The organism is Pseudomonas sp. GW822-FHT03F04 (genome assembly GCF_058801405.1).
Map to the genome: position 1 here is coordinate 115,344 of NZ_JBXANF010000012.1, position 107,589 is coordinate 222,932.

At 60.9% G+C, this 107,589-nt stretch carries 120 protein-coding genes and 1 pseudogene (2 of these 121 running past the window's edge); 54 read left to right on the forward strand and 67 right to left on the reverse strand.

The annotated features are described in order from the left end of the window. The 5 genes in view from AC1RMX_RS25420 to fabI are tightly spaced (at most 19 nt apart) and all read left to right on the forward strand, a layout consistent with a single transcriptional unit that may run on beyond the window. Positions 1-386, forward strand: partial view of an extracellular solute-binding protein gene (locus tag AC1RMX_RS25420; RefSeq protein ID WP_493066138.1) — the final stretch only. The gene continues 1,456 nt to the left of window position 1, outside the view; only the last 386 of its 1,842 coding nucleotides appear in the window; its start codon lies off the left edge, out of view; the stop codon is at positions 384-386. Positions 387-390: 4 nt separating this feature from the next. Next, positions 391-1,464, forward strand: coding sequence for a microcin C ABC transporter permease YejB (locus AC1RMX_RS25425; RefSeq protein ID WP_085708600.1), 1,074 nt, complete (start codon positions 391-393; stop codon positions 1,462-1,464). A gap of 1 nt (position 1,465) precedes the next feature. Beyond that, a complete protein-coding gene (locus AC1RMX_RS25430; RefSeq protein ID WP_102621892.1) occupies positions 1,466-2,485 on the forward strand; it encodes an ABC transporter permease in 1,020 nt (339 codons plus the stop codon). Between the two features lies 1 nt (position 2,486). Then, positions 2,487-4,097 (forward strand): ABC transporter ATP-binding protein, encoded by a 1,611-nt coding sequence (locus tag AC1RMX_RS25435; protein ID WP_493073397.1) that lies wholly within the window; start codon positions 2,487-2,489, stop codon positions 4,095-4,097. Between the two features lie 19 nt (positions 4,098-4,116). After that, positions 4,117-4,911, forward strand: a complete 795-nt coding sequence (fabI, locus tag AC1RMX_RS25440; RefSeq protein WP_003202751.1) for an enoyl-ACP reductase FabI — start codon at positions 4,117-4,119, stop codon at positions 4,909-4,911. 43 nt (positions 4,912-4,954) lie between these two features. Here fabI and AC1RMX_RS25445 read toward each other — a convergent pair whose 3' ends face one another. Then, positions 4,955-5,818: a LysR family transcriptional regulator gene (locus tag AC1RMX_RS25445; protein WP_493073399.1), complete on the reverse strand. Its 864-nt coding sequence runs from the start codon at positions 5,816-5,818 to the stop codon at positions 4,955-4,957. A gap of 112 nt (positions 5,819-5,930) precedes the next feature. Between AC1RMX_RS25445 and AC1RMX_RS25450 the strand changes: the two genes are divergently transcribed. Continuing rightward, entirely contained in the window at positions 5,931-6,356 is a 426-nt protein-coding gene (locus AC1RMX_RS25450; RefSeq protein ID WP_192560461.1) for a VOC family protein, read from the forward strand. A gap of 3 nt (positions 6,357-6,359) precedes the next feature. Here the strand turns inward: AC1RMX_RS25450 and AC1RMX_RS25455 are convergent, their stop codons facing one another. The 6 genes from AC1RMX_RS25455 to AC1RMX_RS25480 all read right to left on the reverse strand — a co-directional run bounded on the left by AC1RMX_RS25455 (position 6,360) and on the right by AC1RMX_RS25480 (position 12,351). Beyond that, positions 6,360-7,325 carry a GGDEF domain-containing protein gene (locus tag AC1RMX_RS25455; protein WP_096820526.1) on the reverse strand — a complete coding sequence of 322 codons (966 nt, stop codon included), beginning with the start codon at positions 7,323-7,325 and terminating at the stop codon, positions 6,360-6,362. A gap of 61 nt (positions 7,326-7,386) precedes the next feature. Then, positions 7,387-7,965, reverse strand: a complete 579-nt coding sequence (locus AC1RMX_RS25460) for a hypothetical protein (protein WP_493073400.1) — start codon at positions 7,963-7,965, stop codon at positions 7,387-7,389. 1 nt (position 7,966) lies between these two features. Beyond that, entirely contained in the window at positions 7,967-10,129 is a 2,163-nt protein-coding gene (locus tag AC1RMX_RS25465) for a xanthine dehydrogenase family protein molybdopterin-binding subunit (RefSeq protein ID WP_493073401.1), read from the reverse strand. A gap of 17 nt (positions 10,130-10,146) precedes the next feature. Further along, positions 10,147-10,602 (reverse strand): (2Fe-2S)-binding protein, encoded by a 456-nt coding sequence (locus AC1RMX_RS25470; protein ID WP_085708608.1) that lies wholly within the window; start codon positions 10,600-10,602, stop codon positions 10,147-10,149. Between the two features lie 136 nt (positions 10,603-10,738). Further along, the gene (locus AC1RMX_RS25475; RefSeq protein WP_096820523.1) at positions 10,739-11,422 is read right to left on the reverse strand and encodes a type 1 glutamine amidotransferase domain-containing protein; all 684 of its coding nucleotides are present in this window, start codon (positions 11,420-11,422) and stop codon (positions 10,739-10,741) included. After that, positions 11,419-12,351 (reverse strand): acetoacetate decarboxylase, encoded by a 933-nt coding sequence (locus tag AC1RMX_RS25480; protein ID WP_493073402.1) that lies wholly within the window; start codon positions 12,349-12,351, stop codon positions 11,419-11,421. Before AC1RMX_RS25480 ends, AC1RMX_RS25475 begins: the two co-directional genes overlap by 4 nt. Positions 12,352-12,578: 227 nt before the next feature. Between AC1RMX_RS25480 and AC1RMX_RS25485 the strand changes: the two genes are divergently transcribed. Further along, the gene (locus tag AC1RMX_RS25485; protein WP_493073404.1) at positions 12,579-13,409 is read left to right on the forward strand and encodes an alpha/beta fold hydrolase; all 831 of its coding nucleotides are present in this window, start codon (positions 12,579-12,581) and stop codon (positions 13,407-13,409) included. A 38-nt stretch (positions 13,410-13,447) separates the two neighbouring features. Here the strand turns inward: AC1RMX_RS25485 and AC1RMX_RS25490 are convergent, their stop codons facing one another. Beyond that, the gene (locus tag AC1RMX_RS25490; protein WP_192560457.1) at positions 13,448-13,840 is read right to left on the reverse strand and encodes a GFA family protein; all 393 of its coding nucleotides are present in this window, start codon (positions 13,838-13,840) and stop codon (positions 13,448-13,450) included. A gap of 109 nt (positions 13,841-13,949) precedes the next feature. Here AC1RMX_RS25490 and AC1RMX_RS25495 point away from each other — a divergent pair, with 109 nt between their 5' ends. Together AC1RMX_RS25495 and AC1RMX_RS25500 are read left to right on the forward strand one after the other, a co-directional pair. Then, the gene (locus tag AC1RMX_RS25495; RefSeq protein ID WP_493073405.1) at positions 13,950-14,594 is read left to right on the forward strand and encodes a GGDEF domain-containing protein; all 645 of its coding nucleotides are present in this window, start codon (positions 13,950-13,952) and stop codon (positions 14,592-14,594) included. A gap of 37 nt (positions 14,595-14,631) precedes the next feature. Then, positions 14,632-15,303 (forward strand): class I SAM-dependent methyltransferase, encoded by a 672-nt coding sequence (locus tag AC1RMX_RS25500; protein WP_493073406.1) that lies wholly within the window; start codon positions 14,632-14,634, stop codon positions 15,301-15,303. Between the two features lie 5 nt (positions 15,304-15,308). On the opposite strand, the gene AC1RMX_RS25505 is transcribed toward AC1RMX_RS25500, so the two are convergent. The 3 genes from AC1RMX_RS25505 to AC1RMX_RS25515 all read right to left on the reverse strand — a co-directional run bounded on the left by AC1RMX_RS25505 (position 15,309) and on the right by AC1RMX_RS25515 (position 18,225). Next, positions 15,309-16,463, reverse strand: a complete 1,155-nt coding sequence (locus AC1RMX_RS25505) for an NnrS family protein (protein WP_493073408.1) — start codon at positions 16,461-16,463, stop codon at positions 15,309-15,311. Between the two features lies 1 nt (position 16,464). Continuing rightward, complete coding sequence (locus tag AC1RMX_RS25510) at positions 16,465-16,713, reverse strand: transmembrane sensor/regulator PpyR (protein ID WP_102621905.1); 249 nt, start codon at positions 16,711-16,713, stop codon at positions 16,465-16,467. Positions 16,714-16,878: 165 nt separating this feature from the next. Beyond that, positions 16,879-18,225, reverse strand: a complete 1,347-nt coding sequence (locus AC1RMX_RS25515) for an FG-GAP repeat protein (protein ID WP_493073409.1) — start codon at positions 18,223-18,225, stop codon at positions 16,879-16,881. A gap of 148 nt (positions 18,226-18,373) precedes the next feature. On the opposite strand from AC1RMX_RS25515, the gene AC1RMX_RS25520 reads away from it, so the two are divergent. Both AC1RMX_RS25520 and AC1RMX_RS25525 read left to right on the forward strand, forming a co-directional pair. Continuing rightward, a complete protein-coding gene (locus tag AC1RMX_RS25520; RefSeq protein WP_273540876.1) occupies positions 18,374-18,877 on the forward strand; it encodes a VOC family protein in 504 nt (167 codons plus the stop codon). A 35-nt stretch (positions 18,878-18,912) separates the two neighbouring features. After that, complete coding sequence (locus tag AC1RMX_RS25525; protein WP_493073410.1) at positions 18,913-19,743, forward strand: helix-turn-helix transcriptional regulator; 831 nt, start codon at positions 18,913-18,915, stop codon at positions 19,741-19,743. A gap of 40 nt (positions 19,744-19,783) precedes the next feature. Here AC1RMX_RS25525 and AC1RMX_RS25530 read toward each other — a convergent pair whose 3' ends face one another. Together AC1RMX_RS25530 and AC1RMX_RS25535 are read right to left on the reverse strand one after the other, a co-directional pair. Beyond that, on the reverse strand, positions 19,784-20,155 hold the full coding sequence (locus tag AC1RMX_RS25530; protein ID WP_493073412.1) for a DUF6124 family protein: 372 nt from the start codon (positions 20,153-20,155) through the stop codon (positions 19,784-19,786). Between the two features lie 358 nt (positions 20,156-20,513). Next, a complete protein-coding gene (locus AC1RMX_RS25535; protein WP_096820512.1) occupies positions 20,514-21,101 on the reverse strand; it encodes a LysE family translocator in 588 nt (195 codons plus the stop codon). 142 nt (positions 21,102-21,243) lie between these two features. Here AC1RMX_RS25535 and AC1RMX_RS25540 point away from each other — a divergent pair, with 142 nt between their 5' ends. Beyond that, a complete protein-coding gene (locus tag AC1RMX_RS25540; RefSeq protein ID WP_493073413.1) occupies positions 21,244-22,029 on the forward strand; it encodes a type 1 glutamine amidotransferase domain-containing protein in 786 nt (261 codons plus the stop codon). Here the strand turns inward: AC1RMX_RS25540 and AC1RMX_RS25545 are convergent. From AC1RMX_RS25545 to AC1RMX_RS25555, 3 genes are all read right to left on the reverse strand, one after another. Then, positions 22,007-24,244 (reverse strand): ATP-binding protein, encoded by a 2,238-nt coding sequence (locus AC1RMX_RS25545; protein WP_493073414.1) that lies wholly within the window; start codon positions 24,242-24,244, stop codon positions 22,007-22,009. The genes AC1RMX_RS25540 and AC1RMX_RS25545 overlap by 23 nt on opposite strands. Then, entirely contained in the window at positions 24,241-24,846 is a 606-nt protein-coding gene (locus AC1RMX_RS25550) for a biliverdin-producing heme oxygenase (protein ID WP_493073415.1), read from the reverse strand. The genes AC1RMX_RS25545 and AC1RMX_RS25550 overlap by 4 nt, the downstream gene beginning before the upstream one ends. Before the next feature lie 225 nt (positions 24,847-25,071). Beyond that, complete coding sequence (locus AC1RMX_RS25555) at positions 25,072-25,239, reverse strand: hypothetical protein (protein WP_493073417.1); 168 nt, start codon at positions 25,237-25,239, stop codon at positions 25,072-25,074. A gap of 235 nt (positions 25,240-25,474) precedes the next feature. Between AC1RMX_RS25555 and AC1RMX_RS25560 the strand changes: the two genes are divergently transcribed. After that, positions 25,475-26,095 carry a LysE family translocator gene (locus AC1RMX_RS25560; RefSeq protein ID WP_096820508.1) on the forward strand — a complete coding sequence of 207 codons (621 nt, stop codon included), beginning with the start codon at positions 25,475-25,477 and terminating at the stop codon, positions 26,093-26,095. Here AC1RMX_RS25560 and AC1RMX_RS25565 read toward each other — a convergent pair. Next, entirely contained in the window at positions 26,092-26,505 is a 414-nt protein-coding gene (locus AC1RMX_RS25565; RefSeq protein WP_493073418.1) for a VOC family protein, read from the reverse strand. The two genes, AC1RMX_RS25560 and AC1RMX_RS25565, sit on opposite strands and share 4 nt — an antisense overlap. Before the next feature lie 109 nt (positions 26,506-26,614). On the opposite strand from AC1RMX_RS25565, the gene AC1RMX_RS25570 reads away from it, so the two are divergent. The 3 genes from AC1RMX_RS25570 to AC1RMX_RS25580 are packed head-to-tail and all read left to right on the forward strand — an operon-like array spanning position 26,615 to position 29,148. Then, positions 26,615-27,697 (forward strand): bifunctional transcriptional activator/DNA repair enzyme AdaA, encoded by a 1,083-nt coding sequence (locus AC1RMX_RS25570; protein ID WP_493073420.1) that lies wholly within the window; start codon positions 26,615-26,617, stop codon positions 27,695-27,697. A 23-nt stretch (positions 27,698-27,720) separates the two neighbouring features. Then, positions 27,721-28,518 carry an isocitrate lyase/PEP mutase family protein gene (locus AC1RMX_RS25575; protein ID WP_273537212.1) on the forward strand — a complete coding sequence of 266 codons (798 nt, stop codon included), beginning with the start codon at positions 27,721-27,723 and terminating at the stop codon, positions 28,516-28,518. A gap of 3 nt (positions 28,519-28,521) precedes the next feature. Next, positions 28,522-29,148: a DNA-3-methyladenine glycosylase family protein gene (locus AC1RMX_RS25580; protein WP_493073421.1), complete on the forward strand. Its 627-nt coding sequence runs from the start codon at positions 28,522-28,524 to the stop codon at positions 29,146-29,148. 13 nt (positions 29,149-29,161) lie between these two features. Here AC1RMX_RS25580 and AC1RMX_RS25585 read toward each other — a convergent pair whose 3' ends face one another. The 3 genes from AC1RMX_RS25585 to AC1RMX_RS25595 all read right to left on the reverse strand — a co-directional run bounded on the left by AC1RMX_RS25585 (position 29,162) and on the right by AC1RMX_RS25595 (position 32,361). Continuing rightward, positions 29,162-30,259 (reverse strand): extracellular solute-binding protein, encoded by a 1,098-nt coding sequence (locus tag AC1RMX_RS25585; RefSeq protein WP_493073422.1) that lies wholly within the window; start codon positions 30,257-30,259, stop codon positions 29,162-29,164. 2 nt (positions 30,260-30,261) lie between these two features. Then, positions 30,262-31,377, reverse strand: coding sequence for an agmatine deiminase (gene aguA / locus AC1RMX_RS25590; protein WP_493073424.1), 1,116 nt, complete (start codon positions 31,375-31,377; stop codon positions 30,262-30,264). Between the two features lie 99 nt (positions 31,378-31,476). Beyond that, on the reverse strand, positions 31,477-32,361 hold the full coding sequence (locus tag AC1RMX_RS25595; protein WP_102621920.1) for a LysR substrate-binding domain-containing protein: 885 nt from the start codon (positions 32,359-32,361) through the stop codon (positions 31,477-31,479). A gap of 194 nt (positions 32,362-32,555) precedes the next feature. Here AC1RMX_RS25595 and AC1RMX_RS25600 point away from each other — a divergent pair, with 194 nt between their 5' ends. Further along, positions 32,556-33,353, forward strand: coding sequence for a MipA/OmpV family protein (locus tag AC1RMX_RS25600; RefSeq protein WP_096820500.1), 798 nt, complete (start codon positions 32,556-32,558; stop codon positions 33,351-33,353). A gap of 6 nt (positions 33,354-33,359) precedes the next feature. Here the strand turns inward: AC1RMX_RS25600 and AC1RMX_RS25605 are convergent, their stop codons facing one another. After that, positions 33,360-34,565 carry a molybdopterin molybdotransferase MoeA gene (locus tag AC1RMX_RS25605; protein WP_096820499.1) on the reverse strand — a complete coding sequence of 402 codons (1,206 nt, stop codon included), beginning with the start codon at positions 34,563-34,565 and terminating at the stop codon, positions 33,360-33,362. Continuing rightward, the gene (moaB, locus tag AC1RMX_RS25610; RefSeq protein WP_065260324.1) at positions 34,562-35,101 is read right to left on the reverse strand and encodes a molybdenum cofactor biosynthesis protein B; all 540 of its coding nucleotides are present in this window, start codon (positions 35,099-35,101) and stop codon (positions 34,562-34,564) included. Before moaB ends, AC1RMX_RS25605 begins: the two co-directional genes overlap by 4 nt. 298 nt (positions 35,102-35,399) lie before the next feature. Here moaB and AC1RMX_RS25615 point away from each other — a divergent pair, with 298 nt between their 5' ends. The 8 genes from AC1RMX_RS25615 (at position 35,400) to AC1RMX_RS25650 (ending at position 43,014) form a co-directional block, all read left to right on the forward strand. Next, entirely contained in the window at positions 35,400-36,299 is a 900-nt protein-coding gene (locus AC1RMX_RS25615) for a LysR family transcriptional regulator (RefSeq protein WP_096820498.1), read from the forward strand. Between the two features lie 159 nt (positions 36,300-36,458). After that, on the forward strand, positions 36,459-37,301 hold the full coding sequence (gene fdhD / locus AC1RMX_RS25620; protein WP_493073425.1) for a formate dehydrogenase accessory sulfurtransferase FdhD: 843 nt from the start codon (positions 36,459-36,461) through the stop codon (positions 37,299-37,301). Beyond that, positions 37,298-37,783: a cyclic pyranopterin monophosphate synthase MoaC gene (gene moaC / locus AC1RMX_RS25625; protein WP_085698780.1), complete on the forward strand. Its 486-nt coding sequence runs from the start codon at positions 37,298-37,300 to the stop codon at positions 37,781-37,783. Before fdhD ends, moaC begins: the two co-directional genes overlap by 4 nt. Then, positions 37,780-38,031 carry a MoaD/ThiS family protein gene (locus AC1RMX_RS25630; protein ID WP_096820496.1) on the forward strand — a complete coding sequence of 84 codons (252 nt, stop codon included), beginning with the start codon at positions 37,780-37,782 and terminating at the stop codon, positions 38,029-38,031. Before moaC ends, AC1RMX_RS25630 begins: the two co-directional genes overlap by 4 nt. A gap of 3 nt (positions 38,032-38,034) precedes the next feature. Next, positions 38,035-38,496, forward strand: a complete 462-nt coding sequence (moaE, locus tag AC1RMX_RS25635; RefSeq protein ID WP_493073426.1) for a molybdopterin synthase catalytic subunit MoaE — start codon at positions 38,035-38,037, stop codon at positions 38,494-38,496. 71 nt (positions 38,497-38,567) lie between these two features. Next, positions 38,568-39,914 (forward strand): chromate efflux transporter, encoded by a 1,347-nt coding sequence (gene chrA / locus AC1RMX_RS25640; RefSeq protein WP_493073428.1) that lies wholly within the window; start codon positions 38,568-38,570, stop codon positions 39,912-39,914. A gap of 418 nt (positions 39,915-40,332) precedes the next feature. Continuing rightward, positions 40,333-41,697 (forward strand): glutamine synthetase family protein, encoded by a 1,365-nt coding sequence (locus tag AC1RMX_RS25645; protein ID WP_493073429.1) that lies wholly within the window; start codon positions 40,333-40,335, stop codon positions 41,695-41,697. A 33-nt stretch (positions 41,698-41,730) separates the two neighbouring features. Beyond that, positions 41,731-43,014: an NAD(P)/FAD-dependent oxidoreductase gene (locus AC1RMX_RS25650; RefSeq protein WP_493073430.1), complete on the forward strand. Its 1,284-nt coding sequence runs from the start codon at positions 41,731-41,733 to the stop codon at positions 43,012-43,014. A gap of 51 nt (positions 43,015-43,065) precedes the next feature. Here the strand turns inward: AC1RMX_RS25650 and AC1RMX_RS25655 are convergent, their stop codons facing one another. The 6 genes from AC1RMX_RS25655 to AC1RMX_RS25680 form a co-directional block, all read right to left on the reverse strand. Then, complete coding sequence (locus AC1RMX_RS25655) at positions 43,066-43,851, reverse strand: DeoR/GlpR family DNA-binding transcription regulator (RefSeq protein WP_096820491.1); 786 nt, start codon at positions 43,849-43,851, stop codon at positions 43,066-43,068. 363 nt (positions 43,852-44,214) lie between these two features. After that, positions 44,215-44,355, reverse strand: coding sequence for a hypothetical protein (locus AC1RMX_RS25660; protein ID WP_493073431.1), 141 nt, complete (start codon positions 44,353-44,355; stop codon positions 44,215-44,217). A gap of 156 nt (positions 44,356-44,511) precedes the next feature. Continuing rightward, positions 44,512-45,531, reverse strand: coding sequence for an AbrB family transcriptional regulator (locus AC1RMX_RS25665; protein WP_493073432.1), 1,020 nt, complete (start codon positions 45,529-45,531; stop codon positions 44,512-44,514). 102 nt (positions 45,532-45,633) lie between these two features. Beyond that, the gene (locus tag AC1RMX_RS25670) at positions 45,634-46,311 is read right to left on the reverse strand and encodes a DUF5710 domain-containing protein (RefSeq protein ID WP_096820489.1); all 678 of its coding nucleotides are present in this window, start codon (positions 46,309-46,311) and stop codon (positions 45,634-45,636) included. A gap of 42 nt (positions 46,312-46,353) precedes the next feature. Continuing rightward, positions 46,354-46,776 carry an HD domain-containing protein gene (locus AC1RMX_RS25675; protein WP_493073434.1) on the reverse strand — a complete coding sequence of 141 codons (423 nt, stop codon included), beginning with the start codon at positions 46,774-46,776 and terminating at the stop codon, positions 46,354-46,356. A gap of 15 nt (positions 46,777-46,791) precedes the next feature. Next, positions 46,792-47,181 (reverse strand): hypothetical protein, encoded by a 390-nt coding sequence (locus AC1RMX_RS25680; protein WP_493073435.1) that lies wholly within the window; start codon positions 47,179-47,181, stop codon positions 46,792-46,794. A gap of 203 nt (positions 47,182-47,384) precedes the next feature. On the opposite strand from AC1RMX_RS25680, the gene AC1RMX_RS25685 reads away from it, so the two are divergent. Further along, a complete protein-coding gene (locus AC1RMX_RS25685) occupies positions 47,385-47,858 on the forward strand; it encodes a hypothetical protein (protein ID WP_493073436.1) in 474 nt (157 codons plus the stop codon). A 15-nt stretch (positions 47,859-47,873) separates the two neighbouring features. Here the strand turns inward: AC1RMX_RS25685 and AC1RMX_RS25690 are convergent, their stop codons facing one another. Next, entirely contained in the window at positions 47,874-48,305 is a 432-nt protein-coding gene (locus AC1RMX_RS25690) for a hypothetical protein (protein ID WP_096820485.1), read from the reverse strand. 80 nt (positions 48,306-48,385) lie between these two features. Further along, positions 48,386-48,811 (reverse strand): hypothetical protein, encoded by a 426-nt coding sequence (locus AC1RMX_RS25695; protein WP_102621935.1) that lies wholly within the window; start codon positions 48,809-48,811, stop codon positions 48,386-48,388. Positions 48,812-49,399: 588 nt separating this feature from the next. Between AC1RMX_RS25695 and AC1RMX_RS25700 the strand changes: the two genes are divergently transcribed. Further along, on the forward strand, positions 49,400-49,687 hold the full coding sequence (locus tag AC1RMX_RS25700; RefSeq protein WP_493073437.1) for a fructose-bisphosphate aldolase: 288 nt from the start codon (positions 49,400-49,402) through the stop codon (positions 49,685-49,687). 68 nt (positions 49,688-49,755) lie between these two features. On the opposite strand, the gene AC1RMX_RS25705 is transcribed toward AC1RMX_RS25700, so the two are convergent. The 5 genes from AC1RMX_RS25705 to AC1RMX_RS25725 form a co-directional block, all read right to left on the reverse strand. Next, on the reverse strand, positions 49,756-50,778 hold the full coding sequence (locus tag AC1RMX_RS25705; RefSeq protein WP_493073438.1) for a PD-(D/E)XK nuclease domain-containing protein: 1,023 nt from the start codon (positions 50,776-50,778) through the stop codon (positions 49,756-49,758). Positions 50,779-51,141: 363 nt separating this feature from the next. Continuing rightward, the gene (locus AC1RMX_RS25710) at positions 51,142-51,690 is read right to left on the reverse strand and encodes a cupin domain-containing protein (RefSeq protein ID WP_011333561.1); all 549 of its coding nucleotides are present in this window, start codon (positions 51,688-51,690) and stop codon (positions 51,142-51,144) included. Between the two features lie 205 nt (positions 51,691-51,895). Beyond that, positions 51,896-53,179, reverse strand: coding sequence for an NAD(P)/FAD-dependent oxidoreductase (locus AC1RMX_RS25715; protein ID WP_493073439.1), 1,284 nt, complete (start codon positions 53,177-53,179; stop codon positions 51,896-51,898). Positions 53,180-53,231: 52 nt separating this feature from the next. Continuing rightward, positions 53,232-54,722 carry an aldehyde dehydrogenase gene (locus tag AC1RMX_RS25720; protein ID WP_273538546.1) on the reverse strand — a complete coding sequence of 497 codons (1,491 nt, stop codon included), beginning with the start codon at positions 54,720-54,722 and terminating at the stop codon, positions 53,232-53,234. A 78-nt stretch (positions 54,723-54,800) separates the two neighbouring features. After that, positions 54,801-56,177: a glutamine synthetase family protein gene (locus AC1RMX_RS25725; RefSeq protein ID WP_096822855.1), complete on the reverse strand. Its 1,377-nt coding sequence runs from the start codon at positions 56,175-56,177 to the stop codon at positions 54,801-54,803. A 282-nt stretch (positions 56,178-56,459) separates the two neighbouring features. Here AC1RMX_RS25725 and AC1RMX_RS25730 point away from each other — a divergent pair, with 282 nt between their 5' ends. The 5 genes from AC1RMX_RS25730 (at position 56,460) to AC1RMX_RS25750 (ending at position 61,542) form a co-directional block, all read left to right on the forward strand. Then, positions 56,460-57,221, forward strand: coding sequence for a gamma-glutamyl-gamma-aminobutyrate hydrolase family protein (locus tag AC1RMX_RS25730; protein WP_493073440.1), 762 nt, complete (start codon positions 56,460-56,462; stop codon positions 57,219-57,221). A 219-nt stretch (positions 57,222-57,440) separates the two neighbouring features. Continuing rightward, positions 57,441-58,583: a polyamine ABC transporter ATP-binding protein gene (gene potA / locus AC1RMX_RS25735; protein ID WP_096822856.1), complete on the forward strand. Its 1,143-nt coding sequence runs from the start codon at positions 57,441-57,443 to the stop codon at positions 58,581-58,583. 29 nt (positions 58,584-58,612) lie between these two features. Next, entirely contained in the window at positions 58,613-59,494 is an 882-nt protein-coding gene (locus tag AC1RMX_RS25740) for an ABC transporter permease subunit (RefSeq protein ID WP_176504909.1), read from the forward strand. Then, on the forward strand, positions 59,491-60,375 hold the full coding sequence (locus AC1RMX_RS25745; protein ID WP_011333555.1) for an ABC transporter permease subunit: 885 nt from the start codon (positions 59,491-59,493) through the stop codon (positions 60,373-60,375). The genes AC1RMX_RS25740 and AC1RMX_RS25745 overlap by 4 nt, the downstream gene beginning before the upstream one ends. A 69-nt stretch (positions 60,376-60,444) precedes the next feature. Further along, the gene (locus tag AC1RMX_RS25750) at positions 60,445-61,542 is read left to right on the forward strand and encodes a polyamine ABC transporter substrate-binding protein (protein WP_493073442.1); all 1,098 of its coding nucleotides are present in this window, start codon (positions 60,445-60,447) and stop codon (positions 61,540-61,542) included. Positions 61,543-61,663: 121 nt separating this feature from the next. On the opposite strand, the gene thpR is transcribed toward AC1RMX_RS25750, so the two are convergent. After that, on the reverse strand, positions 61,664-62,203 hold the full coding sequence (thpR, locus tag AC1RMX_RS25755; protein WP_493073443.1) for an RNA 2',3'-cyclic phosphodiesterase: 540 nt from the start codon (positions 62,201-62,203) through the stop codon (positions 61,664-61,666). A gap of 107 nt (positions 62,204-62,310) precedes the next feature. On the opposite strand from thpR, the gene AC1RMX_RS25760 reads away from it, so the two are divergent. Further along, positions 62,311-62,505, forward strand: a complete 195-nt coding sequence (locus tag AC1RMX_RS25760; RefSeq protein ID WP_096822860.1) for a hypothetical protein — start codon at positions 62,311-62,313, stop codon at positions 62,503-62,505. Between the two features lie 15 nt (positions 62,506-62,520). On the opposite strand, the gene AC1RMX_RS25765 is transcribed toward AC1RMX_RS25760, so the two are convergent. Together AC1RMX_RS25765 and AC1RMX_RS25770 are read right to left on the reverse strand one after the other, a co-directional pair. Then, a complete protein-coding gene (locus tag AC1RMX_RS25765; protein WP_096822861.1) occupies positions 62,521-62,874 on the reverse strand; it encodes a DUF1428 domain-containing protein in 354 nt (117 codons plus the stop codon). 18 nt (positions 62,875-62,892) lie between these two features. Beyond that, a complete protein-coding gene (locus AC1RMX_RS25770) occupies positions 62,893-63,957 on the reverse strand; it encodes a hypothetical protein (protein WP_096822862.1) in 1,065 nt (354 codons plus the stop codon). Positions 63,958-64,187: 230 nt separating this feature from the next. Here AC1RMX_RS25770 and AC1RMX_RS25775 point away from each other — a divergent pair, with 230 nt between their 5' ends. After that, positions 64,188-64,460: a hypothetical protein gene (locus AC1RMX_RS25775; protein WP_096822863.1), complete on the forward strand. Its 273-nt coding sequence runs from the start codon at positions 64,188-64,190 to the stop codon at positions 64,458-64,460. Between the two features lie 94 nt (positions 64,461-64,554). On the opposite strand, the gene AC1RMX_RS25780 is transcribed toward AC1RMX_RS25775, so the two are convergent. The 3 genes from AC1RMX_RS25780 to AC1RMX_RS25790 form a co-directional block, all read right to left on the reverse strand. Continuing rightward, a complete protein-coding gene (locus AC1RMX_RS25780; RefSeq protein ID WP_493073445.1) occupies positions 64,555-65,616 on the reverse strand; it encodes a hypothetical protein in 1,062 nt (353 codons plus the stop codon). 94 nt (positions 65,617-65,710) lie between these two features. Next, entirely contained in the window at positions 65,711-65,917 is a 207-nt protein-coding gene (locus tag AC1RMX_RS25785) for a hypothetical protein (RefSeq protein ID WP_096822865.1), read from the reverse strand. Between the two features lie 167 nt (positions 65,918-66,084). Then, entirely contained in the window at positions 66,085-67,029 is a 945-nt protein-coding gene (locus AC1RMX_RS25790) for an aldo/keto reductase (RefSeq protein ID WP_493073446.1), read from the reverse strand. A gap of 112 nt (positions 67,030-67,141) precedes the next feature. On the opposite strand from AC1RMX_RS25790, the gene AC1RMX_RS25795 reads away from it, so the two are divergent. Together AC1RMX_RS25795 and AC1RMX_RS25800 are read left to right on the forward strand one after the other, a co-directional pair. Further along, positions 67,142-67,912 carry an alpha/beta hydrolase gene (locus tag AC1RMX_RS25795; RefSeq protein ID WP_493073447.1) on the forward strand — a complete coding sequence of 257 codons (771 nt, stop codon included), beginning with the start codon at positions 67,142-67,144 and terminating at the stop codon, positions 67,910-67,912. Positions 67,913-68,052: 140 nt separating this feature from the next. Then, a complete protein-coding gene (locus AC1RMX_RS25800) occupies positions 68,053-68,919 on the forward strand; it encodes a CAP domain-containing protein (RefSeq protein ID WP_493073448.1) in 867 nt (288 codons plus the stop codon). Positions 68,920-68,924: 5 nt separating this feature from the next. Here AC1RMX_RS25800 and AC1RMX_RS25805 read toward each other — a convergent pair whose 3' ends face one another. From AC1RMX_RS25805 to AC1RMX_RS25815, 3 genes are all read right to left on the reverse strand, one after another. Continuing rightward, positions 68,925-69,557, reverse strand: a complete 633-nt coding sequence (locus AC1RMX_RS25805; protein WP_096822869.1) for a Vgb family protein — start codon at positions 69,555-69,557, stop codon at positions 68,925-68,927. Positions 69,558-69,589: 32 nt separating this feature from the next. Continuing rightward, positions 69,590-70,801 carry a helix-turn-helix domain-containing protein gene (locus tag AC1RMX_RS25810; protein ID WP_493073450.1) on the reverse strand — a complete coding sequence of 404 codons (1,212 nt, stop codon included), beginning with the start codon at positions 70,799-70,801 and terminating at the stop codon, positions 69,590-69,592. Positions 70,802-70,897: 96 nt separating this feature from the next. Next, positions 70,898-71,344: an NUDIX hydrolase gene (locus AC1RMX_RS25815; protein ID WP_493073451.1), complete on the reverse strand. Its 447-nt coding sequence runs from the start codon at positions 71,342-71,344 to the stop codon at positions 70,898-70,900. A gap of 251 nt (positions 71,345-71,595) precedes the next feature. On the opposite strand from AC1RMX_RS25815, the gene AC1RMX_RS25820 reads away from it, so the two are divergent. Together AC1RMX_RS25820 and AC1RMX_RS25825 are read left to right on the forward strand one after the other, a co-directional pair. Next, the gene (locus AC1RMX_RS25820) at positions 71,596-71,973 is read left to right on the forward strand and encodes a hypothetical protein (protein WP_493073453.1); all 378 of its coding nucleotides are present in this window, start codon (positions 71,596-71,598) and stop codon (positions 71,971-71,973) included. Between the two features lie 446 nt (positions 71,974-72,419). Next, positions 72,420-72,848, forward strand: a complete 429-nt coding sequence (locus tag AC1RMX_RS25825) for a nuclear transport factor 2 family protein (RefSeq protein ID WP_192560412.1) — start codon at positions 72,420-72,422, stop codon at positions 72,846-72,848. Between the two features lie 67 nt (positions 72,849-72,915). Here the strand turns inward: AC1RMX_RS25825 and mqo are convergent, their stop codons facing one another. The 3 genes and pseudogenes from mqo to AC1RMX_RS25840 all read right to left on the reverse strand — a co-directional run. Next, the gene (mqo, locus tag AC1RMX_RS25830) at positions 72,916-74,562 is read right to left on the reverse strand and encodes a malate dehydrogenase (quinone) (RefSeq protein ID WP_096822874.1); all 1,647 of its coding nucleotides are present in this window, start codon (positions 74,560-74,562) and stop codon (positions 72,916-72,918) included. A gap of 490 nt (positions 74,563-75,052) precedes the next feature. Continuing rightward, entirely contained in the window at positions 75,053-75,916 is an 864-nt protein-coding gene (locus AC1RMX_RS25835) for a methyl-accepting chemotaxis protein (RefSeq protein WP_493073485.1), read from the reverse strand. After that, positions 75,908-76,666: pseudogene (locus tag AC1RMX_RS25840) on the reverse strand (MCP four helix bundle domain-containing protein); the annotation flags it as partial. The pseudogene AC1RMX_RS25840 and the gene AC1RMX_RS25835, both read right to left, overlap by 9 nt. A gap of 247 nt (positions 76,667-76,913) precedes the next feature. On the opposite strand from AC1RMX_RS25840, the gene AC1RMX_RS25845 reads away from it, so the two are divergent. Continuing rightward, complete coding sequence (locus tag AC1RMX_RS25845; protein ID WP_096822876.1) at positions 76,914-77,228, forward strand: DUF2388 domain-containing protein; 315 nt, start codon at positions 76,914-76,916, stop codon at positions 77,226-77,228. Positions 77,229-77,324: 96 nt separating this feature from the next. Then, on the forward strand, positions 77,325-77,726 hold the full coding sequence (locus AC1RMX_RS25850; RefSeq protein ID WP_085733146.1) for a hypothetical protein: 402 nt from the start codon (positions 77,325-77,327) through the stop codon (positions 77,724-77,726). Here the strand turns inward: AC1RMX_RS25850 and ligD are convergent, their stop codons facing one another. Further along, entirely contained in the window at positions 77,727-80,246 is a 2,520-nt protein-coding gene (ligD, locus tag AC1RMX_RS25855; RefSeq protein ID WP_493073455.1) for a DNA ligase D, read from the reverse strand. A gap of 122 nt (positions 80,247-80,368) precedes the next feature. Next, positions 80,369-81,112: a tellurite resistance TerB family protein gene (locus AC1RMX_RS25860; RefSeq protein ID WP_493073456.1), complete on the reverse strand. Its 744-nt coding sequence runs from the start codon at positions 81,110-81,112 to the stop codon at positions 80,369-80,371. A gap of 259 nt (positions 81,113-81,371) precedes the next feature. Here AC1RMX_RS25860 and pcsA point away from each other — a divergent pair, with 259 nt between their 5' ends. Beyond that, the gene (gene pcsA / locus AC1RMX_RS25865; RefSeq protein ID WP_096822879.1) at positions 81,372-82,094 is read left to right on the forward strand and encodes a phosphatidylcholine synthase; all 723 of its coding nucleotides are present in this window, start codon (positions 81,372-81,374) and stop codon (positions 82,092-82,094) included. A gap of 45 nt (positions 82,095-82,139) precedes the next feature. Here the strand turns inward: pcsA and AC1RMX_RS25870 are convergent, their stop codons facing one another. After that, entirely contained in the window at positions 82,140-82,952 is an 813-nt protein-coding gene (locus AC1RMX_RS25870) for a class I SAM-dependent methyltransferase (protein WP_493073458.1), read from the reverse strand. A gap of 33 nt (positions 82,953-82,985) precedes the next feature. After that, positions 82,986-83,258: a DUF4242 domain-containing protein gene (locus tag AC1RMX_RS25875; RefSeq protein WP_102619593.1), complete on the reverse strand. Its 273-nt coding sequence runs from the start codon at positions 83,256-83,258 to the stop codon at positions 82,986-82,988. Positions 83,259-83,483: 225 nt separating this feature from the next. Here AC1RMX_RS25875 and AC1RMX_RS25880 point away from each other — a divergent pair, with 225 nt between their 5' ends. Further along, positions 83,484-83,945 carry a GNAT family N-acetyltransferase gene (locus AC1RMX_RS25880; protein ID WP_493073460.1) on the forward strand — a complete coding sequence of 154 codons (462 nt, stop codon included), beginning with the start codon at positions 83,484-83,486 and terminating at the stop codon, positions 83,943-83,945. An 18-nt stretch (positions 83,946-83,963) separates the two neighbouring features. Here the strand turns inward: AC1RMX_RS25880 and AC1RMX_RS25885 are convergent, their stop codons facing one another. The 3 genes from AC1RMX_RS25885 to AC1RMX_RS25895 form a co-directional block, all read right to left on the reverse strand. Further along, the gene (locus AC1RMX_RS25885; protein ID WP_273537831.1) at positions 83,964-85,178 is read right to left on the reverse strand and encodes a cytochrome c biogenesis protein DipZ; all 1,215 of its coding nucleotides are present in this window, start codon (positions 85,176-85,178) and stop codon (positions 83,964-83,966) included. A 78-nt stretch (positions 85,179-85,256) separates the two neighbouring features. After that, positions 85,257-85,553, reverse strand: a complete 297-nt coding sequence (locus AC1RMX_RS25890) for a hypothetical protein (RefSeq protein ID WP_493073461.1) — start codon at positions 85,551-85,553, stop codon at positions 85,257-85,259. A gap of 27 nt (positions 85,554-85,580) precedes the next feature. After that, entirely contained in the window at positions 85,581-85,844 is a 264-nt protein-coding gene (locus tag AC1RMX_RS25895) for a DUF2790 domain-containing protein (protein WP_096822885.1), read from the reverse strand. Between the two features lie 306 nt (positions 85,845-86,150). Here AC1RMX_RS25895 and AC1RMX_RS25900 point away from each other — a divergent pair, with 306 nt between their 5' ends. Together AC1RMX_RS25900 and AC1RMX_RS25905 are read left to right on the forward strand one after the other, a co-directional pair. After that, a complete protein-coding gene (locus AC1RMX_RS25900; protein ID WP_085708690.1) occupies positions 86,151-86,891 on the forward strand; it encodes a response regulator in 741 nt (246 codons plus the stop codon). Further along, entirely contained in the window at positions 86,888-88,195 is a 1,308-nt protein-coding gene (locus AC1RMX_RS25905) for a sensor histidine kinase (protein WP_096822886.1), read from the forward strand. The genes AC1RMX_RS25900 and AC1RMX_RS25905 overlap by 4 nt, the downstream gene beginning before the upstream one ends. Positions 88,196-88,250: 55 nt before the next feature. Here AC1RMX_RS25905 and AC1RMX_RS25910 read toward each other — a convergent pair whose 3' ends face one another. The 3 genes from AC1RMX_RS25910 to AC1RMX_RS25920 form a co-directional block, all read right to left on the reverse strand. Further along, entirely contained in the window at positions 88,251-89,000 is a 750-nt protein-coding gene (locus AC1RMX_RS25910) for an HvfC family RiPP maturation protein (RefSeq protein ID WP_493073462.1), read from the reverse strand. After that, positions 88,993-89,832 (reverse strand): HvfB family MNIO-type RiPP peptide maturase, encoded by an 840-nt coding sequence (locus AC1RMX_RS25915; protein WP_493073463.1) that lies wholly within the window; start codon positions 89,830-89,832, stop codon positions 88,993-88,995. The genes AC1RMX_RS25910 and AC1RMX_RS25915 overlap by 8 nt, the downstream gene beginning before the upstream one ends. 359 nt (positions 89,833-90,191) lie before the next feature. Continuing rightward, positions 90,192-90,725, reverse strand: a complete 534-nt coding sequence (locus AC1RMX_RS25920) for a YjaZ family protein (RefSeq protein WP_493073464.1) — start codon at positions 90,723-90,725, stop codon at positions 90,192-90,194. A 284-nt stretch (positions 90,726-91,009) separates the two neighbouring features. Here AC1RMX_RS25920 and AC1RMX_RS25925 point away from each other — a divergent pair, with 284 nt between their 5' ends. The 3 genes from AC1RMX_RS25925 (at position 91,010) to AC1RMX_RS25935 (ending at position 93,299) form a co-directional block, all read left to right on the forward strand. Next, positions 91,010-91,276 (forward strand): DUF3077 domain-containing protein, encoded by a 267-nt coding sequence (locus AC1RMX_RS25925; RefSeq protein WP_493066084.1) that lies wholly within the window; start codon positions 91,010-91,012, stop codon positions 91,274-91,276. A gap of 53 nt (positions 91,277-91,329) precedes the next feature. Further along, the gene (locus AC1RMX_RS25930) at positions 91,330-92,376 is read left to right on the forward strand and encodes a class I SAM-dependent methyltransferase (protein WP_096822889.1); all 1,047 of its coding nucleotides are present in this window, start codon (positions 91,330-91,332) and stop codon (positions 92,374-92,376) included. 80 nt (positions 92,377-92,456) lie between these two features. After that, entirely contained in the window at positions 92,457-93,299 is an 843-nt protein-coding gene (locus tag AC1RMX_RS25935) for an NAD-dependent protein deacetylase (protein ID WP_493073466.1), read from the forward strand. 10 nt (positions 93,300-93,309) lie between these two features. Here AC1RMX_RS25935 and AC1RMX_RS25940 read toward each other — a convergent pair whose 3' ends face one another. Continuing rightward, the gene (locus AC1RMX_RS25940) at positions 93,310-94,188 is read right to left on the reverse strand and encodes a LysR family transcriptional regulator (protein WP_096822891.1); all 879 of its coding nucleotides are present in this window, start codon (positions 94,186-94,188) and stop codon (positions 93,310-93,312) included. 221 nt (positions 94,189-94,409) lie between these two features. Between AC1RMX_RS25940 and AC1RMX_RS25945 the strand changes: the two genes are divergently transcribed. From AC1RMX_RS25945 to AC1RMX_RS25955, 3 genes are read left to right on the forward strand one after another with little or no spacing between them, the layout of a single operon-like run. Continuing rightward, on the forward strand, positions 94,410-95,108 hold the full coding sequence (locus AC1RMX_RS25945; RefSeq protein ID WP_085698663.1) for a CoA transferase subunit A: 699 nt from the start codon (positions 94,410-94,412) through the stop codon (positions 95,106-95,108). Positions 95,109-95,132: 24 nt separating this feature from the next. Further along, the gene (locus AC1RMX_RS25950) at positions 95,133-95,798 is read left to right on the forward strand and encodes a CoA transferase subunit B (RefSeq protein WP_085648845.1); all 666 of its coding nucleotides are present in this window, start codon (positions 95,133-95,135) and stop codon (positions 95,796-95,798) included. A gap of 11 nt (positions 95,799-95,809) precedes the next feature. Next, positions 95,810-96,991, forward strand: coding sequence for an acetyl-CoA C-acetyltransferase (locus AC1RMX_RS25955; RefSeq protein ID WP_007956270.1), 1,182 nt, complete (start codon positions 95,810-95,812; stop codon positions 96,989-96,991). A 106-nt stretch (positions 96,992-97,097) separates the two neighbouring features. On the opposite strand, the gene AC1RMX_RS25960 is transcribed toward AC1RMX_RS25955, so the two are convergent. Next, positions 97,098-97,796, reverse strand: coding sequence for an NADPH-dependent F420 reductase (locus tag AC1RMX_RS25960; protein WP_141401806.1), 699 nt, complete (start codon positions 97,794-97,796; stop codon positions 97,098-97,100). Positions 97,797-97,814: 18 nt separating this feature from the next. Here AC1RMX_RS25960 and AC1RMX_RS25965 point away from each other — a divergent pair, with 18 nt between their 5' ends. Further along, the gene (locus AC1RMX_RS25965; RefSeq protein WP_096822916.1) at positions 97,815-98,708 is read left to right on the forward strand and encodes a LysR family transcriptional regulator; all 894 of its coding nucleotides are present in this window, start codon (positions 97,815-97,817) and stop codon (positions 98,706-98,708) included. Here AC1RMX_RS25965 and AC1RMX_RS25970 read toward each other — a convergent pair. Together AC1RMX_RS25970 and AC1RMX_RS25975 are read right to left on the reverse strand one after the other, a co-directional pair. After that, on the reverse strand, positions 98,705-100,024 hold the full coding sequence (locus AC1RMX_RS25970; protein ID WP_493073468.1) for an Nramp family divalent metal transporter: 1,320 nt from the start codon (positions 100,022-100,024) through the stop codon (positions 98,705-98,707). The genes AC1RMX_RS25965 and AC1RMX_RS25970 overlap by 4 nt on opposite strands. Before the next feature lie 76 nt (positions 100,025-100,100). Then, entirely contained in the window at positions 100,101-100,640 is a 540-nt protein-coding gene (locus AC1RMX_RS25975; protein WP_096822894.1) for a chalcone isomerase family protein, read from the reverse strand. Positions 100,641-100,787: 147 nt separating this feature from the next. On the opposite strand from AC1RMX_RS25975, the gene AC1RMX_RS25980 reads away from it, so the two are divergent. Both AC1RMX_RS25980 and AC1RMX_RS25985 read left to right on the forward strand, forming a co-directional pair. Beyond that, positions 100,788-101,561 carry a hypothetical protein gene (locus AC1RMX_RS25980; protein WP_493073469.1) on the forward strand — a complete coding sequence of 258 codons (774 nt, stop codon included), beginning with the start codon at positions 100,788-100,790 and terminating at the stop codon, positions 101,559-101,561. A gap of 86 nt (positions 101,562-101,647) precedes the next feature. Next, positions 101,648-102,214 (forward strand): DcrB/PsbP domain-containing protein, encoded by a 567-nt coding sequence (locus AC1RMX_RS25985; RefSeq protein ID WP_493073470.1) that lies wholly within the window; start codon positions 101,648-101,650, stop codon positions 102,212-102,214. Between the two features lie 3 nt (positions 102,215-102,217). On the opposite strand, the gene AC1RMX_RS25990 is transcribed toward AC1RMX_RS25985, so the two are convergent. The 4 genes from AC1RMX_RS25990 to AC1RMX_RS26005 all read right to left on the reverse strand — a co-directional run bounded on the left by AC1RMX_RS25990 (position 102,218) and on the right by AC1RMX_RS26005 (position 105,711). Beyond that, a complete protein-coding gene (locus tag AC1RMX_RS25990) occupies positions 102,218-102,934 on the reverse strand; it encodes an alpha/beta hydrolase (RefSeq protein ID WP_493073471.1) in 717 nt (238 codons plus the stop codon). A 68-nt stretch (positions 102,935-103,002) separates the two neighbouring features. Then, positions 103,003-104,115: a succinylglutamate desuccinylase/aspartoacylase family protein gene (locus AC1RMX_RS25995; protein WP_493073473.1), complete on the reverse strand. Its 1,113-nt coding sequence runs from the start codon at positions 104,113-104,115 to the stop codon at positions 103,003-103,005. 126 nt (positions 104,116-104,241) lie between these two features. Further along, complete coding sequence (locus tag AC1RMX_RS26000; RefSeq protein ID WP_011333505.1) at positions 104,242-105,021, reverse strand: ABC transporter substrate-binding protein; 780 nt, start codon at positions 105,019-105,021, stop codon at positions 104,242-104,244. 255 nt (positions 105,022-105,276) lie between these two features. After that, positions 105,277-105,711: a rhodanese-like domain-containing protein gene (locus AC1RMX_RS26005; RefSeq protein ID WP_096822899.1), complete on the reverse strand. Its 435-nt coding sequence runs from the start codon at positions 105,709-105,711 to the stop codon at positions 105,277-105,279. Between the two features lie 102 nt (positions 105,712-105,813). On the opposite strand from AC1RMX_RS26005, the gene ftrA reads away from it, so the two are divergent. Next, entirely contained in the window at positions 105,814-106,803 is a 990-nt protein-coding gene (gene ftrA / locus AC1RMX_RS26010; protein WP_096822900.1) for a transcriptional regulator FtrA, read from the forward strand. Here ftrA and cobF read toward each other — a convergent pair. Then, a complete protein-coding gene (gene cobF / locus AC1RMX_RS26015) occupies positions 106,772-107,527 on the reverse strand; it encodes a precorrin-6A synthase (deacetylating) (protein WP_096822901.1) in 756 nt (251 codons plus the stop codon). The two genes, ftrA and cobF, sit on opposite strands and share 32 nt — an antisense overlap. Next, on the reverse strand, positions 107,524-107,589 hold the 3' end of the coding sequence (locus tag AC1RMX_RS26020) for a histidine phosphatase family protein (protein WP_493073474.1). Its footprint extends 507 nt past the window's final position; only the last 66 of its 573 coding nucleotides appear in the window; its start codon lies off the right edge, out of view; it ends in the stop codon at positions 107,524-107,526. Before AC1RMX_RS26020 ends, cobF begins: the two co-directional genes overlap by 4 nt.

The following is a 107,589-nucleotide window of genomic DNA, read 5'->3' on the forward strand; positions in this document are numbered from 1 at the left end:
GCAGCTTTCCGCAGTCCAACTCACCCGGTAACGAGCAACGCGAATTCTGGATGAGCGCCGCCGCCGACAAGCCGAGCAGCCGCAACTCGATGGGCCTGAAGGACCCGGTGGTCGATCATCTGGTCGAGAACCTGATCAACGCCGATTCGCGCAAAAGCCTGGTGGCCCACGCCCGCGCTCTCGACCGCGTGCTGCAATGGGGTTACTACGTGATCCCCAACTGGCACATCAAGAGCTGGCGCGTGGCGTACTGGAACCACATCGGCCACCCGAAAGTCTCCCCCAAGTACGACATCGGCATTAACACCTGGTGGGTCAAACCCGACACGAAACCTGCGGTAGAAGTGCAAACCCAACTGCAAGCCGACCCTGTGGGCACGGAGTAATCAGATGCTGGCGTATATTTTTCGGCGACTGTTGCTGATCATCCCGACCCTGTTCGGCATTCTGCTGATCAACTTCGTGATCATCCAGGCCGCGCCCGGCGGGCCGGTGGAACAGATGATCGCCAAGCTCGAAGGCTTCGAAGGCGCCACCAGCCGCATCGCTGGCGGCGGTGCCGAAGTGTCGGTGGCCGGCTCGGCCTATCGCGGCGCGCAAGGTCTGGACCCGGCGCTGATCAAGGAAATCGAGCACATGTACGGTTTCGACAAGTCGGCGCCGGAACGGCTGTGGATCATGGTCAAGAACTACGCCCGACTGGATTTCGGCGACAGCTTCTTCCGCGACGCCAAGGTCATCGACCTGATCAAGGAGAAGATGCCGGTATCGATCTCGCTCGGGCTGTGGAGCACGCTGATCATGTACCTGGTGTCGATCCCGCTGGGGATCGCCAAGGCCACGCGACACGGCAGCCATTTCGACGTCTGGACCAGTTCGGCGATCATCGTCGGTTATGCGATTCCGGCGTTTCTGTTTGCGATCCTGTTGATCGTGGTGTTTGCCGGTGGCAGTTATCTGGACTGGTTTCCTTTACGCGGCCTGACCTCGAACAACTTCGACGAGCTGAGCCTGGGCGGCAAGGTCCTCGATTACTTCTGGCACCTGGCGCTGCCGGTGACCGCGCTGGTAATCGGCAACTTCGCAACCATGACCCTGCTGACCAAAAACAGCTTCCTCGACGAAATCAACAAGCAGTACGTGGTCACCGCCAAGGCCAAGGGCCTGACCCGTCACCGCGTGCTCTACGGTCATGTGTTCCGCAACGCGATGCTGCTGGTGATCGCCGGGTTCCCGTCGGCGTTCATTGGCATCTTCTTCACAGGCTCCCTGCTGGTGGAAGTGATCTTCTCCCTCGACGGCCTCGGCCTGATGAGTTTCGAGGCGGCGATCAACCGCGATTACCCGGTGGTGTTCGGCACCCTGTTCATCTTCACCCTGCTGGGGCTGGTGGTGAAACTGATCGGCGACCTCACCTACACCCTGGTCGATCCGCGCATCGACTTCGCCAGCCGGGAGCATTGAGATGAACCTGTCCCCTCTCAATCGCCGGCGCTTCGAACTGTTCAAGGCCAACAAGCGTGGCTGGTGGTCGCTGTGGCTGTTCCTGATCCTGTTCGGCCTGAGCCTCGGCGCCGAACTGATCGCCAACGACAAGCCGCTGGTGGTGCACTACGACAACAACTGGTACTTCCCGGCGGTCAAGCGTTACCCGGAAACCACCTTCGGCGGCGAATTCCCGCTGGAGGCCAACTACAAGAGCCCGTACATCCGCGAACTGCTCAAGGCCAAGGACGCGTGGGTGCTGTGGGCACCGATTCCGTTCAGCTACCAGAGCATCAACTACGACCTGAAAGTCCCGGCCCCTGCCCCGCCGTCAGCGGACAACCTGCTGGGCACCGACGATCAAGGCCGCGACGTGTTGGCGCGGGTGATCTACGGTTTCCGGATTTCGGTGTTGTTCGCCCTGACACTGACCGTGCTCAGCTCGATTATCGGTGTGATCGCCGGGGCCTTGCAGGGCTTCTATGGCGGCTGGGTCGATCTGGCCGGCCAGCGTTTTCTGGAGATCTGGTCGGGTCTGCCGGTGCTGTACCTGCTGATCATTCTCGCCAGTTTCGTCCAGCCGAATTTCTGGTGGCTGCTGGGGATCATGCTGCTGTTCTCGTGGATGAGCCTGGTGGACGTGGTGCGCGCCGAGTTCCTGCGCGGGCGCAACCTCGAATACGTGCGCGCGGCCCGGGCGCTGGGGATGCAGAACGGCGCGATCATGTTCCGCCACATCTTGCCCAACGCCATGGTCTCGACCATGACCTTCATGCCGTTCATCCTGACCGGCGCCATCGGCACCCTCACTGCGCTGGACTTCCTCGGCTTCGGCTTGCCGGCCGGCAGCCCGTCGCTGGGTGAGCTGGTCGCCCAGGGCAAATCCAACCTGCAGGCGCCGTGGCTGGGCATGAGTGCGTTTGCGGTGCTGGCGCTGATGTTGAGTCTGCTGGTGTTTATCGGCGAGTCCGCTCGCGATGCCTTCGACCCGAGGAAGTGAAATGAATCAGGACAATCTGATCGAAGTGCGCGACCTCGCCGTCGAATTCGGCACGGGCGAACGCTCGCACCGGGTGGTCGAGGGCGTCAGCTTCGACATCAAGCGCGGCGAGACCCTGGCGCTGGTGGGCGAGTCGGGCTCGGGCAAGTCAGTGACGGCGCACTCGATCCTGCGCCTGCTGCCCTACCCGCTGGCTCGCCATCCGGCGGGCAGCATCACCTATTCCGGGCAAAACCTGCTGGAGCTGAGCGAAAAGACCATCCGCCACATCCGCGGCAACCGGATCGCGATGATCTTCCAGGAGCCAATGACCTCGCTCAACCCGCTGCACTCGATCGAAAAGCAGATCAACGAAGTGCTCGGTATCCACAAGGGCCTGACCGGCAAGGTCGCGACCAAGCGCACCCTGGAATTGCTGGAGATGGTCGGCATCCCCGAGCCGCAAAAGCGCCTCAAGGCCCTGCCCCACGAATTGTCCGGCGGTCAGCGCCAGCGGGTGATGATCGCCATGGCGCTGGCCAACGAGCCGGAACTGCTGATCGCCGACGAACCGACCACCGCGCTGGACGTGACCGTTCAGCTGAAAATCCTCGACCTGCTCAAGGAATTGCAGGCTCGATTGGGCATGGCGCTGCTACTGATCAGTCACGATTTGAACCTGGTGCGAAGAATTGCGCATCGCGTATGTGTCATGCAGCGCGGTTGCATCGTCGAACAGGCATCGTGCGAAGAACTGTTCCGTTCTCCGCAGCATCCGTACACTCGGGAGCTGCTGGCGGCGGAGCCCAGCGGAGGCCCGGCGAGCAATAAAATCGGGGCGCCGCTGTTGCAGGTCGAGGACTTGAAAGTCTGGTTCCCGATCAAGAAAGGCCTGCTCAAGCGCACGGTGGATCACGTCAAGGCAGTGGACGGCATCAATTTCAGCCTGCCTCAGGGTCAGACCCTGGGGATCGTGGGAGAAAGCGGTTCCGGCAAGTCCACTCTGGGCCTGGCGATTTTGCGGCTCATCGGCAGCAAAGGCGCGATCCGTTTTGAAGGCAAGCAGCTAGACTGCCTGACGCAGAACGAGGTTCGCCCGTTGCGTCGGGAGATGCAGGTGGTGTTTCAGGACCCGTTTGGCAGCCTGAGCCCGCGGATGTGCGTGAGCGACATCGTTGGCGAAGGCCTGCGGATCCACAGGATGGGCACCGCCGCCGAGCAGGAAGCGGCGATTATTGCGGCATTGAAGGAGGTAGGTCTGGATCCGGAAACCCGGCACCGCTACCCCCATGAATTTTCCGGTGGGCAGCGGCAGCGTATCGCCATTGCCCGGGCCCTGGTGCTCAAACCGGCGCTGATCCTGCTGGACGAGCCGACTTCGGCGCTCGACCGGACGGTGCAGCGGCAAGTGGTGGAGCTGTTGCGTTCACTGCAAGCCAAGTACAACCTGACGTATTTGTTCATCAGCCATGATCTGGCTGTTGTGAAAGCGCTGAGCCACCAGTTGATGGTGGTCAAGCATGGCCAAGTGGTCGAACAGGGAGACGCGCAAGCAATCTTTGCCGCTCCCCAACATCCGTATACACAGCAGTTGCTGGAAGCCGCTTTTCTGGCACCAGCCACTGCGCAATAACCTGAAAGAGGAGCAACACATGGGTTTTCTCGCCGGTAAGCGCGTACTGATCGTCGGTGTCGCCAGCAAGCTGTCCATCGCATCCGGCATCGCTGCCGCCATGCATCGCGAGGGCGCTGAGCTTGCCTTCACTTATCAGAACGACAAACTGAAAGGTCGTGTCGAAGAATTCGCACAGGGCTGGGGCTCGAGCCCTGAGCTGTGCTTCCCGTGCGACGTGGCCAGCGATGAAGAAATCGCCAAGGTCTTCGAAGAACTGAGCAAGAAGTGGGACGGCCTGGACTGCATCGTGCACTCCGTCGGCTTCGCACCGGGCGACCAACTGGACGGCGACTTCACCGAAGCCACCACCCGCGAAGGTTTCCGCATCGCTCACGACATCAGCGCCTACAGCTTCGTGGCCCTGGCCAAGGCCGGTCGCGAAATGATGAAAGGCCGCAACGGCAGCCTGCTGACCCTGTCGTACCTGGGCGCCGAGCGCACCATGCCTAACTACAACGTGATGGGCATGGCCAAGGCTTCGCTGGAAGCCGGCGTCCGTTACCTGGCCGGCTCCCTGGGCCCGGACGGCACCCGCGTCAACTGCGTATCGGCCGGTCCGATCCGCACTCTGGCAGCTTCGGGCATCAAGAACTTCCGCAAGATGCTGGCCGCCAACGAAGCGCAAACCCCACTGCGCCGCAACGTCACCATCGAAGAAGTCGGCAACGCCGGCGCCTTCCTGTGCTCCGACCTGGCGTCGGGCATCAGCGGTGAAATCATGTACGTGGACGGCGGCTTCAACACCACCGCCATGGGCAACATCGAAGAGTAATCTTCGCGCTGCCGATAAAAAGCCCGCCGATTGGCGGGCTTTTTCATGCCTGCGATCCCAGGCAACGGGCGAACAACTGCTGAATCGGCTGACGGCGCTGGCTATAACGCTGCAACAGCACCATCTCCCGATAAAACGTCAGCTCACCCAACTCGATCACCCTCACCTTCAGCGGATGCTCCAGCCACAATCCGGCTCTTGGCAGCAACGAAACCCCGAGCCCGCACTCGACCATCTTCACGATCGCTTCCAGCTCATCCAGCTCCAGCGCCACGCGGACATCTATCCGCTGCTCACGCAGAAACCGCGTCACCAGCCGCCCCCCGAACGAATTGCGGTCATAACGCACGTGAGGATGCTCGGCCAGCAGTTGCAGCGGATCGTTTCCCTCGATGCCGGGCGGCACGATCAGCACGAACGGCTCGCGCCGCATCACCTGCGCCGACAGCTCCTTGGGCAATTCAAACGGCGGCTTGATCATGATCGCCAGATCGACTTCCCCGGCATCCACCTGGCTCAGCAGGTTCAACGACACACCCGGCACCAGTTTCGGCTCCACGCCCGGAGCCTGTTGGCGCAAGCGCAGCAAGGCCTGAGGCAACAGCCCGGTCTGTGCGGTCGCCACGGCGCCAATTCTCAGCTCGCCGCGAAACTCGCTGGCGTCCTCACTGATCGCCATGCGGCTGAAGGTGGCGAGCATTTCCTGCGCCATCGGCACCGCACGCTGCCCTGCCGGATTGAGAATTGCCTGACGGCCGGTGCGATCAAACAGGCGCACACCCAAAGTCTGTTCCAGATTGCGGATCTGCGCGCTGACCGCCGATTGCGTCAGGCCGACATGCAGGCCCGCCGCGGCAAACGTACCGTGCTGCGCCACCGCCAGAAAGGTCTTGAGTTCACGCAGCATGGGCACCTCGATTGATCGAAATAATTTGAGCTCGACGCAAAAACTATCGTCTTTCAATCGAAATGCACAGCGCTAGACTGGATTCACCCAACCGTTGATCGAGACCAACTCCATGCCACTCAGCCCCTTCCATCTGGCCATTCCCGTGTATGACCTCGCCGCCGCCCGGCATTTTTACCGCGAAGTGTTCGGTCTGGAGGAAGGCCGCTCCAGCGATCACTGGGTCGATTTCAACTTCTTCGGCCATCAACTGGTGATTCACCTGGCGCCGAAAAATGCCTCGCAGGAAGCCGCTCACACCAACGCCGTGGACGGACACGACGTCCCGGTGCCGCATTTCGGTGTGGTGCTGGGAATGGAGGAATGGCACGCCCTGGCCGAGCGCCTGAAATCACTGGGCACGCGGTTCGTGATCGAGCCGGGGATTCGTTTTCAGGGATTGGTGGGCGAACAGGCCACGATGTTTTTGTTCGACCCCTGCGGGAACGCCCTGGAGTTCAAGGCGTTCAAGGACATCGGGCAGTTGTTTGCCAAATAAGCGTCAGATTCGCTTCAGGGCTTGCTTGTGGGCATACATCGCCCCATCCGCATCCGCCAGCAGCTTATCCACGGTGTCATGCCGTCGTGGGTCGTACTCGATCTGCCCGACACTGAAGCGAATCGCATACCCCCGATGCAACGTGGCATTGCGCTCTTCGAGGATTTCCTTGAGGCGCGCCATGATCGCCGTGGTTTCGATGTGGCTGGAACCGGTCAGCAACGCCACGAACTCATCGCCGCCCAACCGCCCCACCACGTCGCTTTCGCGAAAGGCAATGCGCAACACATCGGCGAAGGTCTTGAGCGCGCTGTCGCCCTCGGCATGACCGTAGAGGTCGTTGATCTGCTTGAAGTCGTTGAGGTCGAAAAACAGCAGTGTCGCGGGCTTGCCCATCCGTGCGCAGGCATCCAGCGCATGCTGGGCCAGCATCATGAACCCGCGTCGGTTGGACAACAGCGTCAGCTCGTCCATGCTCGCCATCTGCACGGCCATCAGCTCCTGCTCGGCCATCCCGGCGAGATCGCGCAGCAAGTCGCGCTCTTCGTCATCTAGTTCGCGGGGGCGGGTGTCGATCAGGCACAAGGTGCCCATCTTGTTGCCGTTGGGCACGGTCAGCGGATAACCGGCGTAGAAACGGATATTCGGGTCGCCGATCACCAAAGGATTGTCGTGGAAACGCACGTCCTGACGGGCATCGGGCACCAGCAGCAATTCATCCTTGAGGATCGCGTGGCCGCAGAACGAAACGTCCCGTGGCGTTTCGGTCGCGTCCAGGCCCACGCAGGACTTGAACCACTGCCGATCCTTGTCCACCAGCGTCACCAGCGCGATCGGTACGTTGAACAGCCGCCTGGCCAATCGAGTCAGACGGTCGAAGCGTTCTTCGGGGGCGGAATCGAGCAGGTTCAATCCATACAGCGCTTGCACTCGAGCCGCTTCATTGACGGGTTTGCCTGGCACCAGCATCACACACTCCCTTGTTATCAGTGACCTTCAGCGTAGCCCTGATTGGCGATGACTCAAATGCTCATCCGCCGGCCACCGGACACGGCCCACCCGCGTCCGCCCAGAGCTTGAACTGACTGACGAAGATGTCGTGGGGCACCGGCACCGGTTGCCGCCCCGGCCCGGGATTCCAGCCCCAGAGCACCAGTTTGTCCTCGCTGACGTGCTTGATCAGCGCGGCGAAGTCCCGGTCGCCGTTGCTGCTGCGGTCCTTGATCATCGCGCACAAGCGATCCGGCGGCAGGCCGATCCAGGCCATCTTGTGCGAGGCCGGCGGCAGGCTCCAGTGCGGCGCACCCGGTGGCGCGTGGGGGCCATAACTGGCCGGCGGATTGGTTTCGGCGTGGCAGGTGGCACACGGCAAACCAGCGGCGCCCTTGCCGTCCATGCCGCGCACCACGTTCATCGCGTGGGGCGTGCCGGCGTCGAACTGCAACGGCGAATCGCCAGGAATGTGGCAGTTCTGGCAGCGCGGGCTCTGGAAGACTTTCTGCACTGTGCCGAAGGCCTTCAAGGCCTCCTGATCGTCGGCGAACAGGTCCGAGGCATAGCCGCCCAGCCCGACCAGCATCACAGCGCCCAACAACAGATGTCGTTTCATCTCACACCCCCGACAGTTGCAGCGGCAGTTCCCGCAGACGCTGCCCGGTCAGGGCGAACACCGCGTTGGCCACCGCTGGTGCAGTCGGCGGCACACCGGCCTCGCCGATGCCGCCGGGCTTGTCCGTGCTCGGCACGATGTGCACTTCGACCACCGGCATCTCGTTCAGGCGCAGCACTTGATAGTCGTGATAGTTGGACTGCACGACGTGTCCGTCCTTGAGCGTCAGCTTGCTGTGCAACGCCATGCCCAGGCCGAAAGTGATGCACGATTCCATCTGCGCCGCGATGCTCTGCGGGTTGACCGCAATCCCGCAATCCACCGCGCACACCACGCGGTGAACGCGAATCTTCAGATTGTCCTGCGACACCTCGGCGACTTGCGCCACGTAACTGCCGAACGACTCGTGCACCGCCACGCCCAATGCATGCCCGTCCGGCAGCGGCGCTTTCCAGTTGGCCTTTTCCACCGCCAGATTCAACACGCCGAGATGCCGGGCGTGATCCTTGAGCAAGGTTCGCCGGTACTCCACCGGGTCCTTGCCCGCCGCCGCGGCCATTTCATCGATCAGCGATTCCATGACAAACGCCGTGTGGCTATGACCCACGGAGCGCAGCCACAACACGTTGATCCCGGTGGTTGGCGAATGCAGATCGACCTGATGATTGGCGAGGCCTGTAATGTACGGACTGTCAGACACACCCTCGACCGACGTCTGATCGACGCCGTTCTTGACCATGGTTTTTTCCAGCATGGTGCCGGCCATGATCGACTGCCCGACCAGCACATGCTGCCACGCCAGCGGCATGCCATCGGCTCCCAGCCCAATCCTGGCCCGATGCAAAAACGCCGAACGGTAATAACCGCCCCGGATATCATCCTCCCGCGACCACACGGTTTTCACCGGCATCGCGGCGGCCTTCGCCACCTGCACCGCTTCGGCGACAAAGTCCGACGTCGGGTTGGCCCGCCGACCGAAACCACCGCCAAGGAATTCGGTATGAATTTCCACCTGCTCCGGTTTCAGCCCGGTGATCTTGCCGGCAACCATTTGGTCCAGCGTCTGAAACTGGGTGCCGGTCCAGATCTCGCACTTGTCGGCGCTGATCTTCACCGTACAGTTCAGCGGTTCCATCGGCGCATGAGCCAGATAAGGCACGCTGTACTCGACATCGATTTTCTTCGCTGCTTTGCCAAAGCCGCCCTTGGCATCACCGGCCTGACTGGCGGAAATGCCCGGTGTGGCGGCGAGTTTGCGGAAGCTCTCCAGCAGTTTTTCGCTGCTGAGATCCGCGTGCGGCCCCAGATCCCAATCAACCTTCAGCGCATCGCGCCCCAGTTTCGCCGCCCAATAATGATCGGCGATCACCGCCACGCCGGTCGGCACCTGCACCACTTTATGCACGCCTGGAACGGCCAGTGCCTGCGCACCTTCGAAGGATTTCACCGTGGCGCCGAACACCGGGGCGCGCGCGACCATCGCCGTCATCAGTCCGTCGAACTGCACGTCCATGCCGAACTTCGCACGGCCGGTGATTTTCTCCGGGGTGTCGAGGCGTCTGGTGGGTTTGCCGATGACTTTCCAGTCCTTGGCTTCCTTGAAGGTAATCGACTTCGGATCCGGCACCGGCAGTTGCCCGGCGGCGTCCGCCAGTTCGCCGTAAGTGGCGCGGTTGTCGCCGGCAATCACCACGCCGGATTCGGTGCGGATCGTCGACGGTGTCACGTTGAAACGCTTGGCCGCCGCCTCGATCAGCATCTGCCGCGCCGTAGCGCCTGCAAGTCGGTAACGGTCGAATTCCATCCAGGTTGAAGTGGAGCCGCCGGTGATCTGCATCCCGCCAAACGCCGGCATGCCGTAGTCGGCAGCCGAGGCCGGCGAGTGCTCGACGCGGATCTTCGACCAGTCGGCGTCCAGCTCTTCGGCGATGAGCATGGTCAGGCCGGTCCAGATGCCCTGGCCCATTTCCGAATGGCCGAGCAGCACGGTGACGCTGTTGTCCGGCGCAATCCGCAGGAACGCGTTCGGCGCAAATGCCTTGCCTTCATTTTCCGCCGCTGTGGCAAACCGGTTGCCACCGGGCACCACGAAAGCCACGACGAGACCACCGCCAAGCACGGCACTGCCCTTGAGAAATCCGCGACGGGATACAGGACTGTTCATCACTCACCTCCCCTCGCTCAGCCAATGTCGGCGGCACGTTTGACCGCTGCGCGGATTCTTGGATACGTGCCGCAGCGGCAGATGTTGCCGGAGAGCGCCTGATCGATATCGCTGTCGGTGGGTTTGGGGATTTTCGCCAGCAACGCGGCGGCGGACATGATCTGCCCGGACTGACAGTAGCCGCATTGCACCACGTCCAGCTCGGCCCAGGCCTGTTGCACCGGGTGCGAACCATCAGTCGAAAGACCCTCGATGGTGAGGATCTTCTGCCCATGGGCCACGGCGGTGGCCGGCGTGATGCAGGATCGCAGCGGAGCGCCATCGACATGCACGGTGCAGGCCCCGCACTGGGCCATGCCGCAACCGAACTTGGTGCCTGTCAGGTGCGCGACGTCGCGCAGAACCCAGAGCAACGGCATGTCCGCGGGGACATCGAGCTCCTGATCCTTGCCATTGATGTTCAAGGTCAGCATCGGGAATTTCCTCAGACTCACGGTGTTCTGAAGGGGCGTTGCGACAGCATTCGATGCCGTGCACACCTCGGCTTATCCCTTTCAGCTAAGCGCATTTTGCCCCGACGACCAGCCGCCGCGACCACCGGTCATGGATCTACAGCATCGCGGCTACTTGTTGCGCCGTGGCTTTGGCCGATTGCGGGTTCTGTCCGGTCACCAGTTTGCCGTCGGTCACCACATTCGAGGTGAATGGCAGAAACGCCTTTTCGTAGCGCGCCCCGCGATCCTTCATCTGTTGCTCGGAGTCGTACGGTACTTTTTTCGCGACACCGGCCAGCACTTCTTCCATCCACGAGTAACCGGTGACCTTGCGCCCCGCCACCAGCAGGCTGCCGTCCGACAACCGCGTATTGAGCAACCCGCAATAACCATGACAGACCGACGAAACGATCCCGCCGCGCTCGAAGATCTCCCGGGTCAGCCGTTGCAGGCCGGGGTCGTCGGGAAAGTCCCACATCACCGCGTGCCCGCCGGTGAAATAGATGGCGTCGTAATCCGCGCTGTCGATCTGCTCCGGGCTGGCGGTGTTCGCCAGCAGCGCCATGCTCGCCGGATCGTTCAGCCAGGCCTTGGCCGAGCGGTCGAGCATCGGCCACTTCAATGCCCGAGGCTCCAGTGGACTCCGCCCGCCCCTGGGGCTGACCAGTCGCTGCTCGAAGCCTTTTTCCGCGAACACCTGCCAGGCATGGGTCAACTCCCCGAGCCATAACCCGGTGGGTTCGGTCGGGTCGACATAGTGGGCGACATTGGTCACGACGTGCAGGATTCGACGTGTCATTTGGCAGCCTCTCTTGGGGTGACACCGACCTGACCGAACGCCGTCAGCGGCACGGGCAGGTTGAGCACGATCTGGGCGTCCTTGATCACGTCCAGGCGCAGGATCCGCGTAGCTCCGAGGCCATCGAGCAACTGGCTCAGGGGGCCGCCGTTGCGATCCAGCTGCACATCGCGCGGAAACAGGCGTTGGGCAAAGGATAGTGTGTTGCTCTGCACCACGCTCTGATGCCACAGGCCATCGACCTGATGAATCATGGTGGCGGTGCTCATGCGCGATTGCGGCGTAACGTTTTTCAGGGTCGGCAGCGGCGCTTTCAGGACCAGGTCCGGCAGGCCCTTGGGCCCGTCAATACGGGCGCTGACGCTGGTGCCGATGTTCACGTTGATGTCGGCGCGCCACTTGGGCAGTTGATAGCCGTGCACGCCGCGCACCCGGGCGATTTCGGTGTTCACCGGCAGCGCCAGCACATGGGCAGTGAAGCTGCGCCGACGCATGGCGTCCATCAGTTCCAGCGCGTGGGAGCCACGGGCGCCGGGACGACGCACGACGATCGCCACGGAGACTTCGTCGTACGGATCGTTGTCGCAAACCGAGTAGGAGAAAAATGTCAGCGCCACCAGCCCATAACCGGGAAATGCCCGCAGCGGTTCAAGCGGCGCCGGCAAGGTAGCGCGCAGACGGTCCAGCGGTGCGAGGAACAGCAACTGCACACTGCCGGATCGGTAATAGAAGTTCGGCGCCCAGGTCGGGCCGACTCTCGAAGCGACCTGCTGCTTGGGAATGCGCCGGAAGAAGTCGATATTGCCGGCGGCCTTGTCCCGGGCCACTTCGTCGAGATTGGGGTTCATACGAAAACGGTCGTAGTAGCCGCCCTCCAGCACCTCGACCTTGTGCGATCCGAATTCGACTTCTGTAAAGCGCTTGCTCATGTTCGCTGACCTTTCTCGATGAGTGGCCCGGCAGGTGGCCGGTCAGCGCCACTCTAAGGTTCAACCAAACTTTAAGGTCAAGCGCACAACGGCTATGGCCCACCATTCACGCCAGCGATGACCGTTCGGAACTTGCTTGACCTTGAAGTGCACTTCAATCCTAGAGTTCATAACGCTTGTCTTCACCCCTTCACGTTTCCGTTCCGCATTCTTCAGGAGTAGCGAACATGGGCTATGTCACAACGAAAGACGGCGTCGAGATCTTCTACAAGGACTGGGGCCCGAAAGACGCCCCGGTGATCCATTTCCATCACGGCTGGCCGCTCAGCGCGGACGACTGGGATGCGCAGATGCTGTTCTTCCTCGCCCAAGGCTTCCGAGTCGTGGCCCATGACCGACGGGGTCACGGACGCTCGAGCCAGGTCTGGGACGGTCACGACATGGATCACTACGCCGACGACGTGGCAGCGGTGGTCAATCATCTGGGGACGCAGAAAGCCGTGCATGTCGGTCACTCCACCGGTGGCGGCGAAGTGATTCATTACATTGCGCGGCATGGCGAGGATCGGGTCTCCAAAGCCGCAATCATCAGCGCCGTGCCGCCGCTGATGGTGAAAACCGAGAGCAATCCGGGCGGTCTGCCGAAGTCGGTGTTCGACGATCTTCAGGCCCAATTGGCAGCCAATCGTGCGCAGTTCTACCACGATGTGCCGGCCGGCCCGTTCTACGGCTACAACCGGCCGGGGGCGAAGCCTTCGGAGGCCGTGGTCCTGAACTGGTGGCGTCAAGGCATGATGGGCGGCGCCAAGGCGCACTATGACGGGATCGTCGCGTTTTCGCAGACCGACTTCACCGCCGATCTGAAAAGCATCTCGATCCCGGTGCTGGTGATGCACGGCGATGACGACCAGATCGTGCCCTATGAAAACGCCGGTGTGCTGTCAGCGAAATTGCTGAAGAACAGCACGTTGAAGATTTATCCGGGCTTCCCTCACGGGATGCCGACCACAGAAGCGCCAACGATCAACGCGGATCTGCTGGCCTTTATTCGCGGCTGACCCTATTGGCCGGGGTCAGGCACCCAGCCTGACCCCGGCTATTCTTCGGTTCGCCCCGTTGCCTCGCGATTACCCACATAGTGTCTGGCCAATGGAAACGCCGGCAGCCACGACTCGCGACGCACCGTCCAGAGTTCGTAAGTCGGCTGCAATTGATCGGGCGCATCCAGCGCGCCCAGATTCACCTCGACTTCATCGCCGCTGCGGCCGAACACCGACGACCCGCAGCGCGGGCAGAAATGTCGCCCGGCATAGTCCCGGGTTTCGCCGCTGATCGCCACCGCATCCTCGGGAAAGATCGCCGATGCATGAAACAGCGCCCCATGGTGCTTACGGCAATCGAGGCAGTGACAAATCCCGACACGGTAAGGTCGCCCCGACGCCTCGATCCGCACCTCGCCGCACAGACAACCGCCAGTAAACCGGTCCATGGAACACCTCGCCTGAAAATGGAATAACCGGTGAGTGAAAATAGCAGCCCAATGGGCGAACGCTTACAATCGTGGCCCAATACCACTATCCAGGCAGACCCGTTCGTTCATGGCGCTCGATCCCCTCACGATGCTCACCATTTCCACCGCCCTGGCCGCGGCGGCCGCCCTGTATCTGGCGGTCGAATGGCGCAGCATCCGCGAACCTTCCCTGCTGTTCTGGAGCGCCGGTTTCGCCACCATCACCGTCGGTTCGAGCCTGGCCCTGCTGCGCGCCAACGGCTATCCGCTGATCGGCATCTGGTTCGCCAACGGCTTGCTGGTGGTTGCGCACTGGCTGTTTCTGTTGGGCGTTGCACGGTTTACTCAGCGACAGTTGTCGCGGGCCTGGTACTTGATGTTCCTGCTCTGGCTGTCGTTGCTTCTGTTACCGGAAGATCCGTCGTGGTCGAAGATCATGCTGATGGCCAAGGGCGCACTGGCGGCAAGGCTGGGCGGTGACGAATTCGTGATGCTGCTGGGCGATGCGTCCCACGAACAGATCATGGTGCTGGGCAGCGCGTTGCGTGAGCAGTTTCAGCAGATGACTTCGCAGACTTACGTCACCCCGCAAGCGGTCACCCTGAGCATCGGCGCCAAGGTGTTCGATCAGCCGCCGGCCAGCCTCACGGCACTGATCGAACAGGGCGACAGCGCACTCTACGAATCCAAGCGTAGCGGTCGCAACCGGATTCGTCTGGCCGACTACACCTGACCTATCCTTGTCTGCACCCGCATCCTCGGAGCTCGCCATGTCCTCGCCTGAATCCACCCTGCTCCAGAGCTGGCACCACAACGCCCAGGCCTGGACCGAAGCCATCCGCAGCGGTGCTATCGAGAGCCGGCGGCAGGTGACCGATCAGGCCGTTCTGCTGGCCATCATGGGGCGCCAACCCGAGCGCGTACTCGATCTGGGATGCGGCGAAGGCTGGCTGTTGCGGACGCTGGTGGAACGCGGGATCGAAGCGGTGGGCGTGGACGGTGATGCAACGCTGGTCGAGGCTGCGCAAGCGGCAGGATCTTCACCGGTACAGGTCGCCAGCTATGAAGATCTGGTAGAAGCGAAAGTCGACATCGGCCGCGATTACGACCTGATCTGCGCCAACTTTTCCCTGCTGCATCAGGACATCATCCCGCTGCTCGCCGCCATGAACGCCCTGCTCGTGCCCGGCGGTGCGCTGGTGATCCAGACGCTGCATCCGTGGTCGGTGGCCGCAGGTGATTATCAGGATGGCTGGCGGGAAGAAACCTTCGATGGATTCAAGGGCCAATGGCGACCGATGCCGTGGTATTTCCGCACCTTGTCCAGTTGGCTGAATGCGCTGGACATGGCCGGATTTCAGTTGAGCAGTCTGCGCGAGCCACAACATCCGCAAAGCCCTGTGCCACAGTCGTTGTTGATGATTGCCGAGCGCCGCGGCTGAAAAAGCTACAGCCTCGGCTTGAGCAGGATCCCGGTGTAATGCCGTAAAAACAGCGCGAACCCCGCGCACCAGAGCGCCACAGACAAACCGAGGCCGAGGCTGGAAAACGGCACCAGCAACACCCGGCAACCCGCCGCGATCAACACCAATGCCAACCCCAGCACCACGGCTTTCGGCGGTTGCAACAACCGGCCGGTGTGACCGAGGCTGACCCGCGCAATCATCGCCAGAATCAACCCGCCCACGCCGCCGACCGCCAGTGCATGGGTCGCCAGGCTTTGCTGGCCGAGCAGTCCCAGATGCCAAGCCGCCATGGCCCAGATCGCCAATGCCATCCAGCCGTAAGCCAGGTACAACGACCAGAGCAGCGGCACGCGCCAGATCCCGCGATCATGCCAGCGGATCAGCCGCAGTATTTGCAAACTGCCGGTGAGCGCAAACAGTGCTGCCAGCCACGGCCGGGGCACATCGTTAAGACCCGCCGCAAACGTGATCGCCGTCAGCAGACTGCCAATCAACAGCAACCGCGTGGGCAACGGATGGGCGGCCGGCGCCGGCGGACGGTTCAGGCCTCGCTGGATGAAGAACGGAATCACCCGTCCGCCGATCACAGTCATCAGCGCCGCAATCAGCCACAACGCGCCCAGCACGCCTTGGCGCTGCAAACCGGTGTCATCGTTGAACAGGCCAATCAAGGTCAGTGCCTGACAACCCGCCATCAGCGCGAGCACCAGCACAATCGGGTAGTTGTCGCGTTTGCGCGCGGCGGTCAGATCCCGCGCCAGCATCACCGCCAGCAGCGGCAGAAACCCCCATTGCAGCGCAAGGATCAGCCCTGTCGGCAACGGCAGCCACCACGACACGCGCCCGAGCAGCCAGACCGACACCAAAGCGATCAACGCCCCGCCGCGCACGCCGGGAATACCGGTCCAGTTGGGCACCGCCGTCAGCAGAAACCCGGCAACGATTGCGGCCGCGAAACCGAACGGCATCTCATGCCGATGCCAGGCGAGCATGCCGCCCGCCGGTTGCAGATCGAACCAATGGCCGTAAAGCCACAGACCCCAGATCAGCACCGCCAGAGCGGCGAATCCGGCCCCGGCCAGAAACAGCGGCCGAAAGCCCAGGCTGAACACTGGCGCCGCCGCGAGTCTGCGCATCTCAGGCCACCGCCAGGGCTGGGGACCGGCCCAACCGATACTGCGACAGCAGGCGCATCACATAGCCGATCTTGATCAGCGTCGGGCCGACGATGGTCATGGCGTGCATCGCCACCAGCAGCGCAATCGGCATGTGGCCCTGATACAGATAAGCGCCGTAGATTCCGGCCAGCAACATGACCAGACCGGCAACGAGCACTTTGCTCGACAGCTGCAGAACGTTCAGCGGATTCTCGAAGACAGTGAACATCTTTCGTACTCCTGAGCGGATCAGTTTGTACGATTGATGTATCAACTCTTGTGCCAGATTTTTTATCGTTAAAAATCAGCTAGATAAGCCATACGAAGTCAATATGACTCGGACCAAAAAGAGTCATATTGACTTCAATATTTGTCATAAAGACACCAATCGCCTTCAGGGCTGCTTTGCGTAAGCCCCTCTGAAATCAGAGAACTCACCGGCACCCTCCACTTGCACCGCTCCGTCGAGCAGGCGCAAACGATAGAGCGGCTCGGCGATCTGGTCCTGACCGATCACCAGATTGCCCGCCTGCAACGGCCACTGCCGGTTCTCCTGACGGGGTGGTTTGCCCGGTTGCGTCACGGCCATCTGGATCAACGCCTGCTCACCCGCACCCTTCTCGGTGGCCGGCACGATTTTGATCGTCAGCCACGCCGATCGCTCATCCGACGCCATCATCACGTAACGTCCTTCACGCTGTTCGCCTGTGGGCGTCTGAAACTTTTGCGGTGCAACCCGGAACGCCGTCGGTCGCGCTTCGAAGATCAGAGACTTGTCGCCGTCGTGCCATGTTCCGCCCTGAAAGCCGTGCTCATCAGGCTCACCTGCCACGTACCAGTCGCCGGTGACACGGCCCTGGGCATCCAGCTCATGCAGCAACACGGCTCCGTCATCGTAGGTCTCGCCCACCAGCCGGATCGGTTGGCCATTGCCCGTTTTCGTGTAACGAACCTCGCCAATGTAGACGCCACCCAGCATCTGCCACCACAGCTCGAATCCGATCTTGCCGTCAAGCTTGCCCCGCAGCATCACGGGTGCTTCACCTACTGGCCCTTCAAGGCGACGCTGCTCCAGCCATTTGCCGTCCTTCAATTCCCGCTGCGTGACGTCGGTGTAACCCGCCGGCATCAGCGGGCTGCCTTCGGACGGCCGCTGTGCCACCTCGATGGTTTCGGTCACCTTGACCGGCGAATTGTTCTGCACCTGCCAGGTACGGCTCTGGCGCCAGCAGCAACCGCTTTTCGCGTGAGTGACCAGCCGGCGAGCGGCGGAATCGACTTCGAACAATCCCAGATACGGTTCGCGAGTCAGCGCCGACAATGCCTTGTTCGGCACCAGCACCGGGCTCGAGGGATCAAACAGATAGACGTCGTAGGACGCCGCGCCGTAGCCACCGTCGTTACCGTTGCGGATCGCCAGATCCTGGTGTCCATCGAAATTGAAGTCGCCAAACACCACCAGACGTTGCTCGTCGCATCGCAAGGCCTTGGCTGAATCGTTGAGCGGAACCAGGTCGACGGCATCGGCCGTGTCGATTCGTTGCAACACTTCGCCATTGGACTTGTCGCGCAGGATGACTTGCGCCGCCACTGGCTCGAAGTTCTGCGTCGGTGGATGCTCGATGGTCACATCGACGCTGTACCTGTTTGCCGGATCCGAGAGCTGACAGCTCAACGGTTCGGCACTGGCCGACGCGGCGGCAAGCAGGCAGAAAAATAACCATGTACGAGAGGCAACCATGATGCAGAGCGTCCTTGCGGCAAAATCGGGGCGGCAAGTCTAACGACAATCGTTTTTGGGCGCACTTGCCGATCTATGGCGTCTACGCCCTGCCCCGGACTGACTACGCTATTAATCCAGCGTGTCTAACCTGCCGAGGATGACTGCCATGCAACGCTTTCAGAAGCTGACGCCCTGCCTGTGGTTCGACGATCAGGCCGAGGCGGCGGCCAAGTTCTACTGCTCGATCTTCGATCACTCGAAAATCACCGCCCTCACCCACTACAGCAAGGTCGGCCAGGAATTCCACGGCCGCCCGGAAGGGTCGGTGATGACCGTCAGTTTCGAACTCGACGGCCACAGCTTCACCGGGCTCAATGGCGGGCCGGTGTTCAAATTCAATGAAGCGGTGTCGTTTCAAGTCAATTGCCAGACCCAGGAAGAGGTCGACCACTTCTGGGGCAACCTGTCTGCCGGCGGCCCAGTGGAAGCCCAACAGTGCGGCTGGCTCAAGGACAAGTTCGGCGTGTCGTGGCAGATCGTGCCGGTGGCCTTCATGCACATGATGACCGACGCCGACCAGACCAAGGCCCAACGGGCGATGCAGGCCATGTTCGGGATGAAAAAACTCGACATTGCCGAACTGGAGCGAGCCTTCGCCGGCCAGAGCTAATACACTCGGGCACTGGCCTGCCGAGAACCCCAAAAATGAAAGCCGCCGCCAAGAACCCCGAACAAGCCCCGCGCTTCTGGCGCGACGACGCCCTGCCCTTCATCGAGGCCCGGGCCATCGCCGACGGGCGTGAGGTCTGCTACTCACGGCACTCCCACGCGCATTTTTCCATCGGCGCGATCACCGCCGGGCGCAGCACTTACGTGCATGAGCAATCATCGCTCGAAGTGGCGGCCGGCACCGTGGTGCTGATGAACCCGAGGGACGTCCACGCGTGCAACCCGATCGACGATCAGCCGTGGTCGTATTTGATGTTGTATGTGGAAACGCCGTGGCTGACAGATCTGCAGCATCAGTTGGGGTTCAGTGCGGAACTGGAGTTTCGGCGGTTTTCCGATACCCACTTGAATGATGCCCGCCTGTTTCGCGACTTGAATGCGTTGTACGCGATATTGGTCGACGATCAGCAAGACGTGCTGCGCAAACAAAGCGCAGCGGTGGAGTTCTTCAGCGACCTGCAACTGCGCCTGAACCCCATCGAACCACCGCTTCGCGAACCGAACTTCAAACTCGAACGCGCCGCCGACTTCATCCGCCAACACTGCACCGACCTGCTCTGCCTCGACGACATCTGCGCCGCCGCCGAACTGTCACCGTCCTACCTGATCCGCGCTTTCAAACAACACTTCGGCATGACGCCCCATGCGTTTTTGGTTAACCAGCGCATCCAGTTCGCTCGCGAGTGTTTGCGTCGCGGGCAGTTGATTGCGGATGTGGCACTGGAGGCGGGGTTTGCCGATCAGGCGCATTTTCAGCGAGCGTTCAAGCAGCATCTGGCGGCGACGCCGGGGCAGTATCGGGGATAACAACAAAACGGCCCGCAATGGGCCGTTTCGGTTTCAGCACTCAGACACGGGGCTCAGCCGTCACCTCCAGATTATCCAGCACCCGATTCACCGCCAGTTCCCCCAGCATGATCAACTGCGCAATCCCCAACAGCACATGCCGCTGCGGCGCGTCGAGCATCCCGGCGAAATCGCTGGCCATGGTTTTGGCCGAGGTCAGGGTTTCGCAGGCGTCGGCGAGCAGCTCTTCATTCGGGATGCCGGGGGCGATGAGGTAGCGGGTGTTGGGTTTGAGCAGCGGTTTTCTGGGGTGGAACGGATTGAGGTAGTGGTCGAGGGCGCGGTCGGCGGCTTCGTGGAATTTCTTGGAGTCGAGGGTTTCGTAGGGTGAGGTCGGATCGGTTTCGGGTGGGTTTGGCGTTGGTTTGATCATGGTAAAACTCCCTGATTGATGGAGCTGCCACGGTTCGCTGCGAAACGAAAGGAGGTGACAGCTGTACGCGGGTTCGCAGACCGGGAATCAAGGAACCCGGCATACCCGAAGGTATCCCGCGCACAACCGCCATTACGCGATCAGCCAAAAAAAGCTGAACGGAAACGACGCCCTGGGCGCCTTGATTTATCCGGGCTGCGAAACCCGGTCGCTGATTCGTCAGCGACCGACACACGATAAAACCCGGCCCCAAGGCCCACAAGCCGGCGGATTCTGGCGGATGCGTAGGCAATGGCGCAAGGTGTTGTGGCTTGCCGGACGCATCCTTAAACACCTTTAAACCCAGCGCCTGCCACGCTTACGGCAGCAACAGATACCCCGCACTCACTGCCAACAACAGCGCCATCACCCGATTGAACAAACGCATCCCCGCCGGGTTGCCCAGATAGCCGCGCAGAAACGTCCCGGCATACACCCAGCAACCCACCGACAGATAACAGATCACCAGATACACCGCTGCAAACTGCCACACCAGCCGCGCCTCGCCATCAGCGACAAACGCGCCCATCCCCGCCACGCAGGCCAGCCACGCCTTGGGATTGAGCCATTGCATCACCGCGCCGTAGAGCATCGACGGCGCCCTGCCCGATTCTCCCGTATTCAACTGACCGTTATCGGTGGCCAGTTTCCAGGCCATGAACAACAGAAACGCCACCCCGGCCAGTTGCACCACGCGGGTCAGCGACGGCCACAGCGTAAGCACTTCATGCAATCCCAGTCCCATCAACACCAGCAACAACACAAACCCCAGCGTCGCCCCCGCCACATGCCGCTGACTGGCGCGAAAGCCGAACTGCGCACCCGAACTCAACGCCACGATATTCACCGGCCCCGGGGTAATGGACGCGACCAGGGCAAACGCCGCCATCGACACAATCAGACTCATCGCACACCTGCTTCAAATCGAGGAACAAGGCGCTCACAGTAGCCAGCACACCACCCGGCGGTATTGAACGAAATTACCCCCGTATCCGTAGACCCACTACGCTGTAGCTCTGCGACCACTCTCGACTGGAAGTCTGCCCTCGATGATTCTGATTCTGCTGCCCGCCGCCGATTACGACCCCACCGAAAGCAGCGTGCCCTGGCAGGCATTGCGCAACGCGGGCATCGAGGTGCGTTTTGCCACCCCGCAAGGCTTGCCCGCCCACGCCGACCCGCGGCTGGTGGACATCGGGTTCGGTCTGTTGAGTTCGATGCTGATGACGCGCAAGGCCGACCTCGACAGTTACACGCAGATGATCGAATCCGAAGCGTTTCGCCAGCCGCTGGCGTATGCCGATGTCGACACGACCCGGTTCGACGGTTTATTGATTCCCGGCGGTCATGCCAAAGGGATGCGCACGCTGTTGGAGTCCACGCAGGCCCGGCAGATCGCCCTGCAATTTTTCAAGGCTGAAAAACCCGTGGCAGCGGTGTGTCATGGCGTGTTGTTGCTGGCCCGGACGCTCGATCCGGAAACCGGGCGTTCGGTGTTGTTCGGGCGCAAGGTGACGGCGCTGCTCGCCGCAACCATGGAGTTGCCGGCGTGGCTGATGACCGCAGCCTGGCTGGGGCGCTATTACCGCACCTACAAACAGACGGTCGAGGCAGAAGTGAAAACCGCACTGGCCAGCAAGGCCGATTTCATACGCGGCCCACTCATCGCCAAGCGAGACTGCGCGCAGTCACCCCACGCGGGATTTGTGGTGCGCGACGGCCAATTGCTGACGGCGCGCTGGCCCGGCGATTGCCATCGATTCGCCGCCGAATGGGTGGCCCTGTTGCAGGCCACCCGACGCGAGCCGGTACTCAGTCCAGACGTGGCACGGTGAAGCGGAATTCGCTGCCCTGTCCCGGCTCGCTCTCGGCAACAATCCGCCCGCCATGGGCCTCGACGATGCCTTGTGTGATGTACAGGCCCAGCCCGGTGCCGTTCGGATTGCCTTCCTTCACCGTCCAGTAGCGGTCGAACACGTGCGGCAAGTGATCCTTGGGGATGCCTTCGCCGCTGTCGCGCACCGTGAAGACGATGTCGTCACCGACCGATTTGGCATACACATCGACCGTGCCCAGACGCGGGGTGAACTTGATCGCATTGCCGACCAGATTCGACAGCACCTGAAACAGTCGCTCAGGATCGGCATGGATGCTCAGATCGGGATCGGCCTCGAACGAGATGCTGATGTCCTTGTCCAGCGCCAGTGGCGCGAGCAGTGATTGGGCTTCTTCGAACATCTGCGCGACGTCGAGTTTCTGCGGCGCGATGGTGTAGCGCCCGGCGTCGATTTTCGAGGTATCGAGCAAGTCCTCCAGCAGCGTGTTCATACGCCCGGCGGCTTGTTGCATGGTGTCGATAGCCGTCGAGATGCGTCGCGAGGTGTGCGGCCCGTCTGAGCTGAAAGCCTTCTGCATCATGCCGCACAGCATCGAAATGACGGTCATCGGGTTGCGCAGATCGTGGGAAACCACAGCGACAAGCTCATCACGGGCGCGCACCGCTTCCTGCTCGCGGCGCACCTGACGGGCCAGATCATTTTCCAGCGCCGAGCGACGCAGGTCGTTGGCAGCGAACAGATCGCCGTGGCTCCACTTGGTGGAAATTCCGGCCATCTCGACCTTCCAGATTTCGAACGAAGTACGCGGTCGCAGACGCAGGCCCGCGTCGGAGTTTTCCAGGTCCAGCGGCTTGCGCGGGTCACCGCTCCAGTTGATGTTCTCTTTGACTTCCGGGCGGAACCACAGCACGCCGTTGTCCACCGGTTTGGGCAGGCTCATGGCGAGCACACCGCTGGCGACCTGCTGATAGTGCGCGGCCGGCGGATAGACGCTGGCCAGGTGATGACTGGCAAACACCGGCTCGCCGCGCTCCTGCAGCCACTTGTGCAGCGCACGAATCGCTTCCGGCTCCGGGCAGTTGCCGTAACGGTGCAATTGCTTGTCTTCGATGATCGCAATACCGCCGGCATTGGCCAGCGCCATCAGGACTTGTGGCTGGTTGGCCAGGCCATCGAAGACGTTCTGCGGCGAATCGATCATCGCTTGATTGAGCAACGCCAGCGCATCGACCTTTTCTTCGCGCTGACGGCTGACTTCCAGCGCTTCCATCGCGCTGATCTGTAGCGACAGCACCTGGCCGATGGTCTGGCATGCCGTGCGCAACTCATGGGGTACGTGCAGCGGCTGACGGTTGCCGCAACTGATCAGGCCCCAGAGCCGGTCGCCCTTGAGCAGGGAAATGCTCATCGAGGACAGCACGCCCATGTTCTTCATGTACTGGCAGTGGATCGGCGACACGCTGCGCAGTGTGGCGAAGCTCAGGTCCAGCGGGGTCTGGGTGTCCGGGCGCAACTTGGGCAGCAGCGGCACCGGTTGGTAGTCGGCATTGGGAATGATCCGCAGCCAGTTGGTGCGGTACAGCTCGCGGGCCTGCTCGGGGATGTCGGACGCGGGAAAGAATAATCCGTTGAAGACTTCCATCGACGGATCGGACGCTTCGGCGATGACCTGGCCGTGGCCCTCCTCCTCGAAGCGATAGATCAGCACCCGGTCGTAACCGGTCATGGCCTGGATTTCCTTGACGCTGATGTCGTACAGCGCCTGCAGGCTCTGGGCCTTTTGCAGACGCGCGAGCATCCGCCCCAGGTGGGTTTCGGTGCCGGCGACGTTGCGCGGCTGGAAGTTTTCGACGTGGATTTCCAGCTCCAGAATCAGCACATCCTGATGCCGGTGCAGCAAGCCTTCGAACGCCGTGCCATTAAGGCGAAAGTGCAGCGGCGACGCGTCGGACAGGGTCGGCTGCTGCAAGGCTTCGCGAACCTGCGCGGCGTGGGCATCGCCGATCAGGCTTTGCAGTGGCTGGCCGATCAGTTTTTGCGCCGGGCGCGCCAGCAAAGTCTCGACGTTGGCGCTGATCTGGATGATCGAAAGGTCCGGCTCGCTCAGGGTCAGCAGCAACCCGTGAGGCTGGATCGCGCCGGGAAAGCGGATCGGCTCGTCGGCGCAATTGGCCAGCAACTCTTCAAAGGCTTCTTTGTCTTGCGGGGTCATACCAGAACCTCCTGGCTTTCGAGCCAGCGCTCGAAACAGCTGAATGTGGTGTGGGCGGCCGTCACAACGGCTTCACGCTCGACGGCGTCCATCGAGCGACTGCCCAGGTATTCGATGAAGTCGCGCCAGCGCCGACCGGTGGCTGCGCCGTAGATGTCCAGAAACGCTGCGCCGTTGTCCGCACCCAGGCTCAGCCGCGAAGCGATTTCCCGGCGCAGGATCTGCCCGCCGAGGGTCGCGCCTTCCAACACATACAGCACGCCCAGACACGCGGCGGCGGAGTCAATGGCGGGCAACTGGCGGCAGATCGAAAAGTCCTCGTCGTTTGCGCCCAACGCTTGCAGGTCGCGTTGCAGGGTCGGCGCCTTGAGGCGTGAAATCAGATCGAAATCGGCAGGGATTGCACCGCTGTTCTGCAATGCGCTTTCCAGTGGCTGATAGAAACCGTAATAGGCGCGCATCAGTCGCTCGAAAGCCTGCAGATCAAGGGTGTCGGAGAAGAAAGGAAGGCGTTTTTCCAGAGCAATGTGCAGTTCGGCCGTGCCGGCGCGCAGATCCTGCAACACCGGTGGTACATGAACCTCGCGGGCCTTTGCTTGCATGTAGTCGCTCGTACAGTGGGCCGCCTGGGGCCATGGGGGGATGGAAAAGCATGGCGCGAAAGCTTACACGGCCAAGGCGTTTTCTGACCGGTTGATGGGTTTTTCTGCCGATTCCATCACCCTGTGACGAATTCAGAGTTGGCGGGGCGGCAGAAAGTTCGACCGCGTTGACAAGTGTCACGCGGTCTACAAGCTGCCATCACTGACGGGCAAACGTCCGATTGCTTAACCGGCCGCTTTACCTTGCCTCATCCTGAAGATTTGCATGGGCACACTGACCGCGAGCCCGATCAGCACGAACTTGAGGTATCGGTAGATTTCCCAGTGCTCGGCCACTGCTCCGACCGCGACACCCAGACCGATTGCAAGCACAACAACAAAAAACTTTTCCACTGACTTCATCCTGAATTGATGCTCCTGAGTTCACAGGTCATGCCTGGGTACCCTTGATATCGCCGGGTCGAAGAATCGACTCGACGTAAAGATAACGTTCGCCCCCGATAGAAAAACAGTCATTTGTCTCTCGCGTGCACCAACGCCTGTACCGTGACACTACTGCGTGACTGTACCGGGCGCAGGTACGCGGCATCGTGATAAAAATAACGCTCCCGTCACCGGAGCTCGCGCCATGGATCTCGCCACCCTCGCCCTGTTTCTGCCCGCCTGCTTTGCCTTGAACATGGCACCCGGCCCGAACAACCTGCTATCGGTCAGCAACGCCACCCGTTACGGCTATCGTCGCGCCTGTGTGGCGGGTGTCGGTCGGCTGCTGGCGTTCGCCGGGATGATCGCCCTCGCGGCGGCGGGGCTGGCGGTGGTGCTGCAAACGTCTGAGTTGTTGTTCTATGGGATCAAGATTGTCGGCGCGGGGTATCTGCTGTATCTGGCGTGGCAGCTGTGGCGGGCCAATCCTGCCGCTGAAGACGCCGTTAAGGCGCCGGCGAGCGGACTTCTGGCCCTGGCACGTCAGGAGTTTTTAGTAGCCGCAGGAAATCCCAAGGCAATTCTCATCTTCACCGCATTCCTGCCGCAATTCGTCGACCCGGCCCGCGCCATCACCCCGCAATTCATGCTGCTGGGCGCGCTGTTCCTGCTGCTGGAATGGATCGCCATCAGCGCCTACGCGTATATGGGCCTGCACATGCGCCGCTGGTTCGCCGAGCCGCGCGGCAAACGGATCTTCAACCGTTGCTGCGCGGGGCTGTTGTCGGCAGCGGCTTCGGTGTTGCTGATGGCCAAACGCGCCTAAGCTTCGGACGGGCCTTTGAGCTCGACCTGATTGCCGTCCGGATCGAAGCAATACAGCGACAAGCCGTTGCCCTCGGCGCCGAAACGGGTGGCGGCCTTGTCGACGGTCAGGCCGCAGGATTGCAGGTGGCTGACCAGCGCCTCTTCATCGAACGGCTCGATGCGCAGGCAAAAGTGATCGACATTGCGCCGTTCGTTGCCGGCAGCGGCGCCGCCTTTGCGGCCGATTTCCCCGTCGAGGTCGACCAGGTCGATCATCGACGTACCGGCACGCAGGTGCACCAGACCGAATTTTTCGTTGCGCTTGACCACTTCGGCACCGAAGACCCGGTCGTAGAAATCAATGCTGCGTTGCAGATCCGCAACGCGCAGCACGATGTGATCGATGTGGTGAATCGTGAACGGTGGCATACCTTCATTTCCCGAGTTGTAGCGACCCGATCACTGTAGTGCAGCGGCCCGAAAATTCACTGTCGATTTTTCGGTGGAGCCATCGAATAACTGGTTTTATCCTCGGCCCATGAACATACAGACCGCTGCCCTGCCCCCTCACGCCGAAATGGTTCGCGCCATGCTCGCAAGCGACACTGCCTATGAAGGCGTGTTCTTCACGGCCGTGAAAACCACCGGGATCTTTTGCCGCCCAACCTGCACGGCGCGCAAGCCGAAACCGGAAAATGTCGAGTTCTTCGCCCACGCTGACGACTGCCTGTCCGCCGGCTACCGCGCCTGTCTGCGTTGCAAACCGCTGGACGCTGCAGCCATCGCCCCGGACTGGGTGCAACGGCTGTTGAAAGCCGTCGACGCCGATCCGGAGCTACGCTGGAGCGATGCGCAATTACTCGCCGAGGGCATTGAACCGCTGAAGCTGCGGCGCTGGTTCAAGCAGCATTTTGGCATGACCTTTCATGCGTGGCTGCGCACCCGCCGGCTCGGAGTGGCGTTGGGCGGGATCAAGCAAGGCACGTCCATCGACCACGCGGCGTTCGACTCCGGTTATGAATCCCTCAGCGGTTTTCGCGATGCGTTTCAGAAATCGTTCCACATCACGCCGGGACGCGCAGCGGCCAGCGAACCGCTATTGTTCACCCGCCTGACCACGCCGCTGGGGCCGATGATCGCCATGGCCGAACGACGCGGGTTGGTGCTGCTGGAGTTTCTCGACCGCCCGGCGCTGACCCGCGAAGTCGAAGAATTGCAAAACCGCTACGGCTACGTGGTCGCGCCGGGACACAACGCGCATTTGCAACAGATCGAAAACGAGCTGGCGCTGTACTTCGCCGGCAAGCTGAGCGAGTTCAGCGTGCCGTTACACCTGCCGGGCAGTGAGTTTGCCCGCCAGGTCTGGAGCGAACTGCGGCAAATCCCCTATGGCCACACCAGCACTTACGGCAGCATCGCGGCACGGCTGGGCAACCCCGGCGCCAGTCGCGCGGTGGGGCTCGCCAACGGGCACAATCGGCTGTCGATCGTGGTGCCGTGCCATCGGGTGATCGGTGCGGACGGCTCGCTGACCGGCTATGGTGGTGGGCAACCGCGCAAGGCGTTTTTGCTCAGGCTGGAAAACGCTGCCGTGCAACTGACGCAACCGCTGGCTTTCTGAACAACCGACAAGAAGGGATCTCGATGAACGCGCTCGACACACAGTTTCACCAGTTGCACCACGATGGCCTGCTGATCCTGACCAACGTTGCCGACGCCACGGGCGCGCGACTGGTCGAACAACTCGGCGGCAAAGCCGTCGCCACCAGCAGCGCCGCGGTGGCCTGGGCCCACGGTTATCCGGATGGCAACACCTTGCCGTTGGAGCGTTTGATCAGCACCGTGGAGTCGATTGCCCGTGTCATCAAGGTGCCGTTGAGTGTGGACATCGAGGCCGGTTATTCCGATGACCTCGACCGGGTCGCCGAAGTGATCGATGCGGTTGTCGCAGCGGGTGCGGTCGGGATCAATATCGAAGACGGCAACGGCACGCCGGAACTGCTGGCGCGCAAGATCGAAGTGGCACGACAAGTCGCCGACAAGCGCGATGTGAAGCTGTTTATCAATGCCCGCACCGATGTTTACCTCAAAAGTCTGGTGCCAGCCGAGGATCGCGTCGCCGAAACCCTGCACCGCGCGGCGCTGTACCAGGCAGCCGGGGCCGATGGTTTGTTCGCCGCCGGCGTGACTTCCGCCTATGAAATCGAAGCCATCTGCAAAGGCACGACGTTGCCGGTCAACGTTCTCGGCTTCGCTTGCCTGCCCTCCCCCGAAGAGTTGGTCACCCTCGGCGTGCGCCGCTTGAGCGCGGGTTCCGGGATCGCCGAGTTCATGTACGGCGCCATGGGCTCACTGGTGAAAAGCTTCCTCGCCAGCGGCAAGCTCGATACCCATGACCTCAAGGCCTTCACCTATGGCGAAGTCAACGGTCTGCTGAAGTAAGCCATGCCCGATCCCTACCAACCGGCCAGCGAGTTTCTGGCCAGCCTCGACGCCGACTGGCAGCGCCACATCGCTGCGGTCGGCCCTTGCCTGCATCAACCGCATCCGGCACGCGATCCCTATGAATCGCTGGTGCGGGCGATTGCCTATCAGCAACTGCATGCCAAGGCTGGCGATGCGATTGTCGGGCGGTTGGTGGGGTTGTTTCCCGGGCAGACGTTTCCGCGTCCGGAGCAGATTCTGGCGACAGACTTCGATCGGTTGCGCGGTTGCGGGTTTTCGGCGGGCAAGATTGCGACGATTCAGGGGATTGCCCAGGCGACCCTGGACGGCGTGGTGCCGGATTACGCCACGGCGCTGGCGATGGAGGATGAGGCGCTGATTGAACGCTTGATCAGCCTGCGCGGGGTTGGCCGCTGGACAGTGGAGATGTTGCTGATTTATAGCCTGGAGCGGCCGGATATTTTGCCAGCGGATGACTTTGGTGTGCGCGAGGGGTATCGGCGGTTGAAGGGGCTGGAGGTGCAGCCTACGCGCAAGCAGATGATTGAGATCGGGTTGGGGTGGCGTCCATTTCGCACGGTGGCGGCGTGGTATTTGTGGCGGGTGCCAAAAGCGCCCTCACCGTAAGTGAGGGCGGCTTTCAAAGGCCCGATTTCAACCGACTGAACGCCCGAATCAAAGCCCGATTAAACACCTTCCCATTATCATTCTTGCTATACAACGAAGCCCTCACCGCCTCAGGCGGATACGTCCCCGGATCATTTCGAATCGCCGGATCGATCAACCCGTCCGCCGCCGTAATCGCGTTGGCGTAGTGAATGGTGTCAGTGATCGGCGCGATCACCTCAGGCGTCATCAAGTAATCCATCAATGCCAGTCCGGCCTCGGGATGCGGTGCATCCTTGGGAATGACCATGGCGTCGAACCAGATCAGCGTGCCCTCCTTCGGAATCCGGTAATTCAACTTGAATGGTTTGTGCGCCGCTTCGGCCTGCCCCGCCGCAATCGCAACGTTGCCGTTCCACGACATCGCCACGCAGGTGTTGCCGTTGGCCAGGTCGCTGATGTTCAGGTCGTTGTCGAAATAGCGGATGTACGGGCGGATCTTCGCCAGTTGCTGCTCGGCGAGTTTCAGGTCATCGAGGCTCTGGCGGTTGATGTCCAGGCCCATGTACTTCATGACCGCCGCGAACACTTCGTTCGGATCGTTGAGCAGGCTCACCCCGCAATCGGCGAATTTCGACACCACCGCCGGATCGAACAGCATCGCCCAACTGTCCCGTGGCGCCTCCGGCAAGCGCTGCTTCACGGCTTCTTCCTGATAGCCGACGCCAGTAGTGCCCCAGGCGTAGATCCCGGCGTAGCGGTTGCCCGGATCGAACACCGCCATGTGCTGACGGAATTCGTCCCCAACCCCGGCAAAGTGCGGGAGCTGCTGCTTGTTCAAAGTCTGGATCGCGCCGCTCTCGATGGCTCTCGACAGGTGCTGGCCGGCGGTCAGCACCAGGTCGTAGCCGCTGCGGCCGGTGAGCAGTTTGGTTTCGACGGTTTCCAGTGAATCGAAGTGATCGGCGACCACCTGAATGCCGGTTTTTGCCTCGAAATTCTTCAGGGTGTCCGGGGCCAGGTACTCGCCCCAGATATACAGATTGACCACCGGTTTCGCCGTCTCGGCAGCCTGCACACACAGGGGTGCAAGCACCAGCAATAACGCTTTACTCAGTTTGTGCAGGCCCATGGTCAGGCTCCTTTTTTCTGGCCGGCGTATTGCGGCATGGTGATGCACGCGACGTTGCCGCCACCGAGCAGGATTTCCCGGGAGTTTTCGATGCCGACGATCTTGTGCTGCGGGAACAGTTCGGCGAGGGTCGCCAGCGCCACCTGATCGTTGCGATCACCGAACAACGGCACCACGATCGAGCTGTTGCCGGCGTAGTAGTTGATGTACGACGCACAGATCTTGGTGCCGGCCTGACGGGTGTGGGTGCTGTCCTGCTGATCGAGGCCTTCGGCTTCTTCGGCGGTACACTCCAGCACGTCCGGTTGCGGAAGCTTGTGCACGATCAGCTCGCGACCACGGCTGTCGCGGGTGCTGCGCAGGATGTCGTAGGCCTCCTGATAGATTTCCCATTGCGGATCGTCACGGTTGTCGGTCCATTGCAGCACCACTTCGCCGGGGCGCACGAAGCACGCGAGGTCGTCGACATGGCCGTCGGTTTCGTCGAATTTGCAACCGCGCGGCAGCCAGATCACTTGCTCGGCGCCAAGGTAGTCAGTCAGCCGCCGGGTCACTTCATCCTTGCCCAGGTGCTGGTTGCGATTGCGGTTGAGCAGGCATTGCTCGGTGGTGAGGATACTGCCCTGGCCGTCGCTCTGAATGCCGCCGAGTTCGGCAATCAATGGCGCGCGATAACGGTCGAAACGTTCGATTTCGAGGATCTTGCTGGCGATCTGATCGTCCTTGTCCCACGGGTAGTAGAGGCCGCCATCGAGGCCGCCGTAGGCGTTGAATTCAAAATCGACGCCACGCACTTCACCGCTCTGATCATTGACCACAAAGCACGGGCCGCTGTCGCGAAACCAGGTGTCGTTGCAAGTCATCTCCACCACCCGCACTTGCGGTGGCAACTGGCGGCGGGCGGTGGCGAACTGCGCCGCCGAGGCGCAGACCGTCACCGGTTCGCTGTGAGAGATCGCGGTGACGATCTGCACCCAGACTTTCTGTGCAGGCTTGGCACCGTTGCGCCAGACGTCGGTGCGCTCCGGCCAGCCGAGCCAGCAACCGGACTTGGCTTCGAATTCGCCGGGCAGACGGAAGCCGTCCTGTTTCGGGGTGGTGTCGAGCAAACGTGCCATGGTCAAACCTCGTCATCGGGATGGGAATGACCTCAGGCTACGGTCGCGAGCGGTCGGCTCGCCAACGATGATTATTTCGGAACAGTTGAATTCAACTCATCAATCCGCCAGTTGATCGTTGAACCATTCCAGCATCTGCGCCACCGCCGGACGCTCCAGCCGCACCCGCTCGCAGACCAGCGCGTATTGGCCCAGCGCGGTCATGCTGGAGGTGAACGGTCGCACCAGACGCCCGCTCTGCAAATCCTCCTGCGCAGTGAGGTTGTCGCCCATCGCCACGCCCTGCCCTTGCGCCGCCGCTTCCAGCGCCAGCCCGGCATGGGCGAAATACAACTGGCGCTCCGGGCGCAAATCGCCGGCATGGCTGGTCAGCCACGCGGTCCAGGTCTTGCCGTCCTGATCGTCGTGCAACAGGCAATGCCGGGCCAGGTCCTTCGGGGTTTTCAGGTTGCCCTGGTTGAACAGGCCGGGGCTGCACACCGGGAAGAACTGCAACGCCGGCAACGGACGGACGAAATACGCGCTGCTGTCCACCGGGCCGGTGCCGTAAGTGATCGCCAGGTCAATGTCTTCGCCGGGTGCGGTGGCGTCGATCGGTTGTTCGTAGAGATGCAAAGTGATGTGCGGATAACGCGCGTAGAAATCGGTGAGACGATTCATCAGCCACTTCTGCGCCAGCTCCGCCGTGACCGCCAGGCGCAGCACAGCGAGCGAGGACGGATCGCGCAACTCGTCGCAGGCATCGCCGATCAGTTCGAAGGCTTGTTGCAGGCTCTGCATCAGGCGCCCGGCGGCGATGGTCGGGCGAATCTGCCGGCCCTCGCGAATGAACAGCGACACGCCCAGTTGTTCTTCGAGCTGGCGAATCTGATGGCTGACGGCGCTGTCGGTGACGCACAGCTCGGCTGCGGCCCGGCCGAAATGCGCGTGGCGGGCGGCGCATTCGAAGGTTCTCAGGGCGGCCAGGGAAGGTAGTCGGCGCATGGGTTTGGGTCCCTTTTTTTGCGGACATGCTGACCGGGCTTTTCGCGGGCGTCCAGTTGTACCGCGTTATCGTTCGGCCGGGATTGAGCCGGTAGCCGCCTTCACAGTCTTTGACAGTTTCCCGACAAAGCTGCCAAAGATTGCCGGCCAGCCCCCGCCTAGCATGGCGCATCCACATTTCCCTCGGGTGCCCCATGCCGGTTTCGTTGCGTACGTTCTCGCTGTCCCTGACCTCCCTTTGCCTGCTGCTGCCCGGCGACTCGCTGCGTGCCGAAGACTGGCACACCACGCTGCGCGCCGGGGCTGCCAGTGCGCCGCGCTACAGCGGCAGCGATGAGCGGGTGGTGGCGCCATTGGTGGGTGTCGAAATCGTCAGCCCCTACGGCGTGTTCCTCGACACTAGCCGAGGCCTGGGCTGGGGTTTCGATGAAGAGGATTTCGGGCTCAGCGTCTACGTCGGTGCCAGCGACGTGCGCAAGGATCGCAAGACCGGATTCAAAGGCTCGGACGAGCTCAACGGCATGGGCTCGATCAAGTCGCGCCCGGTGATCGGGCTCGACGGGACCTATCACATGGGCCCGATCATCCTCGGCGCGAGCTTCGAGCATGCGCTGGAAAAGGATGACGATGACCACGACACCGGTTCGGCCTGGAACCGCCTCAAGCTGAGCATCAGCGCGCCGTTCTACGAAGGGCGTTTCGGCAAAGTGGTCGGCGGTCTGAACAGCCAGTTTGGCGACAGCAACTACATGCGTACCTGGTACGGCGTCAGCGATGCGCAGGCCTCGCGCAGCCAGTTCCGGGCGTACAAGGCCCGCGCCGGGTTGATCAGTCGCGGCGCGGACCTGACGTGGTCATTGCCTCTGGACAAACAATGGAGCGTCTCGACAGTGCTGGCGGTGCAATACCTGAACCACGAGGCGGCCGACAGCCCGATTGTCGAACGTCGGCTGCAGACCTCCCTCGCCGGGCAAGTGGCCTACACCTTTTGATCGCGCTCAGAACAGCTCGCTGAACGGAATGAAACGCAGTGGATCACCCATTCGCAAGGTGCTGTTCTCCGGGATTTCCACCAGCCCGTCAGCCCAGGTAGCGCCGAGCAGAACCCCGGAACTCTGGTTCGGATAGAGCGCCGCCTGCCCGCCCTCCAGGCGCACCCGCAGGTACTCGCGGCGACTGCCGGGTTTCGGCCAGTCGAACCCGGCATTGACGGTGAAACTCAGCGGCATCACCTCTTCCACGCCTTGAATGCGCAGCAGGTACGGGCGCGCCAACAGGCCGAACGTCACCAGCGCCGAGGTCGGATTGCCTGGCAGACCGATCACCGGCACCGTGCCGAAATGGCCAACCGTCAATGGTTTGCCGGGCTTGATCGCGAGCTTCCACAACAGCGGCTTGCCGTTGTCGCGCAGCACCTGGCCGAGGCAATCGGCATCGCCGGCAGACACGCCGCCCGTGGTCAGAATCAGGTCAGCGGCCACCTGCAATTGCTCAAGCTTGAGTCGGGTCTGCGCCGGACGATCCGGCAGGATACCCGCGTCGATCACCTCGCAACCCAGTTCGCGTAACCAGTGATCGAGCAAGGTGCGATTGCTGTTGTAGATGCTGCCGGGACGCAGCGGTTGCCCCGGTTCCACCAGTTCATCACCGGTAGAGAGCAACGCCACACGCGGTCGGCGCACCAGCGGCAAATGGGTCATGCCCTGCCCCGCAGCCACCGCCAGTTCGAACGGGCCAAGGCGTTTGCCGGCGCGCAGCAAAGTATCGCCAACGCGGTTCTCCTGGCCCTGGGCACGGATGTTCTGGCCGACCTTCAGCGGTTGCAGAAACCGCACCCGGCCGTCCTCCAGCACTTCGACGTTTTCCTGCATCTCCACGCAATTGGCGCCGGGAGGCAGCGGTGCGCCGGTGAAGATCCGCGCGCAGGTACCGGGCAGCAAGGCGTCCGGCGCCAACCCGGCGTAGACCCGTTGCGAAACATTCAACGGCTGACGGTGCAGATCGGCGAGGTTCAAGGCGTAACCGTCCATGGCACTGTTCGGCCACGGCGGCAGATCGAGGGTGGCGACCAGATCGCTGGCCAATACTCGCCCGCGTGCCTCATTGAGCGGCACTGATTCGCTGTCCGGCAGGCGTTGTTCATTGGCCATCGCCAACAGTTGGTCGAGGGCGTCCTCGACCGGCATCAATGCAGCCTTGCTCATCCCCGTGGCCCGCAGGCTTGCACCGGCTTGAGGTGCGGGACGAAGTTGCATGGGCGGTGACGGTTATCCAGTTGCTCGGCGAGGATGCCTTCCCACGCCGTGCGGCATGCGCCGGTGGAGCCCGGCAGGCAGCACACCAGCGTGCCGTTGGACAGGCCCGCCAGCGCGCGGCTTTGTACGGTCGAGGTGCCGATGTCGAGAATCGAGATGGCGCGGAACAGTTCGCCGAAACCGTCGATCTGCTTGTCCAGCAGGCAGGCTACCGCTTCCGGGGTGCTGTCGCGCCCGGTGAAACCGGTGCCGCCAGTGATCAGGACCACCTGGATGTTGTCGTCGGCAATCCAGTGCGCGACCTGGGCCCGGATCTTGTACAGGTCGTCCTTGAGCAGGTTGCGTTCGCTCAACGTGTGGCCAGCCTCCAGCAGACGGCTGACCAACAACTGGCCGGAAGTATCGCTGGCGTAATCGCGGGTATCGCTGACCGTCAGCACGGCAATATTCAAGGGAACAAACAGGGCATCCGCTTTAACACTCATGGCACTCTCCGGCATTCGCCAATTCAATTGGGCCAGAGCCTAAGTGCCACTTATGAAGACTGTCTAATCACTCTAACCAACCGCATTATCGACCCGCTCTATCGGTCATTTTTCCACGAACGTCGACTACCGTTCGCGCCAATGAAACCGGCCGTCATCGAAACCCTCGATAGCCTCTTCAACGCTTCCGATTGGACGTAAAACGCGATCAATGGGATCGTCACCCCCTGCGCTTTCCGTGCGCCGTACGCATCTGCGTCAATACTCAATCAAAATTCTCAATCGAGCAGGTGCCATCGTGGACATCAAACAACTCAAGTTCCTGATCGCGCTGGACGAAACCCGTCACTTCGGCCAGGCCGCCGCGCGTTGCCACATCACCCAGCCGACCCTGTCGATGCGCCTGCGTAATCTGGAAGACGAGCTGGATCTGGTACTGGTCAATCGCGGCCAGCGCTTCGAAGGTTTCACCCAGGCCGGCGAACGCGTACTGGCCTGGGCCCGCACGCTGCTGGCCGCCCACGACGGGTTGTTCGCCGAAGCCGCTGCCTGCCGGGGGCAACTGGTCGGCAGCCTGCGCCTGGGGCTGGTGCCGCTGAGCAACTTCAATCCGGTCAATTACATTCAGGGTTTGTCCGCGATCTATCCGGAACTGAAATACAGCCTGTCGTCGCTGAGTTCCAACGAAATCATCGAAGGCCTGGGCAACAATCAGCTGGACCTGGGCGTGTGTTATCTGGATCACGTCAACCCGAACTACTTCGATTTCTTCGAGATCGGCGAAACCCGCGTCGGCCTGCTCTACGACACCCGCCACTTCCATTTCGAAGGCCCGGAAATGAGCTGGGAAGACGCCGCCGAACTGCCGCTGGGGATGATCACCACCGGCATGCATTACCGCAAATCCATCGACCTGAGTTTCCGCAGTCGCGGCCTCAACCCGCAGCCGATCATGGAAAGCGACTCGACCTATCAACTGTTGCAGGCGATTCACCAGGGTTTCTGCTGCTCGATCATGCCGCTGGACAGTGGTCTGCAAGAGCCGATCGAACACCTGGCCTTCATCAACCTGCCGGATGCCAGCGTACTCGCGCCGCTGGGGCTGGTGATGCGCAAGACCGAACCGCGCTCGGCAATTGCCGAGAAGTGTTTTGCCGAGGCGCGCAAGATGTTCGGGATCGAGGCGCCTGCCGTTTAACCCCCCTCAAGTAGCCTGAAACGTTGCACTTCGGTGCAACGCTTTCAACTTCGCCAGCGGTGATCGACCAATCCAATCACTGCATCGGAACAAGCGATTGGACGCACTTTTCGCTGCCCCGTAGCCTGAACTCACTTCAGCGCTTCGGGGACTTTCAAGATGCTGTGCCAAGTTGAACAAACCATCGAACCGGGCGACGCCAACGCCCCCGCGCCACAACCTTCGCCAGTGGCTTACCGCGAATACCTCGACGATGCGCCTGTGTCCCACGCGGCGCTGGCGGCGGAGATCGCATTGGCCATCAGCTACAACGGCTTGAATCAGGCGGTGATGATGGTCTCGCCGGGCAACATCGAGGACTTCATTCGCGGCTTCAGTCTGAGCAACGCCATCGTCGACAGCCTCGACGATATCCACGACATCCGTCTGACTCACTTTGACCAGGCCTGCCAGGCCGACGTGCAGATTTCCAGCCGTGCGTTCTGGGCCCTGAAAGATCATCGCCGGCAGATGGCGGGCACCAGCGGTTGTGGCCTCTGCGGCGTAGAAGCCCTGGAGCAAGCGCTGCCGCAACTGGAGATCCTGACGCCGACACCGTTGCCACCGGCCGCGCATTTCGAGGGCATCCGCCAACGCATCGAACAAGCCCAGCAACTGGCCCGCAGCAGCGGCGCCCTGCACGCGGCGCTGTACTTCGACACCGACGGCGAAGCGCTGCTGTGCCGCGAAGACATCGGCCGCCACAACGCCCTCGACAAGTTGATCGGCGCCCTGCAATTCGAAAACCTCGATGCGCGTCAGGGCTTCGTCGTGGTCACCAGCCGTTGCAGTCTTGAATTGATTCACAAAGCGGTGCGCGCCCGTCTTGGCACCCTCGTCAGCCTGTCCGCCCCCACCGCGCTGACCGTGCGCTGGGCGCTCAAGCACCGCTTGAACCTGATCCACGTCCCGCACCGCAACGCCCCCCGAATCTACAGCCCGATCCAGGAGCAAACCCCATGAGCGACACCCTCACCCACCTCGACGATCAGGGCCGCGCCAACATGGTCGACGTCAGCGACAAGGCCGCGACGCGCCGCGAAGCCACTGCCCAGGCCTGGGTGCAGATGCGTCCTGAAACCCTGCAAATGATTCAGTCCAACGGCCACCCCAAGGGCGACGTGTTCGCCGTGGCGCGGATCGCCGGGATTCAGGCGGCCAAGCGCACCCACGAGTTGATTCCGCTGTGTCATGCGCTGCTGCTCAGCTCGATCCACGTCGAACTCAAGGCCTGCGAACCGGACCGCGTACAGATCACCAGCACCTGCCGCCTCACCGGCCAGACCGGCGTCGAACTCGAAGCCCTGACCGCCGCCAGCGTCGCCGCGCTGACGATCTACGACATGTGCAAAGCGGTGGACCGGGCGATGGTCATCGGCGACATCCGTCTGCTGAGCAAACAGGGCGGCCGCTCCGGCCATTTTCAATGGGAGAACCCACAATGATTCTGATCAACTACTTCGCCAGCTACCGTGACCGGCTCAATCTGGGCGGTGAAAAGATTCCGGCCAGCAGCGCCCTCGCCAGCGTAGAGGACGTGCGGCAGATGCTGATGCAGCGTGGCGACTTATGGCGCGAAGTGCTCGGCGCCGGCAACCTGATGTGTGCGGTGAATCAGGAGCTTTGCCAGCCGGATCAGGCGATCGAGGATTTCGACGAGATCGCGTTTTTCCCACCGGTCACGGGAGGTTGAGCCATGGGCGTTCGAGTCCAGCGCAAAAACTTCGATGCCGGTCAGTTGATTGCGGATTTGCATGCACGCAATCCACGGGTGGGCGCAGTGGTGAATTTCATCGGTTACGTGCGTGATCTGAATGTCGGCCAAACGGTTAACGAACTGTTCCTCGAACACTATCCGGGCATGACCGAGAAGGCTTTGGAACAGATAGCCGAACAGGCCCGCGAGCGCTGGCCGCTGCTGGCGGTGGAGATCGTGCATCGGGTCGGCGCGCTGTCGGTGAGCGAGCCAATCGTGTTTGTCGGCGTCAGCAGCAAACATCGGCATGCGGCATTCGAGGCCTGCGCGTTCATCATGGACGTGCTCAAGACCCGCGCCCCGTTCTGGAAGCGTGAGACCACGCATGAGGGCTCGCATTGGGTTGAGGCGCGGGAAAGTGATCAGAATGCGGCGTTTCGCTGGAGTCTGGCGCATGCCTGACGGGGCACTGTCGGATGCAACAAAAGCCTGATTAGATAGCGGTTCCCGACGATTCGAACGTGGAGCCGCACTTGAGCACAACGCCCCCCGAGGATTTGCCCCGCCCGCAAGCCGTCAGCCTGCGCCAGGCCTGGCCCTTCTGGCTCAAGCTCGGCTGCATCGGTTTCGGCGGCCCCGCCGGGCAGATCGCGATCATGCATCAGGAACTGGTGGAACGCCGGCGCTGGATTTCCGAGCGACGCTTCCTGCATGCACTCAACTACTGCATGTTGCTGCCCGGCCCGGAGGCCCAGCAACTGGCGACCTACATCGGCTGGCTGCTGCACCGCACGGGCGGCGGCGTGCTGGCCGGGGCGCTGTTTGTGTTGCCGTCGCTGCTGATCCTGATTGCCCTTTCCTGGATTTATATTGCGCTTGGCGACGTGCCGGTGGTGGCCGGGGTGTTTTACGGGATCAAACCGGCGGTGACCGCGATTGTGTTGCACGCGGCCCATCGCATCGGTTCGCGGGCCTTGAAGAACAGCTGGCTGTGGGCGATTGCCGGAGCAGCGTTCGTGGCGATTTTCGCCTTCAACGTACCGTTCCCACTGATCGTGCTCGGCGCGGCATTGATCGGGTATTTCGGCGGACGCTGGGCGCCGCAGCGGTTCAACCACGGCGGTCATCGTGGCAGCGAAAAATCCTTCGGCCCGGCACTGATCGATGACGACACGCCAACGCCCGAACATGCACGGTTCAGCCTGCCGAGGCTGCTGCGTCTGGCGCTGGTCGGCGCGTTGCTGTGGTGTCTGCCGATGGCGCTGCTGACGGCGCTGTTCGGCTGGAACGGCACCTTCACGCAGATGGGCTGGTTTTTCACCAAAGCGGCGCTGCTGACCTTCGGCGGCGCTTACGCGGTGCTGCCCTATGTGTATCAAGGCGCGGTCGGGCATTACGGCTGGCTGACGCCGACGCAGATGATCGACGGCCTGGCCCTGGGCGAGACCACGCCGGGGCCGCTGATCATGGTGGTGGCGTTTGTCGGGTTCGTAGGGGCTTACGTGCAACCGACGTTCGGCCCGGAGCATGCGTTTGCCGCCGGTGCGCTGGCCGCGACGCTGGTGACCTGGTTCACCTTTCTGCCTTCGTTCCTGTTCATCTTCGCCGGCGGACCGCTGGTGGAGTCGACCCACAACGAACTGAAGTTCACCGCACCGCTGACTGCGATCACCGCCGCCGTGGTCGGGGTGATCCTCAATCTGGCGTGTTTCTTTGCCTATCACGTGTTTTGGCCCCAGGGTTTTGCCGGGCAACCTGACGTCTTTTCTCTGTTGCTCGCGGCGGCGGCAACCCTCGCGCTGTTTGTGTTCAAGCGCGGGGTGATCGAGGTGTTGATCGTTTGCGCCCTCGTCGGGCTGGGGTTTCACCTGTTGCGCTGAACCCGGGGCTTGTCATGCCCTCCGGAATCAGGCGTTTACTTATCCGGGAGTTCCCCCTTACTATCCAGCCACACCGGCATGGCGGGACACTCCCGCCGCCGACGTTTTCCGCCAACGGAAACACGCGTCATGAGCACGTCACTACAACAATCAGAATCGTTGAACGTCTCTGCACTGTGCGCCCTCCTTCACAGGGGCCGCGCATGAATCGCATCGTCAATCTCCCAATGGCCCTGAGCCGTTCCAAGCTGCGTCACTCCGCACGCCCGCCGGATATCTGCCTGTCCGTCTGATCGCGCCGTTAAAAACCGCGACAGTCCCCCTCTTTTTTCGATATCCCTGCCAGGACGCCCGCGCCTATTGCCGAGCTGCGTCCGGCCCGAATCTGCGCGCCTGTGCGGCGCCATCGTGAGTGATTATGAAATTCGCAGCCATTGAAGACGCCCGTCATTTTCTCGATCAAAACCCCGACATCGACATGATCGAGCTGTTCATCCTCGACGCCAACGGCGTGCCCCGCGGCAAGTTGTTGCACCGCGAAGAACTGCTCGCCGTGTACGAAAGCGGTCGCCCGCTGCCGAGCACCATCCTCGGCCTGACCGTGCACGGCGAGGACGTGGAAAATTCCGGTCTGGTGTGGGACGTCGGCGACATCGACTGTCGCGCCTACCCGCTGGAAGGCAGTCTGGTACGCCTGCCGTGGCGGCAGATTCCGACGGCTGCGGTGCAGGTCAGCATGCACCCGGAACAAGGCATGCCGGCGAGCATTGCCGACCCGCGTCACTTGCTGATCAACGTGATCGACCGCTTGAAAGCCGAGGGTTACCACCCGGTGATGGCCTGCGAACTGGAGTTCTATCTGCTCGACGCCAAACGCGATCACAACGGTCGTCCGCAACCGGCGCTGGATGCCGACGGCGGTCGACCGAGGCACACGCAGGTCTACGGTTTGCGCGAGCTGGAGCAGATCGAACCATTCCTCGCCGACCTCTACAGCGCCTGCAAACTGCACGGCATTCCGGCGCGCACGGCGATCTCGGAATACGCACCGGGTCAGGTGGAAATCACCCTCGAACACGGCGATGCGCTGGAGGCGATGGATCAAGCGGTGCGCTACAAACGGCTGGTCAAAGCCGTGGCGCACAAGCACGGGATGCAGGCGACGTTCATGGCCAAGCCGTTCGATCACCTGGCCGGAACCGGCATGCACATGCACGTCAGCCTCGCCGATGCCGAGGGGCGCAATCTGTTTGCCTCCGAAGATCCGGCCGGCACGCCGCTGTTGCGCACGGCGATTGGCGGGATGCTCGCCTCCTTGCTCGATTCGCTGCTGCTGTTCTGCCCCAACGCCAACTCCTACCGTCGTTTCCAGGCCAACAGCTACGCGCCACTGGCGCCGACCTGGGGCGTCGACAACCGCACCGTCAGCCTGCGCGTGCCCGGCGGCCCGGCCAACACCCGGCACATCGAACACCGCATCTGCGGCGCCGATGCCAACCCGTATCTGGCAGCGGCGGCGATCCTGGCGGGCATTCATCGCGGCATAAAAGAAGACATCGATCCGGGCGAACCGGTGCAAGGCAATGGCTATGCGCAGGCGAAAGAATTGCTGCCGACCGACTGGCTGACCTCGCTCACGGCGCTGGAACAATCGGTGTGGGCGCGTGATGCACTGGGACAGGCGTTTCTCGGGGTGTATCTGGCAGTGAAGCGTGCGGAATACCGGCAGTTCATGGCCGAAGTGGGTGAGCAGGACTGGCGCTGGTATCTGACCGAAGCCTGATCCGTTCTTCCTCTTTTTGCCTTGGATACCGACATGACTGAACGCAGCAATTCCTACTACACCGCCACCCTCAACCGCGACACCGACTACCCGACCCTGCAAGGTCGGCACAAGGTCGATGTGGTGATCATCGGCGGCGGTTTCACTGGCGTCGCCACCGCCGTCGAACTGGCCGAAAAAGGCCTGAAAGTCGCCATCGTCGAAAGCCACAAGATCGGCTGGGGCGCCACCGGGCGCAACGGCGGCCAGGTCACCGGCAGCCTGTCCGGCGACGGCGCGATGCGCAAACAGATGCGCAATACGCTGGGCGATGAAGTCGACGACTTCATCTGGCACCTGCGCTGGCGCGGGCACGAAATCATCCAGCAACGGGTCGAGAAATACGGAATCGATTGCGACCTCAAGCACGGCCATTTGCACGCGGCGTACAAGCCGAGCCACATGGCCGGTCTGCGCAGCGACTACGACGAAGCCGTACGCCGAGGCATGGACGATGAGGTCAGCCTGCTCGACCGCAGCCAGGTGCGCGACCTGCTGCAAAGCGACCTCTATCACGGCGCGATCAAGAACACTCGCAACATGCACCTGCACCCGCTCAACCTGTGCATCGGCGAGGCACGGGCAGCGGAAAGCCTCGGCGCACTGATCTTCGAAAACAGCGAAGTGCTGGAGATCATTCACGGCGACAGCCCGGGTGTTCGCACGGCCCACGGCCGGATCGACGCCAGTCAAGTGCTGCTGGCCGGCGACGTCTACCACAAGCTCGAACCGGGCCAGCTCAAGGGCAAGATCTTCCCGGCCATGGGCGGCATCGTCACCACCGAACCGTTGGGGAATCTGGCCAAACAGATCAACCCCGAAGACCTCGCCGTGTACGACTGCCGCTTCGTCCTCGATTACTACCGCCTCACCGCCGATGGCCGCCTGCTGTTCGGCGGCGGCGCCAACTACAGCGGCAAGGACTCACGGGACATCGCCGGCGAACTGCGGCCGTGCATCGAACAGACCTTCCCGGCGCTCAAGGGGGTGAAAATCGACTACCAGTGGAGCTGCGCGATGGGCATCGTCATCAACCGCATTCCGCAACTGGGCAAGCTTTCGGACAACGTCTGGTATTGCCAGGGCTACTCTGGCCACGGCATCGCCACGACCCACATCATGGGCGAAATCATGAGCCGGGCGATCACCGGGCAGATGCAGCAGTTCGACACGTTTGCCGCGTGCTCGCACATTCGGGTGCCGATGGGGGATCTGCTGGGGAATCCGATGCTGGCCGCCGGCATGTGGTACTACCAGATGCTGGAAAAACTGCGCTGATTGAACGGGCCCCATCGCGAGCGGTGGGGCCTTTTGTTTCGCTCCAAAACGTCAGTCCTGCAACTGCTCCACCTCAATCCCCAACCGCCGGTAATCCTCGGCACTGCCTGACGCCAGGTGCCGCTCGGTGATCAACGTATGCACCCGATTGCACGGCGCAACCACGAACGGCTCCACCGCCCCCAGCTTGTCCGCCGTGGTGACGGCGATCACCTGCGCCGCACTGTCGAACAACGCCTGTTTCACCGGCACTTCATCGAAATACAGCGAGCTCAGCCCCACTTCCGGATGAATCGCGCAAACCCCGGTAAACAGCACATCCGCCTTGATGCTTTGCAGCAGTCGCACCGTTTCGTGGCCACTGACCGACATCGTCGCCAGATTGAGCTGGCCGCCCGCCAGAATCACTTTGATGCCCTTGTATTCAGCCAGGGTGATCGCCGTCATCGGTGACGTGGTCACAGCCGTGATCGAGATATCCAAGGGCAGCGAACGGGCGATCTGCAAGGTGGTGGTGCCGGAATCGAACAATACGATCTGACCATTCTTCACCCTGCCTGCCGCCAGTTGCGCGAGACTGGTTTTCACCTCGTCGGTTTCACTGATCCGCGTGAAGTAATCCTTGCCGGTATCCTTCGGTCGCGGCAGCGCCCCACCGTGCACTCGCTGCACCAGCCCGGCGTTGTCCAGCTCGGCCAGATCGCGGCGGATGGTGTCTTCGGACACCGCAAAGTGCTGGCTCAACTCGGAAGCCATGACCTTGCCGTCACGTTCGAGAATCAGGAGGATTTTCTGCCGACGCAGGGAGGGGAGCTCGGCAACGGAATGATCGTGCATGATTATGCCTGTTTGTGCTTGTAGTTGCAGGTTTACCGAGACTAACCAAAGCCTCAGGCAAACACAAACCGGCTGGTATCAATTGTTTCGATCATTGAAATCATGAAGCCGAATTTTTTCTTTGCAGCGGGCCTGTTCACAATGGCACCACTTCAATAAGGCTCAGGATGAACACCCATGAATCTCAATTTTGCGTTTGCGTGCATGATCGTCGTGTCGTTTGCGATTGCGTTAGGGCACGCGTGATTTACGCGGGCACCGCCTTCACGTAGTGAAGGATTTACGGCGCACCTCTAATTGCCTTATCTCGAGTTTTCCTGTCGGCTGCCAGGCAGCCCAGGCTCACAATCACGTCACAACAGATCAATCTTCTTCGGGCGCGAAGAACTTGACGACAAACTCCCCGCCCCGCTCGTTCAACAAAATGATCCGAGCGCAATTCCAGCATTTGAGAAGCATGTCGGACTCTGCAAACAGCTTGTCGACGAGTTGATTGGCGGACATTTGATTTCCATCCGGCAGATCAAGCGCATCCTCTGAAGCCACCAGAGATACACCCGTCCCGCAAAACCAGTTTTTGTGAACCAGCTCATCACATTTGCACCGAACCCATGACCCCATGACCTACCTCAAGACACAAATAAGTGAACGACGCACAAATCACACCTCTTCCCGCGCTCTACGCACCTGCACCAACAACGCCGGCGCAAAGTGCAGCACCACCATCCGCACCAGATGGTGAGTCAGGATAAACACCACGTTCAACCCGCCACCAAATGCCACGATGGCAATGGTCTCGATCGCTCCCGGCATGTACGCCAGCCACAGCGACAACGCATCACTTCCCAGCAATCGCGCCGCCACTTCGGCGAATCCCGCTGCGACTAGAATCATCAAACCCACCGACACCAGTGCTGTGCGGCCATGACGCCCCAGTTCCGCCAGGCCAAGGCCCTGAAAACGTGAGCCGATCCGTACACCGAGAATCAGCGCCGCCAGATTCAGGCTCCAGTCCGGCATGTGAAAACCATGCAGCCATCCCGATTTCAAGAACACGGCGGTCAGGATAATCGCCGTCAACATGAACGGTGCCGGTACGCCAATCGCCAGCAGCAATCGCCCGACCACGATGCTCGAAATAATCAGCGAGAGCACAGTCAACGCCATGCCCGTGGATAGCGGATCAACCTCGGCCACAGCAACCACTGCCTGACCGGGAATCAGCAAACTCACCAGCACAGTGATCAGCAGCAGCCGAATCAGGTGCACGATGATGACTTTGCTCGACGCCTGATGCGATTCCAGCAAATCAAACACCGCCGCCAGCGCCCCCGGATACACCGCCAGCAAGGCGTCGGTACGATTCCACCCTGCGCCGCGCGCCAGCCACCAGGCGGACAGCGCCACTTGTACTGTCAGGCACAGCAGCAACAGACCAAGGCTTGGCAACATCGTCGAGACGGTCGCACTGTCCCAGGCCTCGAACATCAAGCCTGTGGCAATGCCGAGGGTGACCTGGATGTAACCCAGGCCATAGGGGGTTCTGGGTGCGAAGCGAAATTTGGTAGCAGCCAGTGCGGTGACAAGGATCGAGCCCAACAGCAAACCGTGGGGCACGCCTTTGAACTGCAACAGCGCGCCGAATCCGGCAGCGATCAACAGACACAGAATGGATTTCATCAACTCTCCAATAGTCGAAAGGACGCAATCGTGATTCGTTTTCTCATGCAGTGCCTGACACCAGAAAGGCAAGTCACTGCCGAACGAGCAATACGCGTGCAGTCAACAGCTTTTGAGTTGCATGAAATCTACGAAGTCTTCGGTGGACCATCCCAGGCTGCCGTTGCCATCGAATCGTTCCCTGACCAAATGCAAGGTCATCGCACTTGCTGCATCTGGAGACATTGGGAAAAACGCACCTCCCGGCTCGCTGTGCATGTAGAAATCACCCAGTTTGGCAGAACAGTGTTCGCAGTGATTCATGTAATAAACCATTCCCGCCTTTTGGCTGTAATCAGGCTGATAGCGAGTGGTATAGGTACGAAGCTGTTTGATGACTGAAGGCGACAAGGTGAGCACATCGGACAATCCAGCCCGGAATCCATCGCATACCCAATAGCCAAGTCCGCTTTCCAGTGAGAAGTCGGTTTCTTCGTCCTCTTCGGCAAACTCGAACTGCTCGTGCTCTTCTGGAAGCCTGAATGAGAAAACACGAGTCAGGCAGTAGCATTTCCAACATTCTGTTGCCGACTGCAAGATGAAATAATACGGTGAGCGCACATGAAATTCCGGCTCATGCTCCAAACCAAACGCAGTCAACTGTGGCACCCAACGCGCAAAAGCCTCCGCGCTCGTACCTTCTGGCACATACCAGGTTTTCACTCGAGGATCCCAACGTGCACCAAGAAGTTTGGCTTGATCCTTTTCAGCGAAAGGGACATTCAAATCAATTCGTGCCATCTGCCGCTCTCTTCATCCATGATTATTTGATTCAAAACGCGATCAGGCGCGCAACCGTCCGATCGCCCGCCGATACTTTTCGATCCGCTCCAGATCCTCCCAGCTCGGCGAGGCAATCCGCGACAGATCGCTGTTCTCTTCCAGATCCGCCAGTTTCACCACTCGCCCGATCGGGTTTTGCGCGACGCGCTCGATGAAGTCCTCGTAGGATTCACCGGGCACTTTGGTCACCGATTCGATTGCTGACAGCACGGCTTCGCTGAAGCCTTCCTTGCGCAAATCTTCCAGGCTGATGCCGCAATCCTCGACCACATCGTGCAGCACCGCGACGATGCGTTCTTCCAGGCTGCTCATGCGCAGCATGACTTTCAGCGGATGCAAAATGTACGGCGCACCGCCCTTGTCCACCTGCCCGGCGTGGGCCGTGGCGGCAATGGCGATGGCGCGTTCCAGAGTCTGAGTCATGGGCGTTTCCTCGGGTTAGACGCCGTACCGACCGCCGACGTGAATGTTGCGTTTGAGCCAACGGCCAATCGCCTGCAAACGGCCGGTTGGCTGCGCCGGCTCGGCGTATTGCTGGAGGATCAGCGAAACCAGATCAGCCTGATCCGCCGCCGGATGAGCGTCCATCAAGTCGGCCACCCAGGCGCAGTTGGCCTTCTTCAAATGCTCCCGCCACTCGCCCGGCCACGCCTCCAGCTCATCCAGCGCCAACCACCGCGCACCACCCTGATTGGCATGCCCGCCGCCGATCGATTGCTCGAAGCAGAACGGCGTTGTCGGGCGGGACAGGTCGATGCTGAAGATATAGATGTCCTGGGTTTTGTGCTGCGGTGTGGGGGCGTTGTTGCGGCTGCCGATCTGAATCATGCGCGGTTCCGTCCGTGGGAGAGGCGTTACAACTTGTTTCGCAGTCTACGACGTGGTGCGGATGGGGGAAACCTTTGGCGATGAGTCGGGTTGTGACAAGTGAAAGGTTTGACCGGGTAGTCCGGGAATTCCGTTTCAGTCGGCCACAAAAAAGGGACACCGTTGGGTGTCCCTTTTTGCGTTTGGGGTAAGCCAATCGATCAATGTTTCATGGCTTCACACTGACGGCGCAGGTCCTGATCACCAATGCCGCTGCAATTGCCGTTTCCGGTTTTGGCCTCACAGAAACGGCGCTGGTCCTGATTATCAATACCGCTGCAATTGCCGCTTCCTGTCTCTGCTTCACACATTCTTCGAAGATCCTGACTGCCAATCCCGCTGCAATTACCACTGCCGGACTTTGCTTCGCAATATCTGCGCTGATCCTGATCGTTGATGCCGCTGCAATTGCCATGGCCAGTTTCTGCCTCGCACATCCTGCGCAAATCCTGATTGCCGATCCCGCTGCAATTGCCGCTACCGGACTTGGCTTCGCAATATCTGCGCTGATCCTGATCGTTGATGCCCGAGCAGCCAGCGAAGGCATGGCCGGCGAAGGCAAACATCAACAGCATCGCAAGTATTTTCTTCATCACACGCTTCCTTGGCTTACCAGTAAACAGACTGGCACTGGTTGACGCAATCACACCCAATCAACGCTTCATCGCTTCGCACTGATTACGCAGATCCTGGCTGCCGATACTGTTGCAACTGCCACCACGGGTTTTGGCCTCACAGAAAAGACGCTGATCCGTGTCATTGATCGAGTTGCAGCTACCGCCTCCTGTTTCTGCATCGCACATTCTGCGCAGAGTCGTATCGTTGATGCTGTTGCAACTGCCGCCACGGGTTTTGGCCTCGCAGTAACGACGTTGATCCCCGTCATTGATCGAGTTGCAACTACCACTGCCTTTTTCCGCATCGCACATCCTGCGCAGGTCCGTATTGTTGATGTCGTTACAGCTGCCACTGCCGGACTTGGCCTCGCAATATCTGCGCTGATCCGGATCGTTGATGTTCATGCAGCTAGCAAAGGCATGGCCGGCAAAGGCAAACATCAACAACATCGCCAGTATTTTCTTCATCACACGCTTCCTTGGTATTCCAGTCAGCAGACTGGCTCTGTTTAATCCGATTTAAATGAATCTCGCGAAGCACCCTCAAATCAGCGCTTCATGGCTTCGCACTCGTTGCGTAGATCGGAATTGCTGATGTACGAGCAACTGCTGCCACTCTGCTTGGCATTGCACAGGGCGCGCTGGTCACTGTCGCTGATGTATGAACAGGAATATCCCTTCAGCTCCGCCTCGCACGCCGCGCGCAGATCCGAGTTATGGATGTACGAGCAACTGCTGCCGTTCTTCTTGGCGTTGCAGTAGTCACGTTGGTCAGTGTCGGCGATGTACGAGCAGGATCTACCGTTCACTTCAGCATCACAGGCCGAACGCAAATCAGAGTCGTGGATGTACGAACAACTGCTGCCCTTCTCTCTGGCTTCGCAATAGGCCCGCTGATCACTGTCACTGATGCTGGCGCACCCGGCAAACGTGTATCCGCTGAACATCAACAACATCGCAAGCACTAGTCTCATCACACACTTCCTTGGTCGACCAGGAAACAGCCTGGCACTGCTTGAGCCGATGAATGAGCGTCGCGACACGCCATCAAATTGACATCGGTTTTGAGGAAAGTTCCGGGGCGGGAATGCGTGATGATTTTTTTGATCTGAAAACGGCGTAGGAAATTACCCTGCGTGGTGAGGGAGCTTGTTCTTGCGGGGAGGCGAAGCGGGTCGAAACCTGGCAAGTCATTTTCCCCTGACACGCTGTAGCCCTTGATTTACGCCAGTCGCGCCGCCGAACAGGAGTGAACTCTCTGGCCACGAGTGGTGATTTCACGTCCTACAGGCGGATTGCGACAGTGGGGATCGGTACCTAGAGTGGGTCTGTCGCTGAACGAATTTGGCGATAGGGTTTCGCAGCCCTTAAGATTGACACCCTGTTCCGTCTGGCGCGGCCGACTCCCGGCTGCGCAAATTTTATGGCGGTTGTGCGTGGGAGACCTTCGGGTCTGCCGGGTCTTGGTGTTAGTCCTCCGGTCTGCGAACCCGCGCATAGCTGCCACCCATTTTGTTTCGCAGCAGAACGGTGGCAATTCTTCTCAACAAAGGATTAACACCATGACAACACCGAAACTTATGCGCCACTGTGCGAACATGTCCCACCCGGCCACCGACCACCCTGTCCTGCTTATCGACGCCGACATCCCACTGCGAGATTTACACGCCTGCCTTAGTGAACGCCTGAATGCCGTCCTCAAATTTCTCGATCTCATGGCCTGCATTCACTTACCTGACCATGCTGAACATGACATCAACACCGTCACCACCATCGCCAGAATCATGGTGCAAGACGTAAGCGATATGTTTCGAGTTATAGAGCAACGAGGGTTTGATGCTCTTGGCTAGAAAGTTTGAAGGTGACAGGTTCACATAAATAAATCTGTCACCTTTCCTCTTACACTTGCAAAGCAGACTTAGTAATCGGGAGCAAACACAACGATGACCGTCAACTTATCCGAAGCCGCCCGAAACTCCTTTTTCAAGGCAGTCGGATTTCTTATGCGACCATTTGGGTCATACACAAAGAAGATAATCGTTTTGCAAGCCGGGTGCGAATGATACCTTGCAACATCACGAATCAACTCATCACCAAGGGTTCGATCACTCATACCCGCCCGTGCCATTTTGGCCTCTACTACCAACTCATCTTCTGGTATCAAGAAGTCCATCCTTGACCCACCTCCCAAGACACTAGGAGCTACTTCCTCTGATTTAACATTTGAAAAATACATTCTCAACAACGCAAAAACCAAATACTGAACATCATACTCATCCTCCACCAAAAGTGCCGGACGATTACGTTGACGTACACTCAAGTCTTTCGCAAAGCGATGAAATTTCCGAAGAAGCAACTCTACGCGCTCTTCAACACTCAAGTTACTGGAGGCGTTTTCATCTGTTTCAAAAGCAAAGAAGTTTCTTAACACATCTTCTTCAAACTCAATCTGCGCCGCAGGTGGCTTCCAAAGGAGAAAATACCAGCCAAACAACAAAATACAGGCTTCAATGATCAAAAATACAACCAGGTGACCAAAGTTCAAACTCAACCTGTAAACACTCTCATACTTGTATTTATGCCCTCCTCCAGACCTCTCTTCCGGCACAGGAACAAGATTAAGATCAAATTTTACAACCACCCCTTTAAAACCCTGAACCCCATGAAGATCATACCTTACAAAGTTATCTTCACTTAAAAACCCTTCATTATAAGAAGCAAGTTTTTCAAACTGCCCATTCGTTATCGATTGATACTCCTTCGAAGTCACAACACCCACAACCGCAGAGTTTGTGACATCGACTTCCTCAAAGACTGGATAAATCCAAAGCGAATATGCCATCAGCGTCAGAAAAAAAGAAAAACACAACAAACCTTTCGAAAAACGATTGAGCCGCCTTGTATTAAGTATCACAGCTGGAATTGATCTATCTTTACTCACGATCCCTAACAAACTAGCAATTTTCCCTAGCAAGACTCACCCCAATTACAAATTCAATCAAAAACCCATTGACTCAAAAATCCGAAAACCCATTAAGAAGTTTTTCGTCGCTTTCATTTCAATCAATCGCCACGTCCACTTTCTCAAGACCTTCCACGTGGAAGCCGCAGCAACGAGGACAAGAAATCACGCGCTTTTATTGCGAACTTTAGCGATTATCTTCGTTCTCGCCCCAAATGATGGCACATAGACATCGCCAAATTTATCACATGAACCGGAATGAGGTACTGAAAATCAGGTACAAAAAAACCGCACTTCTGCGGTTTTTTATAGATCACTCGAAAGCACTACGAAAAATCAAACTCAAAAATTCGCCGGCGTATTCGCACTAATAATCTCAGCCTCATCCGCCCCGATATTCCGGAACTTGTGCGGCAGCGTCGTCGGAAAATAGTACCCATCCCCCGCACTCAACACGCTCACCTGCCCGTCCACCGTCAACTCGACCGTGCCACGGGTCACCAACCCACACTCTTCACCTTCCGCGTGAACAATCGGCTCTTCCCCCGAACTCGCGCCCGGCGCGTATTGCTCGCGCAGCAAGCGCATCTGGCGGCTGGGGACCGAGGCGCCGATCAGCAGCAGGCGCAGGCCGTGGCGGCCTAGGTCGGGTTGTTCGTTGGCGCGGAAGACGTATTGGTGTTCGCGAGGGGGCTGGTCGAAGGTGAAGAAGTCGGCCAGGGACATCGGGATGCCTTCGAGCAGCTTTTTCAGTGAGCTGACGGAAGGACTGACACGATTCTGTTCGATCAGGGAGATGGTGGCATTGGTCACGCCGCTACGCCGGGCCAGCTCGCGCTGGGAGAGTTTGTAGCTTTCGCGTACTAGTTTGAGTCGAGAACCCGTATCCATGACAGCCTTATGTGAGAACGACTTAAGGGTAATGGGGGTGGGTGGCGGGTGCCGCGCAGGTCGCGCGGATCACGTTGCTCCCGTGTCCCGGAACCGTGAAAGGCGGCTATTAAATCACGTTTGTCGGTGTTGCTCAGCAGGTTCGATGGACGGCACATGAAAAAGCCGGCAGCGCCCTTTTGGGGCACGCCGCCGGCGAGGTAAATCAGATGCCGAAACGGTCGCGCAGCGAGTAATACACGGCGCCGAGGGCAGTCAGCGGCGCGGAGAAGGTGCGGCCGCCGATCATCGGCATATGTGGCAGGGAGGCGAAGGCGTCGAAGCGTTCGGCGTCGCCGCGGATCATTTCCGAGATCAGCTTGCCGGCCAGGTGCGAGCAGGTGACGCCGTGGCCGCTGTAGCCCTGCATGTAGTACGCGTTTTTCTCAATGCGGCCGAATTGCGGCATGCGTGACATGGTCAGCAGGAAGTTGCCGGTCCAGCGGTAGTCGATTTTCACGTCCTTGAGCTGCGGGAAGGTCTTGAGGATCTTCGGGCGGATCAGGGTTTCGATATCGTCCGGTTCACGGGCGCCGTAGACCACGCCGCCGCCGTAGAGCAGACGGTTGTCGGCGGTGAGGCGGTAGTAGTCGAGCAGGTAGTTGCAGTCTTCGACGCAGTAGTTGTTGGTGATCAGGCTGCGGGCCTGTTTCTCGGTCAACGGTTCAGTGACGCAGATCTGCGAACCGCACGGCATGCTCTTGGCGGTCACGCGGTTGTCGAGGCCTTGCGGCAGGTAGGCGTTACCGGCGATCAGCAGGTACTTGGCGCGGACCTGGCCTTTGGCGGTGCGAATGACGTTGGGCTCGCCGTACTTGATTTCCACCGCAGCGGATTGCTCGTAGATCTTGCCGCCCAGACGCACGATGGCCGCAGCTTCACCGAGGGCCAGGTTCAGCGGGTGGATGTGACCGCCCTGCATGTCCAGCAGACCACCGACGTAGGCGTCCGAACCGACTTCACGGCGAATGTCCGCAGCGTCGAGCATCTTCAGATTACGGTTGCCGTAGCGTTCCCAGTTGCGCTTCTGCTCGGCCAGGCCGTTGAGTTGTTTCTTGTTCATCGCTGCGAAGATACCGCCCGGGCGGTAGTCGCACTTGATGTCGTATTCCTTGATGCGCGAACGGATGATGTCGGCGCCTTCGAAGATCATGCTGCCGAGGATTTCGGCGGTCTTGTCGCCGTAGCGCTCTTCGATCACGTCGACGTCGCGGCTGTAGGAGTTGACCAGTTGGCCACCGTTGCGACCGCTGGCGCCGTAGCCGACTTTCGCCGCTTCCAGTACCGTCACCTTGTAGCCGGCTTCGCTCAGGAACAGTGCCGAGGACAGGCCGGTGTAGCCGGCGCCGATGATGCAGACATCGCACTCCACCGACTCTTCGAGGATCGGGAAATCGATCACTTCGTTGCGGGTGGCGGCGTAGTAGCTGTTCACGTGTTGTTGTTTCATTTTTTTATTCTCCGAGGGTCGCCGGTTGCAGGCGACCACCGCTGTAAAAGAGTCAGAGCTTGATCCAGGTCGCTTTCAGCTCGGTGTACTTGTCGAACGCGTGCAGCGATTTGTCGCGACCGTTGCCCGACTGCTTGAAGCCACCGAACGGCGCGGTCATGTCGCCGCCGTCGTACTGGTTGACCCACACGCTGCCGGCGCGCAGACCACGGGCAAAGGTGTGCGCCTTGCTCAGGTTGCTGGTCCAGACCCCGGCGGCGAGGCCGAAGATGCTGTCGTTGGCGATGTGCAGCGCTTCTTCAACGGTGTCGAAGGTGATCAGCGACAGCACCGGGCCAAAGATTTCTTCGCGGGCGATGGTCATGGCGTTGGTCACACCGTCGAAAATCGTCGGCTCGACGTAGCTGCCGCCGGTTTCTTCGAGGGTGCGATGGCCGCCGGCGATCAGCTCGGCGCCCTGCTCCCGACCGATGCTGATGTAACGCAGCACGTTGTCCAGTTGACGCTGATCGACCACGGCGCCGACGGTGGTCGCCGGGTCGAGGGCGTGACCCGGTTTCCACGCTTGCAGCGCTTCCACCAGCAGCGGGATGAATTGTTCGCGGATCGAACGCTCCACCAGCAGGCGCGAGCCGGCGGTGCAGACTTCGCCCTGGTTGAACGCAATGGCGCCGGCCGCTGCTTGTGCTGCCGCACGCAAGTCCGGTGCGTCGGCAAACACCACGTTCGGGCTCTTGCCCCCCGCTTCTAGCCAGACGCGTTTCATGTTGCTTTGGCCGGCATAAATCATCAGTTGCTTGGCAATCGCCGTGGAGCCGGTGAAGGCCAGCACATCGACGTCCATGTGCAGCGCCAGCGCCTTGCCGACGGTGTGGCCGAAGCCTGGCAGGACGTTGAACACGCCTTTCGGAATGCCGGCATCCAGTGCGAGCTGCGCGATGCGGATCGCGGTCAGCGGGGATTTTTCCGAAGGCTTGAGGATGAACGAGTTACCCGCCGCCAGCGCCGGGGCGAATTTCCAGCTGGCCATGATCAGCGGGAAGTTCCACGGCACGATGGCCGCGACCACGCCGGACGGCTCGCGAGTCACCAGGCCCAGTTGATCGTGCGGGGTGGCGGCGACTTCGTCGTAGATCTTGTCGATCGCTTCGGCGCTCCAGCGGATCGCGTTGGCGGTTGCCGGGATGTCGATGCTCATCGAATCGCTGATCGGTTTGCCCATGTCGAGGGTTTCGAGCAGCGCCAGTTCTTCCTGGTGTTGCAGGATCAGATCGGCGAAGCGGATCAGGATGCGCTTGCGCTCGGCCGGGGCCTTGTTGGCCCACACGCCGGAGTTGAAGGATTGGCGCGCGGCTTCGACGGCCAGGTTGGCGTCGGCTTCATCGGTGCTGGCGACGGAGGCCAGGAAACGGCCGTCGACGGGGCTCAGGCATTCGAAGGTGTCGCCGCTGATGGCCGGGCGGTATTCGCCGTTGATGAAGGCGCGTGATTCGAGGGTCAGGGACTGGAAGCGTTGTTCCCAGTCGTTGCGGGTCATGGTCATGGGGGTGACTCACACAGAGAAAGAGGTGACCGCCGTTCCCACGGAATCGGCGGTGCTTGCGGGGTGAGCGCTCGAGCGTCAGACGGTATGCAGATACCAGTTGTACTCAAGGTCAGAGATCGAGTTTTCGAACTCGGCCAGCTCGCTTTCCTTGCACGCGACGAACACGTCGATGTACGTCGGGTCGATGTAGCGGGCCATGACTTCGCTGTCGTCCAGCTCACGCAGGGCATCGCGCAGGTTGTTCGGCAGGCTCTGTTCGTTCTGCTCGTAGCTGTTGCCTTCCACCGGGGCACCCGGCTCGATCTGGTTGGTCAGGCCATGGTGAATACCGGCCAGTACGGAAGCCATCAGCAGGTACGGGTTGGCGTCGGCACCGGCTACACGATGCTCGATGCGCACGGCGTCTGCCGAACCGGTCGGCACGCGTACTGCCACGGTACGGTTGTCGATGCCCCAGCTCGGCGAGTTCGGCACGTAGAACTGCGCGCCGAAGCGGCGATACGAGTTGACGTTCGGGCACAGGAAAGCCATTTGCGCAGGCAGGGTCTCCAGCACACCGCCGATCGCGTGGCGCAGCGCGGCGTTCTGCTCGGGATCCTCGCTGGCGAAGATGTTGTTGCCTTCCTTGTCCAGAATCGAAATGTGTACATGCAGACCGTTGCCCGCCTGGCCCGGATACGGCTTGGCCATGAAGGTGGTGTCCATCTCGTGGTCGTAGGCGATGTTCTTCACCAGACGCTTGAGCAGGACGGCGTAGTCGCACGCCTTGATCGGGTCGGACACGTGGTGCAGGTTGACTTCGAATTGCGCCGGGGCGCTTTCCTTGACGATGGCGTCGGCAGGAATGCCCTGCTCTTTCGCGCCTTCGAGGATATCTTGCAGGCAGTCGACGTACTCGTCCAGGTCGTCGATCAGGTAAACCTGGGTCGACACCGGACGCTTGCCAGAAACCGGCGAACGCGGCGATTGCGGACGGCCGTTCACGTTGTCCTGGTCGATCAGGTAGAACTCGAGTTCGAACGCGGCGCAGATGGTCAGGCCCATTTCGTCGAACTTGCGCACCACGTTGGCCAACACTTCACGCGGGTCGGCGAAGAACGGCTCGCCTTCCAGTTCGTGCATGGTCATCAGCAGTTGTGCGGTCGGGCGCTTCTGCCAAGGCTCGATGCTCAGGGTGCCCGGGATCGGGTAGCAGATACGGTCGGAGTCGCCGATGTCCAGGCCCAGACCGGTGCTTTCCACCGTGGAGCCATTGATGTCGAGGGCGAAAAGCGAGGCCGGCAAGTTGATGCCTTTCTCGTAAACCTTATGAAGACTGGTGCGCTCGATGCGCTTGCCGCGCACCACACCGTTCATGTCTGCAATCAGAAGGTCGACGTACAAAACCTCAGGATGTTTCTTAAGGAATGCGTTTGCTTCGTTGAGTTGAACGGCACGCAGAGGGACCGACATGATGCACCTATTTAGCTGTTAATTATTATGTTCACTGCTGTTTCGCCGAGCCAGTCAACCCGAACGGCAAAGTGAAGTCAATAGCGAACACATGGCCGCTCAGCGTTTATTTTTCGGGCTTTTTTTAACACTCTCGTGCCAACGCAGGCGCCAGAGCCCCGGTCTTGATGAAGATTTGATGAACGGCGTTTAGAATTTTTTACATGGGAGTTGTTAATTAAAATCAACGAGGCTAAGCTCCGGAAAAGCTCGTTCAAGTGTCAAACTTCGAGGTGAATAAAAATGGCATTCAAGCCATTGATCGGCGTTACTGCGTGCGTCAAACAGATTGGCCTGCACCCCTACCACATCAGCGGCGACAAATACGTTCGCGCTGTCAGCGTTGCGGCGCTGGGGTTGCCCGTCGTCATTCCATCCCTTGGCAAACTGACTGAAATCGAAGACCTGCTGGTTCAGCTCGACGGTCTGTTGCTGACCGGCTCGCCGTCCAACGTGGAACCTTTCCACTATCAGGGCCCGGACAGCGCTCCCGGCACGGATCACGATCCGGCGCGGGATGCCACCACCCTTCCTTTATTACGTGCAGCCATCGCGGCGGGCGTTCCGGTACTCGGCATCTGCCGGGGTTTCCAGGAAATGAACGTGGCGTTCGGCGGCAGCCTGCACCAGAAGGTGCATGAGTTGCCGGGCATGCTCGATCACCGCGAAGCCGACAGCCCGGATGTCGCCGTGCAGTACGCCCCGGCCCACGCCGTGACGGTGCTGGCCGGTGGCGTGTTCGAAGCGCTGGAGCTGCCGGGTGAATTCCAGGTCAACTCGATTCACAGTCAGGGCATCGACCGCCTCGCTCCCGGCCTGCGCGCCGAAGCCGTGGCGCCGGATGGCTTGATCGAGGCGGTCTCGGTGGAGCACAGCCCGACCTTTGCCCTCGGCGTGCAATGGCACCCGGAATGGCAGGTGCTGGACAACCCGAACTACCTGCGGATTTTCCAGGCATTCGGCGAGGCTTGCCGCCAGCGTGCGGCGCGACGCAACCAGCGCTGACGCCACCCAACGATTGCAAAACCATTTACTGCCCCCGCGGGGTCGGCGGCTGCGCACCTGCGCATCCGTCATCCGCGATCAGCAACACACCGCGAAAACAAAAAGCACCACCCGGCAGCCAGGACGGCGGCGCCGAACAACCCGCACGGTGCGGGTCTGCAATCCACTCTTAAGCCAGGCCGCGTTGGCCCGGCGACTGAAACCTGTTGGGAGTTTCACATGGCAAACGCCTCCAGCACTTACAGGAAGGCTCTTGAAGGTCATCAGCAACCGAAAAAGGTTCTGGTGAAAGTCGATCGAGTCACCAAGAAGTTCGACGAAACCACCGCTGTGGACGACGTGTCCCTGGAGATCCATCAGGGCGAAATCTTCGCCCTGCTCGGCGGCTCCGGCTCGGGCAAATCGACCCTGCTGCGCATGCTCGCCGGTTTCGAACGGCCGACTGAAGGACGCATTCTGCTCGACGGTGTAGACATCACCGACATGCCGCCGTACGAGCGGCCGATCAACATGATGTTCCAGTCCTACGCCCTGTTCCCGCACATGACTGTCGCGCAGAACATTGCCTTCGGCCTCAAGCAGGACCGTTTGCCGACCAGCGAAATCGACGCCCGTGTCGAAGAGATGCTGCGTCTGGTGCACATGACCCAATACGCCAAGCGCCGTCCGCATCAGCTGTCCGGCGGTCAGCGTCAGCGCGTGGCCCTCGCCCGCTCCCTGGCCAAGCGGCCGAAGCTGTTGCTGCTCGACGAACCGATGGGCGCACTGGATAAAAAGCTGCGCTCGCAAATGCAGCTGGAGCTGGTTGAGATCATCGAACGCGTCGGCGTGACCTGCGTGATGGTGACCCACGACCAGGAAGAGGCCATGACCATGGCCGAGCGCATCGCGATCATGCACCTGGGCTGGATCGCCCAGATCGGCAGCCCGGTCGACATTTATGAAGCGCCGGTCAGTCGCATGGTCTGCGAATTCATCGGCAACGTGAACGCCTTCGACGGCACCGTGGTCGAGGACCTTGAAGGTCACGCGATCATTCACAGCCCGGACTTGCAGCAAAAGATCTACGTCGGTCATGGCGTCAGCACCTCGGTGCAGGACAAGTCGATCACCTACGCGATCCGCCCGGAAAAAATGCTCGTCAGCACGATCAAGCCAGAGACCCGCTACAACTGGTCCGAAGGCAAGGTGCATGACATCGCCTACCTCGGCGGCCACTCGGTGTTCTACGTCGAGTTGCCGAGCGGCAAGATCGTCCAGTCGTTCATGGCCAACGCCGAACGCCGTGGCGCGCGTCCGACCTGGGACGACAAGGTCTACGTCTGGTGGGAAGACGACAGCGGCGTGGTACTGCGCTCATGAGAACCTTCAATCAGCAATTCCTGCGCCTGGTGCCCAGCGGGCGAAAACTGGTGATCGGCATCCCGTTCATCTGGCTGTTCCTGTTCTTCATGCTGCCGTTCTTCCTGGTGATGAAGATCAGTTTCTCGGAAGCCGCGCTGTCGATCCCGCCGTACACCGAGATCTACACCTACGCCGAGCAGAAATTCCAGTTGTTCCTGAACATCGGCAACTACACCATGCTCGGCGAAGACGAGCTGTACCTGTCGGCGTACCTCGGTTCGCTGAAGGTCGCGGCACTGAGCACGCTGATGTGCCTGGTGATCGGTTTCCCGATGGCTTACGCGATCACCAAGGCCAGCAAGGAAGCGCAAAACGTCCTGCTCCTGTTGATCATGATGCCGACCTGGACCGCGATCCTGATCCGTGTTTACGCATGGATGGGCATCCTCAGCAACAACGGTCTGCTCAACGCGTTCCTGATGTGGACCGGGCTCACCGATCACCCGATCGAGATCCTCAACACCAATACGGCCGTGTATATCGGCGTCGTCTATGCGTACCTGCCGTTCATGGTGCTGCCGCTGTACGCCAACCTGGTGAAGCACGACGGCAGCCTGCTGGAAGCCGCGCAGGATCTGGGCTCGAGCAACTTCAACAACTTCTGGAAAATCACCGTGCCGCTGGCCAAGAACGGCATCATCGCCGGCTGCATGCTGGTGTTCATCCCGGTGGTCGGCGAGTTCGTGATTCCAGAACTGCTGGGTGGCCCGGAGACCCTGATGATCGGTCGCGTACTGTGGCAAGAGTTCTTCAATAACCGCGACTGGCCGGTGGCGTCCGCCCTGGCGGTGGTGATGCTGTTGATCCTGATTGTGCCGATTCTGCTGTTCAACCGCAGCCAGGCCAAAGAGATGGAGGCACGGGGATGAAACGCTTCGGATTTTCAAAGTTCATGCTGATCTTCGGCCTGATGTTTATCTATCTGCCGATGCTGATTCTGGTGATCTACTCGTTCAACGCCTCGAAACTGGTGACGGTCTGGGGTGGCTGGTCGGTGAAGTGGTACGTCGGCCTGCTCGACAACACCCAACTGATGGGCTCGGTGGTGCGCTCGCTGGAAATCGCCTGCTACACCGCGATTGCTGCGGTAGCGCTGGGCACCCTCGCCGCTTTCGTGCTGACCCGCGTGACGCGCTTCAAGGGTCGTACGTTGTTCGGTGGTCTGGTGACCGCGCCGCTGGTGATGCCTGAAGTGATTACCGGTCTGTCGCTGTTGCTGCTGTTCGTGGCAATGGCGCAACTGATCGGCTGGCCGCAGGAGCGTGGCATCGTCACGATCTGGATCGCCCACACCACGTTTTGTGCCGCTTATGTGGCGGTGGTAGTCTCCGCCCGCTTGCGCGAGCTGGACCTGTCGATCGAAGAAGCGGCGATGGATCTGGGCGCGAAACCGTTCAAGGTGTTTTTCCTGATCACCATCCCGATGATCGCGCCGTCGCTGGCGGCGGGCGGCATGATGTCGTTCGCCCTGTCGCTGGATGACCTGGTGTTGGCGAGCTTCGTGTCGGGGCCAGGTTCCACCACCCTGCCGATGGAAGTGTTCTCGGCCGTGCGTCTGGGCGTGAAACCCGAGATCAACGCCGTGGCCAGCCTGATCCTGCTGGCGGTGTCGCTGGTGACCTTCCTGGTCTGGTACTTCGGCCGCAAGGCAGAAGCCAACCGCAAGCGTGCGATTCAGGAAGCCATGGATCAGACCGCCAACGAATCGTGGCAGCAACCGCAACCTCAACGAGTGGCAGCGACGGCCTAGGGCCGTCGCGTTTTACGGCTTTGCGCTTTTGCTTAAAAGCTTTTAAATAAAAAGAATGGAGTTTCACCGATGAAAACGTTTGGCAGGACTCTGCTGACACTGTCCTTATTGGGCGCAATCGCCACAGGCGCCCAGGCCAACGACAAGGTGCTGCGCGTTTACAACTGGTCGGATTACATCGCCCCGGACACCGTCAAGAAGTTCGAGGACGAGACCGGCATCCGCGTGACCTACGACGTGTTCGACAGCAATGAAACCCTCGAGGCACGCCTGCTCGCAGGGAAATCCGGCTACGACATCGTGGTGCCGTCCAACAGTTTCCTGGCCAAGCAGATCAAGGCCGGGGTCTATCAGACCCTGGACAAATCGAAGCTGCCAAACTGGAAAAACCTCAACCCGGTGCTGCTGAAAAACGCCTCCGCCAGTGATCCGGACAACGCCCACGCGTTCCCGTACATGTGGGGCTCGATCGGCATCGGCTTCAACCCGGCCAAGGTCAAGGAAGTGCTCGGCAAGAACGCGCCGACCAACTCCTGGGACCTGCTGTTCAAACCGGAGAACGCCGAGAAGCTGAAGGCTTGTGGCATCAGTTTCCTCGATTCGCCGACCGAAATGATCCCGGCTGCCCTGCACTATCTGGGCTATCCGGTGAATGACAAGGACACCGCGCACATCAAGGAAGCCGAGGCGCTGTTCATGAAGATTCGCCCGAACGTGGCGTACTTCCATTCTTCGAAATACATCTCGGACCTGGCCAACGGCAACATCTGCGTCGCCGTCGGTTACTCGGGCGACGTGCTGCAGGCCAAGGCCCGCGCGGTGGAATCGGGCAACAACGTAGTGATTGACTACAGCATTCCCAAGGAAGGTGCCGGCAGCTTCTACGACATGGTCGCCATCCCGCGCGATGCGGCGAACGTCGAGAACGCTTACCTGTTCATGGACTTCCTGATGCGTCCGGACATCATCGCCGAGATCACCAACAGCAACGGTTACAGCAACGCCAACTCGGCGGCGACACCGCTGGTGGATGAAGCGATCCGCAACGACCCGGGCTCGTACCCGTCGCAGGAAGTGATGGCCACGCTGTATGCGGTGCCGGATCAACCGATTTCCACGCAACGGATCATGGCCCGGGGCTGGACCAGGGTGAAGCTCGGCAAATAAACACACATCGTTTTCCGTTCACGCAGCGCCTTACCACCGCTGCCCCCTGCTCTGAACGGCCTCACCTGGCTTCCTCGGTTCAGGTGAATTCAGGCGCCCTCGGGCGCCTTTTTTTGTGGGCTCAGATCAGCGGCCAATCGGCCAGTGCGCGGTAACGGCCCTTGTGGGATTCGAACAATGCAAAGCGCTCGGCCCGCAGGAAGAACTCCGGTGGCGTGGCGGATTCCGGTTCCGGCGCGCGATAGTCCCGGGCCAGTGTCAGGTGCGGACGATACTCACGCGTCGTCTCTTCAAAACCAAACGGCAACATCGCCTGCTCCAGTGCATACACCAGTCGCAGCAATCCCTGCGGTGCCTGCTCCGGTGCCAGCGACAACACCCCGGTGCGGCGCCAGACCTGCAAACGATCCAGCGAAATCCTCAGCGCCTCCCCCGGCGTACTCACTTTGGACGCCGCCTCACAGACTTCACCTATTTGCGCCAACGGCACCGCGCCGAGAAACAGCAACGTCAGGTGAAAGTTGTCCGCCGGCACCGGTTTACCGGTCCTAAGCCCCAGTTCGCTGCGCCATTGGGCAATCGCCTTGCGCTGTGCCGGCGGGCAGTCGAGGGCGAAGAACAGCCGCTTGAACGGTTGTTCGCCGTGCTTGTCATCCGTCATGGCCCCGCTCCCTTGTCGATGTCGATCCGTCGATTCTACACGGCCATTCCTGGCGACTCTCGGCATGGGATTTATAGTTCAACGATTGCCATCAACCGGAGGGCGTCATGCGCGAGATCCTCAGTAAAGAACCCTGGTGGGCTCGGCCACCGAACCCGGGGCAGGATGAAAACGAGCTGGAATGGGGCTGGCTGGTGCATTACAGCGAGGGTGAGCCGCGTTTCGAGTTTGTTCGCGAGCGGCCGACGGACGAGCAGATTCGCAACCGCAAAGGCTGCCGGATCACCCCGTCTGCGGAGTGATCCGGCAGATATGCCTCAAGACTCAAGAATGTTCTTGAAACCACCGAAGATCATCCGCTGCCCATCGAACGGCATCGGGTTGACGTCCGGTTGCATGCGCGGGTCTTCCATCATTTTTCCCATGCCGGCGTCGCGGGTGGCTTTGTCTGGCCAGACCAGCCAACCGGCCGACACGGTTTCGCCTTCCTTGAGTTTCACCGCCATCGGGAATGAGGTGACCTTGCCGTCCGGCACATCATCGCCCCAGCCTTGCACCACCTCCAGGGCGCCGTACTCCTTGAACAGTTTCTCGGCGATTTCGCAGTGTTTTTTGTACTGTTCGCGATTGGCGTTCGGCACGGGTGCGACAAAAACATCGATGTAAGCCATGGTCGTTCTCCTGCGGGTTTAGGGGTCGATCTGCTGAGTAGTCGACTCAGGCGGCCGCCATTCGACAGGAGTGGCGCCCAAGCCGACCGACGGTTCATCGCCCCCGCCCAGATTGCCTTCGACCTGCGCCGCCATGTGCAACGTACCGGCCATCACGCCGGTGGTCGGGTTCTGCACCAGCTTCAGCCAGGCCTTGTCGAAGGTGTTGCCCAGACTGCTGCGGATCAGCGCTTCGCTGTCGGGACGATCACTGGCCTGGAGGATTGCGCGGATGCCTGCCACACCAGCCGAAATCAGCCCGCCGACGAGTTTGCCGGCCGCCGCCGCCACCGCGCTGGCGGCGCCACGCGGGGCCATTTCCGCTTCCATGCGCTGGCTGGCGCGCTTGGCCACCGGGGCCATGCCCGCGTCGGTCGAGGCGATGCCCTTGGCCCCCCCTTCGATGTGGATCTTGTCAATCAACGCCGCGTAGGCCGGCAAGGTGTTCAGCGGTTCAGTGCTGACGATCTGATACAGCGAGGCATCCCGGGCCGGCGGCGGGCCGAGGGCAATGGCGGGGATTTTCTGCAAGTGCCCGTTGAGCTGGGCAATGGGCACGCCGTAGCGCTGGGCGATGACCGGCATCTGCTGCGCCATCAATTGCGCGTAGAACGCGGTGGACTGGCCGAGGATCGCGTCCGGGTCGATTTCCGCCGCGACGGGCGCCAGGACTCGCTCCTGATACTGCTCCAGCAAATAGGCGGCCAGGCGTTTGGACGAAGCATCCTGCTCACCGCCGGCGCTGATGGTGTACCAACTGACCTTCATCGACAGCCATTCCTGGGTCCAGTAGCTGCTGAACCACGGGATGAATTTTTCTTCAGTTTGCTCATAGACGCGAATGCGCCAATGTTCCATTGAACCGCGGGCAAAAACCTTGACCTGCTCGGTGGACTGTCGGGAGGCCGTAACGATGTCCCGGTCGATCTGCTGCCAGGTGGCCGGTGAAACCACCACCGGCGGCGCGCTCGCCGGGCCCCGCGCCGTCGTCGCGCAGCCGGCCAGCAACATCAGTGCGGCGACGATCAGCGCACGCAGGTTCACGGTGGCGGTGTCCTTTTGTGGATCAGATCTGGAGGTAATGGTTTGAGTATAGGTGCGAGTTTCAGCCGTTTGTCCGGTTGTAGGAGGCTGCGATTCTGGCGGGCGATTTCAACATTCTTCCCAACCATCACTGACGTCGATGTTCACCATTACGACGATTGCCTTCCGCATCAAACGCGTCTGGCGCAGGATTTACCTATCCGAGACAAACACCACGAGGAGTTCACATCATGAGTCATACCGTCACCCTCGCCGTGAGTTTCCCGGTCTTCGGCAACAACTATTACGACCAGCACGTGGTGTCGCTGAAGACACAGCCGCTGGTGTTCAACGAAGATTTCGAAGATCTGCTGATGCCCGCCGCGAGTAATCATTTCAGCAATGAAGTGGTGGGCCTCAACGATCAGTTCCGCTTTCTGAGCGACATACTCGCCACCCATTTGCTGGACATCGAGGCCTCCGTGCCTGCGCGATCCAGCGTCCGGGCGAACGCTCATTTTTAATCGCTGTACCTGCTGTTCCCTTGAGGAACGGCCATGAAAAAGCCCACTGGCCGATTAGGCTCAGTGGGCTTTTTTTGTCAGCGCAGCCGGACTATCAACGCTTCCAGCAATCGGCGTAGCGCGAGCAGACGTCGTACTGCTGCTCCATTTTCGCCATGCGGTCGAGGTGGCGATTGATGGTTTCGACCGTCACCGCTCTGTCGGTCTGGAAATAGAACATGACCATGGTTTTTTCCAGCTCCGCCGGCGCCGCGTTCATGGGTTTGGCGGCTTCGCCCGTTCCTGTCCACGCCTTCAATTGCTTGTCGTCCGCGCTACTCAGGCGTTTGCGGTATTCGTCGGTCGAGCGTTGCATCACCTGCGTCTTCTTGGCGGCGAAATCCTGATCGAACGCCTCAAGATTCTGGCGATACAACGTCCAGTATTCGTCCGGCAGATTGAAGCCCAGCTTGGCCTTGCGCTCGCTGATCAGTGAGTCGATTTTTTCCGGCGAGTTGCCCGCGACCTTGTCCCTGGCCGTGTCGGAGGTCATCCGGACGAACGTACTGCCAGCAATGATGCGATCCATCATCGCCGTGCGTTCCGGCGTATCGGGCAGCAGCGCGGGTGGTTTCGGAAAGATCGGGCTGCGGCCCTCACAAGCGGAAAATCCATCGCGCCTGATGGTGACGGGTGTACGTACATCCTTGCCATCAACCCGTTGCAGGCGCTGCATCAAGGTCAAGCATTGGTTGCCCTTGAGTTCGAAGGTGAGTTCATACTCCATTGCGCGCTCGGGTCTGAAACCGAATACCGCGCCACACACGCCATAGCCCACCTGGGTATTGACCTGCAGGAACACTTCCTTTTCGGGCGGCAACTTCACTTCAAGATAACCACGGGCCTTTTCCGGAGGCGCCACGGTCATGCCCACCCGCCGCGGACTGTCTCTGACAAATAAATTGTTCAGGATGCCGGTGGTCAGGCCATCGCAATGCTCGGCGTCGAAGTAATTGACGGTGGCATTGTCAGTGTTGGCCACGAAACGCATCTTGGCAGCGTCTGGCCCGGTGGCGTCCTGATAGGTCCCCGTCAGTGCGCAACCACCAAGCCCCGAGAGGGACACCATCAAGCCGAAAAGCGCCGAAGAACGGCGAAGGAGCGAAGTGACTGGCATGTTCATCCTTGAGGGAAAGGCCGGGAAAAGCCGCGATGCTACTGAATAGCCACTACTGCGTCCATCCCGTCAAAACCTGCCTGTCCAGCGTTGATCAATCATCATCCCGGTCACGGTGGTAGCGACGCCCGTCGCGGCGATCGTAATCGCGGTCGTCCCAACGCCGATCATGATCGTAGTAACGGCCATGATCACGATCGTAATGGCGGCCATGTCGGTAGTCATCATCAAAGTCCGCCACACAGCCGCCCAGCAATACGGCAGCGGAAACAGTCAGCAGCAGCGTTGTTGCACGCATCATTCAGAATTTCCCTAAAACCAAGGTCTTGACGACGGAAACGGTCAACGCAGCCCACACCGAAATGGCGAGGTGCGCGCAGCCGCAGATACGACCGGGGAAACGAACGATGATTCACAGGGCGACAGCGACCGTTCATCGCCCCACCTGCAAGACTGACGCGAGCGCTGCTAACCCACCAGCGCAATCAACTGCTGGCGCTGCGCATCGGTCAACATCGGCCCGAACCCGGCGCCGGCGTTGTCGGCCATGTAGCGCGGATTGCCGGTGCCGGGAATCACACAGGTGACCGCCGTGTTCGACAGCAAAAACTTCAGCGCCAGTTGCGGCCAGCTGTTGACCTGCACATCCGACACCCAGCCCGGCAGCGGTTTGCCCTTTAGCCGTGCCAGCAGCTCGCCGCCGCCAAACGGGCGATTGCAGATCACCGCCACTCCACGCTCGCGGCACAACGGCAGGATGCGTTTCTCCACGCCCCGGTCATCAAGGGCGTAGTTGATCTGCAGGAAGTCGAGCTGTTCGGCCTTCAGTACCGCTTCCACTTCCTCGTACGCCGAGGGCGTGTAATGGGTGATGCCGATGTAACGGATGCGGCCCTGCTCTTTCCATTCACGCAGGGTCGGCAGATGCGTCTGCCAGTCCAGCAGGTTGTGGATCTGCATCAGGTCGATGCGCTCGGTGCGCAGCAGACGGAAGGAATTTTCCATCTGCGCGATGCCCTCCTCGCGCCCGCGCGTCCACACCTTGGTCGCCAGAAAGGCCGGTGAACGGGGTACGTGGATCGACAACAGCTCGCCGGTGGTTTCTTCGGCGCGGCCATACATCGGTGAGCTGTCGATCAGCATGCCACCCTTTCTGAACAACTCGTCGAGCACTGCCGCCAAGGGCCGATAGGCCGGATCGCCGGGCGCGACATCGAAGCCGCGATACGTACCCAGCCCGACCAGGGGCAGCCGCTCGGAGCTGGAAGGAATGGCGCGGGTCTGCATGGTCTGGCCTCCTGAGGCGCTCGGCGACGTGGCAGCGGCCAACGCCCGGTCAAACGTGAAAACCGCCGAAACCCCGGCAGCCAGCGTGAGCAGGCGGCGGCGGGAACAACCCTCAGTGTGGCTCATGCTCGCGTCTCTGCTTGATGGATCTGTTGCGCCTTGTGTTCGGCGGCGGTCACTCGGGAAGGCTCAACTACACTGCGACTGAGCACCTTCACGCCCCGTTAAAGTTAGCCGAATGTCCAGAACCCTGATGTCGCTCGTCGCCTTGATCGTTGCCGTGTACCTGATCCTGTGCGCGGCGCTGTTCGTTTTTCAGCGCTCGCTGATCTATTTCCCGCAGCCCGGCTCCATGGATACGGCGGAATCGCGAATGACGCTGGCGATGCCCGACGCCGATATTCGCGTCAGTGTTCGTGAGCATTCCGGGGCGAAAGCGCTGATCTATTTCGGCGGCAATGCCGAGGACGTGTCGCGCAATCTGCCGGCGTTTGCCGAGGCGTTTCCCGACTACGCGGTGTATCTGCTGCACTATCGGGGGTTTGGCGGCAGCGGCGGCTCCCCGTCCGAAGCGGCGATCGCCGAAGATGCGCTGGCGCTGTTCGATCAGGTGTATGCCCGGCATCCACAGATTGCACTGGTTGGACGCAGCCTCGGCTCCGGTGTCGCGGTGCGGCTGGCCAGCCAGCGGCCGGTGGCCCAGCTGATTCTGGTCACGCCTTACAACAGCCTCGTTGAACTCGCCGTCCAGCATTACCCGTGGGTGCCGGTGAAGTGGTTGCTCAAGGATCGTTACGAGTCCGGCAAATATGCGGCGCACATCAGCGTGCCGACGCTGCTGCTGGCGGCCAGCAATGACGAGGTGGTTTCACGGGCCAGCACCGAACGCCTGCTGCACAGTTTCCCCGACGGGGTGGCGATGCTCAAAGTGGTGAAGGACTCGGCGCACAACTCGATATCCGAACGGCCGCAATACCTGCAATGGATGAAGGATGTGTTGAACCGGTGAGTGAAACCTGCGCACTTCGTCGGCGACCAGCGAAAGCCTGAGGCGCCTCCTGAACCAAGTGCAAAAAGGCCAGTCCTACTCGCGCCGCTTTCGCGGCTAACTCCCTATCAGCGCTATCTTTTTTCAGAGCCTTGCGTCCCATGCGCCACGCCGTCCGTTCGTCTCGCTTCGTTTCGCTGTGCCTGCTGATCCTTTCTCCCCTGCTCGCCCCCTCTGCCCACGCTGGCGCAGAGCGGCAACTGGCAGCCGCCATCAATGACCTCCGTGCCCATCCGCAACGCTGCGACCGGCGTCCGGCACAACGCCTGGCGCCACTGACGCTGAAGCAGAACATTGCGCTGCCCATCGGCTATGGCTACGGCGGCGGGATGCGCGAGCAACTGAAGGCCTCCGGTTATGCAGCGGTTGCGGTGCGCAGCATCCGGATCGTCGGGGCCGAGGATGCCGAAGAGGCGTTTGATCAATTGCAGAATGAACATTGCGGCGCATTGCTGGATGCGCAGTACGCCGACATCGGCATCAGCCGCGCCCGCAGTGAATGGCAAGTGGTACTGGCGCGTCCGGTGATCGACAGCCGCATGGGCGATAACCGCAGCGTCGGCAAAGCCTTGCTGGCCGAGGTCAACGCCGCCCGCGCCCGACCCCGGATGTGCGGTCGCCAGCGCTTTGCCGCCGCCCGTCCCTTGAGCTGGAACCCGGCCCTCGGCGCCGCCGCCCAGGGTCACAGCAAGGCCATGGCCTACGGCAACTACTTCGCTCACCAGGATCCGGACGGCGACATGCCAGCCGACCGCGCCCGGTCTGCCGGCTACCGTGGCCGGCAGATCGGCGAAAACATCGCTGCCGGGCAGAGTTCTCCGAGCAAGGCCATGGCCGGCTGGCTGGCCAGCCCCGGACATTGCGCCAACCTGATGAACCCGATGTTCACCCAGGTCGGCGCCGGTTTTGCCAGTGAGGCCCGCAGCGATAACGGTGTGTACTGGACGATGCTGTTCGGGGCGCCTTGAGCGCCTCACTTCGGCCGACGCACGGCCCGCACCTTGCTGCTGTTGCCGCCACCACAGTAGAAGCGATCCCCGCCATCGGCCTCCAGTCCGGAGACGCCGATCCCGGCGGGCAACGTCAGGCTTTCCAGAACCTCGCCGCTGCCTGGATCGATCCGCCGGATCTCGCTTTCTTCGCCTTCCCAGGTGCCATGCCACAGCGCACCGTCGACCCAGGTCACGCCGGTGACAAAACGGTTTGATTCGAGGGTGCGGAGGATTTTCCCGGTTTCCGGATCGATCTGATGAATCTTGCGATCGCGATACTGCCCCACCCACAACGTGCCCTCGGCCCAGGCCATGCCCGAATCGCCGCCGTCGCCGGGGGCCGGAATGGTGTGGAGCACACGCCCGGTGGCCGGGTCGATCTTGTGGATTCGGCGGTCGGCAATCTGAAACAGGTGCTTGCCGTCGAACGCGGTCCCGCCATCGGCACCGACCTTGATCGTGCGCACGGTTTCGCCGCTGGCCGGGTCCAGCGCATTGAGCTGGCCGTCACTGGCGAACCAGACTTGCCGACCGTCGAAGGTCACGCCGTGGACACCGTCGATGCCGTCGAACGGGCCGTATTCACGAAGGATTTCTGCGTTTGCGTGTTTCATGCTGGCTTCCTCGTTGAGTGGGTGAGTCCAGCCTAGCCATTGCCCAACGACACCGGGAGTAACAAGATCGTCGCGAAACCTGGCACGGGCGGGGTCAGCCATCGCCGCGCACGGCCGACACCGAACGCCTGGACCTTGTCTTGCGCCGCCAACGTTTCCAGTGCCCGTTGTATCTGACGCTGGCTGCTGCCCAACGCAAGCGCCAGCGCCGAACTCGACCACGCCTCGCCGTCGGCGAGCAGGGCCAGCAGTGCGGCGTGTTTGTCTTCGAGCGGTAACGTCAGCAGCGCCACGTCTTGCGCAACCAGCGCATAGCCACGGGAAGTCGCCGTGATTCCGGCCAGCGGTTGCAGTGCTGCACGCAACCGGCCGATCTCGACCCGCAAACGGGCGCGGTGGGATTCATCATCGAGTTTCAATCGAAAGGCTTTGGCGACCAGTGTCTCTCGGGGCACATCCCCGGGCCAGGCTTCAGCGAGCAGCCGAACGAGGTGAAACAGCACCGGCCGCGTGGCCAGCGCCACCGTCATTCCTGCACCGCGAACGTTATAGCGACAGGCATCGACCACCAGCGTCGGCGAGGCAAACAACGCTTCAATCTGCGCCAATGTCACCGCTTGCACCTGACCCGCAACGATCAATCGGGCAGCGGGCGCTTCGAGGATTTGCCGAGCGTGCTCGATCTCCGCCGACAATGCCGGAATGGCAGCCGACTGAGCCACCCGTTGCGCACGTTCCAACGCCATTTGCGCCTTGTGCGCCTGCACCCGGCGTAACGCGATCCCGGCAGCCATTAGTTCATGAACGGCGCGCAGGGCTGGCGGCAACGGTGCTGGATCGAGTCCAGCGAGCAGCGCATCTGCGTCGTCCAACTGCCCGATCAGCAGCAACCGACGAATCTGCAGATAGCGCGCGTGCGCTGCATTGAGCCAGTCGCCGTGATCGTGCAAGGCTCGCCGCGCCGCCTCCAGCGCCTTCACCGGCCAGCCCAGATCCCGCGCCGCCAGTGCCACTTCGGCCTCGGCCACCACGCAGCGCGCCCGAGACAACGGCTCGTTGGCGCCGAATGCTTTCACCGCCCGCTGCAGCAATGCCTTGGCCCGCGCCAAATCGCCGAGCTGGGCCATGGCGATCCCGCGCAAAGCCAGGGCCGGAGGGTCTTCGCGCAGCGCCACGAAATTCAGCGCCGCCAACGGATCACCCGCCGCCAGTGCGCGACCGGCAGCGTTGATCAGCGAGTCCATGGGGAGTCCGGCATGTCACGGTTTCCGGTATCAGATCGTGGGTGGAGTCTAATACCGAATGCGGTTTTGTCTGGGTGATCGTGTGACTTCGCGCACTCAGTCGAGGATGGCGGCGTTCTTGAGCAACGCCTGCAAACCGACGGGCACCAGCGGTGATTGCTCAGTGAAACTTGAGTTGTCCTGCCAACTGGCGGTGAACTGGGCGCCGTCGCTTTCGTGACCGACGATCTGCAATTGCTCGTAGACCTGCTCGTCGTCAAAGCGGGCGTCATACACCTGAACCATTTCATGCCCCGGTTTGCCGTTGTAGACGAAGAGGCTTTCAAGTGTGCCGAGCAGGCGCAGGTCTTTCATTGAAAGGCCCAACTCTTCCTGTACTTCGCGCACGATGGCCTCGCGACTGGTTTCGCCAAACTCGATGCCGCCACCAATGGGACGGTAGAAGGTTTGGTCTGCGACCGGGTCGTGGAAGCGGTTAACCAGAATTTTGCCGTTGTGCTGAAAGACACACAGTGCAAGTGCGCGGATACGCGGTTCGGCCATGGGGTGAAGTCCGTTTGCTGGATGAAAAGCCCGGCATTAGATCACACGCAACAGAGGCGCTGCTTCAGGTAATCTGCGGTGGTTTGAAAGGGAATACAGCCAATCACGGAGTCGATTATTTGAAACGTCTAGCCTGCTATCTGCTTCTACCCCTGCTCTCGGCCTGTAGCTCGGGCCCTTACCTGAATCCGCAATCGACTGTCGGTCAGAACGCGTTGCTGATCAGAACGTGCCCCGGCCCTCACCAGGCAATGAGCTACACGACCAAGTCAGAAGAGCTCGATTGGGTGCATCTGTTGGTCTATGCAGCGCTGCCGGAGACGCCGACCAGGCCTGATTATCATCACAGCACCGATACCGAAGTGCGCCTGTACGCGTATCTTTATACGCCCCCGTACATGCGAAACCTGAATACACCGGAACAGTGGAAAACCGCCTACAGCACGCCCGAACCGGCCCTGTGGATCAGCGCGGCTTCGCCGATGGCCACCGTGCAACTGGCCAATGGCAAGTCGTACCAGGTCAGCATCGAACGCTTGAAACCGGTTTCGACCCGCGTGAAAAAGAGCTGGATCTATATTCCCCCGGAACACCCCTGGGCAGCGGCGAAATGGACGATTTCATCCTGACGCTGCCGGAGCTCTTCCTGAACGGAGAGAAAATCCCGACAGCGCCGATCCATTTCAAAAAGCATGAAGAACGTTACATGCCGGTACTCAACTGCTGATCGTCAGACCGGAGAAATCGTGGCCAGAACGCCGATCATGATGGTCAACACGAGAAAGCCGCCGAGGAAAAACGCCATCTTAGCCATGAAGGCCTCCTGAATACTGAATGTCCGGCGCACCGGGCGCTTCGGAATGAAGCTCGTCGCGTGTGGCCGAACGGCAAGGGTATTTTGGGCCCATGGCTGAGACGGTTACAGATGCAGATTCAACAGGAAAAAGCGGATCAGATGGATTTGGCCCACTCATGTGTCGACATTCAGCTCGGTACAGAAGGTTTCCATTACGCTGCTTTGATCTAGAGTCAGTTGCGCCGCGCAAAGAACAACAAAAAATACAGGAGTGAAACCATGTCCGAGCTGAACCTGCACCCCAACGCCGCCGAATCCCTGAACCGCTGGCACGAGATGATCCGTACCGGCAACTTGAAAGCCCTGCCCGACCTGCTCGACCCCAAAGCCGTATTCCGTTCGCCGATGGCCCACACACCCTACCCCGGCGCGCCGGTGGTCGCGATGATCCTCAACACCGTGTTCGAAGTGTTTGAAGACTTCAAATACCACCGTGAACTGGCGACGGCTGATGGTTTGAATGTCGTGCTGGAGTTCAGTGCCAAGGTTGGGTCGAAAGAGCTCAAGGGTATCGACATGATCCGCTTCGATGAACAGGGGAAGATTGTCGAGTTCGAGGTGATGGTGCGGCCGTTGAGTGGGTTGCAAGCGTTGGGTGAGGAGATGGGGCGGCGGTTGGGGGCCTATCTGGCCGCTGCCAAGGCCTGAAACCCGGACACAAAAAAGCCCACTGACCGTCGCCGGTTCAGTGGGCTTTGTGTGTCAGGTGTCTGAATTACAGAGCCATGTCACGTGCAGCGTTTTCTTTCGGAGCTTTAGCCTTGTCAGCCGCTTCTGCCGCCGGAGCTGCGGCCTGGCCAATCACCGGTGGGGTTGGCAGTTGCAGGATCTTGGCGGTGTAAGCCCACTCTTCAGCCACTTTGGCTGGATCGTTGTTCAGCTGGGTGCCGTAGCTTGGAACGATCTGGTGCAGCTTGGCTTGCCACTCAGGGGTAGCGACTTTGTCTTTGAAGACTTTCTGCAGCACGCTCAGCATGATCGGTGCAGCGGTCGATGCACCTGGCGATGCGCCCAGCAGACCGGCGATGGAGCCGTCTTTCGAAGCAACGATTTCGGTGCCCAGTTTCAGCACGCCGCCAGCGGCTTCATCACGCTTGATGATTTGCACGCGTTGGCCGGCTTGCCACAGGCGCCAGTCTTCGGCTTTGGCGTTCGGGAAGTATTCCTTCAGCGCGTTCAGACGGTCTTCATCCGACAGCATCAGTTGACCGGCCAGGTACTCGACCAGCGGGTATTCCTTGATGCCGACCTTGGTCATAGGCCAGATGTTGTGGGTGGTGGTGCTGGTCAGCAGGTCCAGGTACGAACCTTCCTTCAGGAACTTGGTGCTGAAGGTTGCGAACGGGCCAAACAAAATGACGCGCTTGCCGTCCAGGACACGGGTGTCCAGGTGCGGAACGGACATCGGAGGCGCGCCAACCGAAGCCTTACCGTAGGCCTTGGCCAGGTGCTGCTCGGCGATGGCCGGGTTATCGGTCACCAGGAACGAGCCGCCTACCGGGAAGCCAGCGTATTCCTTGGCTTCTTCGATACCGGACTTCTGCAGCAGGTGCAGAGCACCGCCGCCGGCGCCGATGAACACGAACTTGGCGTCGGTTTCAGTCTTGGTGCCGTCTTTCAGGTTCTTGTAGCTGACGCGCCAGGTGCCATCGGCGTTCTTGGTGATGTCCTGTACTTCGCTCGACAGCTTCATGCTGAAGTTAGGCTTGGTCTGCAGGTAACCGGCGAACTGGCGGGTGATTTCGCCGAAGTTCATGTCGGTACCCAGCGGGCTCCAGGTGGCCGCGATTTTCTGGTTCGGGTCACGCCCTTCCATCATCAGCGGAACCCACTTCTTGATCACAGCCGGGTCTTCGGAGTACTGCATGCCGGCGAACAGCGGGCTCGCTTGCAGGGCTTCGTAGCGCTTTTTCAGGAACTTGATGTTGTCATCGCCCCACACGAAGCTCATGTGCGGAGTGGTGTTGATGAACGAGCGAGGGTCCTTCAGGACGCCCTGCTGAACCTGCCAGGCCCAGAACTGACGCGAGACCTGGAACGCTTCGTTGATCTCGACGGCTTTCGGGATCGACACTTTGCCGTTCTCGTCTTCCGGGGTGTAGTTCAGTTCGGCCAGTGCGGAGTGACCAGTACCGGCGTTGTTCCAGCCGTTGGAGCTCTCCAGGGCAACGCCGTCGAGGCGCTCGACCATTTCCATCGACCAGGTCGGTTCCAGCTCATTGATCCACACACCCAGGGTGGTGCTCATGATGCCGCCGCCGATCAGCAGAACGTCGACTTTCTTTGCTTCTTCGGCATTGGCAGACGACATCCCCATCGCCAAAGCCAGCCCCAGCAAGGCTGTGTTCACTTTTTTAAACATCTGTTGCACCTATGATAAAACGCCTTCCGCCCGCCGCTGTTGTACGTATGAGTTCCCCTTGTTCGCGACACTCAGGCCAGCGTCGCGGGTTCCGGCACACTTCAATTTTGACGGGTGGGCACACAAGGCCGACAGGCTGCGTCGACCTCAGTTATATGTCCCTTCTGAACTGACTTCTTATCATTATTGGCTTCAGCTACTTGAGCGACAGGGGTTCGGTCGGCCCGCCGAAAAGCGCGCCAGACTGAATTAGGTCAAACCAAGTGGGGCGAAGAATATCACGTCAGGACAAACCCGCGCGTCTGTTCCCGACTCGATAGTCTTTATCCGTTCAAGGACTTATCGGCCGCCAGCGGCCGAACATGACCCCCATCAGCGGCTCTGGCTTGAGCCTTTCAGCCGTTTGACCGCCCCTTCCAATCCAGAATCCTGACGCTCCCTTGTTACAAATAGGGTTCCCGGCACCGCTCGACTGAGTTCTCCAAAACCTTCACAACCGAAACCGATCCACCGACTGCGCCAGCCTACCCGCCAGGCTCGACAACTCATCCGTCGTATTGGCCGTCTCGCCGATCACCTTGCTGTTGCCCTCCGACATGCCTGCAATCATCTCCACCTGATGGGCAATTTCGTTGCTGGCCTGACTTTGTTCGCCGATGGTGCGGGTGATGTCGTTGACCAGTTGCGTGGTGTTCAGGGTAGCTTCGAGGATTTCGCGGATAGCGCGTTCGACGTCGGCGGTGACCGCCATGCCCTTGTCGACCTGAGCCACACCTGCCTCCATGCTGCTGACCGCCTCGCGGGTGCTGTTCTGGATCCGCGCGACCATTGCGGCGATTTCCTGGGTTGAAGCGCTGGTGCGGGCGGCCAGGCTGCGCACTTCATCGGCGACCACTGCAAACCCCCTGCCCTGTTCGCCCGCCCGGGCTGCTTCGATGGCCGCGTTGAGCGCCAGCAGGTTGGTCTGGTCGGCGATGCTCTTGATCACCTGAATGATGTTGAAGATGCCTTCGGACTCCTGATCCAGCGTGCGGATCACCTGCGCCGATTGCTGGGCGGAACGGGCGATGTCGTCCATGTCGCTGACCACCTGATGGATCACCTGACCGCCGTTTTTCGCCAGTGACTCGGCCTGACTGGCCATGTTCAGCGCCCGTTCGGCGTGGCGGGTGATCTCCTCGATGCTGGCGGTCATCTGGCTGGCGGCGGCGGCCATGGTGCCGGCGGCGCTACTTTGCTGCTGGCTGCTGTCGGCCACCTGATGGCAGCCGTGGCTCAGTTGCTCGCTCATGCCGCTGACGCCGTGGGCATTGCGGCGTACCACGTCGATCATGTCGCGCAGATCCCGCTGCATGGTCGCCAGCGTGCGGATCAGCACGCTGGCCTCGTTCTTGCCCGAAGGCTCGGCGATCGGCTCGCTGAGGTTGCCATGGGCAATGCTTTCAGCAATGCGGCTGGCGGCTTTCAATGGCCCGGTGATGCTCAGGATCACCCAGCGCCCCTGCACCAACAGCAGCAACAGGCTGGCAATCAACACGACACCAAGGGCGATATTGGCGTTGCGGATCGCCGCTTCGGTGCCCTGGCTGGTCTGCCGGGTATTGGTTTCGATTAGCTCGCTCAGGGATGCCATCTGCTCTTCGAGCTGGCTGAACGCGGCGCTGAACGTGCCGAGTTCGTGTTGCGCCGTGTCCGGATTGTCCAGCGCCAGCCCGACAATCCGCTCGCCGGCGTTGATGTAGGTGTCGAGGCTTGGCCGGATCTGCTCCAGCGCAGTCCTGATCGTGGCGTCGAGCGGCAGTTTCAGGTTCTCGCCCAGTACCTCACGAAAATGCGCGGCATGTTCTTCGACGGAACTGCGCACCTCGTCCGCCGTGCTGGTGCTTTTGCCCAGCCCCACGAGCATCGCCGAATAGACATCGGCGCGCAGGGCGTCGTGCATCATGTCGGCTTCCATGTGGTTGCGCAGCGCGCTCATGCTGACCGCGTTGTCACTGACCGCCGACGCCATCCGCTGGTTGCCGACGTAACTGACCAGGCTCACGATCAGCGCCGTCAGCAGACTGGTCGCAATCAGCAACACCAAACGCAGTTTGATCGACACGGTAATTTTCTCCCTGGTCGCGCCGCACAGCGCTTTCAAAGCTTCAGTTAAGCCTATTTCCGCGAACCCGCCGGGTTAGAGCGTCTCAACGTGTGTCGTCACATCCGGTAAAAAAGAACACTGTGCGGCAGTTCTCGGTTTGCAGCCCCGACAACTTGTTCCGACCCATGGAACTCCCGAGCCACGTGGCACCTCTCACATTATGTGGAACTTCCTTTTCGCTTTACGCTGCTGGAGGAACACCGTCATGCGTCGTTTATTACTCGTTTCGTCTCTTGTGCTGTGCCTGCCCTTTGGATCGGCCTTCGCCCGTGTGGATGCGGGAGATGTCGCCACATCGGCGGGTGTTTCAGCGTCGCTGTACTCCACCTTCAAGGATCACAAAATGGTGATTCCGGCCCGTGACGACCTGTCCGCCTTCGTCGCCAGCGGCGGTGCCATTCGTGGCGTGTATCTGGAGTCGGTGCTGCAACAGGTTCGCCAGGACAACCCCGGCCTGAATGCCAGCGATGAAGAGCTGGCCAACGCCATCCTGGTTCATTACGAAGGCCTGTCGCAGTAAGCCGTACGCTCGACGTCGCCAGCTCTGCACTCTGCCGATGGACGGCAGCCGGGCGACCATGGGCAAAACCGTCGAACGGCCTCTATGATGGAGGCCATGACGATTTCCGCCCCGATCCGCTCCCCCTGCCCTCCCGGTGTCTGCGACTGCGGGCGCGATCCGCTGCTGGAAAATCCTGGCGCAGATATACGCATCCTGTTGCTGACCCGGCAGGAGGAAAAACGCCTGCTCGATCGGCTGGAAAACCTGCAAAGCCTGGCCGATCTCGAACGCCTGCAAGGCAGGATGTTCGAGCAGTTGGGTATTCGCGTGGAAATCGCCCCCGGTGACAACGTGGTCAAGACCATGCTCGGGATCGATATCAGGATCGACGAGCTGCCGGGCCTCTGCCGCAAGACAAAACAATCGATTCCGGCTGCCATCCGCCGTGGTCTGAAAAAACATCCGGAAGTCGCCTACCAATTGCTCAACGCCCACGACTTGCTGCGCGACACCTGATCATTTTTTCATGCCGACCCGCTTGCGCATCTCGGCCGTGATGCTTTGCCGGGTTTTCTTCATGTCCGCCCAAGGCTCATCGCCGACATCCGCCAGTCGTTCGTGGACGTTATGAATATTCCACTGATTGCCGCCCTTGATCGTCTTCACTTCATCGATAAACAGCGGCACCGACACCGGCAACCCTTCGCGGGTGCGCACCGCGTAGGCGCAAATGGTGGTGGCACCGAGACCGTTGCGCAGGTAATCGATAAAGATCCGCCCCACCCGGTTCTTCGGCCCGGACACCGCTGAAAACCGTTCCGGCAACAGCTTGGCCATGTGGCTGACGATGGCATGGCTGAAATCCTTGACCTCGTCCCAGCCGTGCTTGCGGATCAGCGGCACCACCAGATGAATGCCCTTGCCGCCGCTGGTCTTGAGGAATGCCCGCAAACCCAGTTCATCCAGCACGGTCAGGGTCAGGGCGGTGGCTTCGACCATGCTTTTCCAGGGCAGCGCGGGGTCCGGGTCGAGGTCGAGAACAAAGCGGTCGGGCTTCTCCAGGTCCACCGTGGTGGCGTTCCAGGTGTGCAGTTCGACGGTACTCATCTGCACCGCGCCGACCAGCGCTTCGGCATTGTTGATCAACATGACCGGTTGCCCGGTGACGTCCTTGTCCAGCGTGCGAATGCCCGGGATCGCAAGGTGTTCGGCGTTTTTCTGGAAGAACAGTTCACCGGCAATGCCATCCGGCGCCCGCACCAGTGCCACGGGGCGATCCTTGAGTTGCGGCAGGATCCACTCGGCGACGCTGGCGTAATACTCGGCGAGTTGCATCTTGGTGGTGCCGCTGCTGGCGTCGATCACCCGGTCGGGGTGAGTGATGCGCACCTTGCCGCTGGCCAGGCCGGGTCCTGATTCAGACTGTTTCACCGTTTTGGCCCTCTCTTGAGTGATGTCCCGGGCCGGTTTGTCCTCACGCACGCCATGAAACACCGCATGGCGCACCGAACCGTCCTGAGTCATCTCGGCAAACGCGACTTCCGCCAACAGGCTCGGTTTCAGCCAGTGCACGCCTTGGGCCTCGAAGCCACTCGGCGGGTTGACCACGGCCGGTTTCTTCGCCCGCAAGGGCTTCAACTGCGCGAGCAGGCTTTTCAGCGTGGCCTCATTGAAACCGGTGCCGACCTTGCCGGCATAACGCAATTCACCGCTGTCGCGATCGTGCAAACCCAGCAGCAACGCGCCAAAGGCACTGCGCGAACCCTTCGGATCGGTGTAGCCGACAATCACGAATTCCTGACGATGCTTGCACTTGAGCTTGATCCAGTCACTGCTGCGCCGTGACACGTAGGGCGAGCCGAGACGCTTGCCGATCAGGCCTTCCATCTGCATCTGGCAGGCGCTGTTGAGCAACGCTTCCGGGGTTTCGTCGAAGGCTTCGGAGAAGCGCAATAGTGGATCCTTGTGCGCCTTCAATACCGTGGCCAGCGCCGCGCGCCGCTCTTCGACCGGTACTTCGCGAAGATCGACGCCGTTGAGGTAAGGCAGATCGAACAGGTAATAAATGATGTTCGCGCTGCGGCTGGCTTCGAACGCGTTCTGCAGCGCCTGAAAATCCGGAACACCCGCCTCGTCGGCGACGACCATTTCACCGTCAAGCCAGGCCGATTCCAGCCCCAGCGCGGCGAGCGCCTGGACTTGCTCCGGCAGTTTGTGCGTCCAGTCATGACCGTTACGGGTGAACAACTGCACGTCGTCATGATCGATGCGCGCCATGATCCGGTAGCCGTCGAACTTGATTTCGTAGCTCCAGTCTCCCGCCGGCGCACTGTCCACCAACGTGGCCAGTTGCGGTTTCAACTGCGCGGGAATCCGGGCCTTGTGTGCGCCAACAAGTTTTCCTGAGGCCGGCTTGCGCGCTGGCATTTTGAGCGGTTTGACTTGTCTGGCGTCGAGCCTGGGTTTGTCGACCAAGGTACGCTCGCTGAGCACGCTGTCCGGCTCGGCGACCAGCACGTCGTAATCGCTTTGCGGCCGGGCGGCGCTGTCCTGATGTTTGATCAGAAACCATTGCTCCTGCTTGCCCGGCATGTGGGTGCGCACCAGATTCCACACCCCGCCAAGCTTCTCGCCTTGCAGCTCGAATTTGAGCTTGCCCTCGGCATAGGCCTTCTGCGGGTCTTCCAGCGGGATCCACACGCCGCGATCCCAAACGATTACGTCCCCGGCGCCGTAATGGCCCTCGGGAATATTGCCTTCGAAGGTCGCGTAATCCAGCGGATGGTCTTCGACATGCACCGCCAGCCGCTTGACCGTGGGGTCCAGCGACGGGCCTTTGGGCACCGCCCAGCTTTTGAGCGCACCGTCGAGTTCCAGGCGAAAGTCATAATGCAGGTGCGACGCGTCGTGCTTCTGGATACAGAACTGCAACGCGTGATCGGCATCAGCCTTCTTGCCCCGCAGCTTGACCGCCGCCGGTTCAGAGGTTGCCGAGAAGTCGCGCATGCGGTTGTAGTCGTCGAGGTTCCTGTTCATGGCGGCTCCGGCTGCAATCGGGTCCTGTTATGCAGAAGAGCGACGCTGGCGGAGAAAAATTCAATCGGCGTAAAAAAGCCCCGGACGGATGGAAACGTCCGGGGCTTGGGTGATGACGTGTTTCAGGCTGTGCCTTTGGCCTGCTGCTCCAGATGCACCTGCAACTGAGGGTCGATCTGCAATGCCGCCGCCAGTTCGTCCAGGTAATTGCGCTCGGCGTCCTGCTGGTCATCCACCAGCATCACGCTGGCGATATACATTTCGGCGGCCACCGCCGGATCGTTGTTGGCGGCTTGCGCGACTTCGCTGGCATCCAGCGGTTTGGCGACTTCAGCGTCGAGCCATTGCTGCAGGTTCGGATCGTCGGTGTGACGGCCGATTTCGCTGCTGATCAGGTGTTTTTCCGAATCGTCGATCCGGCCGTCTGCCTTGGCCGCCGCGATCAGGGCGCGCAGCACCGCGTGACTGTGTTCCTCGACTTGCGGGCCGGCCAGCAGGTCTGCGGTCTGCGGTGTTTGTTGCGGCGCCGCCGACGCCTGACTGCGCTGCCAGGCCTGATACGCCTGGAACGCCATCATGCCCAGCGAAGCCAGTGCCGCGTAGTTGGTGCCGCCGGAACGACTCTGCGTACCGCCGCCAAGCGCCCCACCGCCCAAGGCTCCGCCACCGAGCAATCCGCCGAGCAGCCCGCCCAGGCCACCCAATCCACCGGCAGGCGAACCGCCGCCGCTGTTACCGCCGCCGCCCAGCAGGCCACCCAGCAAACCGCCGAGCCCGCCCAGGCCATCGCCGGCCGAAGCGCCACTTTGTTGTCCCGCCGAGGCCTGGCCTCGCAGCAGTTGTTCGAGCAGATCACTGGTGTTCATGACATCGTCCTCAGGCAAAGGCGTAACAGCGTCAGGCAACGATAGACCTCCGCACGCGTTGCGCCAGCACCGTTTGGCTGACGCTACTGCAGGGAAGCGATTTCGGCGTCGAAAATTTTTCCCGGCCAGCTAAGATTCATGAAGGGTGAACCTTATCCCGGCCCGACCGGTCGATAGCTGCAAACCCGACCCGGTTGGCCGCCACCCTTGTCAATCAAGCGTGATACCCGGCTCGCTTCACTTTCTGGAGAACGCCCCTGTGATATCGACCGTCCACATCGCCAGGCTCAAGGCCTGGGGCGCCCATGGTTTCACCGCGACTGGCGTGGTCACTGCCTTTCTGGCCACCCTCGCCCTGCTGGAAAACCAGCCGACCCACTGCCTGATGTGGCTGGGTGTGGCGCTGATCGTCGACGGCCTCGACGGCGCGCTGGCGCGCAAGGTCAACGTGCAGTCGGTGCTGCCGAGTTTCGACGGGTCGATCCTCGATCTGGTGATCGATTACCTGACCTACGTGTTCATTCCAGCACTGTTCATCTATCGCTACATTCCCCTGCCCGACTACACGCTGCTGCTGACGGTGTCGCTGATTCTGGTGTCGTCGCTGTTCTGCTTCTGCAACGTCAACATGAAGAGCAAGGACAACTATTTTGTCGGTTTCCCCGCCGCGTGGAACGTGGTCGCGCTGTGCCTGTACATCATCGGCCCGGGGCCGTGGATCACCTTCCTGACCGTGATCGGCCTGGCCTTGCTGACCATCACCCGGATGAAATTCCTGCACCCGTTCCGCGTACGCCGCTTCATGCCGATCAATATCGCGGTGACGGCGATCTGGTTGCTGTGCAGTCTGTCGCTGGTGATCAACCACCCGGTGATCAATCCACTGGTGATGGGCCTGTGGTTGCTCGCGTCGGCGTACTTTCTCGGCATCTGCATCTGGCGCACGGCGCTGGAGTGGTTTGATGCTTCGCACCTGAAATAGAAATCCCGTGGGAGCGAGCAGGCTCGCTCCCACACGGGTTTGCGCTCAGCGTTTGGTAATCACCACCTCCAGATACTCACTGGGCACCACCATCGATTCCGGTTCTGCCCGGTTCAGCCCGTCGATCAATTGCGTCAGATCGCCTTCCAGCGCCTGCCCGCTCTCCGGCGGCAACGCCGCAAACGCCTTGTGCACCGGCCCGTACCAGTGGCGGAAGATGTCGATGAAGTGCGCCGCCGAGCGATAGCGGAAGTTGAAGTGACGACGAGTCACCTGCACCTGGAACTGGCGATCATCGAACTGCGAATGCAACCAGGCTTCCGCGCCCCAGTTCGACGGGGGCTGCGCGCCGGGTGGCGGTGGCAAATGGCGGCCAAGGGTCTTGAACATCTGGCCGACGAAGCCTTCCGGCGTCCAGTTGGCCAGACCGATCCGCCCGCCACGGCGACAGACGCGCGCCAACTCCTTCGCAGCCTTGGTCTGATCCGGTGCGAACATCACACCGAAAGTCGACAGCACCGCATCGAAACTGGAATCGGCGAACGGCAGCGCTTCGGCGTCGGCCACCTGAAAGGTCACGTCCAGGTGTTCGGCTCGCGCCCGGTCCTGGCCGCGTTCCAGCAGCGCCGCGACATAGTCGGTGGACGTCACCAGACAACCACGGCGTGCCGCCGCCAGCGTGGCATTGCCATTGCCGGCGGCGACGTCCAGCACTTCTTCGTCGCAACGCAGGTCGCAGGCTTCGGCAAGGGTTTCGCCGACGATCTGCAGGGTGGTGCCGATCACGGCGTAGTCGCCGCTGGCCCAGGCGACTTTCTGGCGTTCCTTCAGGGCAGTGAGATCAACGGGGGTACTCATGAACAGGTGCTCCACGACAGGTTGGATCAGGCGTCACTCGGCGGTCGTCGGGTCGATGATGGTCGTCACCCGGGACACGCTGTTGGCCGGGAATCCCCCTTGCCGGGCGTGTTCGCGCACCAGCTCTTCGTTGGGTGCGATGTACACGCAGTAAATCTTGTCGGCAGTGACGTAACTCTGCAGCCACTGCACCTCCGGCCCGAGTTCACGCAGCACGTTGCAGGACGTTTGCGACACTGCTTTGAGTTCTTGCTCCGACAGCTTTCCGGCCCCTGGAATCTCGCGTTCAATCACGAATTTCGGCATGGCAACCTCGCTTTTCTTATGTGTGACAGGGTTCACATCACCCTGCTCCACCACTATCGCGCCGAGGCCGCCCGGCGTCCCCTCCAATCGTCTAAAGAGCCCGTAAACCGGGCTTTCGCCGATGAATGGCGGGATTTTGTAAAGGTCCCGAAACACTGCCGGGGGTTGCCAATGCGCGAGCGGATCGGCTCTCATGCGCTCCCGACCCGAGAACGGAATCCGACCATGTCCTTGCGCCTCGAATGGCTCGCCGACCACATGCAGCACAGCGACACTTACGCCGAGTGGATCCACCGCCAGTTTCACTACGAATATGCCCATCAACCATTGGCCGAATGGCAGCGGGAATTTGCCGAAGGGCAAACCAATGGTGATTGGCGCTGCCTGATCGCACTGGACGGCGAGCACTTGCTGGGTGGCGCGGCACTGGCTCGTGCAGATCTTGCGCAACGACCGGATCTGGAGCCTTGGCTGGCCTGCGTGCTGGTCAGCCCCGAATCTCGCGGTCAGGGGCTGGCAGAAAAGTTGATCGAAGGGATTGCCGAGCAAGCAAAGAAACAAGGCCTGCCGCGTTTCTACCTGCATACGCAAAACAAACAGGACTACTACGCAAAACGCGGCTGGACAGTGCTGGAGAGTTTTCAGGCCTGGGACAACGAACAATGGCTCATGGTGCGCGACCTGTGAGCCATTGATGTTCGCGGTTCAGGCTGCAGGCGCCTTGGCCTCTTTCAGCAGCTGTTGAATCATCTGCTCCTGCGCTTCATAACGCCCCTCGCCAAAGTGGGTGTAACGCACCTGGCCCTTGGCGTCGATCAGGTAGTGCGCCGGCCAGTACTGATTGTCGAAGTTGCGCCAGATCGCGTAGTTGTTGTCGATGGCCACCGGGTAGGTGATGCCGAGTTTCTTCACCTGATCCTTGACGTTGTCGATGATCCGCTCGTAACCGTATTCCGGGGTGTGCACGCCAATCACCACAAGGCCGTCCTTGCCGTACTTTTTCTCCCAGTCCTTCACGTATGGCAGCGTGTGCTGGCAGTTGATGCAGTCGTAGGTCCAGAAGTCCACCAGCACCACTTTGCCACGCAGGGATTCGGCGCTCAGTTCCGGAGAGTTCAGCCATTGCACTGCGCCGGTCAGAGACGGCATCGCGCCTTTGCCCTGCTCCTCCGCCGTCGAGTCCGCCCGCACTTTGCTGATGAAGTAGTCGACCACTTTCGGCGCGTTTTCCAAGACGTTTTTCTCGACGCTGGCGACGCCTTCGGACGAGGTGCCGGCCAGCAGGGTTTTATCCGCGCCGGTGGAAATCACGGCAGCGGCCGCCAACACCGCAACACCCGCCCCGCGCCGGAACCAGCCGGTGAACGGGATCGACGGTTTCAACCGGTTGACCAGGCCGCGACCGGCGAAGATCAGCGTCCCCAGCGACAACGCACTGCCCGCACCGTAGGCCAGCAGCAACAGGCTGGTCTGCGCATTGGCACCTTGCAGCATGGCGCCGGTGAGGATCACGCCGAGGATCGGGCCGGCACACGGCGCCCACAACAGGCCCGTGGCAACGCCGATCATGATCGAGCCCATGGGGCCGGCCTTCTGCCGGGTGTCCGGATCGAGACGATTGCCGAGCAATACAAACGGCCGCGCCAGCCAGTCACCAATGCGCGCGGAAATCAGCGACAAAGCGAACAGCACCATCACCACCAGGGCGATGTGCCGACCGGTGTTGTTGGCCTGAATCACCCACTCGCTGCTGACCACCGCAAGGCTCGAAATCGCCGCGAAGGTCAGGGCCATGCCGCCGAGGGTCAGCAGGATCGAAGAACGGCTGCGGTCGACGCCCGCAAACAGGAACGGCACCACCGGCAGGATGCAGGGGCTGAGGACAGTCAACAGACCGCCCAGGAAAGCGATAAGGAACATGAGGTTCACCTCTTGAAGGATGGGCGGTCTGCCGATAAAACAGGTGTCTGCCAATGACCGACAGACACGCTCGGGGGCTTAAGCGGCCTGGCTGTCCAGCCATTGGCTCTGCGGGGTTCGGCTGGCGCCGTTTTCGGCCACCGTCTGGCCTTGCGGGGTATGACTGGAGCCGTCCGCTGCAACCATCTGTCCTTGCGGCGTGTGGCTGGCGCCGTCGGCGGCGATCAAGGCATCGCTGCCCTGCTTGGCCAACGGGCTCAGTTGAAAGCAGGTGCTGCCGGCGCAGCTATTCTGTTCGACGGCACTGTTGGCGTGCGCCGCAACACCAGCAAACGAGAAGGCAATGGCGGTCAAGAAACGCGATACGTTGTTCATGGCGGTCTTCCTTTAACTGGGGGCGGATCAGTTCTGGTTGTCGCAGCCGTCGGCAAATTTGCTGTAGTCGAGAACGCGGGTCTGACCGGCCGAATCGAGGTAAGTCATGCGGGCGTCGACGATGCCGCAGGTCATCGATTTGTCCTCTTTCATCGAGATCACTTTCTGGATGTCCAGATGCGTGCCGTAGGTGTAGGTTTGCGGAGCGGCAACCGCTTCGGCGCGGGCCGACAGGGTGCAGATGTTCAGGGCAGCAAACAGGCAGGCGGCGATTACGGATTTGTTGTTCATGGCGATTTCCTCAAGGCTTCAATGGGTAGGTCGTTGATTGAGCCGAGGCGCTGTGGTGTGCCTCGATGGAGCTCATTTAAGGCTCGCGAGGTATCCCGTCTGTGTCGGGAAACGGCAGGTATAAATCGCTACGTATCTCGCCCGCCGGGGGATACACAGCGATACAAAACCCTGAAAAAATCGTGTTTTTGCGTCCCCGTGTATCCGTCGTTGCGCCGGATACACTGCAATACAAAGGCAGGCAGGCGAGCCCGCGCGGGCTCTATAGACTGCGAGACATTCCCCCCTTGATAGAGGTTTGGCTCCATGGATCATGTCGATCACATTCTCATCGTCGACGACGACCGCGAGATTCGCGAACTGGTTGGCAATTACCTGAAGAAGAATGGCCTGCGCACCACCGTGGTCGCCGATGGCCGGCAGATGCGCAGTTTCCTGGAAGCCAACACCGTCGACCTGATCGTGCTCGACATCATGATGCCGGGCGATGACGGCCTGCTGCTGTGCCGCGAATTGCGCGCCGGCAAACACAAGGCCACGCCGGTCCTGATGCTCACCGCCCGCAATGACGAAACCGACCGCATCATCGGCCTGGAAATGGGCGCCGACGATTACCTGACCAAGCCTTTCGCCGCCCGTGAACTGCTGGCGCGGATCAACGCGGTACTGCGCCGTACACGGATGCTGCCGCCCAACCTGGTGGTTACCGAAAGCGGCCGCTTGCTGGCGTTCGGTCGCTGGCAGCTCGACACCTCGGCCCGGCATCTGCTGGACACCGACGGCACCATGGTCGCCCTGAGCGGTGCGGAATATCGCTTGCTGCGGGTGTTCCTCGATCATCCGCAACGGGTGTTGAGCCGCGATCAGTTGCTCAACCTGACCCAGGGCCGCGACGCCGATCTGTTCGACCGCTCCATCGATCTGCTGGTCAGCCGTTTGCGCCAGCGCCTGCTGGACGATGCCCGCGAACCGGCCTACATCAAGACCGTGCGCAGTGAAGGTTATGTGTTCTCGCTACCGGTCGAAATCCTCGGAGCCCCCGCATGACGTTTGCCCTGCACTGGCCGCGTACCCTGGCCTCACGGTTGTCGCTGATTTTCCTGATCGGTTTGCTGTTGGCGCAGGCGCTGTCGTTCGGTGCGCAGTATTACGAGCGCTATGAAAGCGCGAAGAACACCATGCTCGGCAACCTGGAAACCGACGTCTCGACCTCGATCGCGATCCTCGACCGCCTGCCCGCCGACGAACGCCCGATGTGGCTCGAACGCCTGGCCCGGAACAACTACGGTTACCTGTTGAGCGAAGGCGAACCGGGTACGCCGATCGGCCCGGGCGACGTGCCGATTGCCGTCACCTCGATCACCGATGCCATCGGCGAAGCCTACCCGCTGACCTTCACCGACATTCCCGGGCCGAAAAAGCACTTTCAGGGCCACCTGCGCTTGAGCGACGGCAGCCCGGTGACCATCGATGTGCGACCTTCGATGGTGCCGCTGTCGCCGTGGTTACCCGTGGTGCTGCTCGGACAACTGGCGCTGATGATCGCCTGCACCTGGCTGGCAGTTCGCATCGCCATTCGCCCGCTCACCCGCCTGGCCAACGCGGTGGAAACCCTCGACCCCAACGCCCACCCGATCAATCTCGACGAAAAAGGCCCGAACGAAGTGGCCTACGCCGCCCGTGCGTTCAACACCATGCAGGCGCGCATCGCCGCGTACCTGAAGGAACGCATGCAATTGCTGGCGGCGATTTCCCACGACCTGCAAACCCCGATCACCCGGATGAAACTGCGCGCGGAGTTCATGGACGATTCGGCGGAAAAGGACAAACTGTGGAACGACCTTGGCGAGATGGAGCATCTGGTGCGTGAAGGCGTGGCCTATGCGCGCAGCATCCACGGCTCGACCGAAGAAAGTCGGCGCACCAATCTGGATTCATTCCTCGACAGCCTGGTGTTCGACTATCAGGACATGGGCAAAGAAGTGCAATTGAGCGGCAAGAGCGATGCCGTCATCGACACCCGCCCCCACGCCCTGCGCCGCGTGCTGGTCAACCTGACCGACAACGCACTGAAATTCGCCGGCGCTGCCGAACTGCACGTCGAGCGCAAACACACCGAACTGTCGATCAAAGTCATGGATCGCGGGCCGGGCATCGCCGAAGACGAACTGGCCCAGGTGATGGAGCCGTTCTACCGCGTGGAAAATTCGCGCAACCGCAGCACTGGCGGCACGGGGCTGGGCCTGGCCATCGCACAACAATTGGCGATGGCACTCGGTGGGTCGCTGAATTTGAGCAACCGTGACGGTGGCGGGTTGTGTGCGGAGCTGAAGTTACCGCTTCAGGCCTGAAACAAAAAGACCCGGGGAGCACGATGGCTCCCCGGGTCTTTTTTTGTTTGTGGGATCAGTGGATTCCGATCACGCCGTCCTCATGCATCTGTTGCAACAACGCTAAACCACTGTCCATGAACGAAGCAGTTCCCGGCAACCCGGCCTCCATCGCCAGCCCTTCCAGTTGCTCACGACCGTTCAACGCAGGGAACTCGCCAATGCGCTGCAACAAACGCCAGGCCAACGGGCTCAGCTCGGAAAACTTCACACTGAAATCCACCGCACGCCGTACCAGCAACAAGGTTGGCTGGGCCGGTGGTGTAGACGGCTGATGATCCGGACTGAGGACTTGCACCGGCCACACATACGCCAATGGCCATGCCAGCGCCGAAACCTGCAATGGCCGCTCCACCAGCAACGCGGGATCACTTGCCGACAATGGCTCGGCGTCGGACTGCTGCAACACCATTTCCACCCACTCGTAATGCGCCAGCTCCACCAGAAACGCCGGCCACTCGCCCGCGCTCAATACGGCGGGTTCCGAGGCGAGATAACCGACAAACTCCTCGGCGATCTCACCGAATTTCGGCGTCTGCGCGCGGTAGTCCCGCAGAAAGCCGCGAATCAGGGTGCGCCAGCGCTGATCGCCGATGATCCGGATCAGCACGGGAAAGGTCCCACCCAACAATTGCGAGACATTGTTGAACACCAGGTCGCGATAAACGTTGACCCGCGCCGCGTTCATGGCGGCCGGGGGCGTCTCGTTCTCGGGATCGCGCAGGTAGCGAGTCAGGGCCCGTTGTTGCTGCTCAAGGTTATCCACGTTGGCCTCCCTGATTCTGCAAGCGGCGAATGGTCTGCAACTCCGCCACCAACTCGGAGAAGGCCGGGAAGTTGAAGTCGCGTTCGAGCAGGGTCGGCTGGGCACCAAAGCGTGCGTAGGCGTCTGCCAGCAGCGACCAGACCACAGGTTTCACCGACGCGCCGTGGGTGTCGATCTTCAGCGTATCGGACTCGTCGAAATGCCCGGCCACGTGCATCCCGACCACTCGCCCCGACTCGATCCCGGTCAGAAACGTCTGCGGATCAAAACCGTGGTTGATCGAGTTGACGTAGACGTTATTGACGTCCAGCAGCAGGTCGCAATCGGCCTCGCGCAGCACAGCGTTGGTGAAGGTGACCTCGTCCATGTCCTGCCGGGGCGCGGCGTAATAGGAAACGTTTTCCACTGCCAGACGCCGGCCGAGGATGTCCTGGGCCTGACGAATCCGCGCAGCCACGTGGCGCACGGCTTCTTCGGTGAACGGCAATGGCAACAGATCGTAGAGATGGCCGTCGTCGCTGCAATAGCTCAAGTGTTCGCTGTACAGCGGCACGTTGTAATGATCGAGAAACACCCGGACTTCCCGAAGGAAGTCGACGTCCAGCGGCGCCGAACCGCCGAGCGACAACGACAAACCGTGGCAGGACAACGGATAACGCTCGGCCAGTTCACGCAGCGCGGCACCGTGGGCACCGCCGACGCCGATCCAGTTTTCCGGGGCGACTTCGAGAAAGTCGAAATCGCCGGTGCGGGCGGCTTGAAGATCCTTCATCAAGCCGCGACGCAAGCCGAGCCCGACGCTGGCCTGCAAGGTGGGTTGGGGAATCTGCATGGGCAAGATCTCTGCAAAAGAGCCGCCGGGCGTGGCGACTGACAGACTCAGTTAAACCGGTGGGTGTATCGCCGCTGTGTGGGCAATGCGCGGGAAATGGCGAGTTTTGTATCGGCGGCGAGCCTGTACACAATGTGATACAGAACCCGCTGACTTCTTCGTGAACGACGAGTTACGAATTCATTGACGTATCCGCCAGTTTTCGTTAGCTTTGCCCCCATCGAAGCGACTGACCAGATGAGATTGAGCGCTTCCCAGCAGCGAGAGCTGTAACCGCGCAAGGCGGTTCGTAAGTGGTGTCTGGATCTGCTTTACCGAATCGAAAAAGGCGCCTTTGGCGCCTTTTTTCGTTTCTGGTGTCAGCGTTTGGTGGAGGTCGGTTGACGAAGGTAGACCTTACCGCACAGCAGCATAAATCCCATTTTCCCGAACAGCCTGGGCGGCTTTTCAGTCTGGTGGTAAGCGCTTTCCACGACCAGATTGAGATCTTGCAGCTTCTCTTCGGCAGCGCGACGCAACTCAAAAAAGACATGGTGGGGCCCGCTCGGATCCTCAATCATGATGGAGTACGCCCAGTTTCGCATTGCCGCCGTTTCACTAACTTTCGCCTGGGGATGATTCAATCCCTTGATCACCGGCGGCAGTGACAGTGAAAGGCGGTAACGGGTCATGCAAAAGCTACGCTGCCGCTGGGCATGGTCGAACAGGATTGGCTCCCCAGCCGGATGTAAGTCTTGATCGTATCCCTTGCTGAAACAATGATTCGAAAAAGTGACATGCACGCGTAAATCACGCTTCGCCAATTGACTCTGAATCGTGAACGTAAAGGGTTCGAGATGAGAAAGGTTGTACGTCGATCCGCCTATGCACAGCGGTGGAAAGTAGGCGGTCAATTCGCTCTCCGTTGCATCCAATGCATCATTTTATTTCTGCGCTTCGGCTCGCGTGCACTATCGGTGAGTAACCGGCAGACGACAGAGTTCATGGCTTTTAGCGGGGATGATTTCTCGGCGGATTCGATCAGCCTGTGCGAGGAAGTGGCTTCGGACTTCACAGATAAACAAAGACTTCAGCACTCAAAAGTCCTTGCCTCGACCGAGTCGATTAAGAATATGGGATAGAGTCACGTCGAAGTTGTAGGCAAAATCTGCGTGTTACGTGAGGAAATGCGCCTATCGTGCTTTTCAGCAGGCGTCGTCTTGCTGGCCTCTCTTTCAGCGCTGGCGTCCCTGTCAAAAAAGCGCTGGAACAGGCTTCCGATCTGCTGGGCCTTGTTAAAGCGTATCCACGCACCGTCGCGACATACAACGATACAAGCCTCGAAATCCACGCAGCCCGCTCCCACCGGCGCCAACAGCGGCTAGACTCAAACATTACCCAGTCGAGGGGGACGCAGGCCGCTATCGGCGCCCTGCCCGTTTCCACGACCACCGCCCGGTGGTGAATGCCTCGACCCCCAACACCACCGGACTGTGATCCTTAACAGGAGCACATGACATGGACGAGGCCAGACTCAACGAGTTCATGGGCAAACTGGTCAACGACATGGGCGGCGCGGCGATGCTGGCCAATGTCATCGTCGGCGAAGAACTTGGCTTGTACAAAGCCATGGCCGACAGCCAACCGATCTCCCCGGAAACCCTCGCCGAAAAAACCGCCTGCAACTCCCGGCTGGTCCGCGAATGGCTGAGCGCCCACGCGGCGTCGGGCTACATGGAACACCTGGACGGCAAATTCCGCCTGCCGGAAGAACAGGCGATGGCCCTGGCCAAGGAAGATTCGCCGGTCTACGTGGCCGGCGGGCTCGGCGTAGTGGCGTCGTTTTTCCACGACAAGGACAAACTGGTCAAAGCCATGCGCGGCAATGGCGCCCTGCCCTGGGGTGATCACCATCCGTGCATGTTCACCGGCACTGAACGGTTCTTCCGCCCCGGCTACAAAGGACATTTGATTGCCGAATGGCTGCCGGCGCTGGAGGGCGTTGTGGCCAAACTCGAAGAAGGCGCCAAGGTCGCCGATGTCGGCTGTGGTCATGGTGCTTCCACGGTGATCATGGCCCAGGCCTATCCCAACTCGCGTTTCGTCGGATTCGACTACCACGCACCTTCGGTCACCGTTGCCACCCAGCGTGCTGAAGAAGGCGGCGTCAGCAGCCGCGCGAAGTTTTTCCAGGGCACGGCGAAAAGCTTTCCCGGCGACGACTACGACCTGATCTGCTATTTCGACTGCCTGCACGACATGGGCGACCCGGTCGGCGCGGCGCGACATGCCTACGATTGCCTGAAGGACGACGGCACGGTGTTGCTGGTTGAGCCCTTTGCCAACGACACGCTGGACGACAATATCAACCCGGTCGGGCGGCTGTTCTATGCAGCATCGACGTTCATTTGCACACCGAACTCTCTGTCCCAGGAAGTGGGCCTGGGGCTCGGTGCGCAGGCTGGCGAGATGCGCTTGCGCAAAGTGTTCAGCGAAGCCGGGTTCAAGCAGTTCCGGCGGGCGACGCAGACGCCGTTCAACCTGATTCTGGAGGCTCGCAAGTAAACGTCGGCACCGGGCGCCTCTTTAAGAGGCGCCCGACAGTGCTAACCTGCAAGGCACTCACAGCCTGCGGAGCGCTGACCATGCTCGACCGCCCCCTCCACGAACATCTCGATTACCTGCAACAGACCATGGCCGACGGCGATTTCGTGGTGCTGACCGGCGCCGGGATCAGCACGCCGTCGGGCATCCCGGACTACCGCGATACCAACGGCGTGCGCCGGGGCCGACAGCCGATGATGTATCAGGAGTTTCTGTCGGCACCCGAATCACGCCGCCGCTACTGGGCCCGGGCGATGCTCGGCTGGCCCCGTGTGCGTCAGGCGCAACCGAACGCGGCTCATGAAGCACTGGCCAGCCTGCAAAGCCACGGCCGGATCGGCGGCCTGATCACCCAGAATGTCGACACCTTGCACGATCAGGCCGGCAGCCACGACGTCATCGAACTGCACGGCAGCCTGCATCGGGTGTTGTGCCTGGATTGCGGTCAGCGCAGCGAGCGGGATTCGATACAGCAATTGATGGAAACGCAGAACCCGTATCTGGCGGGTGTCGACGCCGTGCAGGCGCCGGACGGCGATACCCTGCTCGACCCGGCCTTCGAGGCACGTTTCCAGGTGCCGCATTGTCCGCATTGCGAAGGCGAGCGGATGAAGCCGGACGTGGTGTTTTTTGGCGAGAACGTAGCGCAGCCCACGGCGGCACGGGCCATGGCAGCAGCGGAAAATGCAGCCGGGATGCTGGTGGTCGGCTCGTCGTTGATGGCGTATTCGGCGTTTCGTCTGTGCCGGGTGATTGCGGATCGGGGCAAGCCGCTGATTGCGATCAATCTGGGCAAGACGCGGGCGGATGAGTTGCTGGATTTGAAGATTGAAGCGTCCTGCGAACAGCTATTGCCACTTCTGACACAACGCCTGACTTCGTGACCTCCGAGGGTCAGTGTTCAGCCTTGAGAATGTCAAAAAGCGCCTGCGCCGCCGCCGACAATTCATTCCCGGAATCCGTCAACACGCCAATCGCCCGCTCCACCACCGGCTCATGCAACGTGAGACACCGCGCGCCCAGCTCACGCATCTGCTCGGCGCACAACGCCGGCACCGCACTGACACCCAGCCCGCTGGCGACCATTCGCCCGACCGTCGCCAGTTGATGGCTTTCAAACTCCACCGGCAGTTTCATGCCCCGGGCCTGCAAGTGTTCCTCAAGCATCACCCGCACCGTGGACGGTCGTTGCAGGGTAATGAACGGTTCCTGCAGCAAGGTCTGCCAGTCGATGTCGGTGCGCTGGGCCAGCGGCGAATCCTGTGGCACCACCGCGACGAAGCGATCCCTGTAAAGCGGCGTGAAGGTCAGCGACGTGTTCTGCATCGGCTCGAACGCCACGCCGAGTTCGACCTGACGATCTCGGACCATTTCCAGCACTTGCTCGTTGATCACGTCGTTGACCGTCACGTTGACGTTCGGATAGCGCGCACGGAAGGTCTTGAGGATCGGCGGCAGCAGGTTGCCGGCAAACGACGGCATCGCCGCCAGCGTCACTCGCCCCCGTTGCAGGCTGAAGCGCTGGCGCATTTCGTCTTCGGCGTTGTCCCAGTCGGCGATCAGGCGCCGGGCCAGCGGCAGCAGCGATTCCCCTTCAGGGGTCAGCGCCACGTTGCGCGTATTGCGGCTGAACAGACGCCCGCCCAGCCCCTCCTCCAGCGCCTTGATGGTCAGGCTCAGCGCCGATTGCGACAGGTGCAGACGCTCACAGGCCACGGCAAAGCTCAGGCTCTGGGCCACGGCGAGAAAGGCGCGCATCTGCTTGATGGTCATGGTCGTGTCGCTCCAACGGCTAAGCTGTACATCCGCCCGCCGACGACGGCGAGCATTTCTTGATCGCTCCAACGCTCCTGCGTGGGAACAGAGAACCAAGTCCATTGTTGAGCTTTATCAATCAATCAACCTTAAAAATCAACTTAACAAATATATCCCCCGGCGAGACACTCCAACCATTCGGCTAGCCAGCCGCCCGACAAACAATAAAAGAGGTGCATATGGCAGGTTTCGACAAGCGCGTGTATTCCTACGAGGAAGCCATGGCAGGCCTTGAAGACGGCATGACCGTGATCGCCGGCGGCTTCGGCCTGTGCGGCATTCCGGAAAACCTGATCGCCGAGATCAAGCGCAAAGGCACCCGCGACCTCACCGTCGTCTCCAACAACTGCGGCGTTGATGGCTTCGGCCTCGGCGTGCTGCTGACCGATCGCCAGATCAGAAAAGTGGTCGCCTCCTACGTGGGCGAAAACAAACTGTTCGAAGAGCAACTGCTCAAAGGCGACATCGAAGTCGTCCTGACCCCGCAAGGCACCCTCGCCGAAAAAATGCGCGCAGGCGGTGCCGGCATCCCTGCGTTTTTCACCGCCACCGGCGTCGGCACCCCGGTCGCCGAAGGCAAGGAAGTGCGTGAATTCCACGGTCGCAAGTACCTGATGGAAGAGTCCATCACCGGCGACTTCGCCATCGTCAAAGGCTGGAAAGCCGACCACTTCGGCAACGTCATCTACCGCCACACCGCCCAGAACTTCAACCCGCTGGCCGCCACCGCCGGCAAGATCACCGTGGTCGAAGTCGAAGAAATCGTCGAACCCGGCGAACTGGATCCGGCACACATCCACACGCCCGGCATCTACGTCGACCGGGTCATTTGCGGCACATTCGAAAAACGTATCGAACAACGCACCATCCGCAAATAATCCAGGCTGACGGAGAACAAGAACATGGCACTTTCCCGCGAACAAATGGCTCAACGCGTCGCCCGCGAAATGCAGGACGGCTACTACGTGAACCTCGGCATCGGCATCCCGACCCTGGTCGCCAACTACATCCCCGAAGGCATGGAAGTCATGCTGCAATCGGAAAACGGCCTGCTCGGCATGGGCCCGTTTCCGACTGAAGACACCATCGACGCCGACATGATCAACGCCGGCAAACAAACCGTGACTGCGCGTATCGGCGCTTCGATCTTTTCCTCGGCCGAGTCCTTCGCGATGATCCGCGGCGGTCACGTCGACCTGACCGTGCTCGGCGCCTTCGAAGTGGACGTGCAAGGCAACATCGCCTCGTGGATGATCCCCGGCAAACTGGTCAAGGGCATGGGCGGTGCGATGGACCTGGTGGCCGGCGCCGACAACATCATCGTCATCATGACCCACGCGTCCAAGGACGGTGAGTCCAAGTTGCTGAGCCAATGCAGCCTGCCGCTGACCGGCGCCGGTTGCATCAAGCGTGTGCTGACTGACCTGGCGTACCTGGAAATCGAAAATGGCGCTTTTGTCCTCAAGGAACGCGCACCTGGCGTCAGCGTCGAGGAAATCGTCGCCAAAACCGCTGGTAAACTGATCGTCCCGGATCACGTACCGGAAATGCAGTTCGCTGCCGAGTGAGGAATTCGAAAATGCAAGACGTCGTCATTGTTGCCGCCACGCGTACCGCGATCGGCAGTTTCCAGGGATCGCTGGCCACCGTCTCCGCCGTGGATCTGGGCGCAGCGGTCATCCGCCAGTTGCTTGAGCAGACCGGTCTGGACGGTGCTCAGGTCGATGAAGTGATCATGGGCCAGGTGCTGACCGCCGGCGCCGGCCAGAACCCGGCGCGCCAGTCGGCGATCAAGGCCGGCCTGCCCCACGCCGTACCCGCCATGACCCTGAACAAGGTCTGCGGCTCGGGCCTCAAGGCCCTGCACCTCGGTGCCCAGGCAATCCGTTGCGGCGACGCTGACGTGATCATCGCCGGCGGCCAGGAAAACATGAGCCTCGCCAACTACGTCATGCCCGGCGCGCGCACCGGTCTGCGCATGGGTCACGCGCAAATCGTCGACACCATGATCAGCGATGGCCTGTGGGATGCGTTCAACGATTACCACATGGGTATCACCGCCGAGAACCTGGTCGAGAAATACGAGATCAGCCGCGAACAGCAGGACGCCTTCGCCGCTGCTTCGCAACAGAAAGCCGCCGCCGCCATCGAGGCCGGTCGCTTTGTCGATGAAATCACCCCGATCCTGATCCCGCAGCGCAAAGGCGATCCGGTGGCGTTCAAGGTCGACGAGCAGCCACGCGGCGACACCACCGCCGAATCCCTGGCCAAACTGCGTCCGGCCTTCAAGAAGGACGGCAGCGTCACCGCCGGCAACGCTTCGTCGCTGAACGATGGCGCGGCTGCGGTCATTCTGATGAGCGCCGAAAAAGCCAAGGCCCTGGGCCTGCCGGTACTGGCGAAAATCGCCGCTTACGCCAATGCCGGCGTCGACCCGGCGATCATGGGCATCGGCCCGGTGTCGGCCACCCGCCGTTGCCTGGACAAGGCGGGCTGGAGCATCGGCCAGCTCGACCTGATCGAAGCCAACGAAGCCTTCGCCGCGCAATCGCTGGCAGTGGCCAAAGATCTGCAATGGGATCTGGACAAGGTCAACGTCAACGGCGGCGCCATCGCCCTCGGTCACCCGATCGGTGCATCAGGCTGCCGTGTGCTGGTGACCCTGCTGCACGAAATGATCAAGCGTGATGCGAAAAAGGGTCTGGCGACCCTGTGCATCGGCGGCGGTCAAGGCGTGGCCCTGGCGCTGGAACGCGCTTAAGCGCAAAAGAGGTTCAACAGCGGGTGGCGGATCCACGACATCCACTGCCTGTTGGCAACAAACCCGGTACGACTCACGTCGCACCGGGTATTTTTTTGCCCGGCCGTCAGGCGAACTTCACCAGATTCAGCACCGGCAACGGCCCGCCCGGGAACTGCACCAGTCGCGCGCCCACGCTCAACTCGCCCAGGTCGATCCCGAAGAAGCCAAGCTGATCGATCAGCGCGCCCACTTCAGCCTTGGCCTGCGCATCATCCCCGGACAGAAACAACACGCGCTTGCCACCCTCCGACGCCGGATCCGCTTCCAGCAAACGCGCCAGCAGATGGTTGAACGCCTTGACCACCCGCGCACCCGGCACCCACTCAGCGAACACTTCGCTGGACGGCCGCCCCTGCAAATCCACCGGTTTGAACGACGGCGCTTCAATCGAGTTGTTGGCGTCGATCACGATCCGCCCGCCGAAATCCGGCAGCCCGGCCAGCGCCGTCGGCAGTTTCGACCAGTTCACTGCGACCAGCACGATGTCCTGGGTAGCGGCTTCTTCACGGGTAACGGCGCGGGCGGTCGGGCCGAGTTCCGCGACCAGTCCGGACAAGGTCTCCGGCCCGCGACTGTTGGCGATGACCAACGGGATGCCCTGACGCGACAAGGCTTTGGCAAACGCTGAACCGATGGCGCCAGCGCCGATGATTCCGATAGTGCTCATGGTGTTCTCCAGAAAGATTGGTAAGACTCGAAACCAATCTTGCGCTTGCCATTCCCACTTGATTAGCCGGTAATGCCTTGAATGATCTTCAAGCATCACTATCAGGTCGAAACCATGGAAACCCTCGCCAATCTTGAATCCTTCGTCCGCAGCGCCGAGACCGGCAGCTTCTCCGCCGCCGCACGGTTGCTGGCGCTGACCCCGGCAGCGGTCAGCCGCAACGTGGCGATTCTTGAACGCAACCTCGGCGTTCGGCTGTTTCAGCGCTCGACCCGCAAGCTGTCGCTGACCGAGGCCGGTGAAGGTTTTCTGGCGAGCATCGGCGGCAACCTCGACGCCTTGCAGGCAGCGATTGCGACGGTGGCGACCGAGCGCGGCGAGCCGGCGGGTGTGCTCAAGATCAGCCTGCCGCCGACGTTCGGCATCGATCACATGCTGCCGCTGCTGCCGGAGTTTCTGGCGCGATATCCCTTGATTCGCCCGGAATGGCATTTCGAGAATCGTCAGGTGGACTTGATCGCCGAGGGTTATGACGTGGCGATTGGTGGCGGGTTCGAGCTGACGCCCGGCGTGGTTTCCCGGCGACTGGCGTCCGCTGAAATACTAGCAGTGGCCTCTCCGGCCTATCTGGCCGGACGCGCCCTGCCCCAGCATCCGACAGACCTCGCCGACCACCAGGGCATTGTCATGCGCGGCCTGCGCACCGGGCGCATTCGCCAATGGCAGATGCACAACGGCGCCGGCGAACAGGCCAGCGCCCTGCTCAACCCGAACATCGTGCTCAACGACCCGATGGCCATGCGCAAGGCTGCGCTGCTTGGCCTCGGGATAACAATGGTGGTGCTGCCCGATGTCAGCGTGCAGATAGAACGCGGTGAACTGGTGCGGCTGTTGCCCGACTGGCAGTGCGACGCCGGGGCGATATCGCTGTACTACCCGAGCCGCACCTTGATGCCGGCCAAGACCCGGGTGTTCATTGATTTTGTGGTGGATGCCTTCGGCCGCTAGCCGGCCAGCTGCAGTATCAGCCAGGCATTGGCGCCGCTGATCACCACAAACAGTCCCCACGCCAGAACCCGCGTCGGCAAGCGATTCACAAACGGCCCCATCAGCTGTTTGTCGTTAGTCATGCGAATCAGCGGATACAGGGCAAACGGCAGTTGCAGGCTCAACACCACCTGGCTCAGCACCAGCAACTTGCCCACCGCGCCATCGCCCATCAGCCACACGCCGATGAACGCCGGAATCAGTGCCAGCCCACGGGTAATGAGGCGCCGCTGCCAGCAGGGGATCCGCAGGTTCAGGTAGCCTTCCATGATCACTTGCCCGGCGATGGTGCCGGTGAAGGTCGAACTCTGCCCCGACGCCAGCAGCGCCACGCCGAACAACACACTGGCCAGCGCGCCGCCCACCAGCGGATCGAGCAAGTGGTAGGCGTCCTGGATGTCCACCACATCGGAGTGCCCGGTTTGATGGAAGGCTGCCGCCGCGAGAATCAGGATCGCCGCGTTGACCAGCAACGCCAGCGCCAATGAACCGATGGTGTCGATGCGCGCCAGGTTCACTGCATCCTGCTTGCTCGCCAGGTCCTGGCCGATCAGCCGCGTCTGCACGATCGAGGTGTGCAGGTACAAGTTGTGCGGCATTACCGTCGCACCAAGGATGCCGATGGCCAGGTAAAGCGGCGCCGCATCGCTGATGGCCGACAATGACGGTTTGAAGCCTTGGGCGACGTCCGGCCAGTACGGTTTGATCAACAACAATTCAACGAAGAAGCACACGCCGATGGTGCCCACCAGCACCAGCATGATCGCTTCCAGCCGCCGAAAGCCGCGATTTTGCAAGGCCAGCACGAGCAACGTATCGAATGCGGTCAGGGCGATGCCGAACGTCAGTGAACAACCCAGCAGCAGGTGGAACGCCAGCGCGCAGCCGAGCACTTCCGCAAGGTCGGTGGCAATGATCGAGATTTCCGCCAGCACCCATTGCAGCCGCGCCGTCGGGGTGCTGTAGCGCTCGCGGGAGAGTTGCGCCAAGTCGCGCCCGGTGGCGATGCCCAGCCGCGAACACAGGCATTGCACGACCATGCCCGCCAGACTCGCCAGCAACACCACAAACAACAGGCTGTAACCGAAGCGCGAACCGGCCTCGATGGCGGTGGCCCAGTTGCCCGGATCCATGTAGCCGATCGACACCAGCAAACCGGGGCCGGCAAAGCGCAGCACGCGTTTGAAGAACGAGGCATTCGGATCCACCGGGACACTGCCGGCCACTTCCGGCGGGCAGAACGGCGCGGTGGCGATTTTGGGCAAGCTGAATTTCACGCACACATCCAGAAACAAGTCGAAAGGCGCAGCTTAGACGTTTCAGTCGGCGTGCCCAAGAGCAGACTTGCTGCGCTCAGGGTTTGGCAGTGCCGAGCAATTGCTGACGCAACTCGGGACTGCGTGTGCGGGGATCAAGCCAGATGTCGAAAAACGCCCGGGCGAACAGCGGATCGTCGATCTCGTGCTGCAACTGCTGCCCCACGAAGAACCGTGCACCCTGCCCCGGCAAGTACACCCCGGTTATCCGCGTACCGGCCTGAACGTCGACGAACGATTGCTGCATCTGGGCCTGCCACAACGCCAGTTGCGCAGGACTGATGGAGGATCCGGCCAGGCGCTTGATCTCATCGACGCTGGCCTTCACCAGATCTTCGCGAGACACATTGCGCCGGTAGATCAATTCCAGGGCGAAGGGCTGTCCATCGGCCAGCGGGCGCGCGGCACTCCACAACCGGGCGTTATAAATGTCGAAACCGAACACACTGAAATCGCCGGTGCCAATGATCTGTGCGCCGGGCACCGCGTCCTGCCAACTGGCCCAGGTCGGCGTCAGCAACAGCGCCCACAAACCGATTCCGCAGCACCCACGCAACACCTTCGGTGTTCTGCTCATCGCGGCATCGACTCCGGTAAACCCTGATAGTCAGAGCATAGTCGGCTATCACGCGAGCCACTTTGTATACATGTTTCGCATACATATGCAGCAATCCGCTAACGACAATGCTAACGTGGCCCTCATTGACCCGATGGAGACACCTGCGTGCTGATCCTCAAACTGCTGCTGATTCCCGGTTTCCTGCTGCTGATTTCCCTGGCCGGCAAGCGCTGGGGGCCCAGTGTGGCCGGGTGGCTGTCGGGGTTGCCGGTAGTGGTCGGGCCGATTCTGTTCTTCCTCGCCATCGAGCAAGGGCCGGCGTTTGCCGCGCAATCGGCGGTCGCGGCGTTGTCGGCCATGTTTGCGATGATCGCGTTTTGCGTCACGTATGCGCAGGTGGCGCAGCGGGCGAACTGGCCGTTGGCGCTGGTTGTGTCTTTGTCGGTCTGGGCCGTGCTGGCGGTAATCCTGTCGCTGATTCCGGCGTCGCTACCGTTCTCGGTGGCTGCGGCTGCAACCGCCCTTCTTGCTGCGCCGTACCTGTTTCCCAAGGTTCAACCGGTGGTCAGTGGGCCGGCCCCGAAGTCGGACAAACTGATCTGGCGGATGATTGCCGGCGCGGCGTTGACGCTGGTAGTGACGATGCTGGCCAGCACGGTCGGCGAGCGTTGGAGCGGATTGCTCGCGGTATTTCCGGTGCTGGGCAGCGTGATGGCGGTGTTTTCCCAGCAGACGCGCGGCCCGGCGTTTACCGCTGCGTTGTTGCGAGCGACGGCGACGGGGATGTATTCGTTTTCGGCGTTTTGTCTGGTGTTGGCGCTGACAGTCCCACGTCTGGGCTTCGGCGGCTTCGTGGTGGCGGTGGCCGTTTCAGTGGCGATGCTGGGCGTCACCCGGCAATTGCTGGCCAAACCGGCGCCTGCGCCGTCGACGAACTGAACCCGCCCGGACAAACCGCTCTGGAGTGCCGGGCATGCTCCGTGGGATGATCGCCGCCCAAGCGCGACCATCCCTCGGAGATTCGAATGTCATTGCTTAGCAAGAAAGCCGTCGTCCTGTTGCTGGCGGCGGTGGCCGGTTTCGGCGCCCTCAATGCTCAGGCAGCCAAGGCCAAAGAGAAGGCTGTCACCGAGAAAGTCTCGATGCTCGAAGGCAAGCTCCGTTTTGTCCTGCCCAAAGGCTTTGTCGGCGACCCGCTGCCGGCCGGCCCGACCGGTGCAAAGGGCATGATGTTCACCAACGACGCGACCAAGACGGTGGTCATTACCGCCGAAAACCAGATTCCCGAAGGCAACAACGTCAAGGATAACGACAGCGCGTTCCTCGACGGCACCGTGTCCGATTTCATCGAAGCCCAGCGCAAGGCGCTGCCGGACTTCAACAAACTCAGCGAAAAGAGCCTGACCCAGAAAGGCAACGGCCTGGGCCTGCGTCAGGTCGACAGCACCGCGACCCAGGGCGGCGGCCAGACCCTCAATACCACGCTGATCGCAGGTTCCGGCACGCACATGGCGCTGGTTCAGGTGATTTCCCGGGCCAGCGACAAGAGCGGTCACGATGCGCTGGTAAAAACCATCCTCAGCGAAAAATGATCCTCAAGGGTTGAGTTGCTGCAACCAGTCGTTCAAGTCCCGAAGCTCGGCCGCGCTGATGCTGTGGCCGACGCCGGGATAGGCATGGAACGCCGGTTTGTAATCCAGCTTCTCCAGCAGATCTTTGGCTGCGGTGGCGCCACTGTAAGGCACCCGGTCATCCGCCGTGCCGTGGCCGATGAAGATTTCCAGCGGCGGATGTTGTTGCTCTGACGTCAGCTCACTCTTGAGCACCGGCAACACTCGCCCGCTCAACGCGGCGATGCCACCGACCACCGCTGGCTGCCGCAGCCCCACCTCATACGTCATCATCGCGCCCTGGCTGAAACCGATCAGGTACACCTTGTCCGGTCGGGCGTGATATTTCTGCGCGGCTGCGCCGATAAAGGCTCGCAGCTTCTGGCTGGCGATCTTCAGATCATCGGTCTCGCCGTTGTAGGCACCGTCGCCTTTCTTGCGAAACCACTGGAAACGCCCTTCCCCCAACGCCATCGGCGCCTGCACCGACAGGTAGTTGTACTGCTTGGGCAGCTGAAATTTCATACCGATCAGATCGGCCTCGTTACTGCCGTAGCCGTGCAGGAAAAGCACCAGCGGACGCTGTTCGGCATCCGGGTGAACCTGGGCCAGGTAGTTGAGCGGCAAATCGGTTTGCAGCGAGGTTTGAGCATGGACAGCGCTGGACGCCAGCAGGGTCAACAGAGCAAACACCTTCAACATAAGCCTTCCTTCACACAGTGCAGGGTTCGGGGCAGAGCCTAACACTGTGATCCGGAAGATGGGGGTCGTCAGTCGTTGATCAGCTTGCCCGCCCGAATCGGCTCTCGCCCCGCCACTTTCGCCTGCCAGGTACCCGGCTGGGTGTAGCGTCCACGATCGATGGCAAACAACACGCCGCTGGTGCCGGCACGCACGGTGGTCACGCGATCTTTCAACGGATCGACCACTTCGAACAACGCATCACCGCGCTCGACCCATTCACCGGCATTACGCAGGAAACTCACCACGCCATGGTGCGGGGCGAACAGGTATTCGGTGCCTTCGAACGGCATGCCTTCGCAGCATTCGTCTGGCGACTTCGGCCATTCCCCGCTGATGAAGCCCTGTTCGGCGAGGAAGCCCAGAATTGCCTCGCAATTGGCCTGGGCCTGATCGACGCGGGTGTCGCCCATGCTGCCCAGTTCCAGGGTGGTGGCGAGGTTGGCCGGCGGGATCGCCGCCGCCGGGAACATCCGCGCCAGGCGCAACCACGGCGTGGAGCACGATTCATCGAACGAACTGCCGCCGGAGTCTTCACACAACAGCGCCACGCCAGCCTTCAGACGTGCAGCGAGGGATTGCCATTGCGGCCAGTGTTGCGGCAGCGCGTAAATGTGGATCGCGGCGTCGAAATCGCAATGCAGGTCCAGCGTGACATCGGCATCGCACGCGTGGCGCAGCAGCAGACGGTGCAACGCTTCCAGTTGCGAGGCCGGGGCCGGCAGCTCGTCGAGTACCTGGCCCATGGTCTGGCGGATCAGTGCGATGTTGGCCTCGACATCGCTGCCCAACTGATCGCCGATGCGCTCGGCCACCGGGGCGCTGAGTTCGACGAAGGAGCGGTTGAAATTCTTGCCGCTCGCCAGTTCGAAACGGCCCATGTGACTGCCTTGCAGGTGCTGATCGAGGCCGATGGGGTTGGCCACCGGCACCAGCTCGATCACACCTTGCAACTGGCCGTTGGATTCCAGCTCGGCAAGGCGTTTTTTCAGTTCCCACGCGGTGCGCATGCCCGGCAGTTCATCGGCGTGCAGGCTGGCCTGGATGTAGACCTTGCGCGGGCCGGCGCCGTAACGGAACACGCTGAGGGAGCGTTCGCTGCCCAAGTGGCTCCAGGGCAGTACATGATCGATGCGTTGCATGGGGAACTCCGGAAATTCTGTAGTCGCTGCTGCACAGTAACTGCATTGAAAATGTGCTGACAGGATAAATCACAGGCAAAAAAAAGTGGCCACCGCGTCAACGGGGCCACTTTTTTCTACGGCGTATTAATGGCCGTACACGTCAAAGTCGAAGTACTTGTCCTGCACTTGCTTGTACTTGCCGTTGGCGCGGATTTCGTTGATGGCAGTGTTGAATTTTTCCGCCAGCTCGGTATCGCCTTTACGCACGGCAATACCGGCGCCGCCGCCGAAGTATTTGGCGTCTTCGTAGGTCGGGCCGACGAATTCGAAGCCTTTGCCGGCGTCGGTTTTCAGGAAGCCGTCGCTCAGGTTGACCGAGTCGGCCAGCATCGCGTCGATACGACCGGAGACCATGTCGAGGTTAGCTTCCTGCTGCGAGCCGTAACGCACCAGTTCGATCCCGGCCGGCACCAGCACTTCGGTGGCGTAGCGGTCGTGGGTACTGGCGCGCAGCACGCCGACTTTCTTGCCTTTGAGTTCGGTCAGCGGATCTTTCACGCCGGAGCCTGCCTTCATCACGAAGCGCGCCGGGGTGTGGTAGTACTTGATGGTGAAATCGACGTTTTTCTTACGATCGTCAGTGATGGTCATCGAGGACAGGATCGCGTCGATCTTCTTCACTTTCAGCGCCGGGATCAGGCCGTCGAACTCTTGCTCGACCCAGGTGCATTTGACTTTCATCTGCTCACACAGCGCATCGCCGATGTCCACGTCGAAACCGGCCAGTTTGCCGTCAGGGGTTTTCATCGAGAATGGCGGGTAACCGGCTTCGATACCGATACGGATCGGTTTGGCGTCTTCGGCCACGGCGGTCAGGGACAACATCGACAGTGCCAGGGCACCGAACATAACCAGCTTTTTCATTTATTACTCCCGTGTGCGGAGGCTTTTATTGGCAGCTTTCGATTGTCAGGTTCGGCCTTGGGCTATGGAGCGCAAAGAAACCGAAGTGGCCGGCAGTCTATGGCGGCGCGCATGGGGCAAATTGTGTTTAAGCGACAAATACTTATAGAAAATCGGCGAGTGCCATCACGTGGGAAAAGTGTGCGCCAGAGCGGTGCAAGGGTTGTAGGACAAAGCCGATAAAAGTTGCCGCCGAGGGCGGCAACTCACTGAATATCAGCAATCACAGGCAATCGGATGGGTCGCCGCTCGCGGTGCCGCGACACTCAATTCGAAGCCTTCATCGAGCCAGCCGGTGACCCCGCCGATCATCTCCTTGACCGGATAACCCAGCGCCGCCAGTTTCACCGCTGCCTTGTTGGCGCCGTTGCAGTGGGGACCGGCGCAATACACCACGAACAGCGTGGATGTCGGGTAATCCGCCAGCCTTTCGGCTGTCAGCAAACGCCCCGGAATATTGATCGCCCCCGGTACGTGGCCGCGCTCGAAGGCCAGCGGCCCGCGCACGTCCACCAGCACGAAATCGATCTCACCGGCTTCCTGGCTGCTGAAGACGTCGGAACAATCGGTTTCGAAGGTCAGACGGTTGCTGAAGTGCATCAGGGCAATCGCCGACGGGGCGGCAGGAATTTCGCGAACCAGGCTGGGCATGTTGTGTTGCTCCTACGTCTGTGAAGGGATGAACAGACTTTATCGAGCTGCCGCTTGCCGCTACAGTGGCGCACAAGACACTCACCGGGAAGTTTCCGCCAAATGCCTGAATCACCTGGATTGGTCGCGATCCTGGCCTACGACGGCCTCTGTACGTTCGAGTTCGGCATCGCCGTGGAGATCTTCGGCCTGGCCCGGCCGGAGTTCGATTTCCCGTGGTACGCGCACTGCATTGCAGCGGTGGATCAAGGCCCGATGCGTGCCATGGGCGGGATCCAGGTGCTGGCCGATGGTGGTCTGGAATTGTTGGCGGATGCGCGCACCATCATCATTCCCGGCTGGCGCGACCGCAGTGCGCCGGTGCCGGAAGCCTTGCTCGAAGCATTGCGCAATGCCCATTCGCGCGGCGCACGGTTGCTGTCGATCTGCTCGGGTGTCTTTGTGCTGGCAGCCAGCGGATTGCTCGACGGGCATGGCGCGACCACCCACTGGCGCTACACCTCGGAGCTGGCCGAGCGCTTCCCGGCCATTGATGTCGACCCGGACGTGCTTTACGTCGATTCAGGCCAATTGATTACTTCGGCTGGCAGCGCGGCCGGGATCGACGCCTGCCTGCATCTGGTGGCGCGGGACTTCGGCACTCAGGTGGCCAATTCGGTAGCGCGACGGCTGGTGATGTCGCCGCAACGCACCGGCGGTCAGGCGCAATTCATTCCCACCCCGGTCAGCCCGACCCCGCGCAGCGATCTGTCGCGCGTGATGCAGTGGGCCCGCGAACGCCTGCACGAACCGCTGGAAGTGCGTGATCTGGCCAGCGAAGCGGCGATGAGCGAACGCACCTTCCTGCGCAAATTCACGGAAGCCAGCGGCCAGTCCCCCAAGGCCTGGCTGCAACACGAGCGCCTGGCCCGAGCCCGAGAGCTGCTGGAAAGCACACCGCAAAACACTGATCAGATCGCCCAGCGCTGCGGTTATCGTTCGGTAGAAAGCTTTCGTGTGGCGTTTCGCAGCGTGGTCGGGGTGCCGCCGTCGGTGTATCGCGAGCGCTTTGGTCGTGAGGTCAAGGCTTGCGCAACAGATAAGTGTCCATGATCCAGCCATGCTCGGCCCGCGCAGCCTTGCGCACCCGCTCGATTTCATCCGCGACATCCTTGAGCCGGCCGCTGATGAGGATTTCGTCCGGCGTGCCGAGGTAGGCGCCCCAGTAGATCTCCGTCTGCTGATCCGCCACTTGATGGTAGGAGTCTTCGGCGTCGAGCATCACCACCAGGCTGTCGGTATCACTCACCTGCCCCGCCGCCAGGCGTCGGCCGGTGGTGATTTCAATCGAGTGGCCGATGGTGTTCAGCGGTACCTTGTGCTGCGCCGCCAGGGCCTGAACGCTGGTGATGCCCGGGATCACGTCGAATTCAAATGTGCATCGCCCCGAAGCCAGAATCGCCTGGAGAATGCGAAGGGTGCTGTCGTACAACGCCGGATCGCCCCATACCAGAAAACCGCCGCACTGCCCGTCAGCCAATTCGTCATTGATCAGGCGCTCGAAGGTTTGCTGCTTGGCGCGGTTCAGATCATCGACACTGGCGCTGTAGTCCACATCGCCGCGCTCGCGCTCCGGGCTGTGGGCTTCGGCGAAACGGTAGGTACGATCGGTGATGTAGCGCTCACAGATTTCGCGCCGCAGGTCGATCAGCTTGTCCTTGCTCTGGCCCTTGTCCATGAGGAAAAACACGTCCACCTGATTCAGCGCTTTCACCGCCTGCATCGTGATGTAGTCGGGGTTGCCGGCGCCAATGCCGATGACCAGCAAGCGTTTCATGTACGGTCTCCTTCAAGGTCGATGCCGGACAAGCGTAGCCGCCAGCGCCCGAAGAAACTCAA

Bases quoted from the DNA above. Each gene is read 5' to 3' on its own strand.
- AC1RMX_RS25425 (WP_085708600.1), top strand. From the start codon at position 391: ATGCTGGCGTATATTTTTCGGCGACTGTTGCTGATCATCCCGACCCTG.
- AC1RMX_RS25430 (WP_102621892.1), top strand. From the start codon at position 1,466: ATGAACCTGTCCCCTCTCAATCGCCGGCGCTTCGAACTGTTCAAGGCC.
- AC1RMX_RS25435 (WP_493073397.1), top strand. From the start codon at position 2,487: ATGAATCAGGACAATCTGATCGAAGTGCGCGACCTCGCCGTCGAATTC.
- fabI (WP_003202751.1), top strand. From the start codon at position 4,117: ATGGGTTTTCTCGCCGGTAAGCGCGTACTGATCGTCGGTGTCGCCAGC.
- AC1RMX_RS25445 (WP_493073399.1), bottom strand. From the start codon at position 5,818: ATGCTGCGTGAACTCAAGACCTTTCTGGCGGTGGCGCAGCACGGTACG.
- AC1RMX_RS25450 (WP_192560461.1), top strand. From the start codon at position 5,931: ATGCCACTCAGCCCCTTCCATCTGGCCATTCCCGTGTATGACCTCGCC.
- AC1RMX_RS25455 (WP_096820526.1), bottom strand. From the start codon at position 7,325: ATGCTGGTGCCAGGCAAACCCGTCAATGAAGCGGCTCGAGTGCAAGCG.
- AC1RMX_RS25460 (WP_493073400.1), bottom strand. From the start codon at position 7,965: ATGAAACGACATCTGTTGTTGGGCGCTGTGATGCTGGTCGGGCTGGGC.
- AC1RMX_RS25465 (WP_493073401.1), bottom strand. From the start codon at position 10,129: ATGAACAGTCCTGTATCCCGTCGCGGATTTCTCAAGGGCAGTGCCGTG.
- AC1RMX_RS25470 (WP_085708608.1), bottom strand. From the start codon at position 10,602: ATGCTGACCTTGAACATCAATGGCAAGGATCAGGAGCTCGATGTCCCC.
- AC1RMX_RS25475 (WP_096820523.1), bottom strand. From the start codon at position 11,422: ATGACACGTCGAATCCTGCACGTCGTGACCAATGTCGCCCACTATGTC.
- AC1RMX_RS25480 (WP_493073402.1), bottom strand. From the start codon at position 12,351: ATGAGCAAGCGCTTTACAGAAGTCGAATTCGGATCGCACAAGGTCGAG.
- AC1RMX_RS25485 (WP_493073404.1), top strand. From the start codon at position 12,579: ATGGGCTATGTCACAACGAAAGACGGCGTCGAGATCTTCTACAAGGAC.
- AC1RMX_RS25490 (WP_192560457.1), bottom strand. From the start codon at position 13,840: ATGGACCGGTTTACTGGCGGTTGTCTGTGCGGCGAGGTGCGGATCGAG.
- AC1RMX_RS25495 (WP_493073405.1), top strand. From the start codon at position 13,950: ATGGCGCTCGATCCCCTCACGATGCTCACCATTTCCACCGCCCTGGCC.
- AC1RMX_RS25500 (WP_493073406.1), top strand. From the start codon at position 14,632: ATGTCCTCGCCTGAATCCACCCTGCTCCAGAGCTGGCACCACAACGCC.
- AC1RMX_RS25505 (WP_493073408.1), bottom strand. From the start codon at position 16,463: ATGCGCAGACTCGCGGCGGCGCCAGTGTTCAGCCTGGGCTTTCGGCCG.
- AC1RMX_RS25510 (WP_102621905.1), bottom strand. From the start codon at position 16,713: ATGTTCACTGTCTTCGAGAATCCGCTGAACGTTCTGCAGCTGTCGAGC.
- AC1RMX_RS25515 (WP_493073409.1), bottom strand. From the start codon at position 18,225: ATGGTTGCCTCTCGTACATGGTTATTTTTCTGCCTGCTTGCCGCCGCG.
- AC1RMX_RS25520 (WP_273540876.1), top strand. From the start codon at position 18,374: ATGCAACGCTTTCAGAAGCTGACGCCCTGCCTGTGGTTCGACGATCAG.
- AC1RMX_RS25525 (WP_493073410.1), top strand. From the start codon at position 18,913: ATGAAAGCCGCCGCCAAGAACCCCGAACAAGCCCCGCGCTTCTGGCGC.
- AC1RMX_RS25530 (WP_493073412.1), bottom strand. From the start codon at position 20,155: ATGATCAAACCAACGCCAAACCCACCCGAAACCGATCCGACCTCACCC.
- AC1RMX_RS25535 (WP_096820512.1), bottom strand. From the start codon at position 21,101: ATGAGTCTGATTGTGTCGATGGCGGCGTTTGCCCTGGTCGCGTCCATT.
- AC1RMX_RS25540 (WP_493073413.1), top strand. From the start codon at position 21,244: ATGATTCTGATTCTGCTGCCCGCCGCCGATTACGACCCCACCGAAAGC.
- AC1RMX_RS25545 (WP_493073414.1), bottom strand. From the start codon at position 24,244: ATGACCCCGCAAGACAAAGAAGCCTTTGAAGAGTTGCTGGCCAATTGC.
- AC1RMX_RS25550 (WP_493073415.1), bottom strand. From the start codon at position 24,846: ATGCAAGCAAAGGCCCGCGAGGTTCATGTACCACCGGTGTTGCAGGAT.
- AC1RMX_RS25560 (WP_096820508.1), top strand. From the start codon at position 25,475: ATGGATCTCGCCACCCTCGCCCTGTTTCTGCCCGCCTGCTTTGCCTTG.
- AC1RMX_RS25565 (WP_493073418.1), bottom strand. From the start codon at position 26,505: ATGCCACCGTTCACGATTCACCACATCGATCACATCGTGCTGCGCGTT.
- AC1RMX_RS25570 (WP_493073420.1), top strand. From the start codon at position 26,615: ATGAACATACAGACCGCTGCCCTGCCCCCTCACGCCGAAATGGTTCGC.
- AC1RMX_RS25575 (WP_273537212.1), top strand. From the start codon at position 27,721: ATGAACGCGCTCGACACACAGTTTCACCAGTTGCACCACGATGGCCTG.
- AC1RMX_RS25580 (WP_493073421.1), top strand. From the start codon at position 28,522: ATGCCCGATCCCTACCAACCGGCCAGCGAGTTTCTGGCCAGCCTCGAC.
- AC1RMX_RS25585 (WP_493073422.1), bottom strand. From the start codon at position 30,259: ATGGGCCTGCACAAACTGAGTAAAGCGTTATTGCTGGTGCTTGCACCC.
- aguA (WP_493073424.1), bottom strand. From the start codon at position 31,377: ATGGCACGTTTGCTCGACACCACCCCGAAACAGGACGGCTTCCGTCTG.
- AC1RMX_RS25595 (WP_102621920.1), bottom strand. From the start codon at position 32,361: ATGCGCCGACTACCTTCCCTGGCCGCCCTGAGAACCTTCGAATGCGCC.
- AC1RMX_RS25600 (WP_096820500.1), top strand. From the start codon at position 32,556: ATGCCGGTTTCGTTGCGTACGTTCTCGCTGTCCCTGACCTCCCTTTGC.
- AC1RMX_RS25605 (WP_096820499.1), bottom strand. From the start codon at position 34,565: ATGAGCAAGGCTGCATTGATGCCGGTCGAGGACGCCCTCGACCAACTG.
- moaB (WP_065260324.1), bottom strand. From the start codon at position 35,101: ATGAGTGTTAAAGCGGATGCCCTGTTTGTTCCCTTGAATATTGCCGTG.
- fdhD (WP_493073425.1), top strand. From the start codon at position 36,459: ATGCTGTGCCAAGTTGAACAAACCATCGAACCGGGCGACGCCAACGCC.
- moaC (WP_085698780.1), top strand. From the start codon at position 37,298: ATGAGCGACACCCTCACCCACCTCGACGATCAGGGCCGCGCCAACATG.
- AC1RMX_RS25630 (WP_096820496.1), top strand. From the start codon at position 37,780: ATGATTCTGATCAACTACTTCGCCAGCTACCGTGACCGGCTCAATCTG.
- moaE (WP_493073426.1), top strand. From the start codon at position 38,035: ATGGGCGTTCGAGTCCAGCGCAAAAACTTCGATGCCGGTCAGTTGATT.
- AC1RMX_RS25645 (WP_493073429.1), top strand. From the start codon at position 40,333: ATGAAATTCGCAGCCATTGAAGACGCCCGTCATTTTCTCGATCAAAAC.
- AC1RMX_RS25650 (WP_493073430.1), top strand. From the start codon at position 41,731: ATGACTGAACGCAGCAATTCCTACTACACCGCCACCCTCAACCGCGAC.
- AC1RMX_RS25655 (WP_096820491.1), bottom strand. From the start codon at position 43,851: ATGCACGATCATTCCGTTGCCGAGCTCCCCTCCCTGCGTCGGCAGAAA.
- AC1RMX_RS25660 (WP_493073431.1), bottom strand. From the start codon at position 44,355: ATGTCCGCCAATCAACTCGTCGACAAGCTGTTTGCAGAGTCCGACATG.
- AC1RMX_RS25665 (WP_493073432.1), bottom strand. From the start codon at position 45,531: ATGAAATCCATTCTGTGTCTGTTGATCGCTGCCGGATTCGGCGCGCTG.
- AC1RMX_RS25670 (WP_096820489.1), bottom strand. From the start codon at position 46,311: ATGGCACGAATTGATTTGAATGTCCCTTTCGCTGAAAAGGATCAAGCC.
- AC1RMX_RS25675 (WP_493073434.1), bottom strand. From the start codon at position 46,776: ATGACTCAGACTCTGGAACGCGCCATCGCCATTGCCGCCACGGCCCAC.
- AC1RMX_RS25680 (WP_493073435.1), bottom strand. From the start codon at position 47,181: ATGATTCAGATCGGCAGCCGCAACAACGCCCCCACACCGCAGCACAAA.
- AC1RMX_RS25685 (WP_493073436.1), top strand. From the start codon at position 47,385: ATGTTTCATGGCTTCACACTGACGGCGCAGGTCCTGATCACCAATGCC.
- AC1RMX_RS25690 (WP_096820485.1), bottom strand. From the start codon at position 48,305: ATGAAGAAAATACTGGCGATGTTGTTGATGTTTGCCTTTGCCGGCCAT.
- AC1RMX_RS25695 (WP_102621935.1), bottom strand. From the start codon at position 48,811: ATGAGACTAGTGCTTGCGATGTTGTTGATGTTCAGCGGATACACGTTT.
- AC1RMX_RS25700 (WP_493073437.1), top strand. From the start codon at position 49,400: ATGACAACACCGAAACTTATGCGCCACTGTGCGAACATGTCCCACCCG.
- AC1RMX_RS25710 (WP_011333561.1), bottom strand. From the start codon at position 51,690: ATGGATACGGGTTCTCGACTCAAACTAGTACGCGAAAGCTACAAACTC.
- AC1RMX_RS25715 (WP_493073439.1), bottom strand. From the start codon at position 53,179: ATGAAACAACAACACGTGAACAGCTACTACGCCGCCACCCGCAACGAA.
- AC1RMX_RS25720 (WP_273538546.1), bottom strand. From the start codon at position 54,722: ATGACCATGACCCGCAACGACTGGGAACAACGCTTCCAGTCCCTGACC.
- AC1RMX_RS25725 (WP_096822855.1), bottom strand. From the start codon at position 56,177: ATGTCGGTCCCTCTGCGTGCCGTTCAACTCAACGAAGCAAACGCATTC.
- AC1RMX_RS25730 (WP_493073440.1), top strand. From the start codon at position 56,460: ATGGCATTCAAGCCATTGATCGGCGTTACTGCGTGCGTCAAACAGATT.
- potA (WP_096822856.1), top strand. From the start codon at position 57,441: ATGGCAAACGCCTCCAGCACTTACAGGAAGGCTCTTGAAGGTCATCAG.
- AC1RMX_RS25745 (WP_011333555.1), top strand. From the start codon at position 59,491: ATGAAACGCTTCGGATTTTCAAAGTTCATGCTGATCTTCGGCCTGATG.
- AC1RMX_RS25750 (WP_493073442.1), top strand. From the start codon at position 60,445: ATGAAAACGTTTGGCAGGACTCTGCTGACACTGTCCTTATTGGGCGCA.
- thpR (WP_493073443.1), bottom strand. From the start codon at position 62,203: ATGACGGATGACAAGCACGGCGAACAACCGTTCAAGCGGCTGTTCTTC.
- AC1RMX_RS25760 (WP_096822860.1), top strand. From the start codon at position 62,311: ATGCGCGAGATCCTCAGTAAAGAACCCTGGTGGGCTCGGCCACCGAAC.
- AC1RMX_RS25765 (WP_096822861.1), bottom strand. From the start codon at position 62,874: ATGGCTTACATCGATGTTTTTGTCGCACCCGTGCCGAACGCCAATCGC.
- AC1RMX_RS25775 (WP_096822863.1), top strand. From the start codon at position 64,188: ATGAGTCATACCGTCACCCTCGCCGTGAGTTTCCCGGTCTTCGGCAAC.
- AC1RMX_RS25780 (WP_493073445.1), bottom strand. From the start codon at position 65,616: ATGCCAGTCACTTCGCTCCTTCGCCGTTCTTCGGCGCTTTTCGGCTTG.
- AC1RMX_RS25785 (WP_096822865.1), bottom strand. From the start codon at position 65,917: ATGATGCGTGCAACAACGCTGCTGCTGACTGTTTCCGCTGCCGTATTG.
- AC1RMX_RS25790 (WP_493073446.1), bottom strand. From the start codon at position 67,029: ATGAGCCACACTGAGGGTTGTTCCCGCCGCCGCCTGCTCACGCTGGCT.
- AC1RMX_RS25795 (WP_493073447.1), top strand. From the start codon at position 67,142: ATGTCCAGAACCCTGATGTCGCTCGTCGCCTTGATCGTTGCCGTGTAC.
- AC1RMX_RS25800 (WP_493073448.1), top strand. From the start codon at position 68,053: ATGCGCCACGCCGTCCGTTCGTCTCGCTTCGTTTCGCTGTGCCTGCTG.
- AC1RMX_RS25805 (WP_096822869.1), bottom strand. From the start codon at position 69,557: ATGAAACACGCAAACGCAGAAATCCTTCGTGAATACGGCCCGTTCGAC.
- AC1RMX_RS25810 (WP_493073450.1), bottom strand. From the start codon at position 70,801: ATGGACTCGCTGATCAACGCTGCCGGTCGCGCACTGGCGGCGGGTGAT.
- AC1RMX_RS25815 (WP_493073451.1), bottom strand. From the start codon at position 71,344: ATGGCCGAACCGCGTATCCGCGCACTTGCACTGTGTGTCTTTCAGCAC.
- AC1RMX_RS25820 (WP_493073453.1), top strand. From the start codon at position 71,596: ATGAGCTACACGACCAAGTCAGAAGAGCTCGATTGGGTGCATCTGTTG.
- AC1RMX_RS25825 (WP_192560412.1), top strand. From the start codon at position 72,420: ATGTCCGAGCTGAACCTGCACCCCAACGCCGCCGAATCCCTGAACCGC.
- mqo (WP_096822874.1), bottom strand. From the start codon at position 74,562: ATGTTTAAAAAAGTGAACACAGCCTTGCTGGGGCTGGCTTTGGCGATG.
- AC1RMX_RS25835 (WP_493073485.1), bottom strand. From the start codon at position 75,916: ATGCAGCGGGATCTGCGCGACATGATCGACGTGGTACGCCGCAATGCC.
- AC1RMX_RS25845 (WP_096822876.1), top strand. From the start codon at position 76,914: ATGCGTCGTTTATTACTCGTTTCGTCTCTTGTGCTGTGCCTGCCCTTT.
- AC1RMX_RS25850 (WP_085733146.1), top strand. From the start codon at position 77,325: ATGACGATTTCCGCCCCGATCCGCTCCCCCTGCCCTCCCGGTGTCTGC.
- ligD (WP_493073455.1), bottom strand. From the start codon at position 80,246: ATGAACAGGAACCTCGACGACTACAACCGCATGCGCGACTTCTCGGCA.
- AC1RMX_RS25860 (WP_493073456.1), bottom strand. From the start codon at position 81,112: ATGAACACCAGTGATCTGCTCGAACAACTGCTGCGAGGCCAGGCCTCG.
- AC1RMX_RS25870 (WP_493073458.1), bottom strand. From the start codon at position 82,952: ATGAGTACCCCCGTTGATCTCACTGCCCTGAAGGAACGCCAGAAAGTC.
- AC1RMX_RS25875 (WP_102619593.1), bottom strand. From the start codon at position 83,258: ATGCCGAAATTCGTGATTGAACGCGAGATTCCAGGGGCCGGAAAGCTG.
- AC1RMX_RS25880 (WP_493073460.1), top strand. From the start codon at position 83,484: ATGTCCTTGCGCCTCGAATGGCTCGCCGACCACATGCAGCACAGCGAC.
- AC1RMX_RS25885 (WP_273537831.1), bottom strand. From the start codon at position 85,178: ATGTTCCTTATCGCTTTCCTGGGCGGTCTGTTGACTGTCCTCAGCCCC.
- AC1RMX_RS25890 (WP_493073461.1), bottom strand. From the start codon at position 85,553: ATGAACAACGTATCGCGTTTCTTGACCGCCATTGCCTTCTCGTTTGCT.
- AC1RMX_RS25895 (WP_096822885.1), bottom strand. From the start codon at position 85,844: ATGAACAACAAATCCGTAATCGCCGCCTGCCTGTTTGCTGCCCTGAAC.
- AC1RMX_RS25900 (WP_085708690.1), top strand. From the start codon at position 86,151: ATGGATCATGTCGATCACATTCTCATCGTCGACGACGACCGCGAGATT.
- AC1RMX_RS25905 (WP_096822886.1), top strand. From the start codon at position 86,888: ATGACGTTTGCCCTGCACTGGCCGCGTACCCTGGCCTCACGGTTGTCG.
- AC1RMX_RS25915 (WP_493073463.1), bottom strand. From the start codon at position 89,832: ATGCAGATTCCCCAACCCACCTTGCAGGCCAGCGTCGGGCTCGGCTTG.
- AC1RMX_RS25930 (WP_096822889.1), top strand. From the start codon at position 91,330: ATGGACGAGGCCAGACTCAACGAGTTCATGGGCAAACTGGTCAACGAC.
- AC1RMX_RS25935 (WP_493073466.1), top strand. From the start codon at position 92,457: ATGCTCGACCGCCCCCTCCACGAACATCTCGATTACCTGCAACAGACC.
- AC1RMX_RS25940 (WP_096822891.1), bottom strand. From the start codon at position 94,188: ATGACCATCAAGCAGATGCGCGCCTTTCTCGCCGTGGCCCAGAGCCTG.
- AC1RMX_RS25945 (WP_085698663.1), top strand. From the start codon at position 94,410: ATGGCAGGTTTCGACAAGCGCGTGTATTCCTACGAGGAAGCCATGGCA.
- AC1RMX_RS25950 (WP_085648845.1), top strand. From the start codon at position 95,133: ATGGCACTTTCCCGCGAACAAATGGCTCAACGCGTCGCCCGCGAAATG.
- AC1RMX_RS25955 (WP_007956270.1), top strand. From the start codon at position 95,810: ATGCAAGACGTCGTCATTGTTGCCGCCACGCGTACCGCGATCGGCAGT.
- AC1RMX_RS25960 (WP_141401806.1), bottom strand. From the start codon at position 97,796: ATGCTTGAAGATCATTCAAGGCATTACCGGCTAATCAAGTGGGAATGG.
- AC1RMX_RS25965 (WP_096822916.1), top strand. From the start codon at position 97,815: ATGGAAACCCTCGCCAATCTTGAATCCTTCGTCCGCAGCGCCGAGACC.
- AC1RMX_RS25975 (WP_096822894.1), bottom strand. From the start codon at position 100,640: ATGAGCAGAACACCGAAGGTGTTGCGTGGGTGCTGCGGAATCGGTTTG.
- AC1RMX_RS25985 (WP_493073470.1), top strand. From the start codon at position 101,648: ATGTCATTGCTTAGCAAGAAAGCCGTCGTCCTGTTGCTGGCGGCGGTG.
- AC1RMX_RS25990 (WP_493073471.1), bottom strand. From the start codon at position 102,934: ATGTTGAAGGTGTTTGCTCTGTTGACCCTGCTGGCGTCCAGCGCTGTC.
- AC1RMX_RS25995 (WP_493073473.1), bottom strand. From the start codon at position 104,115: ATGCAACGCATCGATCATGTACTGCCCTGGAGCCACTTGGGCAGCGAA.
- AC1RMX_RS26000 (WP_011333505.1), bottom strand. From the start codon at position 105,021: ATGAAAAAGCTGGTTATGTTCGGTGCCCTGGCACTGTCGATGTTGTCC.
- AC1RMX_RS26005 (WP_096822899.1), bottom strand. From the start codon at position 105,711: ATGCCCAGCCTGGTTCGCGAAATTCCTGCCGCCCCGTCGGCGATTGCC.
- ftrA (WP_096822900.1), top strand. From the start codon at position 105,814: ATGCCTGAATCACCTGGATTGGTCGCGATCCTGGCCTACGACGGCCTC.
- cobF (WP_096822901.1), bottom strand. From the start codon at position 107,527: ATGAAACGCTTGCTGGTCATCGGCATTGGCGCCGGCAACCCCGACTAC.